The sequence below is a fragment of the Coriobacterium glomerans PW2 genome (genome assembly GCF_000195315.1).
GTDB lineage: Bacteria > Actinomycetota > Coriobacteriia > Coriobacteriales > Coriobacteriaceae > Coriobacterium > Coriobacterium glomerans.
In genome coordinates this window covers 749,728-864,507 of the sequence record NC_015389.1, presented here as the reverse complement: position 1 = coordinate 864,507, position 114,780 = coordinate 749,728, and the positions used below count along the sequence as shown (strand labels likewise).

At 61.1% G+C, this 114,780-nt stretch carries 106 protein-coding genes and 1 tRNA gene (2 of these 107 cut by a window edge); 34 read left to right on the top strand and 73 right to left on the bottom strand.

The genetic code is table 11. The features are described from left to right. The 3 genes in view from CORGL_RS03735 to CORGL_RS03725 are tightly spaced (at most 23 nt apart) and all read left to right on the top strand, a layout consistent with a single transcriptional unit that may run on beyond the window. On the top strand, positions 1–1,255 hold the 3' portion of the coding sequence (locus CORGL_RS03735) for an ABC transporter ATP-binding protein (protein WP_013708590.1). It extends 536 nt beyond the left edge of the window; the window shows 1,255 of its 1,791 coding nt (coding positions 537–1,791); its start codon lies beyond the left edge, outside the window; its stop codon occupies positions 1,253–1,255. Next, positions 1,248–1,994: an energy-coupling factor transporter transmembrane component T family protein gene (locus CORGL_RS03730; RefSeq protein ID WP_013708589.1), complete on the top strand. Its 747-nt coding sequence runs from the start codon at positions 1,248–1,250 to the stop codon at positions 1,992–1,994. The genes CORGL_RS03735 and CORGL_RS03730 overlap by 8 nt, the downstream gene beginning before the upstream one ends. 23 nt (positions 1,995–2,017) lie before the next feature. Continuing rightward, on the top strand, positions 2,018–2,995 hold the full coding sequence (locus tag CORGL_RS03725; protein WP_013708588.1) for an RsmB/NOP family class I SAM-dependent RNA methyltransferase: 978 nt from the start codon (positions 2,018–2,020) through the stop codon (positions 2,993–2,995). Here CORGL_RS03725 and CORGL_RS09780 read toward each other — a convergent pair. Then, positions 2,983–3,138, bottom strand: coding sequence for a hypothetical protein (locus tag CORGL_RS09780; RefSeq protein WP_013708587.1), 156 nt, complete (start codon positions 3,136–3,138; stop codon positions 2,983–2,985). The two genes, CORGL_RS03725 and CORGL_RS09780, sit on opposite strands and share 13 nt — an antisense overlap. A gap of 131 nt (positions 3,139–3,269) precedes the next feature. Here CORGL_RS09780 and CORGL_RS03720 point away from each other — a divergent pair, with 131 nt between their 5' ends. From CORGL_RS03720 to CORGL_RS09600, 3 genes are all read left to right on the top strand, one after another. Next, positions 3,270–3,815 (top strand): nitroreductase family protein, encoded by a 546-nt coding sequence (locus CORGL_RS03720; RefSeq protein WP_013708586.1) that lies wholly within the window; start codon positions 3,270–3,272, stop codon positions 3,813–3,815. A gap of 137 nt (positions 3,816–3,952) precedes the next feature. Next, positions 3,953–5,854, top strand: a complete 1,902-nt coding sequence (locus CORGL_RS03715; protein WP_013708585.1) for a fructose-1,6-bisphosphatase — start codon at positions 3,953–3,955, stop codon at positions 5,852–5,854. A gap of 59 nt (positions 5,855–5,913) precedes the next feature. Further along, complete coding sequence (locus tag CORGL_RS09600) at positions 5,914–6,333, top strand: GtrA family protein (protein WP_013708584.1); 420 nt, start codon at positions 5,914–5,916, stop codon at positions 6,331–6,333. Here CORGL_RS09600 and CORGL_RS03710 read toward each other — a convergent pair. From CORGL_RS03710 to CORGL_RS03700, 3 genes are all read right to left on the bottom strand, one after another. Beyond that, on the bottom strand, positions 6,251–7,357 hold the full coding sequence (locus CORGL_RS03710; RefSeq protein WP_013708583.1) for a glycosyltransferase family 2 protein: 1,107 nt from the start codon (positions 7,355–7,357) through the stop codon (positions 6,251–6,253). The two genes, CORGL_RS09600 and CORGL_RS03710, sit on opposite strands and share 83 nt — an antisense overlap. A gap of 105 nt (positions 7,358–7,462) precedes the next feature. Beyond that, positions 7,463–8,215 carry an aspartate/glutamate racemase family protein gene (locus CORGL_RS03705; protein ID WP_013708582.1) on the bottom strand — a complete coding sequence of 251 codons (753 nt, stop codon included), beginning with the start codon at positions 8,213–8,215 and terminating at the stop codon, positions 7,463–7,465. Positions 8,216–8,260: 45 nt separating this feature from the next. After that, positions 8,261–9,508: a carboxylate--amine ligase gene (locus tag CORGL_RS03700; protein ID WP_013708581.1), complete on the bottom strand. Its 1,248-nt coding sequence runs from the start codon at positions 9,506–9,508 to the stop codon at positions 8,261–8,263. A gap of 420 nt (positions 9,509–9,928) precedes the next feature. On the opposite strand from CORGL_RS03700, the gene CORGL_RS03695 reads away from it, so the two are divergent. Beyond that, positions 9,929–11,050, top strand: coding sequence for a coiled-coil domain-containing protein (locus CORGL_RS03695; protein ID WP_013708579.1), 1,122 nt, complete (start codon positions 9,929–9,931; stop codon positions 11,048–11,050). A 90-nt stretch (positions 11,051–11,140) separates the two neighbouring features. On the opposite strand, the gene CORGL_RS09350 is transcribed toward CORGL_RS03695, so the two are convergent. From CORGL_RS09350 to CORGL_RS03675, 4 genes are all read right to left on the bottom strand, one after another. Beyond that, positions 11,141–12,439: a serine/threonine protein kinase gene (locus tag CORGL_RS09350; protein WP_013708578.1), complete on the bottom strand. Its 1,299-nt coding sequence runs from the start codon at positions 12,437–12,439 to the stop codon at positions 11,141–11,143. A gap of 26 nt (positions 12,440–12,465) precedes the next feature. Then, a complete protein-coding gene (locus CORGL_RS03685; protein WP_245526945.1) occupies positions 12,466–12,948 on the bottom strand; it encodes an XRE family transcriptional regulator in 483 nt (160 codons plus the stop codon). A 450-nt stretch (positions 12,949–13,398) separates the two neighbouring features. Then, a complete protein-coding gene (locus CORGL_RS03680) occupies positions 13,399–14,349 on the bottom strand; it encodes an L-lactate dehydrogenase (RefSeq protein ID WP_013708576.1) in 951 nt (316 codons plus the stop codon). Between the two features lie 79 nt (positions 14,350–14,428). Beyond that, a complete protein-coding gene (locus CORGL_RS03675) occupies positions 14,429–16,510 on the bottom strand; it encodes an NAD(+) synthase (protein ID WP_013708575.1) in 2,082 nt (693 codons plus the stop codon). Between the two features lie 211 nt (positions 16,511–16,721). On the opposite strand from CORGL_RS03675, the gene CORGL_RS03670 reads away from it, so the two are divergent. Both CORGL_RS03670 and CORGL_RS09345 read left to right on the top strand, forming a co-directional pair. Next, the gene (locus CORGL_RS03670) at positions 16,722–17,849 is read left to right on the top strand and encodes a glycosyltransferase (protein ID WP_013708574.1); all 1,128 of its coding nucleotides are present in this window, start codon (positions 16,722–16,724) and stop codon (positions 17,847–17,849) included. After that, positions 17,846–18,832, top strand: coding sequence for a hypothetical protein (locus CORGL_RS09345; RefSeq protein ID WP_013708573.1), 987 nt, complete (start codon positions 17,846–17,848; stop codon positions 18,830–18,832). The genes CORGL_RS03670 and CORGL_RS09345 overlap by 4 nt, the downstream gene beginning before the upstream one ends. A 135-nt stretch (positions 18,833–18,967) precedes the next feature. Here CORGL_RS09345 and ettA read toward each other — a convergent pair whose 3' ends face one another. Further along, a complete protein-coding gene (gene ettA / locus CORGL_RS03660) occupies positions 18,968–20,647 on the bottom strand; it encodes an energy-dependent translational throttle protein EttA (RefSeq protein WP_013708572.1) in 1,680 nt (559 codons plus the stop codon). Positions 20,648–20,899: 252 nt separating this feature from the next. On the opposite strand from ettA, the gene CORGL_RS03655 reads away from it, so the two are divergent. Together CORGL_RS03655 and CORGL_RS03650 are read left to right on the top strand one after the other, a co-directional pair. Further along, positions 20,900–21,757 carry a tRNA threonylcarbamoyladenosine dehydratase gene (locus CORGL_RS03655; RefSeq protein WP_049777725.1) on the top strand — a complete coding sequence of 286 codons (858 nt, stop codon included), beginning with the start codon at positions 20,900–20,902 and terminating at the stop codon, positions 21,755–21,757. After that, positions 21,754–22,518, top strand: a complete 765-nt coding sequence (locus CORGL_RS03650; RefSeq protein WP_013708570.1) for a TatD family hydrolase — start codon at positions 21,754–21,756, stop codon at positions 22,516–22,518. Before CORGL_RS03655 ends, CORGL_RS03650 begins: the two co-directional genes overlap by 4 nt. Before the next feature lie 23 nt (positions 22,519–22,541). Here CORGL_RS03650 and CORGL_RS03645 read toward each other — a convergent pair whose 3' ends face one another. The 14 genes from CORGL_RS03645 to CORGL_RS03580 form a co-directional block, all read right to left on the bottom strand. After that, entirely contained in the window at positions 22,542–24,074 is a 1,533-nt protein-coding gene (locus tag CORGL_RS03645) for an FGGY-family carbohydrate kinase (protein ID WP_013708569.1), read from the bottom strand. Further along, the gene (locus CORGL_RS03640; protein WP_013708568.1) at positions 24,074–24,898 is read right to left on the bottom strand and encodes a BtpA/SgcQ family protein; all 825 of its coding nucleotides are present in this window, start codon (positions 24,896–24,898) and stop codon (positions 24,074–24,076) included. The genes CORGL_RS03645 and CORGL_RS03640 overlap by 1 nt, the downstream gene beginning before the upstream one ends. A 60-nt stretch (positions 24,899–24,958) precedes the next feature. Further along, on the bottom strand, positions 24,959–25,387 hold the full coding sequence (locus tag CORGL_RS03635; RefSeq protein WP_013708567.1) for a secondary thiamine-phosphate synthase enzyme YjbQ: 429 nt from the start codon (positions 25,385–25,387) through the stop codon (positions 24,959–24,961). 1 nt (position 25,388) lies between these two features. Continuing rightward, complete coding sequence (locus CORGL_RS03630) at positions 25,389–26,252, bottom strand: amidohydrolase family protein (RefSeq protein WP_013708566.1); 864 nt, start codon at positions 26,250–26,252, stop codon at positions 25,389–25,391. 11 nt (positions 26,253–26,263) lie between these two features. Continuing rightward, on the bottom strand, positions 26,264–27,064 hold the full coding sequence (frlD, locus tag CORGL_RS03625; RefSeq protein ID WP_013708565.1) for a fructoselysine 6-kinase: 801 nt from the start codon (positions 27,062–27,064) through the stop codon (positions 26,264–26,266). Positions 27,065–27,123: 59 nt separating this feature from the next. After that, the gene (locus CORGL_RS03620; RefSeq protein ID WP_245526964.1) at positions 27,124–27,915 is read right to left on the bottom strand and encodes a PfkB family carbohydrate kinase; all 792 of its coding nucleotides are present in this window, start codon (positions 27,913–27,915) and stop codon (positions 27,124–27,126) included. Positions 27,916–27,997: 82 nt separating this feature from the next. After that, complete coding sequence (locus CORGL_RS03615) at positions 27,998–28,966, bottom strand: SIS domain-containing protein (protein WP_013708563.1); 969 nt, start codon at positions 28,964–28,966, stop codon at positions 27,998–28,000. 34 nt (positions 28,967–29,000) lie between these two features. Then, a complete protein-coding gene (locus CORGL_RS03610; RefSeq protein ID WP_013708562.1) occupies positions 29,001–29,855 on the bottom strand; it encodes a sugar phosphate isomerase/epimerase family protein in 855 nt (284 codons plus the stop codon). 18 nt (positions 29,856–29,873) lie between these two features. Beyond that, positions 29,874–31,445 (bottom strand): amidohydrolase family protein, encoded by a 1,572-nt coding sequence (locus tag CORGL_RS03605; protein WP_013708561.1) that lies wholly within the window; start codon positions 31,443–31,445, stop codon positions 29,874–29,876. Between the two features lie 10 nt (positions 31,446–31,455). After that, on the bottom strand, positions 31,456–32,895 hold the full coding sequence (locus tag CORGL_RS03600; protein WP_041739100.1) for a YfcC family protein: 1,440 nt from the start codon (positions 32,893–32,895) through the stop codon (positions 31,456–31,458). Between the two features lie 258 nt (positions 32,896–33,153). Continuing rightward, on the bottom strand, positions 33,154–33,888 hold the full coding sequence (locus CORGL_RS03595) for a GntR family transcriptional regulator (RefSeq protein WP_013708559.1): 735 nt from the start codon (positions 33,886–33,888) through the stop codon (positions 33,154–33,156). A 203-nt stretch (positions 33,889–34,091) separates the two neighbouring features. Continuing rightward, entirely contained in the window at positions 34,092–34,766 is a 675-nt protein-coding gene (locus CORGL_RS03590; protein ID WP_013708558.1) for an HAD family hydrolase, read from the bottom strand. Positions 34,767–34,818: 52 nt separating this feature from the next. Further along, positions 34,819–36,513, bottom strand: coding sequence for a glucose-6-phosphate isomerase (gene pgi, locus CORGL_RS03585; RefSeq protein WP_013708557.1), 1,695 nt, complete (start codon positions 36,511–36,513; stop codon positions 34,819–34,821). A 183-nt stretch (positions 36,514–36,696) separates the two neighbouring features. Next, on the bottom strand, positions 36,697–37,410 hold the full coding sequence (locus tag CORGL_RS03580) for a phosphatase PAP2 family protein (RefSeq protein ID WP_245526944.1): 714 nt from the start codon (positions 37,408–37,410) through the stop codon (positions 36,697–36,699). A gap of 202 nt (positions 37,411–37,612) precedes the next feature. Here CORGL_RS03580 and CORGL_RS03575 point away from each other — a divergent pair, with 202 nt between their 5' ends. Next, positions 37,613–38,983: a Y-family DNA polymerase gene (locus tag CORGL_RS03575; RefSeq protein WP_013708555.1), complete on the top strand. Its 1,371-nt coding sequence runs from the start codon at positions 37,613–37,615 to the stop codon at positions 38,981–38,983. Continuing rightward, positions 38,976–39,470 carry a hypothetical protein gene (locus CORGL_RS03570; protein WP_013708554.1) on the top strand — a complete coding sequence of 165 codons (495 nt, stop codon included), beginning with the start codon at positions 38,976–38,978 and terminating at the stop codon, positions 39,468–39,470. Before CORGL_RS03575 ends, CORGL_RS03570 begins: the two co-directional genes overlap by 8 nt. Before the next feature lie 71 nt (positions 39,471–39,541). Here CORGL_RS03570 and rpmE read toward each other — a convergent pair whose 3' ends face one another. Further along, on the bottom strand, positions 39,542–40,045 hold the full coding sequence (gene rpmE / locus CORGL_RS03565; RefSeq protein ID WP_013708553.1) for a 50S ribosomal protein L31: 504 nt from the start codon (positions 40,043–40,045) through the stop codon (positions 39,542–39,544). Between the two features lie 466 nt (positions 40,046–40,511). On the opposite strand from rpmE, the gene CORGL_RS03560 reads away from it, so the two are divergent. Both CORGL_RS03560 and CORGL_RS03555 read left to right on the top strand, forming a co-directional pair. Continuing rightward, positions 40,512–40,799 carry an ACT domain-containing protein gene (locus tag CORGL_RS03560; RefSeq protein WP_013708552.1) on the top strand — a complete coding sequence of 96 codons (288 nt, stop codon included), beginning with the start codon at positions 40,512–40,514 and terminating at the stop codon, positions 40,797–40,799. A 59-nt stretch (positions 40,800–40,858) separates the two neighbouring features. Next, positions 40,859–41,749: a Cof-type HAD-IIB family hydrolase gene (locus CORGL_RS03555; protein ID WP_083809977.1), complete on the top strand. Its 891-nt coding sequence runs from the start codon at positions 40,859–40,861 to the stop codon at positions 41,747–41,749. A gap of 16 nt (positions 41,750–41,765) precedes the next feature. Here the strand turns inward: CORGL_RS03555 and CORGL_RS03550 are convergent, their stop codons facing one another. The 11 genes from CORGL_RS03550 to CORGL_RS03500 form a co-directional block, all read right to left on the bottom strand. Further along, positions 41,766–42,698 (bottom strand): hypothetical protein, encoded by a 933-nt coding sequence (locus CORGL_RS03550; protein ID WP_041738571.1) that lies wholly within the window; start codon positions 42,696–42,698, stop codon positions 41,766–41,768. Further along, a complete protein-coding gene (locus CORGL_RS03545) occupies positions 42,695–43,381 on the bottom strand; it encodes an HAD family hydrolase (protein WP_013708549.1) in 687 nt (228 codons plus the stop codon). The genes CORGL_RS03550 and CORGL_RS03545 overlap by 4 nt, the downstream gene beginning before the upstream one ends. After that, entirely contained in the window at positions 43,371–44,021 is a 651-nt protein-coding gene (locus tag CORGL_RS03540; RefSeq protein WP_013708548.1) for a bifunctional 2-keto-4-hydroxyglutarate aldolase/2-keto-3-deoxy-6-phosphogluconate aldolase, read from the bottom strand. Before CORGL_RS03540 ends, CORGL_RS03545 begins: the two co-directional genes overlap by 11 nt. Before the next feature lie 19 nt (positions 44,022–44,040). Next, positions 44,041–44,976: a phosphoglycerate dehydrogenase gene (locus CORGL_RS03535; RefSeq protein WP_013708547.1), complete on the bottom strand. Its 936-nt coding sequence runs from the start codon at positions 44,974–44,976 to the stop codon at positions 44,041–44,043. Beyond that, entirely contained in the window at positions 44,976–45,407 is a 432-nt protein-coding gene (locus CORGL_RS03530; protein WP_013708546.1) for a PTS sugar transporter subunit IIA, read from the bottom strand. The genes CORGL_RS03535 and CORGL_RS03530 overlap by 1 nt, the downstream gene beginning before the upstream one ends. Beyond that, on the bottom strand, positions 45,404–45,907 hold the full coding sequence (locus CORGL_RS03525; protein WP_013708545.1) for a PTS sugar transporter subunit IIB: 504 nt from the start codon (positions 45,905–45,907) through the stop codon (positions 45,404–45,406). The genes CORGL_RS03530 and CORGL_RS03525 overlap by 4 nt, the downstream gene beginning before the upstream one ends. 104 nt (positions 45,908–46,011) lie before the next feature. Next, a complete protein-coding gene (locus tag CORGL_RS03520) occupies positions 46,012–46,899 on the bottom strand; it encodes a PTS system mannose/fructose/sorbose family transporter subunit IID (RefSeq protein WP_013708544.1) in 888 nt (295 codons plus the stop codon). A 30-nt stretch (positions 46,900–46,929) separates the two neighbouring features. Then, a complete protein-coding gene (locus CORGL_RS03515; protein WP_013708543.1) occupies positions 46,930–47,754 on the bottom strand; it encodes a PTS mannose/fructose/sorbose/N-acetylgalactosamine transporter subunit IIC in 825 nt (274 codons plus the stop codon). Between the two features lie 206 nt (positions 47,755–47,960). Then, the gene (locus CORGL_RS03510; protein WP_041739086.1) at positions 47,961–48,803 is read right to left on the bottom strand and encodes a MurR/RpiR family transcriptional regulator; all 843 of its coding nucleotides are present in this window, start codon (positions 48,801–48,803) and stop codon (positions 47,961–47,963) included. A 117-nt stretch (positions 48,804–48,920) separates the two neighbouring features. Next, positions 48,921–49,712 carry a Cof-type HAD-IIB family hydrolase gene (locus CORGL_RS03505; protein WP_013708541.1) on the bottom strand — a complete coding sequence of 264 codons (792 nt, stop codon included), beginning with the start codon at positions 49,710–49,712 and terminating at the stop codon, positions 48,921–48,923. Positions 49,713–49,777: 65 nt separating this feature from the next. Further along, on the bottom strand, positions 49,778–50,209 hold the full coding sequence (locus CORGL_RS03500; protein WP_013708540.1) for an FKBP-type peptidyl-prolyl cis-trans isomerase: 432 nt from the start codon (positions 50,207–50,209) through the stop codon (positions 49,778–49,780). 226 nt (positions 50,210–50,435) lie between these two features. Between CORGL_RS03500 and CORGL_RS03495 the strand changes: the two genes are divergently transcribed. Continuing rightward, complete coding sequence (locus CORGL_RS03495; RefSeq protein WP_245526943.1) at positions 50,436–51,065, top strand: M48 family metallopeptidase; 630 nt, start codon at positions 50,436–50,438, stop codon at positions 51,063–51,065. On the opposite strand, the gene folB is transcribed toward CORGL_RS03495, so the two are convergent. From folB to CORGL_RS03445, 10 genes are all read right to left on the bottom strand, one after another. Next, the gene (gene folB, locus CORGL_RS03490) at positions 51,039–51,527 is read right to left on the bottom strand and encodes a dihydroneopterin aldolase (RefSeq protein WP_013708538.1); all 489 of its coding nucleotides are present in this window, start codon (positions 51,525–51,527) and stop codon (positions 51,039–51,041) included. The two genes, CORGL_RS03495 and folB, sit on opposite strands and share 27 nt — an antisense overlap. Positions 51,528–51,601: 74 nt before the next feature. Further along, positions 51,602–52,162 (bottom strand): GTP cyclohydrolase I FolE, encoded by a 561-nt coding sequence (gene folE / locus CORGL_RS03485; RefSeq protein ID WP_013708537.1) that lies wholly within the window; start codon positions 52,160–52,162, stop codon positions 51,602–51,604. Between the two features lie 26 nt (positions 52,163–52,188). Then, positions 52,189–52,743, bottom strand: a complete 555-nt coding sequence (gene nrdG / locus CORGL_RS03480; RefSeq protein ID WP_013708536.1) for an anaerobic ribonucleoside-triphosphate reductase activating protein — start codon at positions 52,741–52,743, stop codon at positions 52,189–52,191. 53 nt (positions 52,744–52,796) lie between these two features. Continuing rightward, positions 52,797–55,019: an anaerobic ribonucleoside-triphosphate reductase gene (gene nrdD, locus CORGL_RS03475; RefSeq protein ID WP_041738569.1), complete on the bottom strand. Its 2,223-nt coding sequence runs from the start codon at positions 55,017–55,019 to the stop codon at positions 52,797–52,799. Between the two features lie 363 nt (positions 55,020–55,382). Beyond that, a complete protein-coding gene (locus CORGL_RS03470; protein WP_049777678.1) occupies positions 55,383–56,810 on the bottom strand; it encodes an LCP family protein in 1,428 nt (475 codons plus the stop codon). A 340-nt stretch (positions 56,811–57,150) separates the two neighbouring features. Further along, a complete protein-coding gene (locus tag CORGL_RS03465; protein WP_013708533.1) occupies positions 57,151–57,828 on the bottom strand; it encodes a transaldolase family protein in 678 nt (225 codons plus the stop codon). 171 nt (positions 57,829–57,999) lie between these two features. After that, entirely contained in the window at positions 58,000–58,311 is a 312-nt protein-coding gene (locus tag CORGL_RS03460; RefSeq protein WP_013708532.1) for a PTS sugar transporter subunit IIB, read from the bottom strand. Positions 58,312–58,446: 135 nt separating this feature from the next. After that, positions 58,447–59,868: a PTS ascorbate transporter subunit IIC gene (locus CORGL_RS03455; protein ID WP_013708531.1), complete on the bottom strand. Its 1,422-nt coding sequence runs from the start codon at positions 59,866–59,868 to the stop codon at positions 58,447–58,449. A 31-nt stretch (positions 59,869–59,899) separates the two neighbouring features. Beyond that, the gene (locus tag CORGL_RS03450) at positions 59,900–60,382 is read right to left on the bottom strand and encodes a PTS sugar transporter subunit IIA (RefSeq protein ID WP_013708530.1); all 483 of its coding nucleotides are present in this window, start codon (positions 60,380–60,382) and stop codon (positions 59,900–59,902) included. After that, complete coding sequence (locus CORGL_RS03445; RefSeq protein WP_013708529.1) at positions 60,379–62,469, bottom strand: BglG family transcription antiterminator; 2,091 nt, start codon at positions 62,467–62,469, stop codon at positions 60,379–60,381. The genes CORGL_RS03450 and CORGL_RS03445 overlap by 4 nt, the downstream gene beginning before the upstream one ends. 262 nt (positions 62,470–62,731) lie before the next feature. Between CORGL_RS03445 and CORGL_RS03440 the strand changes: the two genes are divergently transcribed. Next, positions 62,732–63,349, top strand: coding sequence for an HD family phosphohydrolase (locus CORGL_RS03440; RefSeq protein ID WP_041738567.1), 618 nt, complete (start codon positions 62,732–62,734; stop codon positions 63,347–63,349). Positions 63,350–63,489: 140 nt separating this feature from the next. On the opposite strand, the gene CORGL_RS03435 is transcribed toward CORGL_RS03440, so the two are convergent. From CORGL_RS03435 to CORGL_RS03395, 9 genes are all read right to left on the bottom strand, one after another. Continuing rightward, the gene (locus CORGL_RS03435; protein ID WP_013708527.1) at positions 63,490–64,785 is read right to left on the bottom strand and encodes a glutamate-5-semialdehyde dehydrogenase; all 1,296 of its coding nucleotides are present in this window, start codon (positions 64,783–64,785) and stop codon (positions 63,490–63,492) included. 27 nt (positions 64,786–64,812) lie between these two features. Next, positions 64,813–65,934, bottom strand: coding sequence for a glutamate 5-kinase (gene proB / locus CORGL_RS03430; protein WP_013708526.1), 1,122 nt, complete (start codon positions 65,932–65,934; stop codon positions 64,813–64,815). Between the two features lie 56 nt (positions 65,935–65,990). Continuing rightward, on the bottom strand, positions 65,991–67,508 hold the full coding sequence (locus CORGL_RS03425; protein WP_013708525.1) for a nicotinate phosphoribosyltransferase: 1,518 nt from the start codon (positions 67,506–67,508) through the stop codon (positions 65,991–65,993). A gap of 81 nt (positions 67,509–67,589) precedes the next feature. Continuing rightward, positions 67,590–67,937: a hypothetical protein gene (locus CORGL_RS03420; protein ID WP_013708524.1), complete on the bottom strand. Its 348-nt coding sequence runs from the start codon at positions 67,935–67,937 to the stop codon at positions 67,590–67,592. 136 nt (positions 67,938–68,073) lie between these two features. Beyond that, the gene (locus CORGL_RS03415; protein ID WP_049777677.1) at positions 68,074–69,075 is read right to left on the bottom strand and encodes a radical SAM protein; all 1,002 of its coding nucleotides are present in this window, start codon (positions 69,073–69,075) and stop codon (positions 68,074–68,076) included. Between the two features lie 51 nt (positions 69,076–69,126). Continuing rightward, positions 69,127–69,996, bottom strand: a complete 870-nt coding sequence (locus tag CORGL_RS03410; protein WP_013708522.1) for a Cof-type HAD-IIB family hydrolase — start codon at positions 69,994–69,996, stop codon at positions 69,127–69,129. Positions 69,997–70,042: 46 nt separating this feature from the next. Continuing rightward, complete coding sequence (trpS, locus tag CORGL_RS03405) at positions 70,043–71,092, bottom strand: tryptophan--tRNA ligase (protein WP_013708521.1); 1,050 nt, start codon at positions 71,090–71,092, stop codon at positions 70,043–70,045. A 137-nt stretch (positions 71,093–71,229) separates the two neighbouring features. Continuing rightward, a complete protein-coding gene (locus CORGL_RS03400; protein WP_013708520.1) occupies positions 71,230–72,474 on the bottom strand; it encodes a glycosyltransferase family 4 protein in 1,245 nt (414 codons plus the stop codon). 672 nt (positions 72,475–73,146) lie between these two features. Further along, positions 73,147–73,219, bottom strand: a tRNA-Ala gene (locus CORGL_RS03395). Positions 73,220–73,415: 196 nt separating this feature from the next. Here CORGL_RS03395 and CORGL_RS03390 point away from each other — a divergent pair. Next, on the top strand, positions 73,416–73,736 hold the full coding sequence (locus CORGL_RS03390; protein ID WP_013708519.1) for an MGMT family protein: 321 nt from the start codon (positions 73,416–73,418) through the stop codon (positions 73,734–73,736). Between the two features lie 144 nt (positions 73,737–73,880). Further along, positions 73,881–74,657, top strand: coding sequence for a 2,3-diphosphoglycerate-dependent phosphoglycerate mutase (gpmA, locus tag CORGL_RS03385; RefSeq protein ID WP_013708518.1), 777 nt, complete (start codon positions 73,881–73,883; stop codon positions 74,655–74,657). An 89-nt stretch (positions 74,658–74,746) separates the two neighbouring features. Here gpmA and pckA read toward each other — a convergent pair whose 3' ends face one another. Next, complete coding sequence (gene pckA / locus CORGL_RS03380; RefSeq protein WP_013708517.1) at positions 74,747–76,432, bottom strand: phosphoenolpyruvate carboxykinase (ATP); 1,686 nt, start codon at positions 76,430–76,432, stop codon at positions 74,747–74,749. Positions 76,433–76,835: 403 nt separating this feature from the next. Between pckA and CORGL_RS03375 the strand changes: the two genes are divergently transcribed. Further along, on the top strand, positions 76,836–78,308 hold the full coding sequence (locus CORGL_RS03375) for a lipopolysaccharide biosynthesis protein (protein WP_013708516.1): 1,473 nt from the start codon (positions 76,836–76,838) through the stop codon (positions 78,306–78,308). 49 nt (positions 78,309–78,357) lie between these two features. Here CORGL_RS03375 and CORGL_RS03370 read toward each other — a convergent pair whose 3' ends face one another. Continuing rightward, the gene (locus CORGL_RS03370) at positions 78,358–79,197 is read right to left on the bottom strand and encodes a metallophosphoesterase family protein (RefSeq protein ID WP_013708515.1); all 840 of its coding nucleotides are present in this window, start codon (positions 79,195–79,197) and stop codon (positions 78,358–78,360) included. A gap of 344 nt (positions 79,198–79,541) precedes the next feature. Here CORGL_RS03370 and CORGL_RS03365 point away from each other — a divergent pair, with 344 nt between their 5' ends. Together CORGL_RS03365 and CORGL_RS03360 are read left to right on the top strand one after the other, a co-directional pair. Beyond that, complete coding sequence (locus tag CORGL_RS03365) at positions 79,542–80,798, top strand: DUF1015 domain-containing protein (protein ID WP_041739072.1); 1,257 nt, start codon at positions 79,542–79,544, stop codon at positions 80,796–80,798. A 32-nt stretch (positions 80,799–80,830) separates the two neighbouring features. Beyond that, a complete protein-coding gene (locus CORGL_RS03360) occupies positions 80,831–82,036 on the top strand; it encodes an iron-containing alcohol dehydrogenase (protein WP_013708513.1) in 1,206 nt (401 codons plus the stop codon). Here the strand turns inward: CORGL_RS03360 and CORGL_RS03355 are convergent. After that, positions 82,029–82,895 carry a deoxyribonuclease IV gene (locus tag CORGL_RS03355; protein ID WP_013708512.1) on the bottom strand — a complete coding sequence of 289 codons (867 nt, stop codon included), beginning with the start codon at positions 82,893–82,895 and terminating at the stop codon, positions 82,029–82,031. The genes CORGL_RS03360 and CORGL_RS03355 overlap by 8 nt on opposite strands. 201 nt (positions 82,896–83,096) lie before the next feature. Between CORGL_RS03355 and CORGL_RS03350 the strand changes: the two genes are divergently transcribed. The 5 genes from CORGL_RS03350 (at position 83,097) to CORGL_RS03330 (ending at position 88,622) form a co-directional block, all read left to right on the top strand. Then, the gene (locus CORGL_RS03350) at positions 83,097–83,654 is read left to right on the top strand and encodes an NADPH-dependent FMN reductase (RefSeq protein WP_013708511.1); all 558 of its coding nucleotides are present in this window, start codon (positions 83,097–83,099) and stop codon (positions 83,652–83,654) included. 239 nt (positions 83,655–83,893) lie between these two features. Then, positions 83,894–86,377, top strand: coding sequence for a heavy metal translocating P-type ATPase (locus CORGL_RS03345; protein ID WP_013708510.1), 2,484 nt, complete (start codon positions 83,894–83,896; stop codon positions 86,375–86,377). Between the two features lie 55 nt (positions 86,378–86,432). After that, entirely contained in the window at positions 86,433–86,660 is a 228-nt protein-coding gene (locus CORGL_RS03340) for a heavy-metal-associated domain-containing protein (protein ID WP_013708509.1), read from the top strand. A 106-nt stretch (positions 86,661–86,766) separates the two neighbouring features. After that, a complete protein-coding gene (locus tag CORGL_RS03335; protein ID WP_013708508.1) occupies positions 86,767–87,246 on the top strand; it encodes a hypothetical protein in 480 nt (159 codons plus the stop codon). After that, a complete protein-coding gene (locus tag CORGL_RS03330; protein WP_013708507.1) occupies positions 87,243–88,622 on the top strand; it encodes an amidohydrolase family protein in 1,380 nt (459 codons plus the stop codon). Before CORGL_RS03335 ends, CORGL_RS03330 begins: the two co-directional genes overlap by 4 nt. A 64-nt stretch (positions 88,623–88,686) precedes the next feature. On the opposite strand, the gene CORGL_RS03325 is transcribed toward CORGL_RS03330, so the two are convergent. The 8 genes from CORGL_RS03325 to CORGL_RS03290 form a co-directional block, all read right to left on the bottom strand. Then, a complete protein-coding gene (locus CORGL_RS03325) occupies positions 88,687–88,827 on the bottom strand; it encodes a rubredoxin-like domain-containing protein (protein ID WP_041738564.1) in 141 nt (46 codons plus the stop codon). Positions 88,828–88,999: 172 nt separating this feature from the next. Beyond that, positions 89,000–89,503 carry a flavin reductase family protein gene (locus tag CORGL_RS03320; protein ID WP_013708505.1) on the bottom strand — a complete coding sequence of 168 codons (504 nt, stop codon included), beginning with the start codon at positions 89,501–89,503 and terminating at the stop codon, positions 89,000–89,002. Between the two features lie 72 nt (positions 89,504–89,575). Beyond that, positions 89,576–90,052 carry an SsrA-binding protein SmpB gene (smpB, locus tag CORGL_RS03315; RefSeq protein WP_013708504.1) on the bottom strand — a complete coding sequence of 159 codons (477 nt, stop codon included), beginning with the start codon at positions 90,050–90,052 and terminating at the stop codon, positions 89,576–89,578. Continuing rightward, the gene (locus CORGL_RS03310; RefSeq protein ID WP_013708503.1) at positions 90,033–91,013 is read right to left on the bottom strand and encodes a tetratricopeptide repeat protein; all 981 of its coding nucleotides are present in this window, start codon (positions 91,011–91,013) and stop codon (positions 90,033–90,035) included. Before CORGL_RS03310 ends, smpB begins: the two co-directional genes overlap by 20 nt. Positions 91,014–91,190: 177 nt before the next feature. Next, entirely contained in the window at positions 91,191–92,108 is a 918-nt protein-coding gene (gene ftsX, locus CORGL_RS03305) for a permease-like cell division protein FtsX (protein WP_013708502.1), read from the bottom strand. Continuing rightward, positions 92,095–93,057 (bottom strand): cell division ATP-binding protein FtsE, encoded by a 963-nt coding sequence (gene ftsE, locus CORGL_RS03300; RefSeq protein ID WP_013708501.1) that lies wholly within the window; start codon positions 93,055–93,057, stop codon positions 92,095–92,097. Before ftsE ends, ftsX begins: the two co-directional genes overlap by 14 nt. Before the next feature lie 149 nt (positions 93,058–93,206). Beyond that, a complete protein-coding gene (locus tag CORGL_RS03295) occupies positions 93,207–94,133 on the bottom strand; it encodes a transketolase family protein (RefSeq protein ID WP_013708500.1) in 927 nt (308 codons plus the stop codon). Positions 94,134–94,138: 5 nt separating this feature from the next. Then, a complete protein-coding gene (locus CORGL_RS03290; RefSeq protein ID WP_013708499.1) occupies positions 94,139–95,038 on the bottom strand; it encodes a transketolase in 900 nt (299 codons plus the stop codon). Positions 95,039–95,229: 191 nt separating this feature from the next. Between CORGL_RS03290 and CORGL_RS03285 the strand changes: the two genes are divergently transcribed. After that, positions 95,230–95,634: a hypothetical protein gene (locus CORGL_RS03285; protein WP_041738563.1), complete on the top strand. Its 405-nt coding sequence runs from the start codon at positions 95,230–95,232 to the stop codon at positions 95,632–95,634. Between the two features lie 77 nt (positions 95,635–95,711). Here CORGL_RS03285 and CORGL_RS03280 read toward each other — a convergent pair whose 3' ends face one another. The 3 genes from CORGL_RS03280 to secA are packed head-to-tail and all read right to left on the bottom strand — an operon-like array spanning position 95,712 to position 100,579. After that, the gene (locus CORGL_RS03280) at positions 95,712–96,611 is read right to left on the bottom strand and encodes a YitT family protein (RefSeq protein WP_013708497.1); all 900 of its coding nucleotides are present in this window, start codon (positions 96,609–96,611) and stop codon (positions 95,712–95,714) included. A gap of 6 nt (positions 96,612–96,617) precedes the next feature. Further along, positions 96,618–97,769 (bottom strand): peptide chain release factor 2, encoded by a 1,152-nt coding sequence (gene prfB / locus CORGL_RS03275; protein WP_013708496.1) that lies wholly within the window; start codon positions 97,767–97,769, stop codon positions 96,618–96,620. Beyond that, positions 97,769–100,579 carry a preprotein translocase subunit SecA gene (gene secA, locus CORGL_RS03270; RefSeq protein WP_013708495.1) on the bottom strand — a complete coding sequence of 937 codons (2,811 nt, stop codon included), beginning with the start codon at positions 100,577–100,579 and terminating at the stop codon, positions 97,769–97,771. Before secA ends, prfB begins: the two co-directional genes overlap by 1 nt. A 171-nt stretch (positions 100,580–100,750) precedes the next feature. On the opposite strand from secA, the gene CORGL_RS09935 reads away from it, so the two are divergent. The 6 genes from CORGL_RS09935 to CORGL_RS03240 all read left to right on the top strand — a co-directional run bounded on the left by CORGL_RS09935 (position 100,751) and on the right by CORGL_RS03240 (position 106,752). Beyond that, positions 100,751–100,891 (top strand): hypothetical protein, encoded by a 141-nt coding sequence (locus CORGL_RS09935; RefSeq protein WP_013708494.1) that lies wholly within the window; start codon positions 100,751–100,753, stop codon positions 100,889–100,891. Between the two features lie 296 nt (positions 100,892–101,187). Then, positions 101,188–102,162, top strand: a complete 975-nt coding sequence (locus tag CORGL_RS03265) for a 3'-5' exonuclease (protein ID WP_013708493.1) — start codon at positions 101,188–101,190, stop codon at positions 102,160–102,162. 288 nt (positions 102,163–102,450) lie between these two features. Next, positions 102,451–103,971 carry an immunoglobulin-like domain-containing protein gene (locus tag CORGL_RS03255; protein WP_013708492.1) on the top strand — a complete coding sequence of 507 codons (1,521 nt, stop codon included), beginning with the start codon at positions 102,451–102,453 and terminating at the stop codon, positions 103,969–103,971. 156 nt (positions 103,972–104,127) lie between these two features. Beyond that, positions 104,128–104,520 carry an ArsR/SmtB family transcription factor gene (locus tag CORGL_RS03250; RefSeq protein ID WP_013708491.1) on the top strand — a complete coding sequence of 131 codons (393 nt, stop codon included), beginning with the start codon at positions 104,128–104,130 and terminating at the stop codon, positions 104,518–104,520. Between the two features lie 90 nt (positions 104,521–104,610). Continuing rightward, a complete protein-coding gene (locus CORGL_RS03245) occupies positions 104,611–104,829 on the top strand; it encodes a cation transporter (protein WP_013708490.1) in 219 nt (72 codons plus the stop codon). A gap of 9 nt (positions 104,830–104,838) precedes the next feature. Then, a complete protein-coding gene (locus CORGL_RS03240; protein WP_013708489.1) occupies positions 104,839–106,752 on the top strand; it encodes a heavy metal translocating P-type ATPase in 1,914 nt (637 codons plus the stop codon). 12 nt (positions 106,753–106,764) lie between these two features. On the opposite strand, the gene CORGL_RS03235 is transcribed toward CORGL_RS03240, so the two are convergent. The 5 genes from CORGL_RS03235 to CORGL_RS03215 form a co-directional block, all read right to left on the bottom strand. Further along, positions 106,765–107,532, bottom strand: coding sequence for a Cof-type HAD-IIB family hydrolase (locus CORGL_RS03235; protein ID WP_013708488.1), 768 nt, complete (start codon positions 107,530–107,532; stop codon positions 106,765–106,767). Positions 107,533–107,611: 79 nt separating this feature from the next. Beyond that, the gene (locus CORGL_RS03230) at positions 107,612–109,429 is read right to left on the bottom strand and encodes an ABC-F family ATP-binding cassette domain-containing protein (RefSeq protein WP_013708487.1); all 1,818 of its coding nucleotides are present in this window, start codon (positions 109,427–109,429) and stop codon (positions 107,612–107,614) included. 103 nt (positions 109,430–109,532) lie between these two features. Next, complete coding sequence (locus CORGL_RS03225; protein WP_013708486.1) at positions 109,533–110,036, bottom strand: DUF3284 domain-containing protein; 504 nt, start codon at positions 110,034–110,036, stop codon at positions 109,533–109,535. A gap of 82 nt (positions 110,037–110,118) precedes the next feature. After that, positions 110,119–113,766 carry a UvrD-helicase domain-containing protein gene (locus CORGL_RS03220; RefSeq protein ID WP_013708485.1) on the bottom strand — a complete coding sequence of 1,216 codons (3,648 nt, stop codon included), beginning with the start codon at positions 113,764–113,766 and terminating at the stop codon, positions 110,119–110,121. Positions 113,767–113,769: 3 nt separating this feature from the next. Then, positions 113,770–114,780 carry the 3' end of a PD-(D/E)XK nuclease family protein gene (locus CORGL_RS03215; protein WP_013708484.1) on the bottom strand. The gene runs 1,986 nt beyond the window's last position, so 1,011 of the gene's 2,997 nt are visible here — the last part of the coding sequence; the start codon falls outside the window, past its right edge; its stop codon occupies positions 113,770–113,772.

Below are 114,780 nucleotides of genomic sequence, written 5' to 3'. Positions count from 1 at the left end.
CGCGCGCGAGGTCTTCGGCGCGCTCGCCGAGATCAACCGAGAGGCGGGCGTCACCGTAGCGGTCATCGAGCAGGCGGTCGCGACGCTCTCGGAGTTCTGCCGAAGCATCCTCGTCATGGACGCCGGGCGCATCGCACTCGCCGGAACCACCCGAGAGGTCTTCGCCCGCGAGGCCGAGCTGCGGCGCATCGGGGTGGAAAGTCCTCGAGTCACCCGGGTCTTCAGCGGCCTTGCGAAGCGAGGTCTGTGTCACCCTGAGGACGTGTGCCTGAGTGTCGCGGAGGCGCGCTCTATGATCGAGCGCATCGCGGCTGGTGCCGAACGCGAGCCGATGAGGCTCTCGAGCGAGCACCGGCGGCGCAGGACTCGCAGCGAGCGGGAAAGCGAGGAAAAGAAGGCCCGGCGGGACGCGCCGGCGAAATCCGCCTCGGCTCCCGTGCTCGTCCTCGAGGGCGTCAGCTATTCATATCCGTCAACCGGTGCTCTGGTGCGCGATCTCGACCTCGAAGTGCACCCGGGCGAGATCGCGGCGATCGTGGGTCGAAACGGCGCGGGCAAGACGACGCTCACCAAGCTGGTGTCCGGCCTGATCAGACCGAAATCGGGCAGAATCGTTCTCGCGGGCCACGACACGAGGGACATGGCCGTCTCCCAGATCGCGGGTTATGCGGCGACCCTCTTCCAGAATCCCGATCATCAGATATGCAGAAACACCGTGCTCGCAGAGGTCTGCTTCGGTCTGGAGCTGCGCGGCATATCCAAAAGGGAGGCTCACAGACGCGCCCGCGAGGTCATCGGCGACCTCGATCTGGTCGAGACGGCGAACCCCTTCTCCTTGCCGAGAGGGAGTCGCCAGATGGTAGCGCTGGCCTCGGTTATCGTCATGGCATCGAAGCTGATCGTTCTGGATGAGCCGACGAGCGGGCTCGACCGGCGCGCGCGCATGATCGTGATGGAATCGGTGCGCCGGATGGCGCGACGCGGCTCGGCCGTCCTCATGGTCTGCCACGACATGGAGGTCGTCTCCGATATCGCTGACCGTGTGATCGTCATGGCGGACGGATCGATCGCGCGCGACGATGCTGCTGCGGATGTCCTCGCGGATCGCACCGCCCTCGCTCGCTCGCGCGTCATCCCGCCTCAGATCGTCGATCTCGCCGATTCCCTTGCACAGGCCGGTATGCCGGACTTCGCGGGCGCGCGCGAGCCATGCGATATCATCGATACCGTAGAGGAGCTGATTTCCCGTGCTTGATGTCATCGATTATATTCCCGGCACCACGTTGCCGCACCGGCTGAACCCGGTCGCAAAGCTCGCCTTCGCCGTCGCGATCATCCTCGCGACGCTTCTCGCGAGCACCTATCCGATGCTGGTGTCGCTGATAGCTCTCACGATCGCTCTGGGACTGCGGGTGCGCGCCGGCCGCCGCCTGAAAGATCTGCTGAAACTCATCGCTCCGGTCGCGATCGTCATGCTCGTCTTGCAGCTTGCGTTTGTGCGCACGGGCTCTCCGGTCATCGGTTTCATTACAGATGACGGGCTGATCAGCGGCTCGAAGGCGTCCCTGCGTCTCATCGGGGTCGCCTTGCCGCTCATCGTCATGCTGAGCGTCACCAGACTGACCGATCTGGCGAACTCGTGCGTGGAGAATCTGCATGTGCCCTACAGATACGCCTTCGCGTTCACGACGGCGTTGCGCTTCATCCCGTTGCTGACGCGTGAGATGAACGCCATCATGGAGGCGCAGACCGCACGCGGCGCTCGATTCGACACGGCGATGCCGTTGAAAAAGCTCCGATTGATGCTGCCCGTCTGCATCCCGTTGCTCGTGATCTCGGTTGGCAAAACCGACTCGATCGCGCTCGCCGCCGAGCAACGCGGATTCTACCTGAGGACGCGATCCTCCTCCTTTTGTCGCTATCCCATGAAGTCACGAGACGCAGCCGTCCTCGTTTGCGCGCTCGCCCTTCTCGTCTCGGGTGTCCTGCTGTGAACAGCGCGCGGAAGGGCCACCCGATGGACGAGTCGGAAGAGCGCGGCGAGTCGCCAGCGCTTGCGAACACGTTTCTCGCGCGCCAGCTGAGCGACGCCTACCGCGGCGGCGAGCTGTCTCGTATCCTGGCGGGTCTCTCCGCTGCGGATCGCCGACCGGTGACGCTGCGGGCCAATACGCTGATCGCCACGGGCGATGAGGTTGGCGCGGAGCTCTCCGAGCACGGTATCAGGTGGGAGGCGGTGCCTTGGTACCGTGATGCTTTCGTTCTTCCGGAGAGCGACAAACATGAGGTGCAAGGGCTGCCGATCTATGAAAACGGAGGCGTGTATCTGCAAAGCCTGTCATCGATGCTGCCGCCGCTCGCACTCGCGCCGATGCCCGGTGCCGACGTGCTCGACATGTGCGCCGCACCCGGCGGCAAGACCTCGCAGATCGCGGCGCTGACGAAGGGAACCGCGCGGATCTGCGCCTGCGAGCTGCACGCGCCGAGGGCGGCGCGACTCGAGCACAACCTCGCCAAGCTCAAGGTTTCTGGTGTCACGCTCATGCGATGCGATGCCAGGAGACTCGATCCGCTCTTCTCCTTCGATCAGATCCTTCTGGACGCTCCCTGCACCGGATCGGGTACGGTGGCAGCGGGTGACTCACGCGGACTCGCCCGGATCACGCCGATGCTGCTCGCCAAGGTCTCACGTGCGCAGGCCGCCCTGCTGGACCGGGCGCTCACCGTACTCAAGACCGGCGGTACGCTGATCTACTCGACCTGTTCGGTGCTGCCCGCGGAGAACGAGGACCAGATTCGCCGCGCTATCCAGCGGCACCGCGACTGCAAGCTGGTGCCGCTGGATGATTTCATCTCAACCGGGCAGCCAAAGAGCGCCATGGGGATCCCCGAACTTTCGGTCGGGCTTGCCGGCACGCTCACCGTCTGCCCGACCGAGACATATGAGGGATTCTATCTGGCTAAAATTAAAAAGGGTTCTGCTCAGCAGAAATGATCATCGCTGTCATCATCGCGGCGATCGATGCGCCCGCGCGATCCGAGCTCCTTCAGGTTCACGACGATCGCATACAGGACACCGGCGACCGCAATCGCCGTGATGCACAAAAATACAGATTCCGAGACGCCCCAGTCTCCCATTCGTCCGCCATCTCTCCTCGAATTTTCAAAATATGGTACCGGCTTTAGAATATAGCACTATCATCGAGTGCAGAGCTTACCGGATCCGCCGATCCCATCGGCGTTTCGCACAACAGATAAGGAGCCTTCCCATGTCATTTCTCGATCTCGCGCGTGAGCGCTACTCGGAACGTCGCTTCGCGCCGAAGCCCGTAGAGACCGAAAAGCTCGAAGCGATCCTGGAGGCCGGCAGGCTCGCGCCCACGGCACGAAACAGCCAGCCCCAGCGCATCTTGGTCATCCAATCCCCGAAGGGTCTCAAGGAGATGGACCGATGCACGCCCTGCCGCTTCGGCGCGCCGCTCGTACTCGTGCTCGGCTACGACATCACGTGCCAAGCCTACAACCCCGACGTCGTGGAGTTCGGCATCGTCGATACCACGATCGTCGCCACGCACATGATGCTCGAAGCGCAGCAGCTTGGTGTCCACAGCTGCTGGGTGGGCATGATCGATCCCAGCGAGCTTCGTCGACGGTTCAATATCCCGGGCACCCAGCGCATCATCTCGGTCATGCCGATGGGATATCCCGCTGACGGAAGCTGCGCCTCTGCTCTGCACGAGACGTCTCTGCCGATCGAGAAGCTGGTCGCCTACGAGCGATACCAATCGACGAAACGGTCCGGCACGGCGAGCTGAGGTGCCGGGAGGCCCCTGACGCGCCACCTGCGAGTAGGCGGCTCTCCATGCGCCCTCTACAGATTTCGCGCATAATGATCCGCGTTGTGAATGCACGCCGCACCCGCTTGGCAGCGGATCCCGCAAAGGAGAGGCCGATGGTCACAGCAGAGCGCTCCGATCAGACGCGCAAGTACCTGAAACTGCTGTCACAGCAGTTCCCCAACCAGCAGGCGGTCTTCACGGAGATCATCAACCTCCAGGCGATCCTGAACCTGCCGAAGGGAACCGAGCACTTCATGAGCGATCTGCATGGGGAGTACGCCGCGTTCATGCACATCCTGAACAACTGCTCCGGTGTGATCCGCGAGCACGTCGACGAGATCTTCGAAGATGAGCTCTCCGATGCGGAGAAGGGCGATCTGTGCACGCTGATCTACTACCCGCGCGAGAAGCTCTCGCGCGTGCACGAGGCCCGGCTCGACTCGCCCACATGGTACAGGACCACGCTCAACCGCCTCATCACCATCACCCGCGCGCTTTCGAGCCGCTATACGCGCTCCAAGGTTCGAAAGGCCATCCCGCATGATTTCGCCTACATCATCGATGAGCTGCTTCACACGCATCCAGACGAGAACAACTATCGCGTCCGGTACCACGAGCGCATCTTGGACTCCATACTCGAGACCGCCTCTGCGCCCGATTTCATTCATTCGCTCGCCGCGCTGATCAAGCGACTGGCCGTAGACCACCTCCATCTGGTCGGCGATATCTTCGATCGCGGTGGAGGCGCGGCGGACATCATCGGGCGCCTCATGCGGTACCACTCGCTCGACATACAATGGGGCAACCACGATATCCTATGGATGGGAGCGGCTGCCGGCGAGCCCGCATGCATCATCTCGGTGCTGCGCAACAACCTGCGCTACAACAACTACAAGATCCTCGAGAACGACTACGGAATCTCCCTGCGCGAGCTCGTCTACTTCGCTGATCGCACCTACCGCGACGCCGGCCGTCTGACCCCGCTCATGAAGGCGGTGAACGTGCTGCTGTTCAAGCTCGAGGGCCAGATCATCCTGCGTCACCCAGAGTTCGACATGGAAGATCGTCTGCTTCTCGACAAGATCGATCCGGTCGGCGGCACCGTGCGCATCGACGGGGTCGAGCATACCTTGAGCACACGCGACTTCCCGACCCTCGATCCCGAGCATCCCTTTGAGCTCAGCTTCCCCGAGCAGCGCATCGTCGAGAGGCTCGTTGCGGAGTTCACGGCGGCGGACCGGCTCCGCGAGCACATGAACTTTCTTTACACTCACGGATCGATCTATCTCGTCAATAACAACAACCTGCTGTTCCACGGCTGCGTACCCATGAGAGAAGATGGGACGTTCACATGCATGGAGTGCGACGGCGTGTGGAGATCGGGGCGAGATTATCTCGACTTCTGTGACGCCATCGCCCGTCGCGCCTGGTCCGAGCGCGACCGAGAGGCGCTCGACTGGATGTGGTATCTCTGGATCGGCTTCGCATCCCCGGTATCCGGCCGACTCGTGAAGACCTTCGAGCGCGCCTATCTCGAAGACCCCTCGACGTGGGATGAACCGATGGACCCGTACTTCACGCTCACGCGCTCCCAGGATGCCTGCGACGCCGTCATGCGCGAATTCGGTGTGAACCCGGACAGCGGACATATCATCAACGGTCACACGCCGGTGAAGACCATGGACGGAGAGAAGCCGATACGTGCCGGCGGGCGGTTGCTCGTCATCGACGGAGGGTTCTGTCGCGCCTATCATCCGACGACCGGTATCGCGGGCTACACGCTCATCTCCAGCTCCCGCGGTATGCGCCTCAAGGCGCACGAAGCCTTCAAGAGCGTCGAGGCCGCACTCGAGCAGAACGCCGATATCCGGAGCGAGACCGATCGCTTCGGCGACGCCGAGCGCCGCATCATGGTGAGCGACACGGACACCGGCAAGGTGATACGAGACCAGATCTCAGACCTTCGTCAGCTGCTGGATGCCTACCGATGCGGACTGCTTCAGGCTCGATGCTAGCCATCGAGGGATGATTTCGCTACACTTTGATGCGCTCGATTCCGGAAAGGCGATCCCCCATGCGCAACCTGCCTGCACAGATCATGAAGTTCGGCGTCGTCGGCGTGATCGCCTTCGGCATCGACTACGCGATCTTGGTCTTTCTGACCGAGGTCTACGGCATCCCTCCCGTGCTATCGGCAACGATCTCGTTTACCGTGTCGGTCATCTTCAATTACCTCGCGAGCATGCGATACGTGTTCCGACATCGCCCGGGCATGAGCCGGCGGCGCGAGTTCGTCATCTTCGTCGTGCTCTCGGCACTCGGCCTCGGGATCAACGATGCGATGATGTGGGCGGGCACAGCTCTCGCGCTCATAGACTACCGCATCGTCAAGATCGCGGCGACCGCCGTCGTCATGGTCTGGAACTTCGCGACGCGCAAGATTCTGCTCGAGGGCGACGAGCCATCGGGCCCCGATGCGCGGGCGCGCGGCTGATCGCGCCCGTCCGCTCGACGATCGTGTAGCGCGGACGACCCTTCACCTCCAGATAGATTCGTCCCACGTACTCCCCGATCAGCCCCAGCGCAAAGAGTTGCAGCCCCCCTATGAGACAGATGATGCACACGATGCTCGTCCAACCGGGAACAGACATGCCCGCGAGCATCACGGCGATCGCCCAGATGATGCCGATGCCGCTCAGTGCCGCGATGAGCGCTCCCGCGGCGGCGATCATGTGTATGGGCTTGACGGTGAGACTCGTGATGCCATCCAGAGCGAGCGCGACCATGGCCGGCCACGTGTAATGGCTCGTTCCGGCGCATCTGGCACGACGTTCGTAGCGGACCTCAGTCGAGGGAAACCCGATCAGCGGGATGAGACCGCGCAGATAGAGATTGACCTCGGAGTAGCATGACAGCTCATCGAGGACGCGTTTGGACATGAGGCGGAAATCAGCATGATTGTAGACGGTCTTGACTCCCATGACCTGCATGAATCGATAGAAAGCCTGAGCCGCCACGCGCTTCGGGCAGGTGTCGGCTTCGCGACTCGATCTGACGCCGTAGACGATATCCGAACCCGCGCGATACGAACGAACCATCGCTTCTATGGCGCGCTCGTCGTCCTGTCCGTCCGCGTCTATGCTCACCACCACATCGCTGCAGCTTCTGGCCTCCATGAGGCCGGCGAGCAACGCGCATTGAAACCCTGTGTTGCGCGACAGGGAGATACCCAGCACACGCGAATCGATCGCCGCGGCGCTGGTGATGATCTGCCATGTATCATCTGAGCTGCCGTCATCAACGAGCAGCAACCGGCTGTCCGGCGAGCAGAGACCGGCATCGACCATGCGGTCGAGCTCCACGAGCAGTGCGGGAATCGTCAGAGGCAGGGCATTCTCCTCGTCGAAGCACGCGACGACGATGGTCAAGATCGGTCCCAGGCTCTCAGTCCGGACCGTCGAGGGCTTCCTCGCCGCGCGGGATCCCATCGGTTTCGAGCCCCCTGTGGCTCGGACCATATCGCGTCCCTCCTATCTGAGAGCGGATGCCGCGGATGCGATCGAAGCCGGCACCGAGCTTGAAACTGTGGCGACCATGGTATCACGTCAGCCGGATAGCGGAGATCACACCCGGTAGCGCGCGCCCGAGCGGACGATCGCCTCGCGCACGAGCGCATCCATCGCATCGAGCACATAGGCGGGCATCGCGCGCGAACGACTGATCACCGACAACTCGGTGCACGCCAGAATCACGCGATCGCACCCGTCGGCGCGAAATGCGCGCACGACGCGATCGAACTTGTCCATATCCGGATCGCGGCCCGCCTTCACATCGTCATAGATCAGGGACATGACATCGCGCTGCCGGCTCTCGTCGGGCTCGATTGGCTCGACGCCGAATGCTCTGCACGCGCGGTGATATACGCCGGACATGATCGTGCCATCGGTGGCCATGATGCCGATGCGTCGCGGCGGCATGCGCGGTGCTCGCGGAGCGCATGCCGGATCGATGGACGCCGTGTCGGGCAGCACGCCGAAAACAGCGTAGCGCACCGCTTCGCGCACCATATGTATGATCGGCACGTTCGTCGAGGCGCGGATCTGATCGTAATAGTAATGCGAGGTGTTGCATGGAATCGCGATGTTGGCGCAGCCGAGGCTCTCGAGCGCACCCGTGCAGGAGCGCATGAGCGCGAGCAGCTCAGATGAATCCCCCGATCTGATCGAACGAGTGCGATCCGGCATCGATGCGCAGGACAAGATGACCATATCGACGTGATCCTGATCGCGCGTGGCAACGGTGTGCCGGATGACCTGCTCGTAGAAGTAGGCCGTCGCCTCGGGCCCCATGCCGCCGATCACGCCGAGCTTTCTCATGTTCGCGCTCCCAATCCTTCCGCTGCGGACCCGCAGGGTCCGCTCTCAGCCGTAATACCTCCTGAACATCTTATATTGCCCCATATAGGTGTGCATGGCATGAAGCCAGCGGTTCAGATCGAAATCCCCTCTCATGAACACCGGGTTCACTGATCTGCCGGAACGAGCGAGCTCGCGCGCGCGCTCCTTGAGCCGATCATCGCCGACGTAGGTCGAGATCACACCTTTGGGCACAACGTGCCACAGGCACTCCGTGGAGGGACCGGCCGGCTCACCGGAGAACGCTGCTTCGTAAACGTACTCGTCGACCACATAGGAAGCGAGGTTCAAGCCGGAAGCGGTAACATAATAGTTGCTGCGGCCCTGCCGCGTATTGAAATCCAGAAACCTGAATGTCGCATCCCGTTCGTCGTACTTCACATCGAAGTTCGCGAATCCCACGTAGCGCAGATCCTCGAGCAGCTTTCTCACCCCGGCGGCGAGGCTCTCATTCGACTCGGTGATGATCGCCGCATGATTGCCGACCGCATGAGGCGAGTGCTCCTCGAGCAGAACGTGACCGAGGCACATCATGCGCACGCGACCGTCGGCGCCCGAATAGCTCGTGAGCACGCGCATGCGCTCGTCGCCGCCGGGAACCTTGTCCTGGATGATCAGCTCATCGGTGTAACCGGATCGGTAGATGTCTCTGATGGTGCGCTCGAGCTCTTCGCGCGTTGAGATCGAGTAGGCTTTCTTCTGCGTGGCGAAGGGGTGCTCCCAATACATGATGCCGTCAGAGGGTTTGAGAATCACCGGAAACGGGAACTTCAGGGCGTCCAGAGCGCTGATGAGCCCGTCGGATGTGTTCAGCATGGATTGCCTGAACGTGAACGTACGGGGAAAAGCCACTCCGTGCTGCTCGCACAGATGATAGAACACCTCCTTCTTCTGACAGCTCTCGATGAGGTCGAGATCGCTGTAGGGTGCCACGATATTGCGCTCGAGGTCTCCGGCATCGCGATGGCGCACGATGAGGGAGACATAATTGTCGCCGCAACCCATGAGAAGGATTTTTTTGTTTGAATGCGCGCGCGCGAACCCGTTGACGAGGCGCAGAAACGTCTCATCGGTGTCGATGGCGGGATTCGGCGTGTACTCGATGATCCCGCTTCTGTTCGCCGGACCCGATCGAAACTTCCCGAACGCGCGGCTCCGCACCGCATATCGCTCGAAGAACGCCCGCGCCATGGAGTACACGTTGATGTCTCCGCCCAGAAGCACCGGGATGAATTCCCGCTCCGCAAAGTCCATGTTCGCCGTCTCGCCTTCTGTCGAATCATTCGCCGGGCGCGCCGGCGCTGCACGTCAGCTGAGTATACCGTGCGCGGGCACCGGGTGCCGCGCAGCCGAGGTTCCGGCATCATGTGTCACACATTCTCTTCGAACAAGGAGACCTCGCGCGCGCGCCGGCCATTTCGGGGTATCAGGACATATTGCAACCAGCTCACCTTTCGGTTCGAATCCTGGAGCCGCGTATCGACAGTGTGCATATCCCTAACCTTAAACATGAACTTTAAACTCCATGGATTCTTAACGAATGGTTAAATCTGCAGGTATCCAGCTATCCTAAACCTTCAACTTGAGCCTTAAGGATGGGAGGGGTCGAGAGAGCCGGATTATGCGTACTATAATCATCTCGCGTTTCGTACGAGAAGAATGTCGAGGGCTCATATGCATCATTTAGATCGTTCGCTTATCGCGAGATTGGCTCAGCGGCCCGGTCGCATCGTCACCTGCGCGGCGCTTGCTGCGGCGCTCACGGTGACGCCAGCGGTGTTTCCCCGCGCGGCGTACGCCGTCTCAAACAAGACGCAGGCGGATCTTGACAGCTCCCAGCAACAGGTGGAGGCGAGCGCCGCGGCGTACAACGATGCCACCGCCAAGCTCGATGAGCTTCAGAAGAAGATAGAGAGCAACACCGCGAGCATAGCCGATATCGAGGCGAAGCTCCCAGCTCAGCAGGAAAAGGCACGCGATGCCATTCGCGAGCAGTACAAGTTCAAGAAGAGCACGAATCCACTTGCGAGCTTCGTGCTCAACTCTCAGAGTCTCAGTGACTTCATCACGACCTGCGTGTACATGAACGAGATTCAGTCTCAAAACCTCAAGGAGATCGAGAAGCTGAACAGCATGCAAGCTCAACTCGAGCAGGAGAAGACCGAACTCGAGCAGGCCAAGCCGCAACTTGAACAGGTGAAGCAAGATGCGGCTGATGCTCTGACGAAAGCCCAGCAGCTGCGTCAGAGCGCTCAGGCCGCCGCCGATCAGGAGCGCGCCTCCGAGTTGGCTCAGCTTGCAGCAGACCAAGCAGCCGCAATGCAACCGGCCACCGGAGAAGGCGCCGATGCGGGCAACACCCAGTCGAGCGCGAACCAAAGCGGGCAGTCCATCGACCCCTCAGCCGGTGACGGGACCGTCAACTGGAATCTCAGCAGAGATCAGTTCGTGGCCGAGTGGTCGGGTCGCATCAACAACTTTCTCGCCGGCTCGCCTTTAGCCGGATACGGTCAGCTATTTGCCGAGTCCGCATGGAACTCCGGTTGCGATCCGCGATTCTCACCGGCCATCGCCTGCATCGAAAGCAGCAAGGGCGCGCATTGCTTCAGGTCCCATAACGCTTGGGGCTGGGGCAGCAGGAGCTTCGGCAGCTGGGAAGAGGCGATTCCGGCTCACGTATCCTTTTTGAAGAGCGTCTACGGAGGGGCTCTCACGCCGAGTGCGGCGCGCAAGTACTGCCCCCCTACGTGGCAGGACTGGTACAACAAGGTCGGCTCTCAGATGAGTCGGATCTAGCATCTCGATCGAGATTCGATCGCATACGCGAACAAAGCCCCGGCCCAGAGCGCCGGGGCTTTTTGTCTGACGCTCATCGCTTCGGCGAGATCACATATCGACGAGTGCACGCGCGACTATGATCATGATCAGCGTCGAGGCGAACAGGATGCCCAGGGCGCGCAGGTCGAGCAGACGGCTTCGATGCGCGAGGAAGCGAAAGCGCGAACGCAGACGTCTTCTGTCGAGCAAGAGATAGCCGATACCGCACAGGTTGGGCAGGATGAACACGAACTCCATGGTCGCTCGATACCAAAGCGGGCCATCGTTCGCACTCGAGGACGGATTGATCAACAACTCGATCGCACCGATGACGAACAGAACCAGAGACGTCACGATCGCGGTGTTCCAAATCGATCCCAAGATGGAGGACAGATCGCGATGGGAGGCCGCGGACGTCGCGGGAGATTCGCCCCCGGCTTGATCGTCGGTCTCAAGCGCGAACGTTCCTGCGAGTACAGGGGCGCGCACGAGGCCTTCGGCTGCAAGATGCATGGGTGGGCGCGCGGCGTCGGCTGCTGTTCTCGTCGAATGAGGCGGTTCCAGTGCGCGCTCGAAGGCGCGGCGCAGCTCACGCGCCGTCGCGTAGCGTCCCCGCGGGTCGAGCGAGCAGGCCCGCTCGATGACCGCCGAGATCGAGGCGGGCGCGTCGGCGATGCTCTCAAAACCTGCGGCGTCCGTCTGCTCCGGATGACCGGTGAAGCAAAGGCGCAGGATGGCACCCAGGGAATAGACATCGCTTCTCACATCGGTCTGACCGAAGCCGAACTGCTCGGGCGAAGCATAGGGCCGCGTGCCGTAATGCGTGGTATCGCAGCGAGCGGTCGCGCGAAAGACGCGAGAGATGCCGAAGTCTATAAGGGTGACCTCTGTGGCGCCATCAGAGTCGGCCATGATGATGTTGGCCGGCGTGAGGTCTCGATGAATGACAGGGGGATCGAAGCACTCGTGCAGCTCTGCGACCGCATCGCACAGCACCGGGAACATGCGGCGGGCGAGCCGCTCGGAGGGTCCCTCCTCATCGATCACCTCCGACAGGGAACGTCCGGGGACGTACTCGCTCACGATGATGAGCTCGCGCTCCGTCCTGTAGACGTCGCTCAATCGAGGCAGGTGCAAAAAACGCCGCCCGGCGCGCTGCGTCTCGAAGATGCGCTCGTAGACGCAGCCGAGCTGTGCTGCGCGATCGATCCGTTTCCGCAGAAACGGCCCCATCTCGGCTCCGTTGAGCCCCCTGAAGTAGACGACCTCGGTGCACTCGCAGGCAGTCGTCTTGAGCACGCGCTCGACGCGGAAGGCCTCGTCGCGGCCGAGTGACGCCAGGTAATCTGTCAGATCATCTTCCATCATGGGAATATCATAGCAGCTGCCTCGGCTCAGGGGTTATAGATCGTCTCCTCATCCCGAACAAAGAGCTCCTCGTTGATCTTCTGGAGGCTGTCACCGCGATCGATGCAGAAGATGATGATGGCGTCGCGTCGGTTTCTGCAGTACAGCTCGTTTACACCGGCGATCTTGAGCAGCCGGTTGACCTCCATGAGATCGCAGCCCATGGCGATCGCGATCTGGAGCAGCTTGTTGCGCGAGGCGTTGCGCTGGCCCTTGAAGATCTGATAGCCGAATGTCTCGTTGATGCCGGAGGAGCGCACGACGTCGATGCGCTTCATGCCCTTGCTCGCCAGCAGTTCACCCAGGTATCTCGACACCGTGGTATCGAGCAGCTCATGCGCATTCAGATAGGTCTCGGGATCCGGTGAGGAGAGCAGCTCATGAAGGAGCTCCTCGGTGAGCGGTCGATCGGAGTCCCCGATGGTCGCTGTCTCTGATCGCTTCGTTGCATCGCGCGCTCGCCAACCCATGCGCTCCTCCATCAGTCGCCTCCGCGCAACCGCTGCGCGCTGTGAACCATCCCGCTCGACCCTATCGCAAATCCAGCGTCTGCGCACACGTGCCGCAACTCGCGAGCCGGTTTGCCGATTGAGACTGCGCTCCTCGCATCGGGGCCGCGTGAGGCCGATTCGCGAATCACCGATTTTGCCGCTTCGCGACGAAGGGTCTTTGCTGCGCAGCCCTAGCACGGGTGAGTCCGCTCAGATCGGCCGTCACGCGGCGACGGACTGCACAGTCGGACTCCCATGTCATGCTCCCTCTGATCGCGGCATTCTCGCATCAGGACGTATCCTACGCAAACAGGAGAGACAATTCATTAGCTCGCCGCTAAGGTGCCACGAAGATCTGAGGAAGATCAGAGGCGCGCATCGAGACGAAGGGAGCCGCGCGCATACATCCGCGATCGCGCACCGAAGCGCTCACGCCTTGAAATCGATCTGATCCATGATCTTTCTGAGCGACGCCGCAGATCGCCTGAGCTCTGAGAGCTCGTCTTCATCCAGCGATATCGGCACACGACACACGATCCCGTCGCGGCCCACGATCGCCGGCATCGAGATCGCGATGTCGTTGAGATCGTACTCCCCCACCATCAGACTCGAGATGGGCAGAATGTGACGTTCGTCGCGCATGACAGCGGTGCAGATACGCTTGACCGCCATGGCCACGCCGTAGTAGGTGGCCTTCTTCTTCTCGATGATCTCATAGGCGGCGTTCTTCACCTGCTCGGCGATCTCGCGCTCCGCCCTCACGTGATCGCGATGGCCGAGCATGTCGCAAAAATCCGTGAGAGACACACCCGAGACGTTCGCGCTCGACCATACCGCTAGTTCGGAGTCGCCATGTTCACCGATGATGTATGCATGGACGTTGCGCGCGTCCACGCCGAGTCTCTCGCTGAGCATCGTCTTCAGGCGGGCCGAATCGAGCACGGTACCGCTTCCGAACACATGACCCTCCGGCAGACCGGACATCTTGATCGCGGCATAGGTGAGCACGTCCACCGGGTTTGAGACGATGAGCAGGATGCCATCGAACCCGCAGTGTCGGATCGCTGGGATGATCGAGCGGAAGATCGCCACGTTCTTGTTCACCAGATCGAGTCTCGTCTCGCCGGGCTTCTGCGCCGCACCGGCCGTCACGACGACCATCGCCGCATCCGCCAGATCAGCATAGTCGCCCGCGTAGATCTTCATCGGCGTCCCAAACGGAGAACCGTGCAGGATATCGAGGGCCTCCCCCTCCGCGCGGTCGCGATCCACGTCCACAAGGACCATCTCTGAGAACAGATCACTCTGCATGAGCGCGAACGCCGAGGAGGAACCTACGAAACCCGTTCCCACGATGCCCACTTTTCTATCATTTACCATGATGCTCTCCCAACCTCTTATCGGCCGCTCGGGCAGCCGTACGTTTGTCCTCCAGTAGCATATATCCATTCCGCGCGATTTAAATCTGCGAATCTGCAGATTCTATCGATACTTCGTTCGCGAGGGTCTCGGTGAGACGGTCGATCTCGTCGAGCCACATCCGCGCGCTCGCATCGCTGGGCATGCGCCAGTCCCCCCGCGGCGACAGGCTCACCGAACCCACCTTGGGACCATCGGGCAGCGCGCTGCGCTTGAACTGCTGGGAGAAGAAGCGCCTGTAGAAGACCCTGAGCCAAGATAGAATGGTCGAAGGGTCGTAGGTTCCATCGAAGGAGCGACACGCCGTTCTGAAGATGCGGCCCGGCGACAGACCGAATCGCAGGAGATAATAGAGGAAATAGTCATGCAGCTCATAGGGTCCGACGAGTTCCTCGGTTCGCTGCGCGATCGCTCCGTCGGGCTCCGGCGGCAGCAGCTCGGGCGATACGGGCGTGTCCAGAATGTCGCTCAGCGTGTCGGCGATCTCTCCCGCTGAGGCCTCGGCGACATATCCGACGAGGTGGCGGACGAGCGTCTTGGGCACGCTCGCGTTCACACCGTACATGCTCATATGGTCGCCGTTGTAGGTCGCCCATCCGAGCGCGAGCTCGGAGAGATCCCCTGTGCCGATGACGAGGGCGCCGAGCTGGTTCGCCAGATCCATGAGGATCTGGGTGCGCTCCCGAGCCTGACTGTTCTCGTAGGTCACATCGGTGAGGCGCGCGTCGTGGCCGATGTCGCGGAAATGCTGCCGTACGGCCGCGTCGATCGGGATCTCGCGAAACGTCGCGTCCAGCGAGCGCGCGAGTCGCTCGGCGTTACCCTTCGTGCGACCCGTCGTACCGAAGCCCGGCATGGAAACGGCGACGATGCCCGCGCGAGCGAGTCCGAGATCATCGAAGGCGCGCGCGCACACGAGAAGCGCCAGAGTGGAATCGAGCCCTCCGGAAACGCCGATCACGATCCGCTCGGCGTGCGTGTGGGAAAGTCGGGTCTTGAGGCCGGCCGCCTGAAGGCCGAGGATCAGCTCGCAACGCGCTGCCAGATCGTCGGTATCGGCTGGTACGAACGGAAGGCGGGGAAAGATTCGCGACGTGGTGAGACCGGATCGCATCAGCGCTTCAGCAGGAGCCCGGGAGTCGCTCGCGAGCGCGCGCGCGGAACCGGTGAATGAGAACGGCACGCTCCGCGCATCCGATCCTTCGGCGACACGCGCCGTCCACGTGCTCGAGCGGCGGCGTTCCGCGCAAAGGCGGTCGAGATCGATATCGGCGCTCGCCATGTCCGTCGTGAACAGATCGGTCTCGGCGATCGTGCGACCGTTCTCCGCGATCAGATTCTCTCCGGCGAACACGAGATCGGTCGTGGACTCGCCCTCCCCCGCGTCCGCGTAGACGTAGGCGCAAAAGAGCCGGGCGCTCTGAGCGCTCACGAGGCTCGAGCGATAATCCGCCTTGCCGATGATCTCATCGCTGGCCGAGGCGTTCAACACGACCGCGGCACCCCGCGCGAGGGCCATCTCGACAGAGGGCGGATCGGCCACCCACAGATCCTCGCATATCTCCACACCGATCGCGACCTCATCCATACCGTCATCTGAACAGCAAAAGACGAGTCCCCAGCCAAGCGGGGCCGATTGCCCGGCGAGGCGAACCGAGAGCACGGCGTCAGCGGGAGCGGGGGAAAACCAGCGCGCCTCGTAGAACTCACCGTGGTTGGGCAGGTTCCTCTTGGCGCTAAGACCGAGCAGGCGGCCTGCGCAGCAGACGGCGCAGCAGTTGTAGAGCGCCGATCCGTGCGCCACGGGCAGACCGATCGTGAACAGGAGGGGAAGATCTCGCGTCTGCGCGAGGATGTCTCGCAGCGAGCGCTCGGCGGCGTCGATGAGCGTCCGGTCCAAAAAGAGATCCTGACAGGTGTATCCCGTGAGGCACAGCTCGGGCAGGGCCAGCGCACCCGCGCCCTGCCGTGCCGCCGCGCGGATGTGCGCCAGCGCCGCTGCGGCATTGGCCTCGACATCGGCGACGCGGATCGCCGGCGTCGCTGCGGCGACGCGGAAGAAACCGTCATGTGCGCGGTCGCGCACACCGTTGCGCGTGCTTCCGCCAACCCGCTGGTCCATCTCATGCTCCTCATCAACGGCGCGCGCGGCGCGCATCGATCCTTTGACATTATTGTAGCCAAGTCTTCTTTATATACGCACCCGCGCCCGCTTGTGTGCTCGATGCAGACTTTGCGCCGCTTCTTTATGCAGAAAGCACGATGCACCCTATAATGGGACGGAACTTTTCGTGAAACGTGCGCCGCGCAGAGGAGAAAGGCAGCGAGATCCTGTGAGTGAGACCACGACCTCCATCGACGGCACGCAGCCGGACGCAGATTCGCAGACGGTATCGGACATGCCGAGTCGCACCGACTCCATCGAGGGCTTGGCCCTCATCGTCGTCACGTACAAGCGACAGGAGCTGCTCGCGAAGCTCATCGACAGCATCTGTGCTCTCAACCGAGCCCCTTGGCGCATCATCGTGGTGGACAATGAGCACTCCGAGCAGACGCGAGCAATGGTAGCGGACCTCGCCGCGCGCGCCTGCGCCCGCTGGGGCACAGATGTCGAGCACCCCGATGAGGCGGGTGGCACCGACCGGGTCGTCTACGCGCCGCAAAGGGACAATCTCGGTGGCGCGGGCGGCTTCTCAGCCGGCATCGGGCTGGCCTGGGAGCTCGGAGCGAGATGGTTCTGGGTCATGGACGACGATGTTTCAGTCATGCCCGATGCCATAGAGCTGCTCGCCCCCTGGACCCGGGAGCACCTTGTCATACAGGGCTCACGGCTGGACTATGACGGCAGTCCGTTCTACTGGCAGTACCGCTTCATCAACAGTCTGGGCATCCCCAACCCGATCGCACCGGCGGCCTTCGGTCCGGAGGGCTACCGCCCTATGAACACCCTGTGCTTCGAAGGGGGGCTGTTCGCCCGGTGCATCGTCGACAGAATCGGTCTGCCCGACCCGCGCTTCTTCATCTACTTCGATGATGCGATCTACGGCTATTTGGCCTCGAAGGTCACCGACCCCATCGTGTGCGCCGATTTGATCCTGCAGCGAACGCGCGACATCGCGCACTGGAACATCGCCAACGTGAGGCAGCTCAACGGCACCTCGGATATGAACCGCTACCACATCATGCGCAACCGGGGCTACATGGCGCGTTACTTTCGAGAGCACGGCGACTACAATCGCCTCCTGTTCGGCGTGGGCACGGCAGCCACCTTCGCCAAGGAGATCATCCGTCTCGTCGCCGTCGACCGCACGTTCAAAAGCGGCCTTACAGCACTGCTCAAGGGCATGCGCGATGCGCGCAGGATATACCGTGACCGGACGTGGGAGGCGATGCCGCCTCTCGCCACGCCGGCCGCAGACGAGCAGCCCGGCGAGCAGCAGCGTACGGGGATCCGGTCATGAAGCGCGATCAAGACTACGATGTGACCGGTGACCGGCGAGGCGAGGACAGCGGATCGAGCGGTGCGGATGGCCGGCAGATGAAGCCGAAGGAGGGCCTGTTCGATGGCATCTCGATCTCGCAGATCATCGCCGGAGCAGCTGCAGCGGCGACCTCGGTGGTGCTCGCGTCGCAGATCGGTATCGCCGGCTCGGTCATCGGCGCCGCGATCAGCTCGGCTGTGACCATCATCTGCTCCCAGCTCTATCGGCGATTCCTCACGGCGAGCGCCGAGAGGCTGAAGGGCGGAGCCAAGGCACTGGGACTGAAGGACGAGAACCCGGCCGAGAACGGCGAGCCGGCCGGAGCCGCAATCGGTTTCGGCGCGGACGCGCATCGCGAGCCGGGGATGTCTCGGCCGGACGGTCCGCGCGCGCCGCTGATGGGGACCGATGAGAGCGCGGGAGACGCAGCCGAGCGCGGGAGACGCATCGCGCCCCCAACGCTGCGATCCCAAGCGGCCGCGCAGCGCGCGAGGACGCAACGACGAGTCGCGCTCTTCTCGATCGTCATCGCCATCGCCGCCGTGGCGCTATGCGCAGCGGCCATCATCTTCGCGACGCGCGGCAGCGGCCTCGGTTACAGGACCGAGCCTATCTTCAAGCGCTCCGATCGACAAGAACCCAAGCAGTTGACGGGGGGAAAGGATGCGGCCGCGACGCCCCCGAAAACCGATCGCGACGACGCCGTCGCACCGGATACCGACAACCAGGCATCGCCGAAGGCACCGAAATCGCCCGACACCGGCAAAGCCGACACCGGCAAAAAGGGCGGTGGCTCCTCAGACGCCTCGTCGAATGACGCGCCCGATGGGACAGGGCCCCACACCGAGAGCGGCAACGCGGACGAGAACGACGCCTCGGGCAAAAGCGGGGCCTCGGGCAAAAGCGGGGCCTCGGGCAAAAGCGGGGCCGCCGACTCCCCCGGAGCCGGCGCGCAGCAATGAGCACACGGACCGAGGGTGCTCGGCATCGCTCGAGTCTGCCGCCGCGAAGCTGAGATTCTCGCCTCCCCGGTGGCAGAATCGAACCTGAGATCTCGATGTGGCCGACTCGGATCGACCGCATCGAAACGAAGCTCTTTAGTCCCTCGTGAGCTTGCGATGGATCCGATGGGGACGTGCGGCGTCCTCACCCAAGCGCTCGATGCGATTCTCCTGATACGCTTGGAAGTTGCCCTCGAACCAGTGCCACGACCCGGGACGCTCATCGGTGCCCTCCCAAGCGAGGATATGCGTCGCCACACGATCCAGAAACATGCGATCATGACTGATGACGACCGAGCAGCCGGGAAACTCCAGCAGCGCCGCCTCGAGCGAGGAGAGCGTCTCGACATCGAGGTCGTTGGTGGGCTCGTCAAGCAGGAGCAGGTTGCCGCCCTGCTTCAGGGTGAGCGCGAGATTCAAGCGGTTGCGCTCCCCTCCGGACAGCACTCCGGCAGATTTCTGCTGGTCGGGCCCTTTGAAGCCGAAGCTCGCGACATAGGCGCGACTCGGTACCTCCGTCTCGCCGACCATCATGAAGTCATCTCCGTTGGAGACGACCTCCCACAGGCTGAGATTCGGATCGATCCCCTCGCGCATCTGATCCACATAGGAGATCTTGACCGTCTCCCCGATGTCGAGGGTGCCCGCGCTCATGGGCACCAGACCCATGATCGTCTTGAACAGCGTGGTCTTGCCGACGCCGTTGGGGCCGATCACACCCACGATGCCGTTGCGCGGCAGCGAGAAGCTCAGATCATCGATAAGAACGCGATCGCCGACGGCGCAGACGAGATGCTCGGCGACGAGCACCTTCGAGCCGAGGCGCGGCCCCACGGGGATCCGGATATCCGCGTAGTCGAGCTTCTGGGACTCCCTGGCCGCGGCCTCCATCTGCTCGTAGCGCTCCAAGCGCGCTCGGCTCTTCGCCTGACGAGCTCTGGGGCTCGATCTTACCCACTCCAGCTCCGCCTCCATGCGCTTGGCGAGACGGGCGTCGCGCTTGCCCTGCGCGGCGATGCGCGCCGCCTTCGTCTCCAGGTAGGTCGAATAATTGCCCTTGTAGGGGAACAGATGGCCTCGATCGACCTCGCAGATCCACTCGGCGACATTGTCCAGAAAATATCGATCATGGGTGACGGCGAGCACCGCGCCGGCGTAGCCCTGCAAGAAGTGTTCGAGCCAGAGCACCGACTCGGCGTCGAGATGGTTCGTGGGCTCGTCAAGCAGCAGCAGGTCGGGTGCTTCGAGCAGCAGCCGACATAGTGCCACACGGCGACGCTCACCGCCCGAGAGCTGGTGCACGCGAGCATCGGAATCGGGAAGCTGCAGAGCGTCCATGGCGACGCCGAGCCTGCTGTCGATATCCCATGCGTCGGCGGCATCGATCTCATCTTGCAGGGAACCCATCTCGGCCATGAGGGCGTCGAAGTCCGCGTCGGGCTCAGACATCTCCTCGCCGATGCGGTTGAAGCGCTCGATGTTGGCGAGCATGTCTGAAAAAGCCATCCGCACGTTCTCGATGACGGTCTTCTCCTCATCGAGCGCCGGTTCCTGCTCCAGGATCCCGACGGTATAGCCAGGACTCAGTCGGGCATCGCCGTTCGATACGTCCTCGATCCCCGCCATGATCTTGAGCAGCGTGGACTTGCCCATTCCGTTGGGACCGACAACGCCGATCTTGGCTCCCGGATAAAATGACAGCGTCACATCGTCCAAGATGACCTTGTCGCCGTGCGCCTTGCGCGCCTGATACATCTGATAGATGAACTCCGCCATGGCTCTCCTCACATCTGATTGCGCGCGCGAACCCGAATGGTGGAAGCAGGCGCAGCGCCGGGCTATCGTCTCAAACCCGGGCGCGCCCGCACGAGATCGCACGTGCATTTCCATGGCGAAACCATGTTTGCGCAGCGGTGTTTGCGCACCGTGAGCGGAGTTTCGGACAAGATGTGGCGAATCCCCGCTCGCAGCTGCGGACCCTCTATAATGGCCCTCGGGTGCACCTGGGAGAAAGCTGAGCGCGACGACATGAGCAAGCGGGAAACGAATACCATTCAGCCGCAGACGGCGATCCAAGAGAGCGCCACATCGAAACTCGAGATCATCATGGGCGTCGAGGGGCTTGCGCGGCTGCATGACGCCACCGTCATGGTCTTCGGCTGCGGAGGGGTGGGGTCCAACTGCATCGAGGCGCTCGCGCGCGGCGGCGTCGGCAGACTTGTGATCGTGGATCGCGATGTGGTATCCGCGAGCAACATCAACAGGCAGGCCATAGCATTTCACAGCACGATCGGCAGACGCAAGATCGATGTCATGGCCGACATGATAAGAGACATCAATCCTTCCATAGACGTGGTCGCCTTCGACACATTCGTACTCGCCGACAACCTCGAGGCGCTCATCGAGCACGCGGTCGATGCATCCGCAGGACGGATCGACTTCGCGGTCGATGCCTTCGACACCGTCTCCACAAAGCTCGCCATCGCCGACTTCGCCCAGCGCAGCGGTCTCAATCTGATCAGCAGCATGGGCGGAGGCAACAAGCTGCATCCGGAGTGCCTGCGCATCGCCGATATTCACGAGACGCTCAACTGCCCGCTGTCGCGCGTGATGCGAAAGGAATGCCGCCGCCGCGGCATCCATCATCTGCGCGTCCTGTACTCATGCGAGGTGCCGGTGCCCACCCGGGCGAGGGCGGGTGCAACCAGGCGGGACCGATCCGATCTCGGCACCGCGAGCTTCATGCCGCCCATCATGGGCCAGATGATCGCCGGCGAGGTGATCCGACAGATCTCCGGTGTCGGAGTTCGAGCGGCCAATGGGAGTCATCTCGCGCTCGCTCGCCGCTCCGGCAGCGGACGAGCGCAGGGAAGCGCACGCCGATGACGGGGCGCTATGACATGCATTGCCATCTGAGTCTCATGGCGAACAGCCGCGAGGTCGCCGAGGGAGCGCAGGAGCGCGATATCAACATGCTCGCGGTCTCAGTGACACCCGCGGACGCCGCGGCGGCCCACCGTCAGCTCGATGGATGCGCGCGCGTTCGCACAGGGCTCGGTCTGCACCCTTGGTGGCTCGCTGACGGTCGCTGCGGCGAGACCGAGATCGCACGGTTCATGGAAGCCGTACGCGATGCACGCTTCATCGGGGAGATCGGAGTGGATGCCGGCAGGAAGTGCGCCGGCACCCAGGAGATGCAGCTCGATGTCCTGACGCGCATGGCCGCCGCAGTGCGCGATCGCGACATCGGTCGCCGGGTGCTATCGATTCATGCGGTCCGCTCGGCCGGGGCCGTTCTCGATGTGCTCGAGAGATTCGAGCTGACCTCGCGACACGCCTGCATTTTTCACTGGTTCACCGGCAGCTCCGATGAGCTGGTGCGCGCACGCAGCGCAGGGTGCTATTTTTCCATCAACGAGCGCATGCTCGCGACGAAGCGCGGGCGGGAGTACGCGCGCACCATTCCCGTGGGCAGCTTGCTGCTCGAAACCGATGCGCCTCCCGTGCTCGGAGAGACCTATGCAGCCGAGCTGATCGACGAATCGCTTGCCAGGAGCCTGGCATCGATATCAACGCTTCGAGGGATCCCGGCAGCAGACCTGGAGGCACGTATCGAGTCGACGAGCTCTGAGGTTCTCGGCATGTGAGCGGACATCGATACTCGGTATCATCACGAAGTGCGATTTGATCCCAAGGCATGCATGAGATCACTGTTTCGCCGATATAGATTGTCGAAGAGATCTTTTCGTTCGGTGAAGAGCGCGCTCGCTGCACGATCGGGTTCAAATGTCATCCCCTTCCCGACCCGAGCTGCGAGATCATTCCAACTGGAGCATGCACCATCGGCAAGTGCCGCCATCAATGCGTCTCCATAGCTGGCGCCGATGCTGACCGATGCCGTCGAAACTTCCTTGCAGCACGCATCCGAGATCGCCTGCAGCCACACGGGATTCTTCGTTCCGCCGCCGGCGGCAACGATACGATTGATCCGCAGGCCGTGATCGTGTTCCAGAATCGAGATATGCGCGGCAATCGAAAATGCGATACCCTCGAGCGCGGCTCTGACCATGTGGGCGCGCGTATGTCTCAGCGTGAGACCGAAGAAGACACCGCGCGCATCCGGATCATTGATCGGCGTGCGCTCGCCGGCAAAATACGGTAGACAGATCAGACCCTCGGACCCGGGAGGTATGCGTTTCGCTTCTGAAGCCATAGCTTCAAAGACATTCGGACCGCCTGTTCGCTCACTTGCCACGGCGTCCCGATAGAGTTCGTCTCCCAGCCACCCGGTGAGAGATCCGGCCGTGTTCGTGCCCGCGCAGACGGCAAACTGATCTGGAATGATGAATGATCCCGGCCAGAGCCTCGAATCGTTGATCAGATGATCGGTGACGCAGATGATATAGCACGTACTTCCCAGTTGAACCATGAGATCTCCGGGACGGCACACACCGGTGGATATGGCCTCGGCACCCGAGTCGCCGGTTCCCACTAGAACCGGCGTCCCCTTTGTAAGTCCAGTTGCCTTCGCGGCGATCTCGGTGACCGATCCGGCTATATCGGTCGCCGAGCAGACTTCGGCCATCTGATCCGAACGACAAAACCGCGAGATGTGCTCTGAATCCACGCGCCAGCTGACGGGATCGTACATCGGCAGAAAGTCCTCTGCGAGATAGCGGTCGATCGTGAATCTACCGGTGAGCTTCGCGCACAAGAAGGAAGAAGCGGTGAGAAACTTTGCAGCACGATCATGTATGTCAGGCATGTTCTCTTTGTACCAGAGCACCTTCGGCGAAACATCCGAGGAACACGGATCGTGGCCGATGAGCTCGCGCGCGCGGTCCTCACCGTACTCCGCGATAAGCTCTTTGATCTGCGGTGCGCTTCGTGCATCGATCCCATATAATATCGCAGGCGCGAGAGCTGCTCCATCCGCATCAACGGCAACGCAGTCAGAACCCAGAGCTGAAAGTCCCACGCATCTTATGCGCTCGGCCGGGATTTTGGCGGCAGCGATCAGCTCGCGTGACAACTGGCAGAAATCACCCCACCAGATCGCATCCGCGTCATGTTGATACCAACCGGGCCGCGGGTTCTGCGTTTCATGCGCGAGCGTCTTCTGAGCGACAATCGTGCAGCTCTCGTCGATGATCACCCCTTTTGATTCTCCCGTGCCGACGTCGATTCCCATATAGTAACGCATCAATTCTTCCTCATTTTCTCCCGCCGGGCCGAACGTGCCGCAGCCATGAATGACCCAACTCGAACGGGATCAATCGGCGCGTCAAAGCGGCCGTCTCTTTTTAAGCACGTTCCCACGAAAGCGCCATCGAAGTCGCAGAAGACCTCGGCGATGGTTGATTCACGACAACCGGTCCCGCAGAGCACGGGAACACCGCAGGCAGCTTTCCTGACCCCATCGACTAGCAAGCCACTCGGCCCCTTTCCCGCAGCAGAACCTCCGACCACCAGAGCGTCGGGCGAGCAATTGAACATCAGGGACTCGGTGATCTCAGAAGTTGTGCGGTCGTTGAGATAAACCTCGCCCTCGCTGGTCACAAAATGAAATAGCCTGAGCCCGTCCAATCGCAAGGCGCTTTTCAGTCGCATCGTAGCTGCAACATCTCGATCAATGACTCCAAGATCTCCGACCCAAGCTCCTGCGAACAGACATCTGCTGAACTTCGCATTCACCGCAGCGCACAGCTCTATCGTCGCGTCCCCGTCATAGATCGCCTCAGCTCCCCACGGTGTAGACAGCTCCGACTGCAAGGTGCCGATCACGTGAGCCATGGCTGCGATCGTCACCGGGGAGACGCGCCGCTCATAGGGCAGACTGAATTCGTTTGTAACGAGGATGCCATCGACTCCGCCGTCTTGCAGCGCAGCGAGATCTCGCTTTGCCGCCTCGCATACGCGAGAGACACTGCCGTCTGGATAGTAGCGCGGATCTCCCGGAAGCGGCCTCAGATGAAGCAAGCCGATGACCGGCTTCTCAGTGCCGAACAACTTTGCCAAGAATGACATTGCAAACTCCATTCTCATCTTTCGCCGAGTTTTCACGATGTATGGCGACGACTGGTCGTATCATTCACCTATAATCTCGACGAAGACGTTTCTTTTTTGCGGTCCATCGAACTCCGCCAGGTATATGTTTTGCGCGCTTCCACAGATCACGCGTCCATCCATCACCGGAAACAAGCAGCTGTTCCCGGTGATCATACTTTTGATATGACCGCACGAGTTGTTACCCGTCGCCCCATAGCTGGGCAGGAAATGAGCGTGCGCATAGATCTCCTCCGCGGGCGCGATCCGGTCCAACGCTGCCGACAGATCCAGCTCGACGCATGACAGGCCCTCGTTCACCACGATACCGCAGGTAGTATGGGCCAAGATGATGGCGACGAGACCCTTATCGATCCCGCTGGCCTCTACCGCATCGTGGATGTCACCCGTGATATCGATGAACTGCGTCGGCTTGGTGCTCAGATAGCTCAACGTCTTGAACTCCACCATTTCAGGCCCCCTCCCCTTCCAGAAACCGCAGCGCTGTACGCCAGTAGAGGTTTTCGCGCGCCTCCTTGCTCATCGGCACGGCATCCAATGCGCCCTTTAACTTGAAAGCACGGAACCTCGGCGTGTTGCTTCCGAACATCACCTGATGAAGCAGGCTTCGCTCATACCAGAGGGGCCCCATATCCACAGTGAACAGACGAAGCATCATCTCCTTGGGTGCATCAAGATAGGTTATGGAGGTGTCCGTATAACAATTCGGATATTTCAACATCAGGGCAACCATCTCGCGAACCCAAGGCCAGGCAAAGTGTGCAAGGCAGAATCGAACATCGGGATGCATCATGATCGCTCGCTCAAACGTGAGCGGATTGCTGTTGTTCAGAGGAGCGGCGGGCTCCCAAGATAACCCTGCTTCAAACAGAACCGGTCTATTGTGCTCCTCACAGAGCTTGTAGAGTGATTCGAGTTCAGGGTCACTCGGATCAAAACATTGCTTGGCGGGATGCAGGCAGAGTCCTTTAGCTCCCAGCTCGAGAAACGATTGTTCCAGCACGTTCGCTGCATCGGCGCGATGGGGATCGACGCTTGCAAAACCCCACAATCTGTCCGGATGGGCCTCAACCAGGTGAGCGATCTGCTCGTTTGTTGCAAGCGCCGAACCGGTCGTTGCAGTAAGATCGATCGGAAGCAATACGCTTCTTGAAATATCACCTGCATTCATTTCCGCTTCAAGCTCATCGAATCCCATGGGGCCCATGTGGCCCATACCGAATTCGCTCTCCCATGTTTCAAAACCTGTCGGGCCAGATCCAGACTGGTAGATCTCTTGATAAAGCAGCGGATGAACATGCATGTCGATAACCATTCGAGCTCTCCTTAATACGGTTCGAACGCACTGACGACCCGCGCTGACAGCGATGCGCCTGCTTGCATGCAAGATCTGATATCAAGTCCTTCGATGACACCATTCGTAAATCCCGCGATATAGGAATCACCAGCTCCCACCGTGTTCACAACAGCAGGGGCATCAACTATGCCGCATGTGAAAAACCTGTCGCCGTCGTAAGCGACGCTACCCAGCTCGCCCAGCGTCGCCGTGGCTACCTTTGGACCGAGCGATTGAACATGATGCAGCCATTCGCGCAGATCAGGGGTATCCTTCTCAAACGACATAAATGCATAATCCACAAAGGGGATATAGCGCTCGCATTCATACTCGGGATCTTGGCTGAACGTGGAGAAATCCATGATGACTGTCTTTTGGTACTCGCTCCATTCAGCGAGATGCGAAAGACAATTCCCAAACAGATCGGTGTGAATGACATCGTGTGTCAGTACGAACGCCTCATCCTCATCAGTAAGGGCAAATGTCGCCATGACGCCATCGATCGCCTCGAGATGGACCCGATCGATGCCGTTTTTGAGATCCATGAGCATCACCGAGGTCTGTCCCTCATCACTTCTCAGATGAGAGGTATCAAGGCCCTCCCTATCAAGCTGCTCTCGCATACGTCTGCCGTACACATCTTCGCCGACTACGGAGACAATTGAGGTCGGCACTCCCATCCGCTGAAGGTGGATGCCCCAATCGATTCCATTGCCAGTCGGATAGATGATTCCCAGCTTTTCATAAACATCCGCACAGCAAAATCCAGCTGCACATGCATGCACAGACATATCTACCTCCAGTTTTCAGTGATGTGCCCCAGAACCGTGCCCGAGACCACGAGAATTAGCTATTCATAGCTCTTCCCATGGCCCCACGAACCTTCCATGCCGCAAATTGTCGCTGCGAACGCAGCCGAAGAATCAAGCGCATCAGTAATCGCCTCTTTTTGAGTAATGCCGCGCTTTTCCGCGTCAAGAAAACTCATTAGGAACGCCGTCAGAAAAGAATCGCCGGCACCCATGGAATCTTTCAGTTCGGAAACAGATTTTGCCCGTTGCGTGTAGAAGGTCCGCCCGTCAAAGGCGATGCAGCCGGCAGCACCGCGCGTCGCCGATGCAAACCGTGGTCCGAGTGCTTGAAGCGCTTCCAAACGCGTTCGCACCTCATCGTCTTGCATATCCTCGGGTAGCGAAAGGAACGCGAAGTCCACTAGAGGGGCGACATCGCGGATATAATCGGATGCTGAATCATCCGAAAAGTCGAAGCTCACCGGAACGCCGACCTTTCTGATCTTCGGTAGTTCGCGTTCGGTGAAACAATAGCTTCCCGTGTGCACGACATCGAACTGCCTGATGTATTCCAAATCGAAACGGTCGAGCACGAAACGAGCGTCCCCGCGTATGCCCCCCTCATTCGATCCGAGAAAGATCCGATCACCATCAACAACTGTCACACTCGCCGCTCCATTTTCTCCGATCATCTGTTTGCATGCCACGCACTCGATGCCCTCTGCGCAAAGACTGGAGATAACATGCTCGCCGGCGATATCATTACCGAAAATACCCATATATGCGGCGCGTGCGGCCCCGCATCGCTTCGCATATACAGCGAAGTTCGCTGCGTTGCCTCCCGGATACATCGTTTTCAAGTGCTCGTAGCGGTCTACCACATTGTCACCGAATCCGAGAGCCTGCACATTGAAGCCCATCTGGCCATCCCTTCTAATAGCTCTCGACGCCCATATAACGCCGCACGTCCGGATCGTGCTTGAACAACCTTCCGCGTGCTGAGCGCATCTCGCAGTTCATGGCATAGAACAAAACGGGATCGAGATATGCTCGAACACTCTCGGGAATCGCTTTCATACCGTATTCAAGCGCGTCGAGAACGATCAGAGAATCCGTGTGGGTCTTGAGAAAGCCACGTGCGCGCTCATCCATCGTTCTAAATTCGGAAGAACCCATCTGAAGAAAGTAAAACACGCCTGGCTCGGTGACCTCGAGCGGTCCGTGGAAGTACTCACCTGAGTGGATGTAGCAACAGTTCTGCCACTGCATCTCCATGAGCGAGCAGATAGCGAAGCCATATGTCTGGCTAAAGTTCGGACCCGATCCCACGATATAGAGGAATTCATGATCGCGGCACATTGATGCAAAGCGATCTGCGAGACCATTGCGCACCCGCACGCGCGCGCTGCGGATGATTTCGTCCATCGCGGCGATACCCGACGTCATGTTTCCAAAATCTGCGTATCTCTCCTGCTGATCGAGAAGCTCGGCGGCGAGCCATAGAGATATACCAGCGGGAACCTCCGCTGCTGGAACGCCCTCGCCCCATGGATAGACCCAGACAGGCCACTCACCGGTGTCGATCTTTGAACCTTTGGCATCGGTCAGCGCGATCACATAGGCACCGGTTTCTCGTGCAAGGCGGCACGCGCCGACAACCTCAGGAGTGTTGCCGCTGTGACTGCAAGCGATAACGAGCGAGTGGGCACCGAGTTTTTTCGGAATCATAATGGTGAATTCGCGCGCAGTGCAGGCATGAGAAGACAGTGTCGTCCCCTCCCGTTGAAGCAGCGAGTTCGCCGGCATAAGATCAATAAGAGACCCACCACAAGCAACCCACCAGATGTTGTCCACCTTGGTCTTTCTCCGAAGCACGTCCGCGATGATCTCGTGTGCATTCATACTGAATCACTCCCTCACGTTCTCTGATATCTGTCTATTCGCTGAAGAAGGTTTCTAACGCCTTCATGTTGCGCTCATCTGCCGCAACCGGATCTTCGAGATAGCGGGCGTCGGTAATCTCTTGTCCGAGCATGCCCTCGAAGCTGTGCTCGCCCAAAATGCGGATGAAAGACGCCAGATCATGCGTTCCGTCGCCCCATACGAGATGACCGTAGGGATCTCCATCAATGAAATGCATCTCATGGATCACATCGTTGCCGAATTCAGAGAACCACATCTCAAGAGTCTCACCCGCCACCCCCATCGCCGTCGTGTCAACCATCGGTTCAAGAAATGGGCTGTTCACCTCATCGATCATGCGCCTCGCATCAGCAAGCGTCGTGACGAGATTGCTCTCCTCAGGTCTCAAGCTCTCCATAGCAAGGGTCAAACCGTGCTCTCCGGCATATGCGGCTAAGATAGACAGGTGTTCTCTGCTGCGCTTCCAAGCATCCTGTCGGTCCTCATCAAAATCCCCCCAGCCAGAATTGATCGACATCCGCTCGCAACCGAGGACCTCGGCGAGCTCGATGCCATGCTTGAAATATGCGAGGCTGCGCTGCTCATGAAGTGGCTTTCGCGCACAATACTGCCATGGATAGACAACATTTTCCGGACACAGCGTCCTGATGCGAAGTCCTCGCTGCTCCGCTTTCCGTGCGATATCTGAAGCTTCGAAATACCCCGTATGATCGAGTGTCACATGCGGCTCTGCGCACCACAGCTCCAAAGATCTGAAGCCCAAGCGTTGCTGAGCATTCAAAAAGTAATCCAGCGACCACATGATGTAGTGGATGTTCATTCCCGCAATCTGCTCGCGCCGCAGGTGCGGTTTCGAAGTTGATCTCATCTCAAGCACCTCGTTTCTCTATGACTCATATACGATTCGACCATCCGAGATCGTAAGGACGATCCGGGCTTCTCTGGCAGCAGTAGAATCCAATGCGAACAGATTCCGATCAAGCACGCAGATATCGGCGAGCTTTCCGGACTCGAGCGTTCCGATATCATGCTCGCGCTCGAGATCATATGCGCCGCCGGCCGTCCATGCTCCGAGCAATTCCGAAATCGAGCAGGTGTTCTGAGAATTGAAGGAACGTCCGTCCGCAAAGCGTCCTCCGCACGCACAGTAAATCGAATCCCCGATATCAGGGAGCAGCAACGGCAGATCGGTTCCACAACATACGACGCATCCGCTATCAAACATCGCACGTCGATTCCAGCTGCGCCGCAGGCGTTGCTCACCGATCTGCCGACGCATCATTGCAACGCATTCCTCTCGAGGATCGAGCATGAATATCTGCGGATACACTTCGCAGATTCCACCCATTCTCCCGAACCGGACAAGGTCGCGAGGATCCGTGTTCTCCAGATCTGTGATCGCATGACGGCACCTGAGACGACCTGCGCTGTTTTTCGTCAGCGAATCAAGCAGACCGACCGTATGACGCACGGCGCCGTCCCCTTGGCAGTGAAGTGAAAAGCGAAATCCCTCAGCGTCGCCAGCTCGAACCTCCTGTTCGATAAGCGGCCAATCCGGATTTTCGATAACGGTTCGGCCAGCCGCCCCCGCGACCGCGCTCTTTTCATAAGGCTGTATCATCTCTGCGAGACCAGCAGCTACGCCGCGGTCGATCATACGATTGAAACCTGAAAATCGGACAAACGACCCACTGAATCTCTGCTGAGCGTCTCGTGCATATGCAAGATCCAACCCGCGCCCCACCGGCTGGCTCATCATCGATACGCGTATTGAGAGATCGTCATCGTCCTCCTTTTTTTTCATTTCGGTTGCAAAGCCGTAATAGTCATCAAACGACATCTCCTTGATCGAGGTGACTCCTCGAGCATTCAGCATTCGCATGTATTTCGAATACACTGATCCAGCCTCCGGCAGCGCGAGGCACTCAGCGATCAGACGCCATAGCTTTTCTGAGTAACAGCATTCCGGCGAGAAGCCGTAGCGTGAGACAGCCGCAGCATTCATAGCGCATGTCGTGCCGTTTGATGCGAAGACAACTGCCGGCTTATCGCCGAAACCCTCTTCAAGAGCTGTCTCTAGTGTTGTTCTCCCGTCCCCTTGCAACAGATCATTTGGAAGATCATGACCGATGGCTGCCATGGATCGCTCATGATCTGCCGCCCAGCATTTCAACGATTGAATGATTTGTTCAGCATCGGTCGCTGGTGCGCAATCTGCGCCAAGCCTGCGTAGCAACCAACCGGAAAAGAATGTGTGGACGTCAATCAGGCCGGGCATGAGCGTGCAGTTCCCGAGATCGCGGGTTTCATCGGCCGCTGCAATGAACGACGGTGCCTCGGCTGCCGGTCCGACTGCTTCGATCAGGTTGCCGCATAGTGAAACGAACCCGTTGAACGGTTGCTCCTGAGTTCCGGTGAAAACGCATCGTGACAATAAGACGAGCTTCCGTTTTCTCATAAAACTCCTCCTAATTCGGCAATACGCCAGAGACGGCCGTCAGAACGATCCCGGTCGCCACCATGAACAGGAAAAATTTCCATATGGTTTTCCACCACTGAGCGAAGGAGATCCTGCAGACGGCCAACCCCGCTACCGTCATGCCGGCGACCGGACTGATAGTGTTGATCGTCTGATTGGCGAACTGCAGCGCGGTGACAGCGGACTCCGGATTCAGACCCACGAGTTCTGTCAAGGGTCCCATGACGGGCATCGTCAGCGCTGCCAGCCCCGAGCTGGAGGGGACCAAAAATGAAAGCAGGCCGAGTACTATGTACATAAAAGTCGTGTACACCGCAGCAGGGGCACCGGAGAGCACCCCGGCAAGGCTGTTGAGAATGGTGTCTATGATCAGACCGCTTTCGGCTACAACCAAAATACCGCGTGCGATCCCAATAATGCAGGCGGCGTAGGCGAAATCCGAAATGCCTTTGACGAACTCATCCGCGATCGTCTCTTGGTCAAGTCCGCCGAGAACGCCGGCAAAAAGCCCCATACCGGTAAACACCATCGAAATCTGATCCATGTACCAGCCCTGTGTCACCAGACCCCAAACGATGACACCCATGCCCATGACGAATTCGATCACAACGAGCTTTTGGCGAAGTGTGAACTCCTGCTCGATGGAGGAATCGCTGACAGCGAACTCAACGCGCTTGTCCTTGTCATCTTCGTAGGTGATCGATGTAGCAGGTGCTGCTTTCACACGATGTGCATAGCGCATTGCCCAGGCGATTCCGGCACCGGTCATCACCAGCCATGCGATGAAGCGCAACCAAAGCTGGGGATTGCCCTCTATCCCGATGATGCCCTGTGAAATCAAAACGTTGAACGGATCGATTGTCGAAGCTGCGTAACCGATGTTCGGAGCAAGAAAGCAAATGATGAATGCCGTCATCGAATCGTAGCCGAGACCCATCATGACGGGGATGAAAACCGCATAGAACGGTAGGGCTTCCTCAGACATGCCAAAGGTGGTTCCGCAGATGGAAAACAGTGTCATCATAATCGGAACGATGAGCACGTCTCTGTTCTTGAGCTTTTTCACAACGCGGCTCATCCCTGCATTGAGTGCGTTTGTTTTTGCTATCACGGCAAATGAACCACCGATGAGCAACACGAACGCAACAACATCGGCAGCCGCCTGAATTCCCTTCGTCGGAGCCTGCAGAATTGCTGGCACACCTTGTCGGTAATCCACCGTCTCGCCGGAACTCGCATCTGTTTCTAGTTTGTCAACCTCATGGTAGGTGCCTGCGACAGCCACCTCTCGCTCCCCTGCAGCGGTGCTGATCATCTTTCTATCAAACTGACCCGAAGGAACAACCCAAGTGAGCGCTGCGAAAAAAACGATGAGCAGAAAGGCGATGGTATAGACATGAGGCAGTCTAAAACGAAGTCGTTTTTTCATCTTGTTCTTCTTGGATCCGGACATACTAACCTCCGAACGCATGGAAATGCAGGACGACACCAATCGCCCTCCTAAAGCTATAATGCAAATGTTCTAGAACATCCTATTATTTAACAGCTGATTTTTTCCCCGTCAAGCATTTCGCATTCAGACATGTGACTGATTATGCGAGCGGCAGGAGCAGGCCGACGAACGGTAAATAAAGCTAGATGCAAATTTTGCAACAGGATCTCTATTGCCTGAATAAGGTGCAGGCAATCAGATATCAAAAATATATCTGGAACCGACGATATACTGATGTCCCACGAACAATGGGAGGCCCTTCGCATCAAGAAAGCGAACGTTCATGAAAAACATCGGTTCGCCTGCTGGAATTGAAAGATGCTTCGCCACCTCTGCATTTGCTCGAACAACTTCCAACGTACAGGGATCTGAACCTTGCGGTGTCCTTCCCGTTCTATCAGACACGAGTTCAAAAATCGATGCGCCATTCAGCTTTTCGCGCTCCAGAAACGAAAACTCACTCCGTATAAAGTAATCGTTTTCAAGCATCACCGGAATGCCATCTGCAGTCCGCACACGTTCGACGAGAACGAGTTCATCACCCTTGGCGGTGCTCAATAGGTTCGCGAGTTCATTGTCTGCTGAGATCACTTTTCGAGATATCAGCCTGCCGCCCGCCTTCATGCCGTTTGCCCGACATACACAGCTGAAGCTCTGTATGTCATCTTTTTGATGTACTTTCCGAGTCATTTTCCCAGCATTTACGAACGTACCTCGCCCCTGCTGCTTTGTCAAATATCCTTGACAAACCAATTCGTCCACAGCACGGCGAACCGTAACGCGACCTACAGAATAGATCCTAGTAAGCTCTGCTTCAGTCGGTATCTGAGAACCAGGCTCATAGGTCCCGATCTCTATTTCTTTTTTTAGTTCCACCATTACCTGCTGATACAGAGAGATGGAGGCGTCACTGCTGATCTTTGTTGCCATCGACTTCGTTCCTAGCGCTTAGATTCGTTCTCCCTCATAGACAATATGATACCTTAAGAGATGCTTTCTTGAGCTGCGGTAACCTATTTTGTGGCGTTATGGACTGTTTCACCAAGACACATGCGGGCATGGCAATCACCGCCAAGTTACGACGAGCGATTTTCGTACTGCCATCGCACATAGCATTGCTGTGCCTACGCTCATCAGCCGATGCTCAAGATATCAGACACCTGATCGATGATCGCGTCCGCCTCAGCCTGAGAGAAGCCGAAGCGCTCCTCGCGCTTGGCAAACACGGTCAGCCCCGCGCGCTTGCCCGCGGTGATGCCGACTGCGGAATCCTCGATGCAGCAGCACTGATCGACCGGGAGCGCGAGTGCGGCCACGGTGTGCCGATATATCTCCGGGTCGGGCTTGCTCTCTTTGAACTGCTCGCCGCTCACCGTCACTTCGAACGCACCCGTCAGATCACATGCGGCAAGCACCTCTTGAATGTTGTCAAGGGGTGATGAGGACGCGAGCGCCACCCTGATACCGCGCCGCTTGAGCGCGGCGAGCGTCTTGTGCACGCCGGGATTCAGAAGCCCTCGATAGTCGCAGACGCGGCCCCGGGCCCATTCATGATATCTCGCCTGCGCCGACTCGATGCTGAGTCTGCCCGCGCCGGCGAGTTCCCACCATCTGACAAGCGTGCGCTGAAACTCCTGGTGAGACGTACCTACGAGGGCGTTGAGCTCCTCATCAGACACCTCGGCTCCGATATCGTTCAAGAAGGCGCGTTGCTCTGTCAGATAGAACGCCTCCGTGTCAACGATGACGCCGTCCATATCGAAGATGACGGCCTTGAAGGGAAACGATACAAGACTTGCGTTCAGCACGCGGTCTTCCTTCCATCGGATGGGGGCGCATAACCTCTCATAACAAATGCAATCATCTGCGATGATCACGGTAGAAACGGATGAGCGCCTGGGTCGAGGCATCTTGACGTCTGAGGGCGTCGTCGTCGTGGAAAGCCGGCGTGATCTCCTTCGCGAGCTGCTTGCCCAGTTCAACGCCCCACTGATCGAACGAGTCGATACCCCATATCGTGCCCTGCACGAACGTGATGTGCTCATAGAGCGCGATGAGTTCACCAAGTGCGAATGGCGTGAGCTCATCTGCCATGATCGAGGTGGTCGGTCGATTGCCCGTGAAGATCCTCGCGGGCACGATCTGCTCCGGAGTGCCCTCGGCGCGCACCTCTTCGGCGGTCTTGCCGAATGCAAGCGCCTTGGTCTGCGCCAAAAAGTTGCCGAGGAGCAGCTCGTGCACATCTTGACCAGCGTCCACCGCCGGGTTCGCCGTATTCGCGAAGGCGATGAAATCAGCCGGGACGATGACCGTTCCCTGATGGAGCAACTGGTAGAAGGCATGCTGGCCATTCGTGCCCGGCTCGCCCCAGAAGACCTCGCCGGTCGCCGATGTGACGACCTCGCCATCCCAGCGAACAGATTTGCCGTTCGACTCCATGGTGAGCTGTTGCAGATAGGCCGGAAAGCGGTGCAAGTACTGGCAGTACGGCAGCACGGCATGGCTCTGCGTGTGAAAGAAGTTGACATACCATACGTTGAGCAATCCCATGAGAGCGATGACGTTGCGCTCGAGCGGCGTCTGCTGAAAGTACTCGTCCATCTCGTGAAAGCCCGCGAGAAAGCTCTTGAAGCGATCCGGGCCGAACACGATGATGAGCGACAGCCCCACCGCGGAGTCAACCGAGTAGCGGCCTCCCACCCATCTCCAGAAGCCGAAGGCGTTCTTCGGATCGATGCCGAACTCCTCGACGTGATCGAGTGCCGTGGAGACGGCCACGAAGTGCGCGCGGATGGCATCGGCTCGGCTCGCGGCCGTGCCGTCGATGGCGCCGCTCCTCTGAAGCTCGGTGAGCATCCATTCCTTGACCTCACGTGCGTTCGTGAGGGTCTCCAGCGTGGTGAATGTCTTCGAGACGATGATCACGAGCGTGGTCTGCGGATCGAGCCCCGCCACCTTTGCCGCCATATCATTGGGATCGATGTTTGAGATATAGCGACAGTCTATGCCCGCATCGGCGAAGGGCCTCATGGCCTCATACGCCATGACGGGACCGAGATCGGACCCGCCGATGCCGATGCTCACCAAGTGCTCGATGCGGCAGCCGCTGACCCCTTTCCATTCACCGGAGCGCACGCGCTCGGCGAAGGCGTACATGCGATCAAGCACCTCGTGCACGTCTGCGACCACGTCCTGACCGTCTACGATGAGCTCGCCGGTCTGCTCTTTAGGACGGCGCAAAGCGGTGTGAAGCACGGCGCGATCCTCTGTGGTGTTGATGTGCTCGCCGCGATACATCGCGTCCCTGCGCTCCTCGACGCCGACCTGACGGGCGAGATCGACCAGCAGATCAAGCGTCTCGGCGGTGACGATGTTCTTCGAGAGGTCGAAGTGCAGCCCTCCCGCCTCATAGCTGAGCGATGAGGCGCGATCGGGGTCGGCTGCGAACCACGCGCGAAGATCGATCCCCTGCTCGACCAGCTCGTCGTGGTGTCTGCGGAGCGCCTTCCAAGCGGAGGTTCGGGTGGCATCGACCGGAGCGGGAACATGTGACATGACAGCCTCCTAGGCATGAGGACGCGGCTTCGGACACGATGCGACCATGCGTGAGCCGCGCAGATGACCTTATACGATATATAGTATCGCAGATTCACACTGCTTCCTCGGCGCTGATCGGAACAATCGCGTTGTCGTCGGATCTCGGATCAGCTGGACAAAAAAATAATCTGCCTTGCGTTTCTATCTGGCCGCCGGCATGGGCGCATCCCCAAGGAAGACAGGCACCGCGAAGCGCGTGTATAGAGCCAGCCAAGCAAGAGAAAGGAAGAAACCACCCAGGACATCCGTGGCGAAATGGACTCCGAGATAGATGCGACTGACGCCGATCATCACGATGACAAGGCAGAATCCGGCGCAGAGGAGCCAGCGCAAGATGCGGTCGCGCTGGTAGTGCCAGATCAGCCAGATGATGAGACCGAAAAACGCCATGGCCACCATCGAGTGAGCCGATGGGAAGCTGAAACCCGACTCGACGGCGAGCCGAAACCCCTCTGGACGCGCCCGGCAGACGAGCACCTTGATCACATGGTTCAGCACGCCTACAAGCGCCAGGTTCACCGCACAGCACCACCCCGGCCGTCTGCCGGGCGCGAATGCGGCGAGCACGAGCAGCATGACCGCGAGCACGACTGGCTCCGAGAGCGCCGAGAAGCTCCTCATGACGACCGTGAGCGCATCCGAGCGGATCGCCTGAACGAACAACCGGTAGGCTCCCGAATCGATGCGAATGACATCTCCTTGAAGCACATCGAGGAGCAGCAGCGCAAAAACCGCCAGACTCGCCACGGCCACGACAAGCCACGCGTTCGACCGCATGGGGCCACCTGAGCGCGGTGAGACGCCTCGATCTCTCACCGAGCGCCCACCCGGTTCGGAGGTGCGTCTGTCTGTCATGATGCTCCTTTTTTTCCTTCGACGCGGGTGTCGAGCACCCGTGCCGCGATGTCCGCTTATTGTAGCGGTCCGACGCATCCGGGCGGCCATCATCGCCTGACGCCCTGCTTTCTCGATGCCTTTCGCATGTTTGACAAAAAGCTCGGCGTCTCCTATGATCGAACATATGTTCTGTTATATGGCGAGTGATCGAGGTGGTCGGATGACAGCACATGAGCCCGACGGACGCGAGGACGCGACGGCGAGCGACCGAGAACCCGAGCATCTGTATCTGTGCATCGATCTCAAATCGTTCTACGCCTCCGTCGAATGCGTCGACCGCGGGTTCGACCCCTTCAAGACCAACCTCGTCGTCGCGGATCCCTCGCGCGGACGCTCCACCATCTGTCTGGCCATCACCCCGGCGATGAAAGCGCTCGGCGTGCGCAACCGCTGCCGTCTGTTCGAGATACCCGCAGATGTCGAGTACCGCACAGCCCGTCCGAACATGCGCCACTACATGGAGGTGTCCGCGCAGATATACGGTATATACCTGGAGTACGTCAGCCCGCAGGACGTCCACGTGTACTCGGTGGATGAGTGCTTCATCGACGTGGCCCCCTACCTCAGGCTGTATCGCACATCGGCGCGCGAGCTGGCTCGCAGGCTCATGGCCGCCGTGAGAGGCCGCACCGGCATCTGCGCCACTGTGGGCATCGGCCCCAACCTCTTTCTGGCAAAGGTCGCACTCGATATCACGGCCAAGCACGTAGCGGACAACATCGGCTGCCTGGACGAGGAGGCGTTTCGCCGCATAATCTGGCCTCATCGCCCCATCACCGATATCTGGGGGATCGGCGGCGGCACCGCGCGGAGGCTCGCCCGATACGGCGTGCGCGACCTCATGGGCGTAGCAGCGCTCGATCCGGGCGTGCTCTACCGCGAGTTCGGCGTCACGGCCGAGTACCTCATCGACCACGCTTTCGGCCGAGAGAGATGCACCATCGCCGACATACGGCGCTACCGGCCGGCGGCCACCTCGATGGTGAACGGACAGGTCCTACCTGAGAACTACACCTGCGACGAGGCCCGCAACGTGCTCCATGAGATGGTCGAGCTCTCGGTGCTCGATCTTGTCGAGCGAGGAGAGGTCGCCGATCACCTATCGCTTCACGTGGGCTATGCGCGTCGCGCTCGGCTGAGCGGAGCCCGCTTCATCGGCGAGCACGGACCGAAGCGCATCGGCGGCCGCCCGGCCGCCGAACACGGTGGGAAATCGCGCAAGATCCCCGTGCGCACGAATTCGCGCCGCAAGCTCCTCGGCTATTTCGATGAGCTGTTCGAGGAGGCGGTCGATCCCGCGCGAGACATCAGACGCATCAGCATCGGCTTCGGCAACCTGCTGCCCGAGGAGCTCGCCGCAAGCGACCTGTTCTGCGATACAGGGGCCGAGGAGCGCGAACGCGATCTGCTGCGCGCCGTCATCGCCGTCAAGCATCGATTCGGCAAGAACTCCCTGCTGACGGGCGCGAACTTCGCAAAGAAGGCGACCGGACGCGAGCGCAACGAGCAGATCGGGGGCCACCATGCCTGACGGGGTGTCGCCGGAGACCGGATGGGGCGCGCTCGACTTCGAATTCGTCGAGTCATCCGCGACGCGGCGAGAGCAACCGGGGGACGGCGGAGCCGCGCCGAGCGATGCCGGATGGAAGCCGCGCAGCCCTCTCGCCGCGCCGAGGAGGTGCGCAAGCGGCAGACCGCGGGCTCCGCGAGCCGCACAGTTCGCACCCTTCGCAGCGCTTCAGGGCTACTACGATCTCATCCGCGACACGGAGCGGATCATCGAGCCCAGACACGAGCTCACCGAGGACGAGGCGGTCGCGCTCTCGCAGACCATCGCGGATCTGCGGCCGGGCGACATGATGCGCGTCACCTATTACGCAGGCGACGCCTATCTGACGCGCACCGGTTGCGCAGGCGGCATCGATCGCGATCGACGCCGTCTGCAGCTGGTGAAGACCGTCATCGATTTCGACGATGTACGCGACATCGAGATCTTGGGCACCGGAGGCATCGTCTAGCGGGCGCATGAAAAAAGCGCCCCGCATCTTCGCTGCGGGGCGCTTCGGGCGCATATCTCGAGAACGGAGCGCTACTCGGTCGCGGCGCTCTCCTGCGCGGCAGGCGCCTCGGAGGACGCGGATGCAGCCTCTTGCGCGGCGGGCTGCTCGGCGTCCGCGCTCGGCGCGTCCTCCTCGGCGGCCTTTGCGGCCTTCGCGGCAGCCTGTGCCGCCTCGGTCTCAGCCTTCTTGGCGGCCTCGGCAGCGAACCTCTCGGCGCGCTTCGCCTTCTCAGCGGCCTTCTTCTCGCGCTCGGCCCTGCGCGCGGCCTCTAGCTCAGCGGCCTTGGCCTCGCGCTCAGCCTTCTTCGCGGCCTCGCGCTCGATCGCGGCCTGGGCGGCGCCGCCGAACTTGTCCGAGAAGCGCTGGACGCGTCCGCCGGTGTCAACGAACTTCTGCTGACCGGTATAGAACGGATGGCACGCGTTGCACAGCTCGACGTGCATCTCGGGGACGGTGGCGCGCGTCTTGAATGTGTTGCCGCAAGAGCATCGCACCGTGCACTCGACATACTCGGGATGAATTCCTGGTTTCATACAAGGGCTCCTTGTGATCGTGCTCTGGTTTCCGACCAGAGCATAAGGCATCTTGGTTTCCGACCAAGATTATACAGCTGTGATATTCTAGCACATGACGCAAGCCGCGACATCGCCCCACACAACGACCACCACGCCTTGATGAGCACCTCGAATTGCAACGTCAGCGCAACGCGTCTCGCACTCAGCGTTGCGCGATCCGCTGAATACCGTAAAACCTCGCCCCTTCGAGTCGATACCGCGACCCTGCGAACAAAGCGGAAGGGAGATGCCGACGAAGAGGAGGAGAAGTGGCCCTGAGACCCCGGCCCCGGCATGAGGGCGATCAGCCCTTGCGAGTCGATGCGCGAGGCGCTTCTGATGAGTTGTGACATCTGAGGTCTGATCGAGCGGCTACAATAGAGGTTCCGCACGCGGCAGAACCGATCAGCATCGACGCGCGCTCCACTCGATCGAAAGAGGAACCATGTCACAGAGCACGGCCCAGCGCATCGTTATCGCGGTCCTCGGCAAGAACCGCCCGGGCATCGTCGCGGGCGTGTCCGGCGTGCTGGGCGAAGCCGATGTCGACATCCGAGACATCACCCAGAGCATCATCGGCGAGATCTTCACGATGACGATGATCGCGGATATAGGCGCATCCCCGTTGGGCTTCACGGAGCTTCAGAGCAAGTTGTCCGCGCTCTCCGGCGAGATCGGCGTCGAGATCAGCGTCCAGCGCGAGGATGTCTTTACGCTCATGCACCGTCTGTAGGAGGGGCACAGCGCATGATGCGCGCTGTTTGCCCGACGCGAAACGAAGGAAGCCTGGCTATGATCGTTTTCTCTGATCTGGATGGAACGCTTCTCACTGCGGAAAAAACCATCACCGAGCGCACGTTCTCTGCCCTCGATGCTCTCGCGCGCGCCGGCCACAGATTCGTGCCCTGCACGGGACGCGCGGCAACGCGGATAGACACCCGGCTCATCGAGCACCCCGCGGCGAGCCATATCATATCGGCGAACGGCGCGAGCATCTATGATACGGTCGAAAGGCGGCTTCTGCGCCGAATATGCCTCGGGCGCGATCGCGCGCTCGCGCTGCTCGAACTCAGAGCGGACCGGGACGTGACGTTCGATATCTTCGCCGATGGAGCGTGCTACACCGAGCGCAGAAACTACGAGCGCCTCGATGTCTTCATCAGCGATCCCTACACCCTGCAATCCATGCGCGAGTCGCGCACGCCCTTCGACGGAGAGGTGCCCGCCTTCATCGATTCACTCGATCAGATCGAACGAATCGCGATGTACTGGCACGACGCGAACGACCGCGATTACCTGCTGCCGAACATCCTCAGTGACCCGAGCGTCTCCTGCGTGCGCTCCTACCCGACCAACATCGAGGTCTCAGACGCCGGCGCCACCAAGGGCGCTGCGCTTCTCTGGCTGTGCGGCCATCTGGGAATCCCGGTGGCGGACTCCGTCGCCTTCGGTGACAACATCAATGACATCTCGATGGTGCGCGCGGCGGGCATCGGTTTCGCGATGGGCAACGCCGAGCAGGAGGTGAGCGCGGCGGCTGATGAGATCTGCCTCTCGAACGAGGAGGACGGCGTCGCTCGCGCGATCCAAGCGCTGATAGCCGGCCGCCGATCCGACGAGAGCGAGCATCAGAGCTCGGTCATTTCTAGCGATGGCGTTTCCGAAATGCTATCCCACACGTAGAAGAACCCCTCGCTCTCTATCTCTCCATAGCTAGCAATGATTCTAAAAGCGATACTCTTGATAGAATTCGATCCGTATCAATTTCTCCTTTTTCATCGATATGAATATGGATACGATTTGAGTCGTCTTCAGATCCAGCGGTGATCAGATACTCACCCTTGCTGAGCTCCTCTTCACTAGATGATGACCGAACGATTGCCGGCCAGCGATAGGGAGTTGACAGTCTCGAAAAGCAGATTACACTCCCGACGGCCCCGACGGCATCAAGGTAGACACGTCTTGGGTGCCTGTCACCCAGTCGATCAGAAAGCATCTTTACTCCCAATTCACAACGGCATCCTTCATCGATCAGAGCGAACGCCACATGAGACAAGCTGTTAGTCCGTCTCAACACATTTGCGAGTTGAAAAATCACCATGAGACTCGAAGAATTACGAATGACGTTGCCCCGTCGTGCGATACCCTCCCTCAGTCGAATCACCGCTGCACAGGTGAGGAATAGCACTATGACAAAGACAAGACCCCAGATGCTGAAGACACCCGATTGCCGAAGCGGAGGAATGAGAGTTGACCAGAGAATCTCAGCAGCGCCAAGGACCAGCAGCATAGAAACCACCGAACTCGCTACGAGATCACGAAATCTGAAACCGGATGTGAACGCCTCGGCGCGTCGGCGCGAGAACGACTTGATCGGCGTATCATAGTATGTCGTAACAAGCCATGTGCACCGGTCTAAATCCCCTGCGTACAGATTGCGATAGACTTTTTTCGCAACCCACGTCCCACCCATTTGCACCTTGTGGATATCGACTGGCATATCGCAAAGCTCGAACTCTCTTCGCGCCATCATCAGGAACCTTCTTTTTTGGGCAAAAGAAAAGCGTGTACCGAATATGTAACCGTATCGTAAAATGAAATCCTGCACACGTTCGCGATCTGCCGCATTCACTGACGTTCCCCCCTCTTGTAATTCTTCGGCTCGCCGAGCATAGTCATCACCACAGACAGGTCACGGGCGGCGCGGACCGATGGACGTCTCTCCAGCTGCTGTGAGATGCTTGAATCCGGCACAAGAATCACGTCGACACCTGCGGCAGCTGCCGAACGGTATCCGGTCAGAGAGTCTTCAAAGGCGATACAGGACCGGTAATCCGATTCAAATAGCGATACGATTCTGTGATATGGTTCCGGATCAGGTTTTCGTCGAGAAACATCTTCAGCGCTCACCATGTGGTCGAAATAATGCATCAGCCCCAAAGCTGTGAGCATAATCATGGCTCGCTTGCGCTGGGAAGATGTGACGACGCCGGATCTGCACCCCACTTCGGAAATCTTCTGCAACGCCTCGGGGGCGTATGGCTTGGGCATCAGCCGGCCCTTCCGAAGCGTTTCCAGTATGTATTCCTCTCTGATCGCATAAGCCCGATCGTAGATAGAAGTATCTTGAAAGAAATCGTCGAAGGCGGCACGCGTGTGATCTATACTCTTTCCCGCCCAGCTATTCAGAACCGAATCGGGCAGAAATAACCCGAGCCGTTGCAACGCGATCTCCCATCCGCGCTTGTAGATGCACTCGGTGTCCAGCAACAACCCATCCAGATCGAATATGAAAACCGTTTTCTTAGATAGCATTTTTAAATTCGCAAACGCATTTGACCAGTTTAGAGGCTTCTTCGGTCACCGCTTCATAATTTCCCGTCGATGCACCCTTGGTGAGGCTTCCACCGGTGCCGACCGCTATCGCGCCCGCCCCGAGCCATGTTGTGATATTGGATGCGTTGACACCTCCCGTAGGCATAAACTCAGCCTGCGGAAGGGGCCCGTGAAACGCCCTGATGGCATCTGGACCGAATATGTCACCGGGAAAGAGCTTGATTACATAAGCACCGTATTCCAGAGCCTCATGCATATCTCGCACAGTAGCTGCTCCGGGAATACACGGTATATCGTAGCTGTTGCACAACTTTAAAATCTCGATGTCCAAATGTGGGCAGACCACGAACTTGGCTCCCGCCGAGATTGCAAGCCGCGCGGACACGACATCGAGACACGTCCCGGCGCCAATCACTGTTTTTTCGTCTTGTGCATATCTCTGAACGAGATCACATATGACATGCTCGGCTCTGGGCACGGTAAATGTGATCTCCATCAGATGAATGCCCCCGCGGTGCACGGCATCGACCGTTCTATCGACCAGCTTCTCATGTTCACCTCGAATCACAGCTACAATCTTTTCCGTTTTGAGTCTGTCGAAGATCTCGAATCTACTCATGATCTATCCTTTGCTCGAATCAGTTGGATAATGACAGCGCTCTGATGATGTTGCGTGATGCCATCTCGCTCATCGCAGCGGTAGCGCCCTGTGAAGATGCAGCGGTATGAGAACCGGCAATAACATTTGGAAGCGTCAAGAGCCTCGAATCGCAGGGCGGTTCGTGCTCGAACACATCGACACCCAAACCATAGATCCGTCTTGTCGCAAGCAGATCAAACATCGAAGCCTCATCAAGCAAGGCCCCGCGTGCCGTATTGACAACGACCAAGTTTGGCTTCGCAGCTTTCAAGCTATTTTTGTTGAGCAGATGACGAGTTGTCTCAGTGAGCGGTAGATGCAAGGTGATGAAGTCGCATTCCCGTACGATCGTCTCCACATCGGTGAATATGATATTGTTTCTTTTGATGAATTGCTCATCTTTGACGATATCATACGCAAAGACACTCATATCGAAGCCCTGCGCGCGCTTTGCCACACCTTTCCCGATCGCGCCGAGTCCCAGAACTCCGATTCGCTTCCCGTAAACATCGAGAGCTTCCTTCTTCGCCCAATCGCCGTGGTGGCATCCCGAGTCGATTTCCGTCAAACGACGGGCCACTGCGAGCAGAAGCGTCATCGTGAAATCTGCGACGGCATCGGCGTTGGCCCCAATAGTGCGCGAGACGCTCACGCCGCGCGACAGAGCGCACTCCATATCTATGTTATCGACTCCCACACCGTATTTTGCGATCGCCCGAAGTTTCGGAGCAGCCTCAAGAACGTCTCGCGTCACTGGATCGACTCCCACTATCAATCCATCGGCGTCGTGAATCTGTCGGATCATGTCATCTTCTGTAAGGATGCGACCGTATGGATTCAAAACGGGGGCGATGCCATGTTCACTCAAAAGCTCAAAGATCTGATCACGGTTGTTCTTGGCGAATGAACGGGGAGTTATAAGGACTTTCTTCATCAGTAATCATCCTCATCTTCCTCGTCGGTTACCTCGACTGGACATCCGATACCCTGTCGGCCGCATGAAATGGCGACATCGGTCAACTCATCCAGCAGACTCCCCCGCCTCAGAACCATGATCTCAACGATCATTCCCAAATTCATGCCTGCAACGAGACGGCTCCTGATTCCCTGCCTCTCAAGGTCTCGAGCGACTCTTTGCGTCATATTGAACGGAGAGGCCCCAAATAGATCCGCGAGCACGATGACTCCATCACCCTCATCGAGGGAACGTATCTTTTCGTCGATGCGCATGCTGAATTCGTTGTAATCCTCACCAGGTTCAAGTGAGACATAATCGATACCATCTTCTTCGCCCAATACCATCTGGACGGTATCAAGCATGCCTTCCGCCATCTTTCCATGGCTGATCAGCAGCACGCCAATCATAGTGTCTTCTCCATGATCCGGCCTGCTTCCGCAAGCGATAGTTTTGGAAGCGAAGGGGTTGATTGAAAATAAATCTCTATACCGAAAGATCGCTCAAGATGCCTCAGAAGCTGATACTCTTCGTTGTCTATTGCGACTGCCTTGATAATCTCCGTTGTTTCTGGACGGCGCGGAACACCTCCCAAGTTGACAGATTTAATGGGTACGCCGCCTTCGATGAGATAAGCCATCTTTTCGATAGACTTCGTCAGCAAGATGACCTTGTAGTCATCATAGCGACGGTCGCACCAGTATCGTATCGCACCCTCTTCTTTGAGCACCCGGCATTTCAACCCTGTGCGAGAACCCGCACCCAAGATTACGTTTTTCATGAAATCGTCGTGAGCCGACGCATCGTCGACGACAAAAATAGCAGTTGCTCCAGCAGATTTTGAAAGATTGGTCATTACTTGTCCGTGAATCAATCGCGCGTCAACGCGCGCGAGAACGATCTCTCCCATGCTCTCCTCCTTTAAATATAACTAAACCTGCAGGTCGCTGCGTCCAGCACGAACGAAAGGTCAGCATCGAGACGCAGCGACGACGCAGTACTTTCTTGCAGTCGCTATAAAATACCCACAGCGGCCAGCACACCGAGAACAAGCGTCAGACCGAGAAGTGCCTTTGTGACGTTCATGCCCTTCTTGACAAAATACAAGTAGACGCCGCCAACAGTGAGAAGAGGTAAAAGGCCGGGCATGATCGTATTCAAGATATCTTGGATGACAAATTCCTTGCCTGAAAGCGTGAAGGATAACGACGATGCGACCGTGACGTAATTTGCCGCGAGAATACCCATCATGAACAAACCGAGGATAGACAGAGCTTCGATGATAACCTGCATCTGCGTGCCGACAATCTCGGTTGCCGCACTTTTACCAAGCTTGAATCCGAGATTCGCAAAGTACCATCCAATCACAAGCTGGTACAACGAAAACCCGATAAATGGGAATAGAGCACCGATGGGATTTCCAGCCTGCGCCCATGGCAGAGCGATTGCAATGAAAATGTACTGTATCGTTCCCGAATCGATTGAATCGCCAATCCCTGAGAGCGCGCCCATGAGACCGGCCTTGGAATTGTAAATCAGATCATCATCAATTGTAATGTCAACTCCAGCAGCCATTTCCTTGGCGCGAGCAACCTCCAAGGAAGCGGAGATACCGGTCAGCGTCCCGCCACCCCATGAAATCTGCGTATTGAAGAAAAGGAGATGACGCTGGTAGGCTGCGGCCAAGTCAGTCTTGCTCTTGTACAGTTTGCGCAATATCGGCATGAGCGCCCAAGTAAGGGCAGGAGCGATGTATCGATCGAAGCAGTGGGGGATCTCATCTGCGAAATAGAAACGCAGCCATGCTATTGCTACATCCCGTTTTGTTATCTCCTCGGGCTGATTGGTCGCACAATTTATTTCCGTGACAGCATCCGAAGTATTTTCTATCGATTCAGCCATGATGTTCGACCCTTCTATATTCGAGTGAATCTAATAGTCATCATCGTCGTCATCGGCGATGGAGGAAGCGCTAGAAGTCGCTTTGACCATGGAGAGGGTCTCCGTTTTTACCAGTACGTATATGAATGCTATGATGCCGCCGACGATAGCGTAAGTGATCATGGTCACATTGAGACTTTTCAGGATCACGGCGCAAAAATATGCAAGCAGGAAAAACGCGATATAGTTTTTCTTTCCGATCACATATACGGTTACAGCGATTCCGATAGCGGCTAAGCCACCACCGATCGTTGTCAGAACATGAAAGATGACGGTACCCGAAGCAGATCCGACGATATCTGCGATGACCGGTGCGCCGAAGTAGAGTGCAACGAACATGAACGGCACGTAGATGATAAATGCGATAATGATCGGCAAACCGATGATGGTGAAACTCAACATCTTGCTATTTGATTCAGCTGCATATTTGTCCGAAAGTCGACTCAGCACAAGTGTGTTGATGAAGAAACGAAGCTGATAGAGATAGGAGCCGAGCAGTCCGACGGGCACAGCGATTGCAATCGCAGCCTCTGCGGACATATTACTCAACAGCGCAACTGGCACCGCAACGCCTGCCGCAATAGCCGGTTCCGACGGCATTTGACCTCCAGGAGAAAAAACTCCCATATAGATCAACTGGATAGATGCAGTGACAATCATTGCTTCAGCAATTCTTCCGAAGACGACACCGACTACAAGACCCGTCATCATCGGTGTGAATCGCAACGTCGTCGTAGCGCCACCAAGCAAAGCGCGTGACATGACCGCTGCGATCCATATCGCGATTATCAGGGCCTGAACGACCGTTACCTCCATGGCTTGCTTCCTTTCCCGCATGTTGTCGACGGATGCACCCATCTGCATTCCATCTGATCCGTTTGATCATTCTAAAACTATTTCTTATTTTTAAATATCAATATTGAGAATAAGTTTTAGTTATAGACAAGCGGCATGAAAAACGCGGCGAGCGGCTGAGCGGCTCGTCGCGTTTGCAGCTTCCTGCTTGTACGGGAGCAGTTACGCTATTTAGCGCGTGTTTCCTCTACAACTTTGCGAATATTCGAAAAGTATTCGGGCTCATTGTCGACTTTTATCGCATAGAGCGCAAAGAGCGTGTCAACCAAAAGAATCTGGGAAACCGAAGATGCCAGCGCCTCTGGTCTCAACTTGGTTTCTCTTGAAATCGAGGGGATAACAACTTGACTCATCTTCGCCAACGGGGAAAAGACGTTGCCGGTGATCGTGACGATGGGCGCATCCCGCTCATGAATTATTTTAGCGACTCTTAGCATATCCTTGTTTCGCCCGGTATGAGAAATGATCAGGGCGCAATCATCTTTAGTCAATCTTGCCGCAGTCTGCAGTTGCAGATGATAGTCTTGCTGGAAGATAAAGGTGAGTGACGTCCGCATGAAGCGATGATAGGCGCTCGCTGCGATCGGAAACGAGCCGCCTAGACCATACAGGCCGCATATATCGGCATTCTTTAGAATTTCAACAGCGGCATCGAGGCCTTTTTCATTCAGAGCAGCATAGGTCAGCGAAAGCGAGGAGATGCCGTTGCCGATGATCGATTGCGCGATTCCCATCGTAGAATTTGCTTCAATATCGGAAAAGAAAAACGCAGAGGTAGTATCGGGCGGAGCGGCTAGATCGATCCTCATCTCGCGATAGCCCTTATATCCGAGCTTGCGAACAAACCGGGAAACAGCGGATTTCGACACACCGATTTTATCGGCCACATCGGAGATCGACAGATAGCAAGCCTCTTCTCCGTGGCGGGAAAGGTAATCGGCGATCGTCGTCTCCGTTTTGTTCATACCTTCGTAGCGACTTTGAATTCGGCTCATGAACTTGCTGTCCATCTGCATCTCCTCTCCTTCTCTAGATTCGAAATGCACATCGATGAGAAGTCTGCAGCCCATTATGGAGAGCGCCTCATCGTCAAGCCATCACGCGCTATGTACCGCTCGCGAGTGAACCTAGATCGATTCAAGCACGTTGCGCATCTCGGCTTGAACCGACTGCTCGTAATTGAAACCGATGACGCGATCGGCGACCGCGCGCAGCGCCGGACGACCGTTCGCCATGGCGAGACCGGTCCCGACGAAGCGAATGATCTCGTAGTCGTTCATCGAGTCACCGAAGGCCATGACCTCCTCGCGCTCGATGCCATAGAACTCCATCAGCTGACGGATACCGGAAGCCTTCGTGATCCCGCGTTGCATCGAGTCGATCCACGAACTGCCCGATGGCGCGAAGACGAACTCATCACCGAGTTCGCGCGAGAGCACGTAGGCGTTATCCATCACGTTGCCGTCATCGCAGAAGATCGATGCCTTGATGATGTTGATATGCGCTCCGGGAAGCTCCCAGATGCGCTCGGCATTCGGCAGATCTTTGTCGACCTCGCGAACGAACTTGTGCTCATCATCCAGCAAAAACGACTTCGTGCTATCGAAAAGCGCAAGATGCATATTCGCGAACATCGATACCGTTTTGGCGAGGCGCTTGATGCCCAGATGCGAGTAGACCTCTCGGTCGACGAGGTCGCCCTCGGCAAAAACCTGCGCGCCGTTGGCGGCGACGTAATCCATCTGATCCTTGACCGGCGCGAAGAACTCACAGAGACGATCATAGCGGCGGCCCGATGACGCGACGAAATGCACCCCCTTCTCGCGAAGGGCTACGATGAGATCGAACGTCTCAGGGGGCACGTGACCGTCACGGTCGAGCAGCGTTCCGTCCATATCCGATGCGATGAGTTTGATCATATGCGACTCCTTCAACCTCGAGATCCTTCATCCTTGTCGGCGAAATCCAATGACGACGGCGGGCGCTATTTCTCCTCGATCTCAACGAGTTCGATGTCAAAGTTGAGGTCGCATCCCGCAAGCTGATGGTTGGCGTCGAGCGTGACGAACGCATCATCTATGGCTGTGACGGTGGCGGGGACCGGTCTTCCTTCCGGACTGGAGAGATAGAGCTGGTCTCCGACGCTCAAGTCCTCGCGATTCGGCACCTGGTCTGCAGGAAAGCGCATGATGAGATCTTCGCGCCTCTCGCCGTATGCCTCCGCGGCCGGAATGTGCACTGATTTCTTCTCCCCTTGGGCCATGCCTGCCACCGCTTGATCGAAACCGGCTATCATCTGATGCGCGCCGCAGGTGAACGCGATCGGTTCGCCGCGATCATATGAGCTGTCGAACTTTGTCCCATCGTCAAGCGTGCCGCAGTAATGAGCACGAACCTTCTTGCCCTCGTTTGACATCAGTCCTCGATTCTGTCGCTTTGGTCCGCTCGGATGCGCAGACGTGTCCGCATCACTATAGTTGATGGAGGCGCACAGGCAAAAGCCGCGCGTCGCCCTGTTGTGAGGCAACACGAGTGGAGCACAAAACACGATGTCGTCCGAGATAAGTATAGACGATCATACATACACCCTCTACGCCGCCTCTGATACCCGGCGCGTCCCGGTGCATGTGACGAGAAAACGCGTGAAGAATCTGAATCTCAGAATCCGCTCCGATGCGACGGCGGTCATGAGCATCCCGGTTGCAGCAAGTCGCGATGCGGCCCAGCGCTTCATCGATCGGCGCGTTATATGGATTCTCAAGCACGTCGACAGACTCGAGCGCATCAGCGCGGCTCGCCGATGCGCGCATGCCGACGGCGCCGGTGAGCTGATAGCGCTGTGGGGGGAGCCGGTCAAGGCGAAAGAGGTTCTCCGAGCCGCGTCCGTCGGGCCGCGCCGCACGCGGCTCGACGCGCTCTATCACGACGAACTGGTCCGTGCGCTGCCCTTGGTCGCAGCGCGCATCGAGACCGTTGTGGGCGTGCGGGCGCGCACCTGGCGCGTCCGAGATATGACCTCGCGCTGGGGCTCGTGCACCCCGGCAACCGGTGCCATCCGCATAAGCTCGGCTCTCGCGGCGTTTCCGCCCGCGTGCCTTGATTGCGTCGTGACCCACGAGCTCATCCATCTCATCGAGCCGAGCCACAAAGCGCGCTTTCACAAGCTGCTCGACCGCCACTTCCCGCGAAATCGAATCGTGCGCAGCTGGCTCAAGCGCTCGCCGATGGAGATCGCGCGAGCGCGCTCAGCGGGTGCGCTCGATCTCGACTGAAACGCCAGCCAGCGGCAGACCGATCGGCGCCCAGGGCTTGTCTATGGCAAGCCGTACGCCCAGCAGAGCCGGATACGCCCGCAGCAGCTCAGTGGCCAGACCCTCTGCGGCGGCCTCGATGAGCTTGCAGGTCCTTGCGCGCAAAAACATATCGATCGTGTGGCAGACCGCACCGTAGTCGACGGTATCGGCAAGATCATCTGTGCAGCCCGCGCGACGAAGGCTCACATAGAGTGTCGCCGAGACGATGAACTTCTGTCCGAGCTCGTTTTCCGCGGGGTTCACCCCGTGCTTCGCAAATACCTCGAGACCATCGATGCGAATCCTGTCCGCGCCGGCGAGCTGCTCAGCCGCCGTGGGCACGATGGCCGCCCGGCTCTCCGACAGCCCGGGTCTCCTTCGACGCGCGAGGCCGCGTGCCTCCCCCGCCGACGTGCTCTCTGGCAGATTCCTTTTTGTCATGTGAACGATCTCCTCACATCGCTTCCTCAGATCGCCGGCAGACGCCGACACGTGCAAGCCTCGAGCCAGCAGGATCAGGGTCGTCCGAGCATTCGGAAGAAGCGCTGCTCTATCTCGGGGTCTTGCTCGATGATGCCGCGCACGGCGAGCGTCGTGGTCCATGTACCCGGTTTTGCGACACCGCGCATCGCCATGCACAGGTGCTCCGCCTCGATCATGACAATGACACCCTGCGGTGCCAGCTGCTCCATGAGCGCATCGGCGATCTGGGCGGTCATGCGCTCCTGCAGCTGCAGACGGCGCGCGAACACCTCGACGAGCCGAGCGAGCTTGGAGAGCCCCACCACGCGGCCACACGGCACGTAGCCGATGTGCACGTGGCCGAAAAAGGGCAGCAGATGGTGCTCGCACAGGGAGTGGAACATGATGTCTCGCTCGATCACCAAATCGTTGCCGGAAACCGAAAACGTCCGCGCGAGATGCTTCGACGCGTCGTCGAGCTTTCCTGCGCACAGCTCGGCGTACATGCGCGCCACGCGTGCCGGCGTCTCTATGAGGCCCGCACGACCGGGGTCCTCTCCGATGCCTTCGAGCAGCAGCTCCACCGCCTGCTCGATCTTCTTCTGGTCGATCATGGTCTCCTCTCGCGGCCGCCGCGCGGCTACATCGTGTGACTGGCGTACAGCCGATCATCTTCCCACAGCACGACGCGACCCTGATCGCGCGTGCGGATCATGTCGATGATCCGCTGGTTGGACGAGCCGCGGAAACGCAGCGTGATATCGTGCAGCTCGCGTTCGTATGGACCATCCACCAGAACATCCAGGCACGCCAGCACGCGATCGGTGACATCGGTGCGGTGCGGACCGCCTTCTTGCAGCTCCTCGAGGGTGTCGCCCGTGTAGCACCAGATCGTCTCGGGGCCACCGATCGGGAAGCGCGCGCGAACCGACTCGAGAAACCCGACGAGACCGCTCTGGTTCTCCGGCTCCATCGGCTCGCCGCCGAGCACCGTCAGCCCCGCGACGAAGGGCTGATCCAGGCTCTCGAGAATCTGCTCGGCCGTCTCGCCGGTAAACGGCTCGCCCGCCGTGAAGCTCCATGTCTCGGGGTTGAAGCACTCCGGACAGCCCCGGCGGCAGCCGGAGACGAACAGTGAGGTCCTGACCCCCTCTCCGTTGGCGATGTCGCAGTACTTGATGGCGGCGAAGTTCATAGACGGCTCACGCTCTCATGTCCTCGGGTGGATGTCTCTGCGATCCGGCCGGATCACAGATGCAGGACCCGGTCGCGAATCTCCTCGGTGCGTCCCTGGTTCCAGAACTGCGTGCCGATATAGCCGCAGGTGCGCCGGGCGACGTTCAGCTTCTCCTGATCGCGGTTGCCGCAGCGCGGGCACTCCCACACGAGCTTGCCGTCGTCCTCGACGATTTTGATCTCGCCGTCGAAGCCGCACTCCTGGCAGTAATCGCTTTTCGTGTTCAGCTCGGCGTACATGATGTTGTCGTAGATATAGCGCATCACGCTCACGACCGCCTTGAGGTTGTCCTGCATATCGGGCACCTCGATGTAGGAGATCGCACCACCCGGCGAGAGCGCCTGGAACTCGCTTTCGAACTTCAGCTTGTCGAACGCATCGATCTCCTCGCTCACGTGCACGTGATAGCTGTTCGTGATGTAGCCCTTGTCCGTCACGCCGGGGATGATGCCGAAGCGGCGCTGGAGGGCTTTCGCGAACGTGTACGTCGTCGACTCGAGCGGCGTTCCGTACAGCGAGTAGTCGATGTCCTCAGCGAGCTTCCACGCGGAGCACTTGTCGTTCATGTGCTGCATGACGCGCATGGCGAACGGCGTGCCGGCCTTCTCGGTATGACTGTGGCCCGTCATGTACTTCACGCACTCGTAGAGGCCGGCGTAGCCCAAGCTGATCGTGGAGTAGCCGCCGAAGAGCAGTCGATCGATGGTCTCGCCCTTGGACAGGCGCGCCAGCGCGCCGTACTGCCACAGGATCGGCGCGGCATCCGAGGGCGTGCCGAGCAGCCGCTCATGGCGCAGACGCAGCGCCCGGTGGCACAGCTCGAGCCGCTCGTCGAAGATCCGCCAGAACTCGTCCTCATCTTTGCCCGAGGACAGGGCGACGTCAGGCAGGTTGATGGTCACGACACCCTGGTTGAAGCGCCCGTAGTACTTCGGAGCGCCGGGCACATGGTTGCGCGCGCGCGCCACGTTGCCGTAGCCGTCGCCGGAGCGATCCGGCGTGAGGAAGCTGCGACAGCCCATGCAGGTGTAGCAGTCTCCCTCGCCAGGCTGCTCGCCGGCCGACAGCTTGAGCTCGCGCATCTTCTTCTCGGAGATGTAGTCGGGCACCATGCGCTTGGCGGTGCACTTGGCAGCCATCTGCGTGAGATAGAAGAAGGGCGCGCCCTCCTCGACGTTATCCTCTTCAAGCACATAGATGAGCTTGGGAAACGCCGGTGTGATCCATACGCCGGCCTCGTTTTTCACACCCTCGTAGCGCTGCCGGAGCGTCTCCTCGATGATCATGGCCAGATCGCGCTTCTCGTCTGCGGAGCGCGCCTCGTTGAGGTACATGAACACGGTCACGAACGGCGCTTGTCCGTTGGTGGTCATGAGGGTGACGACCTGGTACTGGATGGTCTGAACGCCGCGACGGATCTCGTCGCGCAGCCGATCCTCGACCACCTTCGAGATATCGTCCTCGTCTGCATGCGCACCGAGCTCGGCGAGCTCGCGCTCGACCTCGCGGCGGATCTTGCGTCGTGAAACTTCCACGAAGGGGGCCAGATGCGTCAGCGAGATGGACTGCCCGCCGTACTGGTTCGAAGCGACCTGCGCGATGATCTGCGTGGCGATGTTGCACGCCGTCGAGAAACCGTGCGGCTTCTCGATGAGCGTGCCGGAGATGACGGTGCCGTTCTGCAGCATATCATCGAGGTTGACGAGATCGCAGTTGTGCATATGCTGCGCGAAGTAGTCCGAATCATGGAAATGGATGATACCCTCATTGTGCGCTTTCACGATGTCGCGCGGCAGCAGGACGCGCGCGGTGAGATCCTTGGAGACCTCACCGGCCATGTAGTCGCGCTGCACAGAGTTGACCGTGGGATTCTTATTCGAGTTCTCCTGCTTGACCTCTTCGTTGTTGTGCTCGATGAGCGACAGGATCTTGTCATCGGTCGTGTTCTTCTGGCGCTTCAGGCCCTGCAGGTAGCGGTAGATGATGTACCTGCGCGCGACCTCGAAGCGATCGAGCGCCATGATCTCATCCTCGACGAGATCTTGGATCTCCTCGACTGAAACGGTGTGCCCGGCGCGCTCGCAGGCTTCCGCGACGTTTTGCGACGCATAGATCACCTGGCGCTCGGTGAGGCGGTCGGCCTCCTTCACTTCCTTGTTGGCACCTCGGATGGCGCTCGATATCTTATCGACATCGAACGCGACCTCTACCCCGCTTCGCTTGATGATCTTCATGCGGTCCCCATTCATGTGTTGTACGGTCTCATATGGGGCACGGTTATCGGGCGCGCCCCGCCGGACTTTATAATACCCTAGCGAGGTAACTATATAGAGTAAAACTAAAATTCAAAAACACAATATATTGTGATATTTCCCTCATAAGCACTAGGGGAAAACCTCAGGTGAGATGCGCCGCCGCGGTCGCGAAGCGGCCTCGAGCGATGAGGATTCGCTGCCGCAAGCAGGCAACGTCATGGGCGACGGACATGCGCCCGTGCGACGGGCGGCCGCTCCATGCATGGTGCGGCCGCCCGCTGCCGTCGAGCACATGACCCCAGCGCAAACACGGACGCACGTGCAGAGCCGAGAGCCGAGAGCCTATTTCACGCTCGGCGTTCCACCGCTGCTGTTGAGAAGCGACAGCTCGGTGGGCGAAGGCTGCTCGGTGGCGTTTTTCGCGGCACCATAGGGTGTCGAGGTATCATCGCCGGCCAAGATATCCTTCACCGTCTCCTGGATCTTTTTCACGTCGACGATGTTCACGTCCTTGCCGTCCTGTTTGCCGAAGCTCTCAACCGGCAACGTGTAGAACCGCATGTCCGCTCCACCGATCTTCTTCACCATGGAGTAAAGACTCAATAGAGAGAGATTCTTGTCGAACACCATGCTCGTCTGGGCGATCTTGACCAAAGGATCGACCTTGCCGACATCGCCCAAGCCCATCGATTTCAACTTGTTCAGCACGGCGATGATGAAGACCTGCTGGCGGCGCGTGCGATCCAGATCGGTGAAGTTGATGTCGTGGACGTTGTCGCGACGCTGCCGCACGAAGGCGATGGCATCTTTGGCAGATAGCTCATGGGTGCCCGCGGTCAGCTTGATGCCCGCATAGGTCACATCCTCGGTGTCGTTGTTGACCGTGACGGTGATGGGCTCCATAACCTTGGCGACCTCGTAGAACGCACCCATCGTCACCTCGATGAAGTGGTTGATGCGCACACCGAGAAACGCGTCGACCGCAGCGATCTCGGCCTTGCGTCCGGCATCGCGGGCGGCCTGGTAGGCATCGTCGTCGGACTTGCCCTCCTTCGCGTTCTGGTTCTGCTTCTCAGCGAACGCCAGTCCGTAGGCCTCCTTTATCTTGGATTTGCTCTGCCCGTAGGGTTTGCCGGGCAGATCGACGTAGTCGTCACGTGGGATCGAAATCGCGGTGATGCCTGAACCGTCCTTGGGGATATGTACATAGATCAAGACATTCGAATTGAGGCCGCCATCGTTCTCGCCGCCGGCGTGCAGGGCCTGGTAGGTCTCCTCGGACAGCGGCTGCCCGTTGACGTCGACGCGCGAATCGAGCCCCATGATGAGCATGTCGATGTCCTCGCTTTGCGGCCCATCGTAGATCGGGAGCGCATCCGAGCGCTTGAGCCCGCCATCAGCACTGACAATATAATATGCTCCATAGGCGACCCCGGCGAGCGCCATGAGAAAAACCATGGCCACACCGATGATGATGCGACGACGAGCGCGGTGGGGCCGGACCGGATTCGCCGGACGGCGCGCGCGCGACCCGTTCCCGGCCAGATACGGGTTGTGCGGGTTATAGCGACTGTAGGCCTGATACGAGCTGTCCGGCATCGCACCTCTCGTCGTCCGCGACGCCGGAACGATACCGGCGCGCGAATCGAGCGCCCGTCTCCGCGCGGGCTGCGCGTGAGATCCCCGCGAGGGCTGGCGATCGTGGCCGCCGCGCCGGCGATCCTGGGTGTTCCTACCATTCTGTCTGCGCAACGCTGCCTCCCTAGCCATCGGATGACAAGTCCAGGTTCACTCGACATCTGCTCATTCAAGACCGCCAGCCAGCTCGCGCGACCGATATGTTCGCATCGAGATGATCCGGCTGAAACGCCATCTTGTCGCGACGCGGCGGCCTGTCCTCACGAAAGCCTACCTTTTTCTTCTCTCTGACGGTGAAGTTCCATGAAATGGATAGCTTGCGCAAAAATGACCTCGGTGTCGCAGGAGACCCGATGGGCATCGGCGCACGAAGGAGGCCAGCGAGAACCGCTCCCTGCGACAGGGCCCCGCTCGGCGCGGGAAGGCGCCGGGCGGGACCCTGCAAGACGAACCGTGCGCCACCTGGGGTGCGCTACGCGCCCTTGACCTTCTCCCAATCCGCCTCGAAGCGTTCCAAGCCCTGCTGGGTCAGTGGATGCGCGAGACATTTCTTGAGCGCCCCGAAGGGGACCGTCGCGATATCGGCACCAAGAAGCGCCGCTTGCGTCACATGATTGGGAGTGCGCACCGAGGCGGTGATAATCTCGACCTCATGGTCGACGTTCTTGTCCCAGCTGTAGTTCTCGATGCACTGGATGACCGTCGACAGCTCATCGATGCCATCTTCGCCGATGTCGTCGAAGCGGCCGACGAACGGCGAGATATAGCGCGCGCCGGCATTGGCCGCCAGCAGCGCCTGAGGTGCGGAGAATACGAGGGTCATGTTGATGCGGACGCCCTCTTCGGACAGTCTTCTCGTCGCCGCGAGCGATTCTGCGCAGATCGGCAGCTTCACGACGATGTTGGGAGCGAGCGAAGAGAGATGGCGACCCTCGACGATCATATCCTCCGCACTTTTGGCTGTGGACTCAGCCGAGACGGGAAGGCCATCGCAGAGGTGGGCGATCTTGACCATATGATCCTCGAAGTCGGCGAGCTTGCCGCCAACCTTCATGTACAGACTCGGATTGGTGGTCACCCCTGCCAGCACACCCCAGCCCTTCGCCTCTTTGATTTCGTCGAGATCGGCCGTGTCGATGAAGAACTTCATAGCCAGCTCCTTTTTCGCGCATCTTCTGTCCAAGAGCCGTTCGGAGATTTCCTGCCGCTGCGGTTCCCGTACACCTGTTGAAAGTGTAGCTCAACCGAGAGGCTGACATCGCACGGATCATGAGCGGTCAGATGTTGCTCGTTCGTTCAATCCGCTCCCCTTTGACGAGTATCAGGCATCGGTCGCCTTGTGCTGCAATCCGAACACTTGAGCAAGCTTGTTTTCAAGTTCGTCTCTGTCAACGATGTTCGTGAGGATGATGCGCTGCTCCTCGGGGATCTCTTCGGGAATGAATGAGGCGAGGTCGCGCCCGACAACAAAGAGATCAGCAGCCCCGAGACGAATATCGCCCGTTACGGAATGAAAAACCTGAACATCACAGATGCCCAGCTTACCAAGGACCTCTTTGATGTTCATCTCGACCAGCAGACTCGACCCGAGCCCCGAGCCGCACGCGCACATGATCCGAGTGATGGATTCCATACGATGACCTTCCTTTCCTCCTCGCTTCCGACGAAGCGAGACAACAGGGATGACTAGATGGGGAGTCAGGTGGAGCTCAGCGAAAATGCCTCGCAGCTCCAAGACGTCCGACATACGCCTGGAATGGACCTCGAACTATTTGTTTTCCGCGCCGGGCGAGCGGCCCGGTGCCAGATAGTTGTAGGCGATCGGAGCGAGGAAGCACAAAACGCAGATGACGAGCAGAGGGGCTCCGACAAGAACTTGGGCGAGATTGCCGAACAGGATACCCAGCCAGGAAAAGTCCGCATCGGAGAAGGTCACGCTCGCAAATCCGAGGGCCGTGAAGACCGGCATGCAGATCGCTGGTAAAAATGTGATAAGAAGCCCATGGAAGAACGCCCCGGCGATGCAGCCTTTGATACCCCCCTCAGCGTTGCCAAAGACCCCAGCCGTGGAGCCGCAGAAGAAATGCGGAACGACTCCAGGTAGGATTAGTGCAACAGGCATAAGCGTCGCATCGATGAGCCCCAAGATGAGCAGTCCGATGATACCGGCGACGAACGAGACCAGAAATCCAATGAGCACGGCATTGGGCGCGAAGGGATAGGCGACCGGGCAATCGATCGCGGGTACGGCACCGGGAACAAGCTTCTCGGCTATTCCCTTGAACGCGGGAACGATCTCACCGACGATCAGGCGAACTCCGGATAGGATGATATACACGCCGCCAGCAAACGACATGCCACTCGTAAGCGCCCAGACGATCCAATTCGTCTTCGTTTCGGTTCCGACGTTCAGCAGCTCGTTCAGATAGCTGAATTGCTTGGGATCCGCGCTCAGAAGACCTCGTGCGACAGCGACGCCGGTGACCACGAGGAAAAAGATCATCATCGTGATAGAGATCGCGACCGTCGTGTCGCGCAGAAACACAAGTCGTTTGGGAAATTTGATCTCTTCCGTAGACCGGCTGCCCTTGAATGGTTTGCCGACGATGCCAGCCAGCGCATAACCGATGCCGCCAAAATGGCCGAGCGCGATGCTGTCCGTACCAGTGACCTTTCGAAATGTTGGCTGGCAATACGCCGGTGAAAGAACCATGATGAGTGCAAGTATGCATCCGCCGGCGATGTAGAGTTGCCATCCCGACAGACCTCCGACAGATAGCACGACGGCGAGCATACAGGCCATGTACAGCGTGTGGTGGCCAGTCAAGAAGATATAGTGCATGCGTGAGAATCGAGCGAGTACGATATTCAAGATCATTCCAAGGCACATCACGATTGCCGTATCCGTTCCGAACGAATTGAGCGCGAGCGAGACCACCGCCTCGTTGTTCGGAACGACACCTTGCATGCTGAATGCAAAGTTGAACACTTCACCGAATGCGAGCAGCGAACCGGACTGCAGAAAAGAGGCACCCGCAGTCAGAACGAGAAAACCTATGATCGTCTTGATCGTGCCCATCGCGATATCCTCGATCGGCTTTCTTTGGAGCACCAAGCCGAGCAGCGCGAGCAGACCCACTAGAATCGCCGGGGTCGACAAGATGTTGACAATGAACTCAAGCAGCGGCATGTTCTCTATCCCTTCTCAAGTTGGTTTCAGGTCACAATTGATGTTCAGCAGTGCTTGGCGTACCGATGAACAGCCCGAACGCCTCGTCCTCAGTCGAAGCCATCGCAATCTGCTCGAGCTTTATCGGATCGCTCAAAAGCACGGCGAGTCGTCTCATGACCTCGATATGGGAATCAGCATCCTTCGCAGCAAGCGCTACGAGCAGGCGGACATCCGGCCCCTCAGGTTTGAATCGCACCGGCTTGCGAAGAATCGTAATCGCAAGCTGCTGAGCGATGACTCCCTGCTCGGGCCGAGCATGGAGCAAGGCGAGATCGGGGCAGAGCACGTAATACGGCCCGAATTCATATGTGTTCGCAATTATGCCGTCAACATAGCGCTCCTCGACAAACCCTCCACTCACCAAGGGCTCGACAGCTAGCCGAATCGCCTCTTGCCATGTAAGAACAACCTCGGATATTCTCACGTTCTCTCGACGTATCAACTGGGACAGCGTCTTCGTCGTCCTTGTCATATATTCACCTCCCTTCGTCGCATCACGTTCTCTTGTTCGAACGACGTTATGTAAGAGAGGATCTGATCAGCAGATCTCGCGGATTCGAGCAGATCGGTAAAAGACGGTCTGCGAAGCAGGCATGCAAGACTCATGAGCGCCTTGGTATGAGAGGTCGCGTCGACGGTGGCGAGCATGAACACATAGCGGACCGGATCGTTGTCCGTGCTGCCAAAGGCGACTGGTCGCGCGAGCCGCACACACGACATCGAGGTGCGTCTCACCCCGGTCCTATCTCTCGCATGGGGAAGAGCGACGCCTTTCCAGATCACGATATAGGGTCCGAGTCGTTTGACGCTCTCGATGACCGCTTCAACGTAGGCGCTTGAAATATGACCTGTTGCGACGAGCGGTCCGCCAGCCGCGTCTACTGCCTCCTCCCAACTCGAAACCTGAGCATCAAGGAACACGTGCCCTCCTCCCAGCAGCTCGCTGAGTTCATGCCCGCCAAGGTCTGGCTCATGGGCCTGATCTGAGGAATGAACCGGAAAGCTCAAAGGCCGTGCACTCGATATCGTCGAAACCGGATCCGACGAAGATTTCGAGATCGCCTTCGCGCTTCCCTTGAAACCGAGCTGGTTCAAAACGTTCGAGATGCACGCGATGTCCTCGCCTCTCAGCAGCGGTCGCACTTCAATGCAGGGCATATCAATCTGGAGCGGCACCGTTGATATGACCAGATCGATTCCTGCTTCGTCGCAAAGATCACCGACCTGATGAAACGGAATGCTCGCAATGATGTTTATCTCGAAGCATCGCGCGAGTTCGGCGGCGAGCAGCTCGGCTGTGCCGATCCCGGTCGAGCACACGACCACAACATTCGCGTGACGCACCTCCCCTCCCTCGGCGGCGACGATGGCCGCTTCGAAGTGCAGCAGAACGTATGCGATTTCGTCAGACGTCATCTGGACCACCTGCGAGAGGCCGGACCGCTCAAGCGCGGCGGCAACGAGTCGCGCGTGGTCCGCATAGCTGCCCAACAACTCATCGCGGAGGGGATTTTCCAGGAGCAGACCGACTCGATTGCGATATGCGCTGCTTGAGATATGCTGCAACAGCCGATGATAGAGCCGGGCATCATGGGTGAGATCGACACCAACCTCAGCGGCGACCTCGGTAATTGCCGAGATGCACTTGAATTCGAGGTTCAAGTCCGACTTGCTGTGCGCTGAGGCGACCTTGCCTGAGCGCGCGCCCATGTGCACCCCGATGTAGTACCGTTCCGCCTGGGGCAAGCTCGTGCCGAGCACATCTTCGATCCTGGATACTATGAAATCGGCCATCTTGAACTCAGTAGAGACATCGTTATCTTGAACGGGGCCGAAAGCTGTGTAGAAGGCTTCTATATCGCACTTGCAGCGCTTAACCGAAAGCGCGATATGAACGACCATCGCCTCATAGGATGTATCATCGAGTACGATATCGAACTTTTGCTCAGCTTCGCGCACGATTGTCTCGATCGACTCCAACTCATCTCGTGAGAACCATCGGAGGTAGTCGGCAAGGGCAAATCCGGTGCGAGAACCGGCGATGCTTGCGCAGTCGCGTATGACACGAGCGATCAGGCGACGGCGGCACGGCTCGTCAGCATGTATGCTCAACCCGCGGCCGCGTGAGCGCACGAGATCGACGTCGTGCGCGTCGCAGTAGGCGCGCACGCGATCAAGATCGCGCATGGCGGTCGCCCGGCTTATGCCATACTCCTCGACGATATCGCCGATGCTCACATAGTCATCGGACCAGCACAGCGCCGAGATGATCGCCAAAGTTCGTTCGCGCGCGGTGAGCGGGCTTGCGATGATATCTCTGCCCGCGGTGGAATCAAGTGACAATATGTCCAGATGCGGAGCATCGTTTTTGAGCCTGGCGGTCTTGCTACGGACCTCGATCGCGTCGGAACCATTCAGGTTGTACAGCAAGTTGTTGAGCTTGTCGATATCATATCGAATGGTGCGTGGCGTCACACCGAAACTGTCTGCAACATGGGCCACATCGAACTCTCCCTGGTTCGCAAGCAATTTGAGCTCATATCGTTGCCGTTGACTCATATGCCCGTCCCTTCTGTTTGCCTCATCGTATGCAGTGCGAAATTCCTAAACAAGAATCATCGTTTTCCAATCGGAGAGGAAGACGATGAGCAGACTTGCATGTTGGTGCAAACCCCATCAAACAGCCCTGCACGTGAATCCGATCGGACCAACGTACGCGCACATCGCGTCGGCTTGGTTCGATAGGCGTATAATCCAACTATCGCGACGCGACCCGCACCGGCGCTGCGTCGGAGATTCTGCGAGCGGAGTGGGGGTAACCATGGCAGACGAGCTGAGAGCCGGCATGACACGCGATGAGGCACATGAGCTGCTGCGCGCGCACAACAAAGATTCGTTCCACATCGGTCACGCGGAGACGGTCGAGCAGACGATGCGCTACTTCGCTCGCGAGCTCGATCCGGGCAATGAGGAGTTCTGGGGCATCGTCGGCCTGCTCCACGATCTCGACTGGGAGGAGCACGCCGATGATCCCAGCATGCATACCGTTCACGCCGCCTCCCTCATCGAGACCGCCGGGGGCACGGCGGCGCTCATCCGCGCCGTTCAAAGCCATGCGAGCGACTACAACGACGATCTTCCCAGACCTGAGCTCCGCATGGAGAAGATTCTGTTCGCGACCGAGGAGCTGACCGGGCTGATCGGAGCCGTCGCGCTCATGCGCCCTTCCAGAAGCGTCATGGATCTCCCGGTGAAGTCGCTCAGGAAGAAGTTCAAGGACAAGCGCTTCGCAGCCGGCGTCTCTCGTGATGTGATCCGCGAGGGTGCCGAGATGCTCGGCTGGGATCTCGATGAGCTGTTCGCACGGACCATCGACGCCATGAGATCGTTCGCACCCGACCGCGACACGTTTGCGTCACCGGAGACGAGCGGGAGCTAAGCATCCATGCGTAGCATGGATGCGCACGGATACGATGACGGAAGCGCACCGCAGCCTCGGCGATGCCGTCGGTCACGCGCTGCAGGCGCTCATCGATCGCACGTGTCGCCGACCGAGCCATCTGCGCCGCCTTGCTTGCTCTAGCCGCGCACCTGACCGGACCCACGCAGCACGTACTTCCAGGTCGTGAGCGCCTCGGCGCCGAACGGCCCGCGAACGTGGAGCTTCTGAGTCGAAATGCCGATCTCCGCCCCCATTCCGAACATGGCTCCATCGGTGAAGCGCGTCGAGGCGTTCGCATAGACTGCAGCGGCATCGACTTCGCGCAGGAAGCGCTCGCATGCGAGCCCGTCCTGTGCGACAATCGCCTCGGAGTGACCGGTCCCGTAGCGGTTGACGTGCTCGATCGCCTCATCCAAACCAGATACGACCCTGACGCTGATCTCGAGCGCCAGATATTCCCGGCTCCAGTCCTCATCGGTCGCGTCCGCAAAGCGAAGCCCGAGTCTGGCATCCTGCGCCATAAGCGCATCAGCGGCCTCTCGCGTCTCGGCATCACCGTGGACGAGCACCCCGGCTGCAGCGAGCGCGGATAGCGCCAACGGTATGAAGCGTCGTGCGATCGAGCGATCCACAAGTAGCGACTCGGCGGCGTTGCACACGCCGACGCGGCATGTCTTGGCATCGAGCAGAATAGCGAGCGCGCGCTCGGGATCAGCCGACTCGTGCACGTAGATATGGCAGTTGCCCGTACCCGTCTCTATGACCGGCACCTGCGCGTCGCGCACGCAGCGCGCGATGAGACCGGCGCCGCCGCGTGGGATGAGCACGTCGACAATCCCCCGAAGGCCCATGAGCGCGGCGGTCGCCTCCCGATCGGACGACTCGATGATCGAGACCGCTGCCCGGTCGAAACCGCTACGCTCCACCGCGGACGCCAGCGCATGCGCGATCACGGCGCTCGACCGGCGCGCGAGCGCGCCGGCGCGCAGTATGCAGGCGTTGCCCGCGCGAATGCAGATGCCGGCAGCATCGGAGGTCACGTTCGGCCTGGCTTCAAAGACCATCGCGACCAGTCCGAGCGGCACGCTCACGCGCTCGAGCTCGATGCCGCTGTCGAGTCCGCGCCGTTCGAGCACTCGTCCGCAGGGATCGGGCAGATCGGCCAGCCTCTCGAGCCCCGCCGCCATGTCCTCGACGCGCGCGGGCGTCAAGGCGAGACGATCGAGCAGCCCCTCTGGGGTTCCCGCCGCACGGGCCGCCTGCATATCTTGCGCATTGGCCGCAAGGATATGCGCCTGACTCTCGCGCAGGCACGCCGCCATGAGGCGCACCGCAGCGACGCGACGCGCGTCGGCGGCGAGCCCCAGCGCGCGCGAGGCCCTCTTGGCGCCGACAGCCAGCACGCGCACCCTCCGCGTGATCTCATCATCCATCGCAGCGCTCTCCTTTCGCAGCGGTCCTTATGTGAACACGATCATCTCGTCGCGATGCACCGCCGGCCTGTTCGCCAAGGCGACGAGCAGGCGATTGGAGGCGATCTCGTCCTGATGGCGCCCGGCGGCCAGCTTGAGCTCGTCCGATGGGGCGCCCGCGCGTCCCCGCGCGATCACGAGTCCCTCGTCATCGCAGATGTCGAGGATCTCACCGGTCGTGAACTCACCGCGCACCGCGACGATACCGACCGGCAACAGCGAGGAACCGTGCTCTCTGATCGCGCATGCCGCGCCGGGATCGACGCTCACCGAACCGTGCGCGGCATCCCCCAGCGCGATCCAGAGCTTTCGCGGTGCGATCTCGGTGCGCGGGGCCGCCGGTTCGAACAGCGTCCCGATCCGTTCGCTGCGGGCGAGCCTCACGAGTGCCCGGGGCTCGGCACCCGAGCAGATCACGCTCGGGATGCCAGCTGTCATGAGAATCCGGCTGGCGCGGACCTTCGTGATCATGCCGCCGGTGCCCACCGCGCTCGATGAGTCGCCCGCCCCGGCGATGATCGCGCCGTCGATGCGCTCAACCACCGGGATGAAGCGAGCCGTCGGATCGATCGCGGGATTGGTCGTGTAGAGCCCATCGATGTCCGACAGGGTCACGCACAGATCGGCCGAGACCAAGCAGGCTACAAGGGCTGCGAGCGTGTCGTTGTCACCGAAGCGGATCTCCTCGACGCTCACGGTGTCGTTCTCGTTCACGACCGGGACCACCCCGAGCTCGACCAGGCGCACAAGCGCGTCGCGAGCATGCAGATAGGAGGTTCGCCTCGCCGTATCGTGCCGGGTCAGCAGCACCAGCGAACTCAGCAGCCCCGCCGCGCTGAACGCCTTGTCATAGATGGCCGACAAGACGCACTGTCCCACTGATGCGCACGCCTGGAGCGTCGGCATATCTGAGGGTCTCGCGTCGAGATGCAGAACCGGAACTCCGCAGGCGATGGCCCCGGAGCTGACCACGACGAGGCGCCAGCCCGAGCCCCGCAGGTGCGACGCCTGCAAGGCGAGATCGCGGATAAAGGCGTTCGCGATCCCGCCGTCTGGATTCACCAGAAGCGATGAGCCGATTTTCACCACCATCGTTCTATATGATGACACGCTCGCTCCCCTCCTCCGGCTCGCCGCGATAGGATGTCAGACGCAGACCGGCGGGTCTAGCGCTTGGGCGCCTTCCAGGGCAGCGCGGAGGTCGTGGTCGCCATGCGCTCGCGGACCAATTCATCGCGGACGCGCGCCAGACCGCTCTCCATGCCCACCACGTAGGTCTGCGGGTACAGGAAGCGCTTGTGCGCAGGATCGAGCGACGCGATGGCCGAGCTGCAGCGCTCGCGAGCGGCTTCGAGCGACTCACGCGGGCCGACCCCCCTTCCGGCTCGCACGACGGGCTCGAGCAGCTCCCGGCTGGCAAGACCGCGCACACTCGTCACGAGCGCCGCGTCATCGACAGCGACGAGCGTCGTTCCGCGCGCATCGTCGGCACCCTCCAGATACGCCTCGTCATAGATCATGTCGCACACCGGGCACCCCGCCTCATCCATGTAGCGACGCAGACGCTGGACCCCGGGAATCGTGCGCTTGTAGGGCTGCTCGGACAGTTTGAGGACAGGCGTCCAAGCCGAGTCTCCCGGATCGCGACGGGCCGCGAGCTTGTAGACCCCGCCCAGTGCCGGCTGATCGTAGCAGGTCGCGAGCTTGGTGCCCACGCCGAACGAGTCGATCGGCGCGCCCTGGTCGAGCAGCGACTGGATCGTGTACTCGTCCAGATCGTTCGATACCGATATCTTGACGTAGCCGAGCCCCTCCTCATCGAAGCGAGCGCGCACATAGCCCGAGAGCTTGGCGAGATCGCCCGAATCGATGCGGATCGCCGCGAGTGCCTCGCCGCGCTCCTCCATCTCATGGGCGACTATTATGGCGTTCTCGACGCCCTCGCGAACGTCGTAGGTGTCAACGAGCAGCGTGCAGTTTTTGGGCATGGAGCGCGCGAAGGCCCGAAACGCTTCGAGCTCGGTCGGAAAGCTCATGACCCAGCTGTGCGCGTGGGTGCCGAACACCGGAATGCCGTAGCGCCGCCCGGCGAGCACATTCGAGGTCGATGCGCAACCGGCGATGTAGCTCGCGCGCGCGACGGCCATGCCGCCGTCAGGGCCCTGAGCGCGCCGCAGACCGAATTCGGCGACGGGTCTGCCCTTCGCCGCCTCGACGACGCGCGCTGTCTTTGTGGCGACCAGGGTCTGAAAGCCGATGGTGTTCAGAAGCGCGGTCTCGAGCAGCTGGCACTCGAGCGCGGGTCCGATCACGCGCGCCATCGGCTCGCGCGGAAAGACAAGCTCGCCATCGGGCACGGCATCGATGTCGACGTGAGCGCGAAAGTCCCTCAGATAGTCGAGAAAGCCCGACTTGAACAGCGCGCCGCCGCCGGGGGCGGTCAGCGAGCGCAGGTAGTCGATATCCTCTTCGGTGAACACGACATTCTCCACGAGCGCGGGAAGCTCAGAGGTTCCGCACATGACGGCGAACGCGCTGCCGAAGGGATGATCGCGATAGAACACCGTGAAGCACCCGTCCTCGGAGAGCTTGCCGCTTTCCCACATCGCTTGAGCCATGGTGATTTCATATAAATCGGTGAGCAGCGCGATATCGGTGGGCCGTGTCGCATCTGTCAGAGCCATGAGCGCCCCCTCTCCCTCTTTTGTCTCGACTGTGAAAGCACCGAGTGACACCGTCGATGCGAGCGCTCGGCCGCGCCCCGCTCAGATGACGCCGGCATTGGTCATGATGATCCAAGCCAGCGCGACGGCCACGCACAGCAGGCACAGACCGATGATGATCTTCTGGGCGGGCGGCATCGCAGGGAGCCCGTCTTTATCCTGACCGGCTGAGAGCACCATGCGCTGGCCGAATGTTCTGGGCCGCGTCTGCGGGAGCGCATCGGCATCCTCTCTTGCGGATGGAGTTCCCGAGCGCTCCGCCGGCATCGCCGCCGCTGCGCGGCGAAGCCGCTCGAGCTCGGCGCGATCCTTGCGCGCCTTCTCCGCGCGCAATCGCTCGAGCTCGGCGCGCTCGGCCGGAGTGAGTGGAACGTTGCTGTCATCTCCCATGTGTCAGACCCGCTTTCCATTTCCGGACGGCGAGCGGCCGTCCGCGACGTGATAGTTGACAAGCAGTATACCCCTCGCTGGCGCATGCGTCGCCGCACGAGCCGCGATCTCTTCGTGCGAAAGACCAAACCGGTCTCTACAGCGGCTCTCCTTCTGCAGGTGACTTCCGGACCTGCGGGGACGCAGGCTCCTCCTCCCGGGCTGCGACGCCTGTGGCATCGAATGGCGGGATGAAGCTCTCGCCGACCGTGCCACCCTGCTGCCAGTACATCGTGGAAAAACCCAGATCGTCGGCGTGGTCGAGCACCCGCTCATAGTCCGCATCGGCGAGCGGGCCGCAAAGCGCTCCGCCCTGAGCGCGCATTCGGTTGTTGGGCGTGTACTGGTTCATGACCGAGATCGCGACGTCGCCCGCGGTCTTCCAGATGAGATCGAGTACGCGAAGCGAATCATCCACATGACCAGGCAAGACGAGATGGCGCACGATCAGGCCGCGCTTGAGCATTCCCGCCTTGTCGAAGAGCTCGCCCGCTCCCCGCTCGACCTGAGACGCCATCTCGATGAGAGCACGGCGCGCGATCTCGGGGTAATCCGGGGCACCGGACAGCCGGCCGGCCAGAGCCCCGTCGGCGTACTTGAAGTCTGTCAACCAGACATCGACTGTCCCGGTGAGCGCACGCAGCGCCGATACCCGCTCGTAGCCGCTCGTGTTGTAGACGATCGGAATGTCGAGACCGCGTCGGCGAGCAGTCGATACGGCATCTGGCAGAGCCCAAGCGTAGTGCGTCGCGGTCACCAGGTTGATGTTCGCGGCACCGGCGTCTTGGAGCTCGAGCATGATCTCGACGAGCCGCGCAGATGAGATCGGAACCCCGAAGCCGCCGACTGAGATCTCCTGGTTCTGACAGTAGACGCAGGCCATCGAGCAGCCGCTGAAGAAGATCGCACCCGATCCCGCTGTGCCCGAGATCGGTGGTTCCTCCCACATGTGCAGCGCGGCACGCGCGACCCGGATCTCGTCGGCGGCACCGCAGACGCCGCGCTCCCCCGCCGCGCGCGCCGCCCGGCACCGACGCGGGCACAGCTCGCAACAACGAGGCGTACCCTCGAAAAATGACGCATCTGGATTTCGGTCCATTCGGGCCGGCACCGATCTGCCCCCTTCCCACGTTTCGCTGAAATTCTGTATCTACGTTGTGGGCAGACCGAGCTTCGTCTGTCCGTGTGCATATCCGGGCTCGATGAAGCGCTGCAGGATCTCCGCCAGGGCTCCCTGCTCACCGGTTGCGGCGGTGACGGCATCGCAGTGCGCTCGCGTGTCCTCGCACACGTTGGCCACTCCCACGCCGATGCCGGCGGCATCCAGCATCGAGATGTCGTTCGCGGAGTCGCCGATGGACATGACCTCATCCATGTCGATGCCGAGCATCCCAGCCAGTCGGCGCACGCCCACGCCCTTGTCCATACCAGCGGGGACGAACTCCAGATAGCGCCTGGCTGAGTAGGTGATCGCGACTCTCGTGGCATCGAGATCGGGGCGCAGCCGCTCGCCGAGCCGCTGCAGGGCGTCGAAGTCGGTGTCCACATAGAGGATCTTGACCACGTCCTCATCCCCGACAAAGCCCAGATCGCGCTCGGTGCCCGTGAGCGCGGTGACGCCGCGCATGCCCGCCAGATAAGAGCTCTCGGCGTCGCGCACCCCCTGGGTGTAGATCGTTCCGCTCGGCACGTAGACGTGCATGATGCGATGCTCATCCATACCGCGACGGTAGAGCTCCTCGGCGACTGAGCGATCCAGAGTCACGCTCGTCAGAGGTTCGTCTTGGCCATAGCGGTTGATGAAGCCGCCGTTGAGTGATATGACATAGGTACCGGTGAGGAGACGCTGGTCGACGTCCTCCAAGTTACCCATGATCGATGGGTAGGGCCGCCCCGAGCACGGCACGAACAGCACGCCGAGCTCATGCAGGCGCTCGAGTGCTGCGATATTGGGTGCCGGAACGCGGTGCGCACCGTCCAGAAACGTATCGTCCATATCGCTTGCGATCATACGGATCATCGGTTCCCCCTGATGCCATCGGTGTCTCAGATGCGATCTGCAGCGTTCAGTACAGCATGCCCATCGCGTCGCGAACCTCTTCGAGTGTGTCCTGAGCGATGACGTTTGCGCGGCGGTTGCCCTCTGCGATCACATCTCGGATGTAGCCGAGATCTCCCTCGATGCTGTGCCGCCGTTCCCGGATGGGTGCGAGGTAGCTGTTGACCGCCTCGGTGGTGAGCGCCTTCAAGGCACCGGATCCTGCGCGGCCGATCTCGGCTGCGATGTCGCACTCGTCACGCCCCGTGACGGCGGCGGCTGTGGTGAGCAGGGCCGAGACGCCCGGGCGCCTCTCGGGATCGAAGGTGATCTCGCGCTCGGAGTCGGTAGTCGCGCGCCTGATGGCTCGAGCCGTCTCGTCGGCGTCCATGGACAGCGCGATGGCGTTGCCGTAGGACTTGCTCATCTTGCGCCCGTCCAGGCCCGGAAGCACGGGCACCGAGGAGAGCAACGCGTCCACCTCAGGAAAGATCTTGCGATAGCGCTTGTTGAACCGGCGAGCGATCGAGCGGGTAAGCTCTATATGGGGGAGCTGATCGCGGCCGACCGGCACGATGTTGCCCTTGCAGAACAAGATGTCGCAGCTCTGATGCACCGGGTAGGTGAGCAGAAGCCCGGTGAGCTCATGGCCGCTGGCAGCCATCTCGGCCTTGACGGTGGGGTTGCGCAGCAGCTCCGCCTCGCTCACAAGCGATAGAAACGGCAAGATGAGCTGGTTGGCGGCGGGCACCGCGGAGTGAGTGTAGATCATCGTCTTGGCCGGATCGATGCCGCACGCCAGGTAGTCGATCACCATGTTGCGCACGTTGTCCTGGATGTGCTCGGTCGTGTCTCGGTCCGTGATGACCTGGTAGTCGGCGATGAGCACGCTCGTTCGCACACCCATGTCCTGCAGCTCGACGCGGAGCTTGAGCGAACCCAGATAGTGACCCAGATGGAGCCGACCGGTCGGTCGGTCTCCGGTGAGCATCGTGTATCGTCTCGGGTGCACTGCGAGATCCGCCTCGATCTCCTCGCTGCGGCGCAGGCTCGCTTCATAGCTTCGTTCGTTGGGCATGATGGGACTCGCTCCTCGCGCTCGAAGGTGTTGCAACGTCATCAATCCTAGCACGCCGGGCGATGGTCCAACCAGCTCGCAGGCGCCTCCGTGCCGTCCCGGCACGATTCGGCTCGCATCGGGGAGCCACTTGCGCATCACCGCCCGTCATGTTCTTTGCCCTCCTGCCGGTTGCGTGCGCATCGAGCCCGCCGGCCCCTGAGTCTGCGCGCGTGCGCGCGACGACATGCGCGCGCCTCCTCGCGAAAGGCAGGGTTCTCCGGGCTCACGATCTCGTCCTCGCGGGTCTTGGGATTGTAGTGATGGCGCAGCACCGGCTCGAACAGGTGCAGACGAGCTGCGAACAGCGCGGAGCAGGCGAGCAGCGCGAAGAAGATGAGGATGCGCAGCTTCACGTCGACCTGATTGATCGCGATCGCCCCCAGCGACAGCAGGATGCACCACGCGTATATGAGCATCACCGCCTGACGCTGATCGTAGCCCTCTTGGATGAGCCGATGGTGGATATGCCCCTTGTCGGCCTGACCGATGCTCACATGCGCCCGCATGCGGCGCACGATCGCCGACAGCGTGTCGATGATGGGCACGCCGGCTACGATCAGAGGCATGAGCAAAGAGGTGAGCGCCGCGGTCCGGCTGACGCTCAACAGTGATATCGAGCCGAGCCCGAAACCGAGCAGCAACGCACCGGAATCACCCAAAAAGATACTCGCGGGGTGAAAGTTGTAGCGCAGAAACGCCACGCAGGCGCCGAACAGCGCGATCGACAGCGCCGCCGCGTCATTGCGACCGGACAGTACAGCGAAGCTGAACATCGTGGCGCTCGATATTGCCGAGATACCCGTGGCCAGCCCATCCAGACCGTCGATCAGGTTGATGATGTTCGCGTAGGCCACGAGATAGAGAACCGTGATCGGCCAGGCGAGCCATCCCAGATGGATGTAGGATCCGGGCGCGAGAGGATTCACGATGCTGCCGATCGTAAGGCCGCCCGATGCGGCGATGATAGCGCCCAGCAGCTGGCCGATGAGCTTCATATGGGGTGTGAGCTGAAAGATGTCATCGACGACGCCGGTGATGAAGACCACCAGAAAGGCGATCGCGAGCGCGGGGTAGTTGACCGCGAGACTCGGGTGCGGGATGAGCGCCGAGGGCCATCCCCACAGCTTCGTACCGATCACCTGCACGGCACAGGCCAATGTGAGTCCGCAGAAGACCGCGATGCCGCCCAGACGCGCCACGGGAACGGTGTTGACACGGCGTTTTGAAGGATAGTCAACCGCATCGATGCGAAATGCGAGACGCTTGGCGGCCGGCACGATCGCAAACGTGGTCGCAAACGCGACGAGCGCGATGCATATGTGAGGGGCGAACAACGTCATAGCCGCAATCTGCCGCGAGGTACATGCCAGCCGACCGATCGCGCGGCCGGCCTGGAGGCCCGGCGCGCGAGAGGATGCGGTCTCATCTATGATACAGGAGAAACCGATCGAGCGATCGACACCTGCCGGTAATCATCATGACAGCAGATACCCGCTCGGAGCGAGGCCGCGGCACTCGCGCACCCGCAGCGGCGGGGCGGATTCGCGCCGAGGACGTCGGCCTAGCGCATGGCGCGCCGCGCGAGCGCCGCAGCGGCCACCGCGACCCTGGATCGGATTGAATTCCCGTTGAGCGGATGATTGTGAAGATCGGTGAGTTGCGCGCAGAACGCAGCTCCATCTTCTGTCTTAGTTCAGCATAAGTCAAGACTGGTATTCGATTCGCGGCACGTTAAGATGAAGGTGTTCCGCCCCCCGCGGAGCAACTGGGTGAACCGTCGCATTGTTGTAAGGGAGCCCACACACTCGTTCTCAGTACAGGTATCCTTCGTTGTTAAGGACGCTGGAACAGACGATGAGGGCACCCACCTTGTTAGGTGGGTTCATTAACGTGAAGCGGGGGGCGGCATTTTCTTGCCGGCCGGCAGGCCTTCGCACAACCCTCCGCGTCGCCACGCGACTGACGTTCATGAAAAAAGGCCCCGAATGCTCGGAGCCCGAAGGAACAAGGGGTGGAGACGAAGGGAATCGAACCCTCGGCCTCTGCCATGCGACGGCAGCGCTCTCCCAGCTGAGCTACGTCCCCAAGACAAGTGTCTATTCTAGCAAGCATGCCCGCCGTGTCAACGAAAATAATCGGAGGTTGCCAGATGCCCCCGCTGCGCGCGCGCTCGAGCACCTGATGAGACATCGAATGCGCGCGAGCGCATATCCCTGGACGCTCGATCGCACTGGTAGAATAGGCTCGCAGCTCGAATGGGCGAGAAACGGGAGGGACACGCATGGAACGGGAGGGCTTCTTCAGCCGAGTCTACGAGATCGTGGAGCAGGTGCCTGCTGGCAGCGTCGCCACGTACGGCCAGATCGCCCGACTCGCCGGCGCGCCTCGCAGCGCACGGTATGTGGGCTTCGCACTCCATCGCAACCCGCAACCGGGTGCCATACCCTGCCATCGCATCGTCTTCGCCGACGGGAGGATCTGTCGGGGCTTCGCGTTTGGCGGCGAACAGGCGCAGCGGGCCATGCTCGAATCCGAAGGGGTCCTCTTCACCGATCTCCACCATGTCGACATGGGCCACTGCCGCTGGCCCGCGGGCATGTGAAGCTGACATGTCAGCGTTGCCGGCTCATGACAGCTTGTTTCGAGCACGGGGCTCGGCGGTATCATAAGCGGTGATGTCGGCAATCGCGGAGGATACCGGTCGGCACAGCCGGCCGGATCGAGATCCGCACCAAGGAGGCAGTTCATGTCCGCAGAATCTGATAGCATCATGAGGCTCGTGCTCATCCGCCACGGCGAGAGCGCGTGGAACAGACTCAATCTGTTCACGGGATGGACCGACGTCGATCTGACCGACACCGGCCGTCAGGAGGCGGCGGACGGTGGCAGGGCGCTGCGGCGGGAGGGGCTCGACTTCGACATCTGCTACACATCGTATCTGAAGCGCGCCATCCGCACCTTGAACATCGTGTTGGAGGAGCTTGATCGCGAGTGGCTGCCCGTCACCAAGAGCTGGAAGCTCAACGAGAGGCACTACGGCGCGCTTCAGGGTCTGAACAAGACCGAGACCGCCCAGAAGTACGGCGAGGACCAAGTGAAGATCTGGAGGCGCAGCTTCGATGTGCGACCGCCCGCGCTCGATGCGGGCGATGAACGCGATCCTCATGGCATGGCGATGTATCGCGAGGTGAACGCCGATGAGCTGCCCTTGAGCGAGGCCTTGAGCGACACGATCGCGCGCGCCTGGCCCTACTTTCAGAAGCGCATCCTACCAGAGATGAGATCCGGCCGTCGGGTGCTCATCGCAGCGCACGGCAACTCCCTGCGCGCTCTCGTCAAGCAGTTCGATCATCTCGGCGACGATGAGATCGCTGGCGTGAACATCCCCACGGGCATCCCCTTGGTCTACGAGTTCGACGCGCAGATGAACGTGACAGACAAACGCTACCTCGGAGATCCGGCTGCGATCGAAGCCAAGATGAACGCCGTCGCCGATCAGGGCAAGGCGAGCAGGCCCGCCTGAGCAGGACTTCTGGCGGCCGCTCCGAGAGCGGCAAGGCATCGACCATGTGCGGTCCCAAGTGAGGCGATTCACGTGAGGAGGCGCGCCGATCAGCCGAGCGGACCCGCCGCGCGGATCTCATCGGGCAGATGGGAGCAGCGTCGATCGAAGTTGTCTCGGAACATCGCCGCGAGCCTGCGCGCCGAGATGTCGTAGCGCGCGGCATCCGACCACAGAGCGCGCGGGTCCAAAAGCTCATCGGGCACACCCGGGCAGCGCGCGGGAACATCGACGTTGAAGATCGGGTCGCGCGCGTAACCGCCCTCATCCAAGGTTCCCTCGAGCGCGGCGCGGACGAGCGCGCGGGTGCTTGCGAGCTCTATGCGGCGGCCCTCCCCCGCGGGCCCGGCGATCCAGCCGGTGTTGAGAAGGTAGACCCGAGCATTACGGGAACGCAGACGACAGCCGAGCATGTTCGCGTAGACCATGGGGTCAAGCGGCATGAACGGCTCTCCGAACAGCGCGGAGAATGTAGGCGTCGGCTCGTCGACGCCCTGTTCGGTGCCGCTGACCTTGGCTGTGAACCCGGTCACGAAATGATACATCGCCGCCTCTGGCGTGAGCCGCGCGATAGCCGGCAGCACGCCGAACGCATCGCAGGTCAAAAACAGGATGACCGTGGGCTCCGGCCCCATCCCGCGCGCGTTGGCGCTCGAGATGTGCTCGATCGGGTAGCAGGCGCGCGTGTTTCTGGTGATGGAGAGATCCGTGTAGTCAGGGACGCGATCGCTCCGCAGCACAACGTTCTCGCTCACGCACCCGAAGCGCACCGCGTTGAATATCTCGGGCTCGTGCGAGGCGTCCAGATTGTCGCACTTCGCGTAGCAGCCGCCCTCGAGATTGAAGACGCCCGCAGACCCCCATCCGTGCTCGTCGTCGCCGATGAGCAGGCGCTCCGGGTCCGCCGAAAGCGTCGTCTTGCCGGTGCCGGACAGCCCGAAAAAGATCGCGGTGCCCCGTCCGTCACGGTCGGTCGTGGCCGAGCAATGCATGGTGAGCACGTCGTCTTCGACGGGAAGAATGTAGTTCATGACGGAGAAGATCGACTTTTTGATCTCACCGGAGTAACCGGTGCCGGCGATCACGATCATGCGATCCGTGAAATCGATGAGGACCGCCGCCGCAGAGCCCGTGCCATCGCGCTCGGGATCGCAGTGAAAGCCCGGGGCGACGAGCACGACGAAGTCCGGCTCGGCGTCCGATCGCTGCTCCGAAGGCGTCGGCCTCACCAGGATCTGTCTGACGAACAGCGCCTGGCTCGCCCGCTCGCACGCGACGAGAAAACTTCGCGCGTGGGTGCGGTCCGCTCCGGCGAGCCCCTGCGTGACGAATAGATCGCGCGCGGCCAGGTGGCGCGCCACACCGTCGCGGACGCGCTCGAAGCACGCTCGCGAGATCGGATGGTTCACCGCGCCCCAGGCGATGCGCTCGCTGACACCGGCCTCCTCGACGATGAAGCGGCTCTTGGGAGCGCGCCCGGTATAGGCACCGGTCCTGAGATGGAGTGCTCCCGCTGCGTCCAGCACGCCCTCGCGACGAGCGAGAGCCTGCTCGATCAGGGCGGCAGCGGGCAGGTCGACCGATACCCTGGGATCACTGGATGCCGGGCCGGGATCATCGGTCGCCCTGGGCTCTGCCGGGGGTGTCCGCGGTTGAGCGTCCGGAACTGAGATGACCCCCTCTCCTTCGTTGATGCCGAATCGTGCGAGCAGCTTCATGACATTCGATCGCCTCATCGCGACGATGCCTCCAGTCGAATAGGGAAACGGATGCGCCTCTCTCAGCCGAGAGATCGCGCTCCGCTCGAAGCTGAAGCGCGAGCTCTCGTCTGAGCGGGCACCCTTGCTTATACATCAGCTCGGGGCGCGGCCCGGGCTTCCATCGCCGAACGGCGGCGGAGCTCTTCCAGACGGACGAGATCTCGAGCGAAGCCCGGGAGCGCGGGGCGGTTGCCGCGCGCGCATGCGGCGATGAGGGCGTGCAGCCGCAAGGAGGGGACGTCGGACATGGATACCCTTTGCGCGATTATGGGGCCGCGCGGGCGCGCGGGCGGCGGCCACGGTATAATTTCGTGAGTCATGGGGGCAGCCGTCTGAGTCGGGCCCTCTCAGCTCGAGATGAATCGATGAGGCAGACGCGATGCACAACCCGCTCGACACACTTCGCACAAAGATCATGGCTCGGCGCGGCGCGCCCGCGGCGAGCCCAGCGGAGCGGCGACGCGCGCGGGAAGCCGCCGGGACCCCGCACGGCCGCGGACGCGGCACTCGCGACCAGAGCTGTCTCGCGAGGCTGATCAACCAGTGGTGGAACCGGCTCCTCGACTCCGTGTACCGCGGCTCGCTCAGTGACTCCGAAGCCGTCTACGAGACGCACTGCACCAAGCGCGACTACGTGTGGAACACCGCTGGCACGGCGGTATGGGGGATGGTCTTCCCCTTGTTGACCATCGTCGCGACCCAGCTTGTCGGCACGCGGGGTGCGGGCATGTTCTCCATGGCCTTCGTTTTGGGCACGCTGCTCATGATCGCGGCCAACTACGGCCTGAGGACGTTTCAGGTCTCCGACGTCGACGAGGAGATCGCCTTCTCCTCCTATCAGGTGAACCGCTGGATGACGGCGGCGGCGGCCTTCCTCGCCGCGATGCTCTATTGCGCGATTCGCGACTACACCCCTTACATGGCCACGATCTCGCTGGGCGTATGCGCCTACAAGCTCGTCGATGGCGTCGCCGACGTATACGAGGGCCGGCTTCAGCAGGCCGACAAGCTCTATCTGGCGGGCATCTCGCAGACGCTGCGCTCGGCAGCCGTGTGCGCCGCGTTCGCGCTCATCCTGCTGATCGGCAGAAACCTCGCTGCAGCGGCGATCGCGATGGCCGTGGTGGCCGTAGCGTCACTCGTGCTCGTGACGCTGCCGCTCGCGCTGCTCGAGACCGAGAAGTCGCGCAGTCCCAGGGCAGATGAGGTCATCTCCCTGTTCCACCAGTGCTTCCCGCTGTTCGCGGCCCTGTTCTTGTTCAACCTCACCGAGAGCGCGCCGAAATTCGTCATGGAGGGCGCGATGTCCTACGACAACCAGCTGTTCTTCAATGCGTTGTATTTCCCCGCACAGGGGATCCTTCTCGAGATCGGCTTCGTCTACAAACCGCAGCTTCTGCGCTTGGCGAGCATCTGGGCCAACCCGCGCAAGCGCATGCGGTTCGATCTCATCATACTGGCCGTCATGGGCGTCGTGCTCGCGCTGAGCGTGCTCACAGCGGTCATGATGGGCTGGATCGGCATCCCGCTCATGAGCTTTTTCTACGGAGTCGACTTCGAGAGGTTCCGCGTGCTCGCCTGGCTCATGGTTCTCGCGGGCGGCGTGACGGCGGCCATAGACTTCCTCTATGCCATCATCACCGTTTTACGGCGGCAGCGCGCGGTGATGAAGCTCTATCTGATCGCGTTCGCGGCATCGATTGGCCTATCGCTCGTGCTGGTGAACCTCATCGGTCTCACCGGAGCGGTTGCGAGCTATCTCGGCTCGATGACGCTTCTGCTCGTGCTGCTCATCGCGCACTACACCCGTATCAGGCGATCTATCGAACGCGAGAGAAATCCCTTTCTCTAGGAAGAGGACTCGAGCGAGAGGCGGATGCGCAACCCGGGCGACGTATCGCCTACTCGCCGTCTCTTACCGGCGCATACCAAGTCTGGCCGTCATCCAGGCGCAGCACGCCCACGCAACCGCCCGCCTCTGCCGCTGCGGCGGAGCAATCGATATCGATGCGATCGGCTACGCCTCCGGTCCTCGTCGTGTCTCCGACCGGCACGACGCATCCATGACCCTCGGAAGACGTGCCGGGGTTGCCCATGACATCGGCGTAGTCCCGAAGCGAGATCGACGGCGTGTGCCCCGCCACGACAACGGGCCCCGTCCCGTCGGTGCCGACGAACCCGGTCGGCGATCCCCAGAACTCCCCTCGGATCCATAGCAGATCCATCGGGTCCTGGCGGCTCATCATATCGCACAGCTGCTCGCGCGATGCGGCGGCCGCACCCTCGCCATGAGAGCAGTCCACGTTGGCCGAAGCGAGATAGGCGCGGGCGGCCAGCGCGTCGATGCCGGCATGCACCAAGATGAACAGCCTGTCGGCTGTCTCGACGACATCGTAGAGCGGCAGTTCGCACAACCAGTCCATGAGCCCATCCAGTTTATCGCGGTCGACCCGATCGAGCCCGGGCGCCGTCGTCCATCCTCCGTTCAGGACCCACGTGTCCGCATCGAGCTCATCTGTGCCCGCGAGGGCATCGAGCATCATGCGCTCGTGATTGCCGAGAATGGCGCGGGCACACGGAAGCGCGCGGACGAGATCGATCACGCCAACGGGATCCGGTCCGCGGTCGATCATGTCGCCGAGCACGTAGAGCGTGTCTTCAGCCGACGGCTGCGCCAGCTCGAGCGCACGATCCAGAGCACGCAGATGCCCGTGCGCGTCAGATGTCACATATGTCGCCACGTTTCCTCCACCTGTAGCGTTTTGAGACCCTCTCGACCGGACGTATCGGCTGTTCGTCTTCCGTGTGAGCGCTCGGACGAGGTGCTCGATCTGCTACCATACACCACACCGGCCCGCATATCGGGCCCCGATCGCGGGGCATTCGCGCCGCGCGGCCGCGGCTCGCCGGTATCTTGCACCCATCTTAGCAGCGAGACGGCAGGGATGACTTCGACAATGACTCGAGTGCATAATTTCTCAGGCGATCCGCCATGCTCCAGGGCCGCGTCCAAGCGCGCGGGTCGCCATCCGAGGCGATGCGCTCGGCCCCGCTTACAAGAAACCGCTCCGCGGGGGAAATGCATATGAACGTCTTTCCGTTCGCCTGCGTGCGACCTGTTCCGGATCGCGCGGCGCAGGTCGCCGCCTTGCCCTACGATGTGTTCGATCGCGCGTCGGCCAGGGATTTCGTCGCGGACAGACCGCTGTCGTTTCTGAACATCGACCGACCGGAGACGCAGTTTCCCCTCGACGAGGATATGTTCGCTCCAGCGGTCTACGCCCGGGCGGCGACGCTGTTCGCGAGCCGCATCGAGGAGGGGGTCCTCATCCGGGATCGGAGGCGATGCTTCTACATATACGAGCTGCAGCAGGGGGCGCACACGCAAAGGGGCATCGTGGGTGCGTGCGCCCTCTCCGACTACGAAGGGGGCGTGATCCGGCGGCATGAGGCGACCAGGGTCGCGAAGCGCGACGACCGGGTCCGCCACATCCGCGCCCTCGGTGCGCAGACCGGGCCCGCTCTTCTCGCCTATCACGATGAGACCGTGCTCGATGCCATCATCGATGCCGCCACCGCTGCCGGTCCCCTCTATCGGTTCGAGGACGAGCAGGGCACCAGACAGGCCGTATGGCGGATCGATCGGCCCGAGGCGATCGAAGCCGTCCGCGCGATGTTCGAGCGCGTGCCGCGCGCCTACATCGCCGACGGACACCACCGCCTCGCCGCGGCGGCGCGCGTCGGCGGCGCGCTGCGGAAGGCGGCCGCTGCTTCGGGAGGGCTCACCGGCACCGAGCCGTTCAACTTCATCCTGTCGGTGCTCGTGCCGGCCAGCCAGCTCAAGATCCTGCCGTACAACCGCATAGTCTCCGATCTGGGCGATATGGACGCGACCGAGCTGCTGGAATCCGTGCGAGCAGCGGGCTTCGAGGTCGAGAGCGCCGAGGAGCCGGTCGAGCCGAGAGCGGCCGGCATCATGGGTATGACTCTGAGGGGCCGGTGGTGGCGTCTCACCGCCACCGAGCGCCTCGCTTCTGAGATCGGTCGGGCCGACGCCGTCGGCGCGCTGGACGTCTCGGTGCTGCAGGAGCGCATCCTGGGGCCGCTTCTCGGCATCGACGATCCTCGTCGTGACGGGCGCATCCGCTTCGCTGGCGGCGAGGCGGGCTGCGCGGCGGCGCTCGAGCGCCTCACCGGACGAGACGGCGTCGCGTTCAGCGTTCACGCGACCGCCATCGAGCAGCTGTTCGCCGTCGCCGACGCGGGCCTGCTCATGCCGCCGAAGTCCACGTGGTTCGAACCGAAGCTCAGAAGCGGCCTGTTCGCGTACGAGATCCGCTGAGGCGGCGTCACACCATCGAGATAGGAGCGTCCATGAACGACTTCACGTTTTACTCCCCCACCAGGTTCGTGTTCGGTCGCGGCGCTGTCGATCGCGTCGGGCGCGAGCTGGCGGCAGATGGACGCCGTCGAGCGCTCATCGTCTACGGACGCGGATCCGTCGCGCGCACAGGAACCCTCCAACGCGTCCGCAGCTCTCTCGCCGCCGCCGGCATCGAGGCCGCCGAGCTCGGGGGCGTGCGCCCCAACCCCGAGATCGGCTCGGTGCGACAGGGGGTCCGGATCGCCCGCGAGATGCGATCCGACATCATCTTGGCACTCGGCGGCGGCTCGGCGATCGACGCGGCCAAGGCGATCGCGCTGGCGACGCCCTATGAGGGGGACGCATGGGACTTCTTCGCCAAGCGCGCTCAGCCCGCGGCGCCCCTGCCGGTGGCCGTCGTGCTCACTATTCCGGCATCGGGTTCCGAGGCGTCCAACTCAAGTGTCGTGAGCAATGACGCGGAGCATCTCAAATCCGGCATCAACACCGACCTGATCCGCCCGGTCTGCGCGATCATGGATCCCGAGCTGACGTTCACCCTGCCGCCCTACCAGACCGCAGCCGGGGTCTGCGATATGATCTGCCATGTCATGGAGCGTTTCTTTTCCGGCGAGCCGGCCGTGACAGTTACCGATGGCATCGGTTGCAGCCTCATTCGGTCTGCGATTCAGATGGGACCGCGCGTTATGGCGGATCCGCTCGACTACGATGCGCGCGCGAACCTCATGTGGATCTCCACGCTCGCCCACAACGGGCTCGCGGGGCTGGGAATGGGCGTCGCGGGGAAGCGCGACGGCGACTGGAGCGCCCATGCGCTGGAGCACGAGCTCTCAGCGCTCGACACCTCCATCACGCATGGTGCCGGACTCGCCGTCATCTTTCCGGCATGGATGCGCCACGTGTGGTCCGCGCACCCGGAGCGCTTCCTCACCTTCGGGAAGGAGATCTTCGACATAGAGCCCGTCGAGGAGAACCCCCTGGCCGCAAAGGATGCCATCGAGTGCTCCATCGATGAGCTGCAGAACTTCTTCGTCAGCCTCGGAATGCCGCGAACACTGGCGGAGCTTGGCCTTGTTGAGGATGACATCGAGTTGCTCCTGCCCGGGCTTCTCGCGAACCGCGGGGAGCGCTTCGGAACGTTCATGTCGCTCACACTCGACGATGCGCGCTCGATCTACCTGAGCGCGCTCAGGTAGCCAGTCCGCGCAGCAGTCTGATCTCGGCTGCGTAGCCGTCCAGCTCGTTGGGAGTCTCCAAGATGAGGGGCAGCCCCGAGAGAGCGGGATGCCTCACGATGCGTCCGAAGACGTCCAAACCTCCACCGAGTTCCTCGCAGCCGAGATAGCCCTCGCCGATGCGCGCGTGGCGATCTCTTCGCGAGCCCCGAGGACTCTTGGAGTCATTGACATGGACCGCGCGGAGACGCGCCAAACCGATCACGGTATCGAAGCGCTCGAGTACCCCGTCCAGGTCGTCGATGATGTCATAGCCCGCATCGGATACGTGGCAGGTATCGAAGCAGACACCGATTCGCTCACTGAGCTCGGGCCGTCGTTCGAGCACCCCTTCGATGATGGCGGCGAGCTCCTCGAAGGTGCCGCCGATCTCGGTGCCCTTGCCGGTCATGGTCTCCAGCAGCACGGTCGTGCGCTGCTCGGGAGCCATCGCCGCCGCGAGAGCGGTGATGATCAGCTCGATGCCGCGCCCCGCGCCCGCCCCGACGTGGGAGCCGGGATGCAGGTTGTAGAAGCCGCCCGGGAGCATCTCCAGGCGCGCGAGATCCTCTCGAAGGCATGTGAGCGCGAACTCGCGCGTGGAGGCCTTGTTCGAAGCGGGATTGCAGACGTAAGGGGCATGAGCGACGAGAGCGCCGAACTCGTTCGCGCGAAGCACCTCTCCAAGACCGGCGACGTCGACGCGATCCACAGGCCGCGCACGAGAGCCGCGCGGGTTGCGGGTGAAGAATGCGAACGTGTTCGCGCCGATCCCGAGCGCAGTCTCGCCCATGGCGGTGTAGCCCTTCGCCATCGAAAGATGGCATCCAATCGTAAGCATGGCGTGATCCTCTCGTCGGCCCCCGAGTTTCCCAGCTCGGCTCATCGCGGCGCCGCGTGCAGAGCTCGAGATGCCGCTCGGCGGCTATGATCCAGTTTAGCGCACCGGGCGGCGGGTATCATAGCGTGGTCATCGCGCGGGCCGTCGCATCTGCCGGGCGCGCCTCATGCTCTTATCACCGTTCCTCGAAAGGGATATGCCATGGGAGACATCAAAAGAATCGTCGCCATCGTCGGCTCGCTCCGACAAGGATCGTTCAACCGCACGCTCGCGCGCTATGCCGCCTGGTCTCAGAAGAAACGTGCCGATATCTCGATTCTTGAGATCGACGACGTGCCCTTCATGAACCAGGATATCGAGTTCCCCGCTCCGGAGGCCGTCACCCGCATCCGAGACGCAGTTACGCGGGCGCAGGGTGTGTGGTTTTTCACCCCCGAATACAACTCGAGCTTTCCTGCGCCCACCAAAAATGTCGTAGACTGGCTCTCTCGCCCGGTCGTGGCCGGAGACTACTCCACACCGCGACCGCTCACCCAAAAGCCTGTCGCCATCTCCGGCGTGGGCGGCAAGCGCAGGACCGCCAGCGTGCGAAAAAGTCTCTTCGATCTGCTCTCTCTGATCGGTGCGACCGTCATCGGCGCTGACGGTGAGGGATTCACGGTGCCCGGGCAGACCTGGCAGACGGGCCGATATGACATACCCGCCGAAGATCGAGCACGTCTGGACAGGCAGGGCGAGGAGTTCATCGCCGCGCTGTAGACGACCGGGGCACCGCGGAGCTCGCAGCTCGGTGAAAATGACATCCTCGACGTCAAGCATCCTTTCGGTCCTGGCGGCGATACGCGCGCATCATGGTTCCCGAAAGCGAGCACGTCGGGAAGGGCCTCATGAAAGCCACGGGTACGATCCACTGGGGAAAATGCAATCACAGCTGTCCTCTATATCCCTTGAGCCATATAGGTATATTCTGGGGTCAGTCGAAGCTGAGAGGAAGAACCATGAAGCGCGAATCGTTCGATGTGGGCGGAATGACGTGCGCTGCCTGCCAGACGCACGTGGAGAGCGCCGTGCGCCGGCTCAAGGGCGTGAAAGACGTCACGGTCAACCTGCTATCAGCCTCCATGAGCGTGGAGTTCGACGAGTCCGCCCTGACGCGAGACGAGATCTGCGACGCCGTGGAGCGCGCGGGCTACTCCGCCATGTCCAGAGACGAGGGCGGAAGCGATGGCGCGGCGAGCGATGGCGCGGCGGATCTCGTCGGAACATCGGGTCGCGGCCTCGCGCGGCGCGCATCACCGACCAGAAAGCTCGAGGCGCAGGCGCGCGCCATGAGGACGCAGCTCATCGTATCTGTCGTTTTCTTCGTCCCTCTCATCTACATAGGCATGGGCCCTATGATCGGTCTGCCCATGCCGTCGTCTCTGGCCGGCAGCAGCCATGCGATGACGCTTGCGCTGTGCGAGCTCGTGCTGTGCGTCCCGATCATCTACGCGAACGGAGCCTATTTCAAAAACGGATTCAGGTCGCTGATCCACGGTGCGCCCACGATGGACGCGCTCATCGCGATCGGGGCCGCAGCGAGCGTCGGGTGGTCGATCGTGACGATGCTGCTCATGGCGAGCGCGCTCGGAGACGGTGACGCGCACATGGCTCACACGCTCGCGATGGGGGGCCTGTACCTCGAGAGCGCCGGTGCCATTCTCACCTTCGTGACCATCGGGAAGTACCTTGAGGCGAGAAGCAAGTCCAGATGCGGCGACGCGATCGAACGGCTCTGCGATCTCGCACCGAAAACGGCGACGGTGGTTGAGGAGGACGGCACCGAATCAACCGTCGCGGTCGAGCGGATCCGACTCGGCCAGACGCTTCTGGTCAGGCCGGGTGAATCCATTCCGGTGGACGGCATCGTGATCGAGGGCGCCTCATCCGTTGACGAGAGCGCGTTGAGCGGCGAGGCAATCCCGGTTGAGAAGACCTCGGGTGACACGGTGAGCGCCGCGACGGTGAACGGCACGGGATCGTTCACGATGAGAGCGACGCGCATCGGAGCGGATACGACCCTGGCCGGTATCATACGACTTGTTGAGAACGCCAGCGCGACCAAGCCCGCGATCGCGCGACTGGCTGATCGGGTCGCCGCCGTGTTCGTCCCGGCGGTTCTCATCATCGCAGCGATCACGTTCGCATGCTGGATGCTCGCCGGCGGCGGGGCCGGCGCCGCGCTCACCGCCGCCGTCTCCGTGGTCTCAATCAGCTGCCCGTGCGCGCTCGGGCTGGCCACACCGGTCGCGATCATGGTCGGCACGGGCAGAGGCGCAGAGATGGGGATCCTCGTCAAAGACGCAGCTGCGCTCGAGGCGCTTCGCTGCGTCGAGACCGTCGTATTCGACAAGACCGGCACGCTCACCTGCGGCCGTCCGGTGGTATCCGATATCATCCCCGCAGTCGGGGAGGACGGAAACCCTGTTATGAGCCAGCGAGCTCTCATGAAGCTCGCTTGCTCTCTCGAGAGTCGAAGCGAGCATCCGCTTGCCTCGGCCATCATGGCGCGCTCCGAGGAGATGGGAATCGTCGCCAGGCCAGTCGATAATCTCGAGGCGATGCCGGGTCTCGGGATACGCGCACGCGAGGGCGCAAACGAGATCGCGGCTGGCAATGAGAGGCTCATGGCCCGGCTCGGTATCGCCGTGGCGCAAAAGCGACTCGACGCCCTCGCTCATGAGGGCAAAACGGCGCTGCTCTTCGCCAGGGGCGGCCGCCTCGCCGGCACGATCGCGGTCACCGATGTGCTGAGGCCGACGAGCGCGCTCGCCGTTCAGGCTCTATCCGCACTCGGTGTCCGAACGATCATGCTCACCGGAGACAGCCTGGCCACCGCCACCGCTGTCGCGTCGCGCGCGGGGATCTCCGAGATCGTCGCAGACGTGATGCCGGCGGACAAGGAGAGACGCGTCCGCGAGCTGCAGCAGACAGGCCACGCTGTCGCGATGGTCGGCGACGGGATCAACGACTCGCCCGCGCTCGCCCGCGCCGATGTCGGCATCGCCATCGGCGCGGGCGCCGACATCGCGAAGGAGGGCGCCGACGTCGTGCTCATGCGCAGCGATCCTCTGGACGTGGCCCGCGCGATCGAGTTGTCGCGTGGCGTCATCCGAAACATCAGGCAGGATCTGTTCTGGGCGCTCGTCTACAATGTCTGCGGCATACCGCTCGCAGCCGGCGTGCTCTACCCGATTCTCGGATGGCAGCTCTCACCGATGTTCGCTGCGGCGGCGATGAGCCTATCGAGCCTCAGCGTCGTGGCCAACGCGCTTCGTCTGCGCGGACTCAGACTCGGGATCGTCGAGGGCGTCGAGGGACGCGCCGCGCACCCCGATACCTCAGGAGCCGACCTTGCCGAGCGGCACCGCAGCGAGCAGGCGGCGGCAGACCCTGGGCGAAGCATATCTGACAGCAGATCAGAGCGCGATGTGCACGCGTGAGGATCGCATCGAGGGGCGCGCGGTCGCGCACCCGGATAGGAGGGGACGAGAACCAATGCGCTACATGATCAAGACGGAGAATATGAGCTGCGGCCACTGCGAGGCCGCCGTGGAGGCGGCGCTCATGAGAGTTGCCGGTGTGAGCGATGCGGAGGCTGACAGCGTCTCGAACATCGTCGAGGTCGACTGCGAGCGCGCGATCGCCGCCGACGAACTGAAAGCGGCTATCGAGAGCGCCGGCGACTACCGGATGATCTCGGTCCGTCCGGTGACGCGCTCATGAAGGCGGACCGTCTCTGCTAAGCTGGTTGGGTCGGATCCGCACAGCCCATCCGAACCGGCCGGCTGTGAAAGGACCATGAGAGCATCGCTTCGTGAGAGGGTGTATCATGCAGGACTTCATGAAGGGCCGCTATGGAATGGATGATCTGTCCTGTGCACTCGGTGTGGCGGGTATCTTCCTGACAGCGGTGACGTCTATCTTCGCTTGGCGTGTCACCTCGCTCGCGGCTCTGGTGCTCGTGCTTGTCGCGCTCATGCGCTCGATGTCTCGAGATCTCACCGGCAGGCGCGCCGAGAACGAGGCCTTTCGGGCGCTTCTTGCTAGAATTCCCGGCATTCGCGGCAACACGGCCCGCTCCGCCGATCGGGGCACCGGATCGGCGGGCTCATCGAGAACGTCCGGTGACAGACGGCGGGGCAATTTCGATCGAGCCAAGCGCACCGCTGGCAAGATGTGGGTGAATCGCAAGACCACGAAGTACTTTCGGTGCAAGACATGCGGCGCCATGATGTCAGTGCCCCGTGGCAAGGGCAGGATTCGCGTGACCTGCCCGCGCTGCCGCACCACGGTAGAAAAGAAGTCATGAGCACACGGAAGGCTGGAGAAGATCGCCCCAGCCTTTTCATCAATGCGACCGTACTCGACGGAACCGAGCACATGCACGCGCGGCCCGGCACCGACGTCGCCGTGGCCGATGGCATCATCTGCGAAGTCGGCCCTTCGGGAGCGCTGCGCGCGCCACCCGGATGTCGCGTCATAGACCTCGAGGGCGCGTTCTTGCTGCCGGGGCTCATCAACATGCACGTGCATCTCTGCGGTTCGGGAAAGCCGGTAAGCGCGAGGCGAGCGGGACGGCTCATGCGACGAATCGATAATCCGATCGGTCGCGCAGTTCTGCGTCGCGTCATGCGCTCGAACGCTCAGACGCAGCTCGCAAGTGGCACGACGACACTGCGCGGTGCCGGCGACCCGCTGATGGCCGATATCGCCGTGCGCGACGACATCCGATCCGGCCGTCACATGGGCCCGCGCATCATGGCGGCGGGAATCGGCATCACAGCTCCGGGCGGACACGGCGCCGGCCTGTTCGCACGGGAGGCGCGAACACAAGAGCAAGCCGCTTCGCTCGTACGCGAGCTGTTCGCTTGTGGAACCGACGTCATCAAACTCTTTGTGACAGGCGGTGTTTTCGATGCGGCAAGGGTCGGCGAGCCGGGCATGGTGCGCATGGCACCCGATGTCATCTCGACGGCCTGTGCAACGGCTCACAGGCTCAACCTCCCGGTCATGGCCCATATCGAGAGCACAGAAGGGATGCGCGCGGGGCTCGAAGCAGGCGTGGATACCATCGAACATGGGGCTCAGATGACACCCGACTTGATCGACATGCTCAGAAGCGGATCAGGCGCCCAGCTCGCGGGCAGATCCCCATCTGTGACCTGCACGCTCTCCCACGCCCTGCCTTCTGTCCTGCTTCCACCGGAACGATTGCAGCTCACGGAAGCGCAGCGCGTCAATGCCGACATCGTCTGTCGCGGTATCATCGCTTGCGCGCGAGCCGCCTTGGACGCGGGCATCCCGGTCGGCCTCGGAACAGATGCGAGCTGCCCGTTCGTCTCACACTATGACATGTGGCGCGAGGTCATCTACTTTTCTGATTATCTTGACGTGACACCAAGATTCGCACTGCATACGGCTACGCAGGTGAACGCTCGTCTGCTTGGCATCGACTCGCAAACCGGTACGATCGCGGCGGGCAAATCCGCCGATCTCATCGTCGTCGAGCAAAACCCGCTGGAGAACCTCAACGCGCTCAGAGATCCTCGGCTCGTCATGGCCCGTGGTCATCTGGTCAGGCGGCACCGGCTGCGGCATAGAGCGGAACTGGAGCGGATTCTCGACTCCATCATGACGGCTCCGAATGGCGAACTCAAGGGCGGCGGCAACCAAGAGCCCCGATAGCGCTGCGCCGGCATCCCGAAAACGGGGATGCCGGCGCAGCGGTGAGGTCCGATGATTGCGCTGTCTACTCGTCCACGCGATCAAACTGATCGGGCCCGACGCCGCAGACGGGGCAAACGAAATCCTCAGGCAGCTCGGGAGTATCGACCTCGACCTCGTAGCCGCAAACCTGACATACGAACTTGTAGGTCTTTTTCTCGCTCATGGAAACCGTCCTCTCATCGGAGTGCAACATTGCACTCAAAGTATATCCAGATGCGTACTCGAGCACGTCTTGAAAATAAAACAAGGTGAAAGAACAAGGCGGCATCATGATGACCGGAAACGTCTATGCGCTGTCATCGAGCAGAGGCAGCGGGTACGCGAAAGCCAGCTGGTCAAGCCTTATAGGAAGCCGCTTTGGGAGGTGTCTTGCCCTTGAGCGTACCGTGATAGTAGGCATAGGTCAGCGGGGGCGCGTCCGAGAGTCGAGCGCACTCCACGATCTCGCCCATGAAGATGCGATGGGTCCCGGCGTCCAGTGTCTCGAGAAGGTGACACGCCATCATCGCGCAGGCGTGATCGGTCACGTACGGGCTTCCCACAGCTGAAGTGGCGACGTTGAAGTTCGCGAACTTGTCATAATCGGCGCTGGTGCGAAATCCGAAATTGCCGATATATTTCATGTCCGCGGTCATATCGACAGCGGTGACCGTGAAGGCTCCGGCCCGCGCGATCACATTCGCAGTGAAGTTGTCCTTGTGCACCGACACGATCAGGCGCGGCGGCTCCGCCGTAACCTGCGTCGCGGTGTTGACAAGGCATGCCGAGCGCACCCCATCCGCTTCCGCCGAGACAACATACAACCCGTAGGTCATCGAGAACATCGCCGTGAGATCCATCTCGTCTTCCTCCCTCTGCCGGCATGCGCCAGCGCTCGATTGCGTCTGAACCGATCCGAGCCCCCCCTGTGATCACCTGCCCCTTCCGCGCTCCTTGAGCGCGCGATCGATATCGCGTTGCATATCGCGCTTGGCGACATCGTCGCGCTTGTCATAGAGCTTTTTGCCTCGTCCGAGTCCGACCGTGAGCTTGACTCGCCCGTTTCTATCGAAATACAGCTCAAGCGGAACGAGCGCGTAGCCGCGCGCGCGCAGTTTCTTGTCGAGATAGTCGATCTGACGACGATGCAACAGCAGCTTCCGGCGGCGATCGGGGTCGCGATTGAAGATCGATCCATTCGAGTAAGGATGGATGTGCAACCCGACAAGCCAGCACTCGCCGCCGCGAACGAGCGCGAAGGTGTCGGATAGCTGTGCGGCCCTCTCACGCAGGCTGCGCACCTCGGTGCCGCTGAGCACCAGCCCGCACTCAAAGGTCTCCTCGATGGCATATTCATAGCGTGCAGCGCGGTTTCTCGCGATAAGCTTCTTATCCCCTGGAACCGACATGGCCCTCACCTCCGGCTCCGGCAGCTCCTTCCGCCTTCTGGGCGGACCCGTCCCGAGAGGCGTTCCCATCACGATCTGAGCTGATGTGATCACTGGAATCCGACGCGGTTGCGCGGCTCTGTCGTGCGAGCTCGGCATCGGAATCGCGAATGAGGCCGATGAGAGCCTTGGCGGCAGATTCCCCGACGAGATCGCGGGCACGAATGGTGAGCCGCGTCGCTTCGTTCGCGTCCCCGGCATCCGCTGAATCTGCTGCGCACATGAGCAAACATATCGCGATCTCAGCGTTCGCTCCGGTTGGGACCCCCTCCGCCTCGAGGGCGGCCATCACGATCTCGTCGGCCATATCGCCAGCTTCTGGGTGTCTCTGTTCGATAGCGGCCATCAAACGGATGGTTCGCTGCTCCTCAGCCGAGAAGCCGCTTGCCAGCCGAGCGCACGCGACAGCGGCCTCGATCTTGCCATCCTCGAAAAAGAGGCGACCCAGATTCGAGTAGGCGCGAGCCAGGGAACCCGGATCTGAGGCGCGCTCCAAAACCGAGTAGCTGAGCTGCGCCCATTGGCGCCGCTCACCGGAGATCCGGTGGATCTCGGCAAGATCCAGCCGATAGCTCGCTTTCATGGGATCCCATCTGATCGCCTGCATGAGTGCATCGCGGGCTCGCTGCCAGTCCTCGCGACGAATGAAAATGAACGCGAGATCAGCGTAGACGCGATCGATCGGGGCGTCCATCTGGACGAGCTGTCGCGGATCCTGCTCGACGCGCCGATATGCGAGTCGTTCGAACGCGCTCTCGAAGCTGAAATACTGTATATGGTCATCAGGGTGCAGATCGGTTTCGGCAAAATCCTCGATGGCGATGCGCATGGGGCATAGCAGCTGCTCGGCGCGGTCGAGTTCACCTTGAGCCAAGAAGGCCTCAGCGTGCTCGACTTCATCTCGTTTGATAGGCGCTTCCATATGTCCTCCTCTAACCGATCAATGCATCAGTGTAGCGCACGCGGACCGAAGATGATCCTGAAATCGATATACCCTCCGAGCTCATCGTCTCCCGGAGACGAAGAGGGCCACGTTACGTGGCCCTCATGCGCGCTGATGCGCTGTATATACCCCTTGAACGCCAGATCGGCGACGCAGCTACACCTTGAGATAGCGTCTCATGGCGATGACGGATCCGAAGAAGCCGATCAAAAGGCCAAAGAAGATAAGCGCCGCATACGTCAGCAGATACAGATGGAGTGGCAGCATGAGCTGCATCCAAGATATGGCTCCCTGAATCCGCGGGATGAACATGTTCCGGATCATCTCGAGCACGCCTATCGCCAGCAGAGCGCCGATAACAGCCTGAATGATGCCCTCGGTTATGAACGGTCCACGTATGAAACCGTTCGAGGCGCCAACGAGACGCATGATCGCGATCTCGCGGCGACGCGCTGTGATGGAAAGTCGAATCGTGTTGTTGATGAACACGAGCGCGATAAACGTCAGCAGTGCGACGAGAACGATCGCAGCCAAGCGCATGTAACCGGTGACCGTGAAAAGCCGGTCGACCTCCTTTTGCCCGTACAGCACACTCGAGGCGACATCGTCCTTGTCAACGATCTTCTTGAAATCGGGATCGGACTTGATCTTGCTGGCGGTTCCCTCGACCTGAGACGGATCATCCATCTTGATCACAAAGGAGCGCGGCAGCGGGTTCTCGCCGTCCAGCGCGCTCATGGTCGCCTCAGCGCTGTTGGACATGCCGGTGTAGTCCTTGCGGGCATCCTCCTTTGTCTTGAAGCTGACGTCACTGACGTTCTCCCAGCTCTCAAGCTTGTTCTGAAAGGATTTGATCGCATCATCTGAAGCATCATCGGAGATGAATGCGTTGATCGTGACCTGTTGCTCGACGTTGCCGATCGCGGAGTTCACGATACCGGAACCCACGACGAACAGGCCGATGATAAACAGCGAGAGGAAGATCGTGATGATCGCACCGAGCGCTGTCGTCCAGTTGCGCACGAAATGATGCATCGCCTCACGCAGCGAATAGCCTAGGTTAGACAGTGCCATAGTTGCCGTAACCACCTCTCTCCTGGTCGCGGATGACGTGTCCGCTTTCTAGTGCGATGACGCGCCGATGCATGGAGTCGACCATCTCGCGATCATGCGTGGCGACAAGAACAGTGGTGCCCGTGCGGTTGATCCGCTCGAGAAGCTTCATGATTCCCAGCGAGATCGCCGGGTCGAGATTGCCCGTCGGCTCATCGCATATGAGCAGCGGCGGGCGATTGACCATCGCGCGAGCGACCGACAGGCGCTGCTGCTCTCCGCCGGAAAGCTGATCGGGCATGGAGTTCATCTGATCTCCGAGGCCAACGAGCCTGAGCACCTCGGGCACCTGCGCGCGAACGACGCCGCGCGGTTTGCCGATGCACTCCAAGGCGAAAGCCACATTCTCATAGGCCGTCTTGCCCGGTAGCAGTTTGAAGTCTTGAAACACCGCACCTATCTGGCGTCGAAACAGCGGAATCTTTCGGTTCCTGATGCGCATGAGATCCTGCCCGGCGATGAGCACGCGGCCATTGGTCGGTTTGACCTCGCGCAGCATGGTGCGCAGCAGGGTCGTCTTGCCCGAGCCGGAATGCCCGACCAGAAAGACGAACTCACCCGGAAAGATCTCAAGATCGACATTTTCAAGCGCGGGCTTGTTCGGCTGAGCCGGATACACCTTGGTGACGTTCTCCATCAGGATGACGGGCTGCAGGCCGGCATCGCGAGCCATCTTCTTGCGTGACTCGCCGACCGGCGCAAACACCGAGGTGAAGCCCGGATTCTTGAGCGCGTCATTCAAATCGGTGACCTGACGCCGCTCATCGGCATCAAGCGGTACCTCCGGAACGTTCAATATCGCCGGATCAACCGGCGTCAGAGAACCCGACGGGTGCTTCGATGCCCCGCCGAACGCGCGATCTTTCTTCGCGCGCTTCTCTTCCTTATGTTTTCGAAAGTGGTCCCCCACTGGAACTCCTTCGCGTCGTGCTTACAATCTACAAGCGCACATATTTTAACAGGGGCGATGTTGACACACATAAGCGGCACAGAACAACCTCGCAGCGTTCAAACGTATGAGCTCGAGTTCTCGCGCGCGTCGGAGCGCTTGTGGCGACGCTAGCGATCAAGCAGCTGGTGAGCGCGGTCAACGATGCCTGCAGCGTCCAGTCCGAAGTGGGCGAGCAACTCGGTGGCGTCCCCGGATTGTCCGAATGTCGTCATGCCGACGCGACTCACGACAACGGGATGCTCTTGGGAGAGAAGCTCGCTCACGGCGGAACCCATGCCGCCGTAGATGCTGTGCTCCTCGACCGTGAGCACGCGCCCGCACTTGGCTGCCGAGGCAAGCACGGTCTTCTCATCCAAAGGCTTCACGCTCATGATATCGACGACCTCGGCCGAGATGCCCTCGCTTTCCAGGACCTCGGCTGCCCCGAGCGCCTGCGCGACCTCGACGCCGCAGGCCATGATCGAGAGATCTCCTCCCTCGCGCAGTACGCGCGCGCACGACTCCGTGCACGCGAAACCCTCTTCGTAGATCTCGGGCAGCGGCTCGCGACCGAGTCGAATGTAAAACGGTCCCGGCGTCTCGGCAGCCAAGCGGATCGCGGCCGCAGCGCTTGCAAAGTCGGCTGGCACGAGTACGCGCATTCCGGGAAGAGCGCGCATGAGCGCGATATCCTCGAGCATCTGATGGGTGGCGCCGTCCGCCCCGACGGTGATGCCGGCATGCGTCGGACACACCTTCACGTTCAGGCCCGAGTCGCACACCGTGTTTCTGATCTGCTCATAGCAGCGACCCGCACCGAACACCGCAAAGGAGCCGGTGAACACCGTGCGGCCGGTCAGCGACAGCCCGGCGGCGACGCCTATCATATTCTGCTCGGCGATGCCGACGTCCACCAGACGATCGGGATATGCGGCTCCGAGCTTCGCCGTCGTGGTCGAACCCGCCAGATCGGCGTCCACCGCCATGATGTCGAGACCCTCATCAACCAGTTTGACCAGGGTCGCGCCGAATGCCGCACGTGTTGCCTTCGCCATAGCCCTTACGCCTCCTTCGCAGCACAGGCGAGCTGCTCGCCCGCCGCGTCTATCTCAGCCAGCGCACGGGCGGCCTGCTCGGCCGACGGAGCGCTTCCATGCCAAGATGCCTGATCCTCCATGAACGAGACGCCCTTGCCCTTGACGGTTCTGCACACGATGGCCACCGGAGCGCCCTCGTGATCGACGGCGTCATTCAACGCGACGCGCACGGCCGCGATGTCGTGGCCGTCGCAGGAGATGACATGCCAGCCGAATGCGCGGAACTTCTCATCGATCGGCTCAACGGCGCACACATCGCACACATGACCGTCGATCTGAAGATTGTTGCTGTCGACGATGGCGACGAGGTTGTCGAGTCGGCGGTGCGCAGCGAACATCGCCGCCTCCCAGTTCTCACCCTCTTGAAGCTCGCCATCTCCGAGAAGGACGAACATCCGCTGGGGCGCAGAGCCGTCGCGCGCGGCATCCAGACGCATTCCCAGCGCCACGCCCGAGGAGATGGAAAGGCCCTGACCGAGCGACCCGGTGCAGACCTCGACACCGGGACAGCAGTGAGCATCCGGATGACCCTGGAGTCTTGATCCGAGCTTGCGCAAGGATACGAGCTCCTTTTTGGGCAGGTAGCCCGCCTGCGCGAGCACAGCGTAGAGCACCGGTGCCGCATGTCCTTTGGAAAGTATGAATCGATCGCGATCGGGATTGCGCGGATCTGCCGGGTCATAGCCCATCACGCCTGAGAAGAACAGGGTCGCCATGATATCGGCGGCCGACAGCGAACCGCCGGGGTGACCGGTTCCAGATGCTGCGATCATCTCGATGATGTCATGGCGCATGCGGTTGGCGATGAGGGCGATCTCATCGTCGGTTCGTATGTGGGCGACTCTGAGCGATTCTGTTGCCATATCCGTCCCTTCCCGCGTTGGAACACAGTATTCTCATGATACCAGACGCCGCGAGCCCGATCGGAGCAAAACGGGAACCATCGAAGAGAGATATCGTAGCGCTCGATCGGCGTGAGATATAATGCTGAGGTACGAGCACGATGTTGCCACGGCGCTTCCGAGTGCTGAAAGCGATTGTAAGGGGACTGCGCATGAAGAGTTATAAAAGGATAGGAAGAGCCGTACTCATCCTCTTCTGCTGGGCTTACTCATGCATCGGCGCGCCGCTGGCGGGCTCCTCTGTGATGGAGCGAGTCCTCGCGACGGACGGGTGGACGACAGTCCCGGGTTACCCCGACTCGCCAGCCGTGCTCGCCGCAATCCTTACGGGTTCGCTCATATCCTGCATCCTGCTCGTCATGCTCGTCATCCGGCTTCCCGCTACGATCGAGAGCGCATCGTGCATGGGCATCACGATACTCACCGCCGGGCTCATGTTCATATTCGGCTTTGCCGGTCATCCGCTTGGCGTCATCAGCGCGGCACCGATCTTGATCGCTCTGATCGTCTTGCAGGTGCGCAGAGCCTCACGATCGCGCTTGGACGCCTTTCGCTGAAAGAGGAAGCGGTGCGAAAGTATTGCCCGCGCGATCTGCAGACCGAGATCTGCCGGGATTCGACCGGTCCCGCGCGCTCAGGCGCCGATTTCGCCGAAACCCTTGAATCCCTCGCCGATCGCTTCGTTGACATCGCTGATGACCATGATCGCGTCCGGATCGTGCTCCTGAACGATCGTCTTCAGAATGCTGACCTCGCGCTTGCCCAAGATCACAAAGAGCATCGGACGCGACTCGCCGCTCCAGATGCCGCGCGCGGAGATCTCGGTGACGCCTCGATCCATACCGGTCAATACATCACGGGCGATCTCATCGGAGCGCTTGGATATGATAAAGGCCGCGCGCTGACGGTTGCCGCCGTCAACGACCATGTCAACGACATAGCCCATGAGCACCATGGAGAGCGCGGCGTACAGAGCATTTGAAACCGAGAACACCGGGGCGGAGGCAGCGCACACCGCGACATCGATCGCCATCACCGTCGAGCCGACCGGCAGCGAGGTCTTCCGTGAGATGATCTGCGCGATCGTGTCCGATCCACCCGTGTTCACGCCGCAGCGGAACACCAAGCCGTAGCCTATGCCGGATATGATACCCCCCCACAGCGCAGGGAGCATGAGTTCCCCGTGCTCCAACGGCACCACGAACGGGGCGAATAGATCGGTGAAGAAGCCGAAGAGGAAAAATCCGGTGATGGTCCGGATAGCATAGCGCAGTCCTCCTGCTCGGACTACGAATAGCAGCAGCAGGGCATTGATGATGATGGTCTGCATGCCGACCGGAAGACTGAAGCCCGCTCGAGCGGCCAGCTCAGCCAGAATCGTTGCCAGACCGGTCAGCCCTCCTGCGGCCAGGCCGTTGGGAATCATGAACGTATCGACCGCGACGGCGGAGATCGCGCAGCCGAATGCGACCAACGGAAGATCATGCACGAACTGCGATCTGATGATCGATTTCACATCGATGCGACGCGGCATGGCGATCTAGACCTGAGACGTATCGGGCACGGTGTTGCCCGTCGCCCAACGATGGTATCCGATGATGAACGGATCCAAGTCGCCATCCTCGAGCACCGAGGCGACGTTTCCCGTCTCGACTCCGCTGCGAAGATCCTTCACCATCTGATAGGGATACAAAACATAGCTCCTGATCTGGTTGCCGAAGCCGATGGTATGCTTCGGGCCGCGGATCTCATCGAGCGCCTCCTCGCGCTTCTCAAGCTCCAGTTCAAACAGGCGCGACTTCAGGATCTGCATGCAGGCGGCCTTGTTCTGTATCTGACTGCGCTCGTTTTGGCAGGTGACGACGATGCCGGTGGGCAGGTGGGTGACTCGGACAGCGGAATCCGTCGTATTGACCCCCTGTCCGCCGGGACCGGACGCATGGTAAACGTCCACGCGGATATCCGTGGGATCGATTTCGACATCGATATCATCAGGCAGCACCGGAATCACCTCGACGCCGGCGAACGTCGTCTGACGGCGCTTCTTGTCGTCTGTGGGTGAAATCCGAACGAGCCTGTGCACGCCCGCCTCGGCGCGGAGCATGCCGAAGGCGTCCTTGCCTTCGACAGTGAACGTGGCGCGATCGATGCCGATGACGTCGGCGGGCGGGCAGTCGTTCACCGTGACCTTCCAGCCGCGCCGCTCGCAGTACTTCATGTACATCTTGAACAGCATGAACGTCCAGTCTTGGGCTTCAAGGCCACCTTGACCGGGCTTGATGGTGATGATCGCGCTGCCATGATCGAACTCGCCGGTGAACCATGAGGAGAGTTCCATCTGATCGATCTCGCGCGTGAGCTCCGATGCGGCTGCGGTGGCCTCGGCAGCGAGCTCGTCGGCCTCATCACCGTGCTCCAGCTCGCTGGCGAGCTGGAGCGCGGCGACGGCATCCGCCAGACGCGTGCGGGCGCGCTCGACGCCGCTCACGTCGTCGCGCGCGCATGACAGCTCCTCCATGACGGCCCGTGCGCGCTCCCCATCATCCCAGAAATCGGGGCGCGCGCTGCGCTGTTCGAGCTCGACGATGCGCTCGCGCTTCTCGTCGAGGTGAAGATAGCTTTCCACCTCGCAGAGCCGCGCCGCCTGCGCGTCGAGATCATCCATGGTCACGATAGATGTCTCGTCTGTCATCAGCGGTTCCTGCCGTGACAGTTCTTGAACTTCTTGCCGGAGCCGCAGGGGCACGCCTCGTTTCTGCCCACGTCCGCGTAGGGATCGCCCGACTCTGACTTGCGATAGGTCTTGACGACGCTCTCCGCTCCACCGGGTGATCTGCCGGCGGAGTCGGCGGCGATGGCAGCCGCTTCGCGGCGCAGCGTCGAAGAACCGGAATCGCCGTCGACGTCGGCGGGTCCGGAGTAAGATGCCTCATTCAGACTCGATGCATCCTCCTCGGACGCCTCGGCGGCGACCGGAGCCTGCTTGAACTCGATGCGCAAGACGGTGCGGAGATAATCTTCATACATGGTGTCGACGAGCGTCTGGAACGCGCCGAACGCCTCGGACTTGTACTCGACGAGCGGGTCGCGCTGGCCGAGGCCGCGCAGGCCGATGCCCGCCTTGAGATAGTCCATCTCCTGAAGATAGCTCATCCAGCGGGTGTCTATGACGCGGAGCATGACCTGAGTGTTGAGCTCGCTCATCATCTCGTCACCCAGACGCTCGGTGCGATCCTCGTAGCATTTCTCCACGTACTCGAGGACCTGCTGCTTCAGATCATCGTAGGGCTCGTCTTCAAAGTGGGGGGCATCTGAATGACCGCACAGCTCGATCACCCACTTTCGCAGACCCTCCAGGTCCCGCTCCCCGTCGTGGGCCTCAGGGGAGGCGAACTCGGCCACGCCGCGCGAAACCGTATCCCGGATGACATCGGAGATGTGCTCGGCGAGGTCCTTGCCGTCCAAGATCTTGTTGCGCTCGCCATAGATGACCTGACGCTGCTTGTTCATGACATCATCGTATTCGAGCACGTTCTTGCGCATGGAGAAGTTGATGTTCTCGACCTTGCGCTGGGCGCCCTCGACGGCCTTCGAGACGATCTTGTGCTGAATGGGCACATCGTCGCCCATATCCGCCGAGATCATCATGTTCGAGAGGCGCTCCATCCGATCGCCACCGAACAGCCGCATGAGATCATCTTCGAGCGAGAGATAGAACTGGGTCTCGCCGGGATCTCCCTGACGACCCGCGCGGCCGCGCAACTGGTTGTCGATGCGGCGCGACTCATGGCGCTCGGTGCCGATGACGGTGAGCCCGCCGGCCTCGAGCACCTGCTCGCGCTCGCGCTCGCAGATCTCCTTGGCCTCGGCGAGCGCGTCGGCGCGCATCTCGGGGGTCGCCTCGTCCAGCTCGATGCCCTGCGAGAGGATCATCTCGCGTCCGAGCTCCTCGGGATTGCCGCCGAGCAGGATGTCGGTACCGCGGCCGGCCATGTTCGTCGCGATCGTGACGGCGCCGGCTCGGCCGGCCTGCGCCACGATGTGCGCCTCGCGCTCATGGAACTTGGCGTTCAGAACCTCATGGCGAATGCCGCGCTTCTCGAGCAGGCGAGAGAGCCGCTCCGAGCTCTCGATGGAGACGGTTCCGACGAGCACCGGCTGCCCCGCCTCGTGGCGATCCTCGATATCGTCGGCGACCGCGTTGAACTTCGCGTCGATGGTGCGATAGACCAGATCCTCGTGATCATCGCGGATCAGGGGGCGGTTCGAGGGAATGACTTGAACGGGCAGCTTGTAGATCTCGCGGAACTCGGCGTCTTCGGTGATGGCGGTACCCGTCATGCCGGCGAGCTTGTCGTAGAGACGGAAGTAGTTCTGCAGCGTGATGGTCGCCAGCGTCTGGTTCTCCTCGCGGACGAGCACGCCCTCTTTGGCCTCGATAGCCTGGTGCAGGCCCTCGGAGTAGCGTCGCCCCTCCATGATGCGGCCGGTGAACTCGTCGACGATCTTGACCTCGCCGTTCGTGACGACGTACTGCTTGTCGCGATGGAACATATACTGCGCCTTGAGCGCCTGCTGCAGGTGATTCACGAGCTGGCCGGACAGATCGCCGTAGATGTCCTCGATTCCCAGGCGCTTCTCGATCTTCTTGAGTCCGCGATCGGTCGCTGCGATGGTGTGCTTCGCCTCGTCCATGACGAAGTCGCCGGTCGGCTCTTTATCCTTGCTCCCGCCGGCGAGCATGTCGTAGGTCACGTCCTCGCCCTGCTCAAGTCCGCGCACGGCTCGGGCGAAGTCCTTGTAGGTGTTGGCGGACTTCGTTCCGGCTCCGGATATGATCAGCGGCGTTCGCGCCTCATCGATGAGGATGGAGTCGACCTCGTCGACGATGGCGTACGCGTGGCCGCGCTGGACGCGCTGATCGGGACGGACGACCATGTTGTCGCGCAGATAATCGAAGCCGAACTCGGAGTTGGTGCCATAGGTCACATCGGCTGCGTAGGCGGGGCGCTTCTGGTCGAGTGGCATGCCGTTTTGCAGCAGGCCGACCGTGAGACCGAGCAAGCGATAGATCGCGCCCATCCATTCCGAATCGCGCTTCGCCAAGTAGTCGTTCACCGTGACGATGTGAACTCCCTCGCCGGCGATGGCGTTCAGATAGCCGGCGAGCGTGGAGACCAGCGTCTTGCCCTCGCCGGTCTTCATCTCCGCGATCTGCCCCTCGTGCAGCGTCATCCCGCCGACGAGCTGCACGTCGAAATGGCGCATACCGAGTGCGCGCTTGGATGCCTCTCGCACCACGGCGAACGCCTCAGGGAGCATGTCATCGAGCTTCTCACCGTCCGCGAAGCGCTCGCGAAACAACTCTGTTTGATGGGTCAGCTCGGCATCATCCATCTTCTCATAGGCGTCCTCGAGATCGTTGATCTTCACGACGACCTTCGCATAGCGCTTGAGGTCCTTCTCGGAGCCGATGGAGAGGAGCTTGGAAACGAATCCCATGTGGTGTACCTTTCGTATGACGTGCATCTCGTCGACGCTTCTCGGGCTCGTCGACGCCCGCGACGACTCGAGTTGGCCCGGGCCGGGGGTCCCATGAGTGCTCAGACGGACATAACTCTAGCTCTTTGCTGGTAGGCATGCCGGCAGGATGCCGGTGAACACGGAGAAACCATGTGCGCGACCAAACGGCGTCGAACCCTATGGGGGCGGATGCATGCGAGCATGGCGACTCAGACGTCGGCGGACATCGGCGCGCGGGTCAAAGCCGATGCCTCTCTGTCGACAGGCGGCTTTGAAGGGCTCAGCGTATAGCCCAATCCAGCACGGCACCGATCCAGGGATCTTTTGAGTTATCAGAACTCGACACGGATATGCCGATGCGCCATTGTGCATGCGGGATCGATCATCAAGGCTCAAGCTATCGCAAGCAGGCGACAAATCTGATCTGCACGATCTCGCAATTGAAAAAATGAACCCCTGTTTGTCGATCTCTCCAATACTTCGACTGCTATGATAGGGCAATCATATCGGGTGCCGCGCGAGGATGCGACTCGCAGTACAGACGAGTCGCCTGAGCTGCGCGCAGGGCAATGGCGGAAGGATCGTTTATGAACACTCAGCAGGCGCTTGATTACGCGCAAGCCTGTTACATCCCCGAGCTCGTCTTCGGGGGCGGATACGAGGTCATGGAAGCCGAGCGCCTGAAGGGCGAGGAGGCGATGAAGCTGCTCATCGCCGCTTGGCACTCAGAGGAGAGGCCGCAGTTCAGCTTCGAGCTCGTCCGCGATCTCGGAGATCGCAATCGAGCGCTGTGCGACGCCATGGGCGAGAAGCGCGTGAGAGCAGCAGCAGGCGGCCTGCTCACCCGCGCACTTCCCGATGAGGACTCCTACCGAGCGATCGGCGCGCTTCAGAATCGTCAGGCGGCTGCGGTCGAGCGCGAGGTCCGCGGAGATCGCAAGGCGATCGGCGTCGCCTGGGTGCGCGAACCGGTCGGTGGCATCGTGCTCGGCATCGATATCGAGACCACCGGACGCACCCCCGAGCGCGCTCATATCGTGAACGTCGGATGGGAGTTCATGGAGCTCGCCGCCGGGGCCGAACCCTACGGAGGGGAGAGCTGCTTCTGCGGTCTGCCCGATCTCTATCGCGATGAGGGCGTTCCGCTCAGTTTCATACACCACATCACCTGGGATGACATCGAGGGCAACATGGCGTTTCGCGAGAACAAGGTCCTTCAGGCCCGTCTGCTCGAGCTCATGCGGACCTACCCCTATCTCGCTCACAATGCCGCTTTCGAAGACTCATGGTTCACGATTCAGCTCGATGGCTACGCCGAGGCGCGCCGGGCTGGAGAGATCGTGGTGGTGGACACGCGCGAGATCTGCCGCAGGCTCGACGGGGACGTGCCGGCGCTGCCGCGAGAGTCCAAGCCCGCGAGCCTCGAGAACTGGGCGCGCCGTCGCGGCACTCTGCGCGACAGCGAAGACGAGCGCCATCTGGGCCTTGAGGACGCCGACCTCATGCTGCGCACCGTTCAAGCCGAGTTCGCGCGCAAGAACATGTTCGCCTCCCGAAGCTGAGACGAAACGCGGCCGTCGGCCTCATCAGGAGCTGGGGCGAGACCGTCTTGTCATTGCGGGTCGGCCATGAGCTGCGATATGATCGGGGTTCGACAAACCACGGATCAGCTTGGTCGTCGATATGATTCTGTACGCTAATAAGTTAACGATGTTTTACATATCGCACGAAAGGTTTGCATCATTTGCTCATGCGCAGGCAAAATCGGATTGATTCAGGTATTCTGAAAACTAGCAATTTCGCTCTCATCGAAGAGCTGCGTGCTGCTCATCACAAGGGGAAGGATCGGTATGTCGGCAAAGCGTCAGAAATCGGATAAGAAGCCCGGCAAAAAGTCGAGCAAGAATTCAGATAAGAACGCCAAGAAAGACGCGAAGAAGGACTCGAAGCGCAAGGCGGAGAAAACCACGAGCAAAAAAGCGGAGAAGAAGACCGCGAAGAAGCCCGATGTCAAGGCCAAGAAGCGCAAGGAGCGAAAACCGGAGGAGCGAAGGACGCCCGAGCCGAGACCCGAGGTTCGCACACCACGGCACACGACCGCAAAGCGGATCGAGTCATATCACGCTCAGTGCAAACGCAGTGTCCCGATGAAACCCCGATCGATTCCGCCTGCGGTAAAGCCGGCGCAGCGCAGCACCTATTTCGATCTCGAGCCCCAGAAGGGACCACGCGTCCGGCAACGCGTCGGGTTCCGCAGCGCAGTTATCGCGATTGTTGCCGTCATCGCGTTCGCCGCAGTCGCTTATGGGATCTTCAACGTCTTCCGCACCGTATCAAACAACGGTGGCGAGACCTCGGCCCAGACGAGCGGCAGCCAGGCGGCGGCGGCACCCTCATCACCCGATGCGCCGGATACCTCGGCCAAAGGTTCGGGTGATATCGTGATCGGCGTCAACGGCGATGAGGATACCTACGTGCTCAAGGACGAGAAGTACCTCGAAGCGGGAGCCCACGCCTCAGAACCCGAAGACGGCATCTTGAACGACAAGATCAAATGCGACGGATCGGTGGACACCTCGGTCGTTGGAGAGTATCGCATCACCTATCGGGTGAAGGATTCCCAGGAGCACGAAGCCCGTGCAACCAGAAACGTGCACGTCGTGGACAGCATGGACACCATGAAGGAGGGGGTGCCCATCCTCATGTACCACTACATCTACTCCCAAGACGACCCGCCCCAGGACAGCCAAGCCGAGAACGAGGAATCCAACTACCTTCCTGACACCAAACTCGAGGAGCAGCTCAAGTACCTCCACGACAACGACTACTACTATCCCTCCTATCCAGAGGTCAAGGCTTTCATCGAGGGCACGCACAGCTTGCCCAAGAAAAGCGTCGTCATGACATTCGATGATGGCGAGAAGGGCTTTCTGGACATCGGCATCCCCCTGCTCGAGAAGTACAAGGTTCCCGCCACCTCGTTCATCATCGCGAGCGACTCGGATGCCGAGCAAAAAGTCGTAGACCACAGCAGTCCCTACGTGTCGTTCCAGTCGCACTCCTATGACATGCACAAGGCGGGCGGCAACGTAGGCCACAACGGTATCATCAGCGCACTTGAGAAAGATCAGATCGTGGAAGATCTGAAGCACGCTCAGGAGATCTTGGGCACGACCGAGGCATTTGCCTATCCGTTCGGCGACGTGACCGATGCGGGACGCGACGCGGTGCGAGAAGCCGGAATTCTCTGTGGGTTCACCACGAAGAACGACTGGGCGTACAAGAATGATGACACCACTGCGCTTCCGCGCGTGCGGATCTCCGATAAGACCTCCATCGACAGCTTCAAATACGTCGTGAACGAGTCCTGATACCCCGCTGCCTCGATCATTCCGATCAGAGTCGCTGTTTCCATCGCGCCCCGTGCGTTCGCGTGCGGGGCGTTGTTCTGCTTGACATATGTTCGCATGATCATATAATCATATCAACATGTGATGATAGATCGCTTCGTCAAGCTAGGAGCCGTGATGAGCAGGATCGATAGATATGGCTATTCGGATCGCAGCAGCGCTACGCCCTCGATCCTCTCGTCGGTGAGCCGAGACGTCCAAAACGGTCTCGTTTCTTCGACCTGCCTCCCCGACGAGGAGCACCTTGTGGATCTTGCCGATCTCTTCAAGGTCTTCTCCGATGCCACGCGCATCAAGATTCTGTTCACCCTGCTCGAAACCGCACGGTGCGTCGCGGACATCGCCGAGGCGACAGGAGCGTCGCAAAGCGCCGTGTCCCATCAGCTCAGAATCCTCAAGCAGGCGCATCTCGTCACGTTCAAGCGCTGCGGCAGAAGCATCGAGTACTCGCTCGCTGACGATCATGTATACACCATGCTTCTGCAGGGCATGAACCATATCTGCGAGTGAGGCCGACGATGTGCCGTCGCACCTAGGGTGTGACGTCATCGAAATATCGGATGCGCTGGCGCGCAGCTCCCCCGAAGAAGGGATCAGATCATGAGAAAAACGTTCAAGCTCGATGAGATCGATTGCGCATCGTGCGCGCTCAAGCTCGAGAGAGCCATCAGGCGCGTCGACGGCGTGCAAGACGCCTCGATCAACTTCATGATGCAGAGACTCACTCTCGAAGCTGCAGACGAGCGATTCGAGGAGGTGCTCGATCGCGTCGTGAGGCTCACCGCCGACCTCGAGCCCGACTGCGAGATCCGGCGGTAGGCGACCATTATGAACGCAAAGCAGAGACGGTGGCGAAATCGCATCATCTTGTCGCTTGTCATCTTCGGCGCCGTGCTCGCCGCAGAGGCTTCCGGGGCTCTGCGCGCGCTGGCGGGCAAGCCCGGAGACGTATCGCTCGCTTTTGCTCTCTACCTCGTCCCCTATCTCATCGCCGGACACGATGTGCTTTCCAAGGCGGTGCGAAACATAGCCCGCGGCGAGGCGTTTGACGAGAGCTTTCTCATGACCCTCGCCACACTCGGAGCCTTCAGCATGGTCCTGTTTCCAGATTCGGGTCCCCATATGGCCGAGGGCGCCGCAGTCATGCTCTTCTACCAGGTGGGCGAGCTGTTTCAGAGCTATGCCGTCGGAAAGAGCAGAAGATCGATCGCACGCCTGATGGATATAGCCCCAGACCATGCCAACGTCGAGCGCGACGGCGAACTCGTCCAGGTCGAGCCGGGCGAGGTCGCCGTCGGAGACGAGATCGTCGTCAAGCCCGGGGAGCGCGTGCCGATCGACGGAATCGTGAAGGAGGGCGTCTCCCAACTCGATACCGCCGCGCTCACAGGAGAGTCCGTGCCGCGTCACGTCGAGCCCGCAGCCGAGGTGATCTCCGGCTGCGTCAACATGTGCGGTACCCTGCGCATCACGACGACAAAGCCCTTCGCCGAGTCCACCGTGAGCAGAATTCTGGATCTCGTCGAGAACGCGAGCGAGAAGAAGGCGCGCACCGAGAACTTCATCACGCGCTTCGCGCGCTGGTACACGCCGATCGTGACGCTGGCAGCAGTTTGCCTGGCTGTGATTCCTCCGATCGCTGGTGCGGGCTCGTGGTCGGAATGGATCTTGCGCGGACTCACTTTTCTCGTGGTCAGCTGCCCGTGCGCCCTCGTGATCTCGGTTCCCCTGTCGTTTTTCGGCGGTATCGGCGGTGCCTCCAGACGAGGCATCCTGATCAAGGGCTCAAGCTACCTCGAGCTGCTCTCCCGCGTGACGACCGTGGTCTTCGACAAGACCGGCACGCTGACCGAGGGGACGTTCAACGTCGTCGCGATCCATCCCGAAAAGGGCGTCGAAGCTGATTACATCTTGTCCTGCGCCGCCTACGCCGAGGCTCTCTCCGACCATCCGATCGCGGTGTCGCTCAAGCGCGCCTTCTGCGGCCCGATCGATAAGCGGCGCATTCGTGAAGTCACCGAGCAAGCCGGACACGGCGTGTCCGCCCGGGTGGACGAACATGTCGTCGTGGTGGGCAATGAGAGCCTCATGAAGTGCCATGGCGGCTCATGGACCGCGTGCGAGCTGACCGGCACGATTCTGCACGTATGCATCGACGGGAGCTACGCCGGCCACATCGTGATCGCCGACGTGGCGAAAGCCGACGCCGAGCAGGCGATCCGCGACCTGCACGAGGCGGGCGTGAGACGCTGTGTGATGCTGACCGGGGATCGCGCCGATGTCGCAGCCGCTGTGGCGCAGCGCCTCGGCATCGATGAGGTCCGCGCCCAGCTGCTGCCAGCCGACAAGGTGCAAGAGGTCGAGCGCTTACTCGACCAGCAGGCGCGAGGCGAACGACTTGCTTTCGCGGGGGATGGCATCAATGATGCCCCCGTCCTCACTCGCGCTGACGTGGGGATCGCGATGGGAGCGATGGGATCGGACGCGGCGATCGAAGCCGCCGACGTGGTGCTCATGGACGACAGACCGACGAAGATCGCCGTGGCTATCGCGATCGCCAGAAAGACGATGCGCATCGTCGCGCAGAACATCGTGTTCGCGCTCGGAGTGAAGATCGTGATCCTCGGCCTCGCGGCGACCTCGGGCGTTCCGATGTGGCTGGCGGTCTTCGGGGATGTCGGCGTGGCCGTTCTTGCGATCCTGAACGCCATGCGCGCGATGGGGGGAGCCGGCTGCAGATAGGGGTCCTGAGACTCAGATGAGGTCGAGCTCGAGCGCCGCGCGATACAAGCCATCCTCGTCGACGCCGGGAGCGACATGATCCGCATGGCGCTTCACCTCGTCTGAGGCGTTGCCCATCGCCACGCTCGTGCCCACGGCATCGAACATGTCGATATCGTTGCCGCCGTCACCGAATGCGACGGCCTCCTTGGCGTCGATGCCCATTCGCTTGAGCGTCGCGGCGACGCCGGCGGCCTTGCCCCCGCAGGTGGGCAGGATGTCGCAGAACAACTCGGTCCAACGAGTGTGGGTCAGCGTATGGGTCCCGCTCAGCACGTCGCGCTCCGCACCGGGCTCGACAAAGGCGCAGAACTGATAGACGGGCTCATCGAGAGCGCGGCCAAAGTCATCCGCCCTGTATTCAAAGTCCACCTTTCGACACATCGCGCGCACCGATGCGCTCTCGCGATTCGCAAAACCGCGCTGCGCCTGCAACGCGATGGCGTCGTATCTGCCCGCGAGCACATGATCCACGATGACGCGCGCATCGCGCGCATCGATCGGGGCTGCGCGGTAGATACCTGCCGCATCGTAGCAGAGCTGGCCGTTCAAGGTGATGAAGGCGTCGAACCCGTGTCCAGAGCAGATGCCGAGCTGATAGCGCGGCCTGCCGGAGGCGACGATGATCGATATCCCGCGCGCGCGCATCTGCTCCAGTGCGACGGCGGCAGATGCGGGGATCCGATGCGTCCTGAGACTCACAAGCGTGCCGTCGATATCGAAAAATGCAGCCTTGATCACAGTGTTCTCCTTATGTTGCGCCAAATCGAGCTTGGGGCCCAGAGCATGGAGCGGACCGCTTCCGCGCATGGAGCGCCGTTCATCCCTCGAGCCTCTCGGTCGCTTCGAGCCAAGCGGTCTCCAGCTCATCGAGAAGCGCCTGCGACTGCGCGATGCGCAGCTGCTGGCTCTCGAGAGCCTGGTAGTCGGTCGGGTCCAGCAAGGTCATCTCGCGCTCGAGCGCACGGGCGCGCTCGCGCTGGGCGCTCATCCTTCGCTCAAGCGAGCTGGCCAGTCGACGCAGTCGCTGCCGCTCGGAGTTTTTGAGAGGGACCTCGGTCTCAGCAGTACCGCTTCGAGCCGCTGGGGCCGTCGCGGCAGCGCCATCCGATATTCGATCGGTGCGAGCAGACGCGCAAACGGTCTCGCGCAGATATTGGTCGACTCCGCCGGGGACATGGCGAAGGCTTCCGTCCTCGAGCGCGAACTGGTGGTCGGTCACACGTTCCATGAGATAGCGATCGTGCGTGACCAAGATGAGCGTGCCGGGCCAACCGTCGAGCAGGTCCTCCACGGCGGCGAGCATATCTGTATCCAAATCGTTGCCCGGCTCGTCCAAGATGAGCACATTCGGCTCATCGAGAAGCGTGAGCAGCAGCTGCAGTCGCCGACGCTGGCCTCCGGACAGCTCGCCGATACGGCTTTGCATCTGCTCGGGGCTGAAACCGAGACGCTCGAGAAGCTTCTCCGGACTCACCTGCCTGCCCTCGACCATATAGCTGCCGCGCGTGCGGCCGAGCATCTCGCGAACGGTGTCCCCCTCAAAGGGAGCGAGTTCTTCGAGGCGCTGGGAGAGCACGCCGAAGCGCACCGTCTTGCCGATCCGCACGCTGCCCGACATGACGGGAAGCCTTCCTCGGATCACCGAGAGCAGCGTGGACTTGCCTGCGCCATTCGCGCCGAGCAGGCCGTAGCGGTCGCCGGCTCCGATGCGCCAGGTGATCCCTCTCAGTACCGGTCGGCCTCCCGTATATCCCGCTGTGGCATTGAGAACATCGATTACCTGCTTGCCCAGTCGCGCGACCGCGAGCCGCCTGAGCTCTATCTCATCGCGGGCGGGCGACACGTCGCCGATGATCTCACGAGCGGCATCGAGGCGGAACTTCGGCTTCGTGCTTCGAGCCTGCGCGCCGCGGGAGAGCCACGCGAGCTCCTTTCGGGCCATGTTGCGTCTGCGCTCCTCAGCTTGGTCGGCCAGCCTCTCACGCTCCACGCGGGCGAGCACCCAAGCCGAATAGCCGCCCTCGAACGGATCGACCCGTCCGTCATGCACCTCCCACATCGACGTGCACACCTCGTCTAGAAACCAGCGATCGTGCGTGACGATGAGCAGCGCTCCGCGACCGTCCTGCCAACGGTTCCTCAAGTGCGCGGCAAGCCAGCCGATCGTTCGCATGTCGAGATGATTCGTGGGCTCATCGAGCATCAAGATGTCATAGCTGGCGATGAGCAGCCTCGCGAGATCGACTCGACGACGCTGGCCACCTGACAGGGCGCAGATGCGATCGTCCCAGTCGACATCTGCCGTGAGTCCATCCAAGATCCGACGGGTGGATGGTCTCGACGCCCACTCGTAGTCGGCGAGCTCGCCGACGATGGCCTGGCGCACCGTGTCCTGCTCGCACAGGCTATCGGTTTGCCCGAGCAGTCCGATCTCGATGCCGCTGCGCCGCGTCACCCTGCCGGTGTCTGGTCTGATCGTTCCCGCGAGCAAGGAGAGCAGCGTGGACTTGCCGTCGCCGTTGCGTCCCACGATGCCGATGCGATCGCCCTCGTCCACACCGAGGGTCACATTGTCGAGCACGCGCTTGGTGGGGTACTCGATCGAAACCGAGTCACCCCCGAGCAGGATCGCCATATGAGCTCACGCCTTTCGACCGCGCATCCGACAGGGCCGCGGTTTCGTCTTTGAATTCAATCCATCCTAGCAGATGCTCATAGCATAGCGGACGCGCGCCCGCTCACATCACCTTGGGCTTTTTGCCATCATCGCCCAGCTCGGCGAGGAGGGGATTGCTTCCGGCGCACCTGCGCTGCTTATGGATGAAGGAGACTATGGAGCGGATGGTCCGTCTCGCCCGGGAGCGCGCCTGACGCTCATAGAGAGCGAGGCCGATCTGCCGATTGAAGCCGCGCAGCGGCTCGCTCGCGGTGAACTCCTCGCTGTAGGCGAGCCTGCTCGAGCCCGAATCGAGCTTGGTGAGCTCATAGGTGATCGCGGCCGTGCCGCGAGCATATGCGAACTCGACGCGATAGATCGCAGGATAGCGATAGGTGACGATTCTGACCTTCATGGGCGTACCGGCTCCCCTGCCTCCCGATGCGCGCTTCTCGTACTCGAAGCCATCGAGCTGCTCGCGTCCGAGCTCCGCGTCCGTCACGCTCTTGATATCGGACAGGACCGATCGCTCAATCTGATCGAAGAACTCCTCTGCGGTGACATCCAGCGTTTTCCTCAGCTCCATGCCAAATCCCTCCCGTGCGCTCACCGCATCCAGTTGCAGCCGCTTGACTCCATTGTACTCGCATGGCTCCCGGCCGACGCGATCAGCCGAAACGATAGACTATGACCTGGGGCTGGCCCGCATGGGACGGATCCTCGATCTCGACGCGAACGAACTTCATCGTGACGTGCGCGATACCGGACCGACGGAGCACATCGGCGTAGACCCGAGCCTGAAGCTCGTGGGTCGCTTGAAGCTCGTCAGACGACTCCGCCGCTGAGCCCCCTGTCTTGTAATCGATGACCAGAGCGCGATCGGGTCGGGTCGGGTCGGTCCCGAGCGCGTCGATCGCGCCTTGCGCGTAGGCACCGAAGCGCTCCCGCGCTTCGGCCATGCCCGATGAGAAGAACGCGACCTCTGCGCGAACGACAGGCCAGCAGAGCAGCTCCCTGCGAACATCTGAGTGCTGCCATCGAGCCAAAGCTGCCTCCAGACGCTCGCGCGGAGAGGCGCTGAGGCCCCAGGCGCGGCACAGGGCGTCGAGACGGCGGACCGGGACGGTATCGGCACCGTACTCGATCAGCCATTGCGCCGCCGCGTGAAATGCCGATCCCAACGCGGTGGGATCGACGGGCGGCTCCTCACCGGGTTTTCCCCACCGGCGAGAACGCCTGCGATCTGCGCGCTCGCCATCTGCGACACGATCCTCTCCCGCCTCTTGGAGCTCGGCCGCCATCGACGTGTAGCTGTAGCAATCCCGCGCGGTTTCGGCGGGCGCGATGCTGTGGGTCAGCGGCGCCGGATAGACGAGAGTGAACGTGTCGCGATCATCCGCGCCGCAGATGCCCGCCTCGGATGCGGACCCATCGGGTTCAGACCCTCCGGATGCGGCGGATGCGCTCTCGGCGGAAGCGACCTGCTGCGCGGCGGCCGCGCTCCCATAGCGCTCGCCTCGGTAGCAGAAATCAGTCAAGCAGATGAGTTCGAAATCGCCGGGAGCCGAGTTCGCCAAGACCAGGCGAGGAGCATCCAGCCGGTCCGCACCGGCCGGAAGAATCCGCTCGAGCACGCGACCGGTGAGATCGCGCTGGGGATCTATGTCGAGCTTCGCCTCGGCGCCCCGACCGACACCGGCGTCGAGCGCCAGGATCAGCAGATCCTGGGCGCGCGTCATCGCGACGTAGAGCAATCGGGCGCGCTCCTCGAGCGAGCGCTGGCGGTCCTGTTCGCGCATCGCGGCAAACGCGTGCGCCGCCGAGCCGGTCTCGCTCACCTCCTGCGCCTTCTCAAGATCGAACCAGCAGTCGCGGCCGTTGAGAAATCGGTTGAAGCGCCGCTTCACCTCAGCTGATGGAATTCTCGATCCATCTGGGGCGACCGCGGGCGGAAAGCGCGACGGGAGAGCGACCGCATCGACTGCGTCTCCTTCGCGCGACGTCTGAAAACGCTCGACGGACCTGCCGATCCCAAAGCAGTCGGCGACGGCCACGACGGGGAACTCGAGCCCTTTGGATGCGTGCACGGTCATGATGCGAACCGCGTCGCCTCCTCTCTCGTTGAGGACTCCGGGAGCCTGTTTGCCCGCCATGAAGCGATCGAGCTCGCGGGTGATGAGACGCGGCGCGTTGCCGACGCGTCCCTCGGCCTGCTCGATCGCGTCGAGCGCCTTGAGCACATTGGCGGCGGCTGCCGTGCCCTCCGGACCGCGCGCGGCCAGACGGGTCATCCACCCCGACTCATTCACGACATCGCGCATGAGCCCGGCGAAGGGATCGCGACCGACTCGTCGCAGCGCGCCGCGCATGATGTCGCGCGCGCGCCTGACAAGCGGCAGATCGCTGAGGCCCGAGGCATCCTCATCGCTCATGAGACCGACCTCGACACCGCGCCGGGATATCTCCCCCGTCTTCGGATCGACCGCGGTCGCGAGCGCCAGAAGCTCTTGGGCGCCGAGTCCGAACAGCGGCGAGCACAGAGCCGGCACGAGACCGTCTGCCCCATCTGCGGGATTGGCGAGAGCGCGGGCCAGCGCGCGAACAGAGCGTGCCTCGATCGTTCCGGCGAACACGGATCCGCCCGCGATGACGGCGCTGAGGCCGCGGGAGCGAAGAGCTCGGGCGTAGGTATCGGCCCATGTCATCTTTCCGAGCAGGATCACCATGTCAGCTGCGGGCTGACCACCTTGAGCGAGCGCTTGGAAGCGCGCGGCGATCGCCTCGGCCCTCGCCTCGGCGCGCTCCGGAGCCCCTCCGCCGGCCACAAGAACCGCTCGACATCTTGTCGCATCGGATGGAACAAGCAGGTTTCGGCGATCATCGTGGGCCTCGAGATCGAGAAAGTCGGCCATGAGCCCGCCCTTGCTGCCATCAAAGACCTGTTTGACGAAGGCCAATATGTCAGCATGGCTCCTGAAATTGCGGACGAGCTCGACGAGGCGCGCGTCGCCGTCCTTCCGGCTCAGCGCCGCGACCGTCTCGCCGGCCTTACCACACTGGCCGCTTCGAAGCCGCATCTCGCGCTCACGGCGTCGGAAGACCTCCACCTCCGCACCGCGGAAGCGGTAGATCGATTGCTGCGCATCTCCCACCGTGCACAGCGCGCGGCAGCCCTGTCCGACCAGCATATCTATGAGATCGACCTGAAGCTGATCGGTGTCCTGGAACTCGTCGATCATGACGAGGCGAAACCTGCCCTGATACGCCGCTTTAAACGTCTCGTTGTCGCGGAGCGCGCGCCATGTGAGTCGCAGAAGGTCGTTGTTGTCGAGCAGCGATCGCCGCCCCTTGAGCGCGCGGTACTCGTCCTCGACGTCGCGCGCCAGACCTGCAAGCGCGTCGATGGCACCGGTGCCGCAGAACAGCCAGCCGTTCACGAACGTCTCGGCGATCTCGGCTTTCAAGGCTGCGATATTCTCTGAGGAAAACACCTTGCTCGCGTGACTCGGAACCTCGCACGCCATCATGCAGGAAACGAGATCGTCCAGTCGATGCTCACTGCTCTCGAAGCGCTCGAGGGCGTCCAGCGCCCGCTTGGCGATCCGACTTGCGGCAGGCGTCGCGTCGAGCAGCGGGCGATAGGCGTCGGCGAGCGAAGCGGTGTCGGCGTATCCGCGCGCCAGGTGCACCGAATCCATACCAGCCGGCAGCGCGCTCGAGAGCTCGAGAAGGCGACGCACGAGCTTTCTCAGGCTGGTACCCGCCTCCCTGCCGTCCGGAGCCATCTCGCCTTGCGGCGGATACCATCTGACCAGCTCGTGAAGACCCCTCCACGCGCCCTCCGTGTCCGCCGCAGCCTGCGAATCCGCCTGAACGGCGCGCTTGGAGGCGAGCTCCGCGCGGACGAGCACATGCTCGACGGCAGCATCCATGAGCTCATCGGTATCCTGAAGGATGGAGAACTCGGGGTCGATGCCCAACTCGAGCGCATGGGCGCGCAGCATGCGGGCGCACATGCCGTGAATCGTGGATATCCACGCGTCATCGATGGCGAGCGCCTCGGTCCTCATCCCCTCTTCGATGAGCGCCGCTCGAACGCGCTCGCGGATCTCCTGGGCCGCATCCCGTGTGAAGGTGATGGCCAGGACCTGATCCAAGCTGTCGAGATAGGGACCGGACCGCTCGGAGAGCGCCCACAGGATGCGGCGGGTGAGGGTGAACGTCTTTCCCGAGCCCGCCCCGGCCGAGACGAACAGCGGGCAATCAAGCGCGCGGACGATCTCGCGCTGCCGCTCCATGAGTCCTGCGAGGTCCATCGCTCACGCCTCCCGTCTATCGAAGCCGAATGGATGATTGAAACCGCAGCTCGGTCGTGGTTTCGGCGCCGCTCGGATATCGCCGGCCCGAAGCTCGGCGAGGCGCAGCTCAACTGCGGTCTCGACGCGGTCGAGCAGCTGATCGAACGTGAGCGACCCTTCCGGGCCGGGAAAGCCCTGCTTCATTCCGGGGATGCGACCGTCGTGGGGCTCCTGCTCGCAAAGCTCCTCTGATGCCGCTCCACGCATCTGAGGTGCGCCTTTCGTGGCAAGGTAGAGCGCGGCGCGCACGTCCAAGCCGAGTGCTCGGCGACATGCTTGGGCGTAGATGAGCGTCTGGGTGTGCTCCGGCAGCCAGCGCGGGTCCACGGCCGCTGCAACTCCGTGCCCGTCTGGAATCGTCGGGTCCGTGAGGCCGAACTGACCGGCGTTGGCTCGGTGCTTGTAATCGATGATCACGGCGCGTCCCTGCGCATCGGAGTCCACTCTGTCGATGCGACCGCCGAGCGGCCAGGCGGCATAGGTCACGCCCAAGGCGTCGAAGGAGTACTCGAGCCAGCGCGGAGCGAAGGGCGCGAGCACATCGGCCTCGAAGCGCACGACATTGGCGATCTGCGCCTCGAGCTCGTCGATCTCGAGCTCCTCGATCTTGGAATGAGCGATGAGAGCTCCGGAGCTCGAAGTCGAGCCGCGCGCGTGATCCGCGCGCACGCGCTCGAGCACGCCGGAGAGCACCTCGAGAGAGCGGGCGAGATTCTCCGGCCTCACCCGCCGCTCGCCCAGATCGATGAGCTGCTGATGGAACAGATGCATGACATCATGGACGAAGTTGCCCTTCTCCATGTTCGTGAACCCCGCATCCAGATGCTGCGGTCGAATTCGCTGGGAGATGAACCAGCACAACGGGCAGGCGGCGTAGGTCTCGATCTGCGAGGCGGACAGACGCCGGGGGACGAGGGACGAGCGCGGCTCATCCGGTGCGCGCTGCAGGGGAACGAGATATCGAACGGCCTG

Coding starts and splice junctions, on each gene's coding strand:
- CORGL_RS03615 (WP_013708563.1), bottom strand. CDS start 28,966: ATGAATGCACACGAGATCATCGCGGACGTGCTTCGGAGAAAGACCAAG.
- CORGL_RS03705 (WP_013708582.1), bottom strand. CDS start 8,215: ATGAGAAAGCTCGGCGTGATCGGCGGCATGGGGCCCGAGGCGACGGCC.
- trpS (WP_013708521.1), bottom strand. CDS start 71,092: ATGCCCAACGAACGAAGCTATGAAGCGAGCCTGCGCCGCAGCGAGGAG.
- CORGL_RS03360 (WP_013708513.1), top strand. CDS start 80,831: ATGAACGACTTCACGTTTTACTCCCCCACCAGGTTCGTGTTCGGTCGC.
- CORGL_RS03505 (WP_013708541.1), bottom strand. CDS start 49,712: ATGATCAAACTCATCGCATCGGATATGGACGGAACGCTGCTCGACCGT.
- CORGL_RS03545 (WP_013708549.1), bottom strand. CDS start 43,381: ATGCTATCTAAGAAAACGGTTTTCATATTCGATCTGGATGGGTTGTTG.
- CORGL_RS03515 (WP_013708543.1), bottom strand. CDS start 47,754: ATGGAGGTAACGGTCGTTCAGGCCCTGATAATCGCGATATGGATCGCA.
- CORGL_RS03410 (WP_013708522.1), bottom strand. CDS start 69,996: ATGATCCGTATGATCGCAAGCGATATGGACGATACGTTTCTGGACGGT.
- CORGL_RS03280 (WP_013708497.1), bottom strand. CDS start 96,611: ATGCCGCGTCGCATCGATGTGAAATCGATCATCAGATCGCAGTTCGTG.
- CORGL_RS03630 (WP_013708566.1), bottom strand. CDS start 26,252: ATGGTTATCGACATGCATGTTCATCCGCTGCTTTATCAAGAGATCTAC.
- folB (WP_013708538.1), bottom strand. CDS start 51,527: ATGACAAAAAGGAATCTGCCAGAGAGCACGTCGGCGGGGGAGGCACGC.
- CORGL_RS03350 (WP_013708511.1), top strand. CDS start 83,097: ATGGGAGACATCAAAAGAATCGTCGCCATCGTCGGCTCGCTCCGACAA.
- CORGL_RS09780 (WP_013708587.1), bottom strand. CDS start 3,138: ATGGGAGACTGGGGCGTCTCGGAATCTGTATTTTTGTGCATCACGGCG.
- CORGL_RS03330 (WP_013708507.1), top strand. CDS start 87,243: ATGAGCACACGGAAGGCTGGAGAAGATCGCCCCAGCCTTTTCATCAAT.
- CORGL_RS03310 (WP_013708503.1), bottom strand. CDS start 91,013: ATGGAAGCGCCTATCAAACGAGATGAAGTCGAGCACGCTGAGGCCTTC.
- CORGL_RS03540 (WP_013708548.1), bottom strand. CDS start 44,021: ATGAGTAGATTCGAGATCTTCGACAGACTCAAAACGGAAAAGATTGTA.
- CORGL_RS03365 (WP_041739072.1), top strand. CDS start 79,542: ATGAACGTCTTTCCGTTCGCCTGCGTGCGACCTGTTCCGGATCGCGCG.
- CORGL_RS03600 (WP_041739100.1), bottom strand. CDS start 32,895: ATGAAAAAACGACTTCGTTTTAGACTGCCTCATGTCTATACCATCGCC.
- pgi (WP_013708557.1), bottom strand. CDS start 36,513: ATGTCACATGTTCCCGCTCCGGTCGATGCCACCCGAACCTCCGCTTGG.
- CORGL_RS03580 (WP_245526944.1), bottom strand. CDS start 37,410: ATGACAGACAGACGCACCTCCGAACCGGGTGGGCGCTCGGTGAGAGAT.
- CORGL_RS03695 (WP_013708579.1), top strand. CDS start 9,929: ATGCATCATTTAGATCGTTCGCTTATCGCGAGATTGGCTCAGCGGCCC.
- CORGL_RS03655 (WP_049777725.1), top strand. CDS start 20,900: ATGAGCAAGCGGGAAACGAATACCATTCAGCCGCAGACGGCGATCCAA.
- CORGL_RS03445 (WP_013708529.1), bottom strand. CDS start 62,469: ATGAGTCAACGGCAACGATATGAGCTCAAATTGCTTGCGAACCAGGGA.
- CORGL_RS03285 (WP_041738563.1), top strand. CDS start 95,230: ATGAAGAGTTATAAAAGGATAGGAAGAGCCGTACTCATCCTCTTCTGC.
- CORGL_RS03220 (WP_013708485.1), bottom strand. CDS start 113,766: ATGGACCTCGCAGGACTCATGGAGCGGCAGCGCGAGATCGTCCGCGCG.
- CORGL_RS03255 (WP_013708492.1), top strand. CDS start 102,451: ATGTCGGCAAAGCGTCAGAAATCGGATAAGAAGCCCGGCAAAAAGTCG.
- ftsX (WP_013708502.1), bottom strand. CDS start 92,108: ATGGCACTGTCTAACCTAGGCTATTCGCTGCGTGAGGCGATGCATCAT.
- gpmA (WP_013708518.1), top strand. CDS start 73,881: ATGTCCGCAGAATCTGATAGCATCATGAGGCTCGTGCTCATCCGCCAC.
- CORGL_RS03420 (WP_013708524.1), bottom strand. CDS start 67,937: ATGGGAGATGACAGCAACGTTCCACTCACTCCGGCCGAGCGCGCCGAG.
- CORGL_RS03685 (WP_245526945.1), bottom strand. CDS start 12,948: ATGGGTTGGCGAGCGCGCGATGCAACGAAGCGATCAGAGACAGCGACC.
- smpB (WP_013708504.1), bottom strand. CDS start 90,052: ATGTCGGTTCCAGGGGATAAGAAGCTTATCGCGAGAAACCGCGCTGCA.
- CORGL_RS03450 (WP_013708530.1), bottom strand. CDS start 60,382: ATGACAAGGACGACGAAGACGCTGTCCCAGTTGATACGTCGAGAGAAC.
- CORGL_RS03435 (WP_013708527.1), bottom strand. CDS start 64,785: ATGGATGATGAGATCACGCGGAGGGTGCGCGTGCTGGCTGTCGGCGCC.
- CORGL_RS03250 (WP_013708491.1), top strand. CDS start 104,128: ATGAGCAGGATCGATAGATATGGCTATTCGGATCGCAGCAGCGCTACG.
- CORGL_RS03525 (WP_013708545.1), bottom strand. CDS start 45,907: ATGGGAGAGATCGTTCTCGCGCGCGTTGACGCGCGATTGATTCACGGA.
- folE (WP_013708537.1), bottom strand. CDS start 52,162: ATGATCGACCAGAAGAAGATCGAGCAGGCGGTGGAGCTGCTGCTCGAA.
- CORGL_RS03375 (WP_013708516.1), top strand. CDS start 76,836: ATGCACAACCCGCTCGACACACTTCGCACAAAGATCATGGCTCGGCGC.
- CORGL_RS03415 (WP_049777677.1), bottom strand. CDS start 69,075: ATGGACCGAAATCCAGATGCGTCATTTTTCGAGGGTACGCCTCGTTGT.
- CORGL_RS03510 (WP_041739086.1), bottom strand. CDS start 48,803: ATGGACAGCAAGTTCATGAGCCGAATTCAAAGTCGCTACGAAGGTATG.
- CORGL_RS03325 (WP_041738564.1), bottom strand. CDS start 88,827: ATGAGCGAGAAAAAGACCTACAAGTTCGTATGTCAGGTTTGCGGCTAC.
- CORGL_RS03610 (WP_013708562.1), bottom strand. CDS start 29,855: ATGAGATCAACTTCGAAACCGCACCTGCGGCGCGAGCAGATTGCGGGA.
- CORGL_RS03295 (WP_013708500.1), bottom strand. CDS start 94,133: ATGGCGAAGGCAACACGTGCGGCATTCGGCGCGACCCTGGTCAAACTG.
- CORGL_RS03400 (WP_013708520.1), bottom strand. CDS start 72,474: ATGACGTTGTTCGCCCCTCACATATGCATCGCGCTCGTCGCGTTTGCG.
- CORGL_RS03620 (WP_245526964.1), bottom strand. CDS start 27,915: ATGTATCCGGGAGGCAACGCAGCGAACTTCGCTGTATATGCGAAGCGA.
- CORGL_RS09935 (WP_013708494.1), top strand. CDS start 100,751: ATGTGCGCGACCAAACGGCGTCGAACCCTATGGGGGCGGATGCATGCG.
- CORGL_RS03535 (WP_013708547.1), bottom strand. CDS start 44,976: ATGAAGAAAGTCCTTATAACTCCCCGTTCATTCGCCAAGAACAACCGT.
- CORGL_RS03725 (WP_013708588.1), top strand. CDS start 2,018: ATGGACGAGTCGGAAGAGCGCGGCGAGTCGCCAGCGCTTGCGAACACG.
- nrdD (WP_041738569.1), bottom strand. CDS start 55,019: ATGAAGATCATCAAGCGAAGCGGGGTAGAGGTCGCGTTCGATGTCGAT.
- secA (WP_013708495.1), bottom strand. CDS start 100,579: ATGGGATTCGTTTCCAAGCTCCTCTCCATCGGCTCCGAGAAGGACCTC.
- CORGL_RS09350 (WP_013708578.1), bottom strand. CDS start 12,439: ATGATGGAAGATGATCTGACAGATTACCTGGCGTCACTCGGCCGCGAC.
- CORGL_RS03470 (WP_049777678.1), bottom strand. CDS start 56,810: ATGGCTAGGGAGGCAGCGTTGCGCAGACAGAATGGTAGGAACACCCAG.
- CORGL_RS03425 (WP_013708525.1), bottom strand. CDS start 67,508: ATGGCTCTGACAGATGCGACACGGCCCACCGATATCGCGCTGCTCACC.
- CORGL_RS03245 (WP_013708490.1), top strand. CDS start 104,611: ATGAGAAAAACGTTCAAGCTCGATGAGATCGATTGCGCATCGTGCGCG.
- CORGL_RS03570 (WP_013708554.1), top strand. CDS start 38,976: ATGCCTGACGGGGTGTCGCCGGAGACCGGATGGGGCGCGCTCGACTTC.
- CORGL_RS03355 (WP_013708512.1), bottom strand. CDS start 82,895: ATGCTTACGATTGGATGCCATCTTTCGATGGCGAAGGGCTACACCGCC.
- CORGL_RS03720 (WP_013708586.1), top strand. CDS start 3,270: ATGTCATTTCTCGATCTCGCGCGTGAGCGCTACTCGGAACGTCGCTTC.
- CORGL_RS03465 (WP_013708533.1), bottom strand. CDS start 57,828: ATGAAGTTCTTCATCGACACGGCCGATCTCGACGAAATCAAAGAGGCG.
- CORGL_RS03700 (WP_013708581.1), bottom strand. CDS start 9,508: ATGGACTTTGCGGAGCGGGAATTCATCCCGGTGCTTCTGGGCGGAGAC.
- CORGL_RS03680 (WP_013708576.1), bottom strand. CDS start 14,349: ATGGTAAATGATAGAAAAGTGGGCATCGTGGGAACGGGTTTCGTAGGT.
- CORGL_RS03715 (WP_013708585.1), top strand. CDS start 3,953: ATGGTCACAGCAGAGCGCTCCGATCAGACGCGCAAGTACCTGAAACTG.
- CORGL_RS03675 (WP_013708575.1), bottom strand. CDS start 16,510: ATGGACCAGCGGGTTGGCGGAAGCACGCGCAACGGTGTGCGCGACCGC.
- CORGL_RS03225 (WP_013708486.1), bottom strand. CDS start 110,036: ATGGAGCTGAGGAAAACGCTGGATGTCACCGCAGAGGAGTTCTTCGAT.
- nrdG (WP_013708536.1), bottom strand. CDS start 52,743: ATGAACTTCGCCGCCATCAAGTACTGCGACATCGCCAACGGAGAGGGG.
- pckA (WP_013708517.1), bottom strand. CDS start 76,432: ATGAGGCGATCGAATGTCATGAAGCTGCTCGCACGATTCGGCATCAAC.
- CORGL_RS03230 (WP_013708487.1), bottom strand. CDS start 109,429: ATGGCGATCCTGCTCGGGGGTGACTCGGTTTCGATCGAGTACCCCACC.
- prfB (WP_013708496.1), bottom strand. CDS start 97,769: ATGACAGACGAGACATCTATCGTGACCATGGATGATCTCGACGCGCAG.
- CORGL_RS03500 (WP_013708540.1), bottom strand. CDS start 50,209: ATGTCAAACGAGGGCAAGAAGGTTCGTGCTCATTACTGCGGCACGCTT.
- CORGL_RS09600 (WP_013708584.1), top strand. CDS start 5,914: ATGCGCAACCTGCCTGCACAGATCATGAAGTTCGGCGTCGTCGGCGTG.
- rpmE (WP_013708553.1), bottom strand. CDS start 40,045: ATGAAACCAGGAATTCATCCCGAGTATGTCGAGTGCACGGTGCGATGC.
- CORGL_RS03645 (WP_013708569.1), bottom strand. CDS start 24,074: ATGCGTTACTATATGGGAATCGACGTCGGCACGGGAGAATCAAAAGGG.
- ettA (WP_013708572.1), bottom strand. CDS start 20,647: ATGGCGGAGTTCATCTATCAGATGTATCAGGCGCGCAAGGCGCACGGC.
- CORGL_RS03345 (WP_013708510.1), top strand. CDS start 83,894: ATGAAGCGCGAATCGTTCGATGTGGGCGGAATGACGTGCGCTGCCTGC.
- frlD (WP_013708565.1), bottom strand. CDS start 27,064: ATGTCTGTGCATGCATGTGCAGCTGGATTTTGCTGTGCGGATGTTTAT.
- CORGL_RS03340 (WP_013708509.1), top strand. CDS start 86,433: ATGCGCTACATGATCAAGACGGAGAATATGAGCTGCGGCCACTGCGAG.
- CORGL_RS03650 (WP_013708570.1), top strand. CDS start 21,754: ATGACGGGGCGCTATGACATGCATTGCCATCTGAGTCTCATGGCGAAC.
- CORGL_RS03265 (WP_013708493.1), top strand. CDS start 101,188: ATGAACACTCAGCAGGCGCTTGATTACGCGCAAGCCTGTTACATCCCC.
- CORGL_RS03390 (WP_013708519.1), top strand. CDS start 73,416: ATGGAACGGGAGGGCTTCTTCAGCCGAGTCTACGAGATCGTGGAGCAG.
- CORGL_RS03560 (WP_013708552.1), top strand. CDS start 40,512: ATGTCACAGAGCACGGCCCAGCGCATCGTTATCGCGGTCCTCGGCAAG.
- CORGL_RS03640 (WP_013708568.1), bottom strand. CDS start 24,898: ATGTCATTCTTGGCAAAGTTGTTCGGCACTGAGAAGCCGGTCATCGGC.
- CORGL_RS03320 (WP_013708505.1), bottom strand. CDS start 89,503: ATGGATCTCACGGCGATGTTCTCGATGACCTACGGGTTGTATGTTGTC.
- CORGL_RS03710 (WP_013708583.1), bottom strand. CDS start 7,357: ATGGTCCGAGCCACAGGGGGCTCGAAACCGATGGGATCCCGCGCGGCG.
- CORGL_RS03605 (WP_013708561.1), bottom strand. CDS start 31,445: ATGAGAAAACGGAAGCTCGTCTTATTGTCACGATGCGTTTTCACCGGA.
- CORGL_RS03520 (WP_013708544.1), bottom strand. CDS start 46,899: ATGGCTGAATCGATAGAAAATACTTCGGATGCTGTCACGGAAATAAAT.
- CORGL_RS09345 (WP_013708573.1), top strand. CDS start 17,846: ATGAAGCGCGATCAAGACTACGATGTGACCGGTGACCGGCGAGGCGAG.
- CORGL_RS03595 (WP_013708559.1), bottom strand. CDS start 33,888: ATGGCAACAAAGATCAGCAGTGACGCCTCCATCTCTCTGTATCAGCAG.
- CORGL_RS03530 (WP_013708546.1), bottom strand. CDS start 45,407: ATGATTGGCGTGCTGCTGATCAGCCATGGAAAGATGGCGGAAGGCATG.
- CORGL_RS03555 (WP_083809977.1), top strand. CDS start 40,859: ATGATCGTTTTCTCTGATCTGGATGGAACGCTTCTCACTGCGGAAAAA.
- CORGL_RS03440 (WP_041738567.1), top strand. CDS start 62,732: ATGGCAGACGAGCTGAGAGCCGGCATGACACGCGATGAGGCACATGAG.
- CORGL_RS03335 (WP_013708508.1), top strand. CDS start 86,767: ATGCAGGACTTCATGAAGGGCCGCTATGGAATGGATGATCTGTCCTGT.
- CORGL_RS03455 (WP_013708531.1), bottom strand. CDS start 59,868: ATGCCGCTGCTTGAGTTCATTGTCAACATCTTGTCGACCCCGGCGATT.
- CORGL_RS03240 (WP_013708489.1), top strand. CDS start 104,839: ATGAACGCAAAGCAGAGACGGTGGCGAAATCGCATCATCTTGTCGCTT.
- CORGL_RS03290 (WP_013708499.1), bottom strand. CDS start 95,038: ATGGCAACAGAATCGCTCAGAGTCGCCCACATACGAACCGACGATGAG.
- CORGL_RS03635 (WP_013708567.1), bottom strand. CDS start 25,387: ATGGTGGAGTTCAAGACGTTGAGCTATCTGAGCACCAAGCCGACGCAG.
- CORGL_RS03460 (WP_013708532.1), bottom strand. CDS start 58,311: ATGGAATCCATCACTCGGATCATGTGCGCGTGCGGCTCGGGGCTCGGG.
- CORGL_RS03575 (WP_013708555.1), top strand. CDS start 37,613: ATGACAGCACATGAGCCCGACGGACGCGAGGACGCGACGGCGAGCGAC.